Annotated in this window: 118 protein-coding genes and 1 pseudogene (2 of these 119 running past the window's edge); 14 read left to right on the top strand and 105 right to left on the bottom strand. The window is 38.0% G+C overall.

Annotated elements, in window-relative coordinates; translation table 11 throughout:
- The 14 genes from cls (JKP71_RS01375) to JKP71_RS01310 form a co-directional block, all read right to left on the bottom strand.
- On the bottom strand, nt 1-1,157 hold the 5' portion of the coding sequence (cls, locus tag JKP71_RS01375; RefSeq protein ID WP_075524590.1) for a cardiolipin synthase. Its footprint begins 289 nt before the window's first position; only the first 1,157 of its 1,446 coding nucleotides appear in the window; it begins with the start codon at nt 1,155-1,157; its stop codon lies beyond the left edge, outside the window.
- 172 nt (nt 1,158-1,329) lie between these two features.
- A complete protein-coding gene (locus JKP71_RS01370; protein ID WP_200406743.1) occupies nt 1,330-3,255 on the bottom strand; it encodes a PTS fructose transporter subunit IIABC in 1,926 nt (641 codons plus the stop codon).
- Complete coding sequence (gene pfkB, locus JKP71_RS01365) at nt 3,255-4,172, bottom strand: 1-phosphofructokinase (RefSeq protein ID WP_200406742.1); 918 nt, start codon at nt 4,170-4,172, stop codon at nt 3,255-3,257. Before pfkB ends, JKP71_RS01370 begins: the two co-directional genes overlap by 1 nt.
- Nucleotides 4,173-4,218: 46 nt before the next feature.
- Nucleotides 4,219-4,917: a DeoR/GlpR family DNA-binding transcription regulator gene (locus tag JKP71_RS01360; RefSeq protein WP_075524587.1), complete on the bottom strand. Its 699-nt coding sequence runs from the start codon at nt 4,915-4,917 to the stop codon at nt 4,219-4,221.
- 119 nt (nt 4,918-5,036) lie between these two features.
- Complete coding sequence (locus JKP71_RS01355) at nt 5,037-6,185, bottom strand: amidohydrolase (RefSeq protein ID WP_200406888.1); 1,149 nt, start codon at nt 6,183-6,185, stop codon at nt 5,037-5,039.
- 68 nt (nt 6,186-6,253) lie between these two features.
- Entirely contained in the window at nt 6,254-8,017 is a 1,764-nt protein-coding gene (locus JKP71_RS01350) for an oleate hydratase (protein ID WP_200406741.1), read from the bottom strand.
- Between the two features lie 185 nt (nt 8,018-8,202).
- On the bottom strand, nt 8,203-10,029 hold the full coding sequence (dnaK, locus tag JKP71_RS01345; protein ID WP_075524585.1) for a molecular chaperone DnaK: 1,827 nt from the start codon (nt 10,027-10,029) through the stop codon (nt 8,203-8,205).
- A gap of 67 nt (nt 10,030-10,096) precedes the next feature.
- Nucleotides 10,097-10,636, bottom strand: a complete 540-nt coding sequence (gene grpE / locus JKP71_RS01340) for a nucleotide exchange factor GrpE (protein WP_075524584.1) — start codon at nt 10,634-10,636, stop codon at nt 10,097-10,099.
- A gap of 29 nt (nt 10,637-10,665) precedes the next feature.
- Entirely contained in the window at nt 10,666-11,709 is a 1,044-nt protein-coding gene (gene hrcA, locus JKP71_RS01335) for a heat-inducible transcriptional repressor HrcA (RefSeq protein WP_075524583.1), read from the bottom strand.
- 642 nt (nt 11,710-12,351) lie between these two features.
- A complete protein-coding gene (locus JKP71_RS01330) occupies nt 12,352-13,107 on the bottom strand; it encodes a M15 family metallopeptidase (RefSeq protein WP_373298593.1) in 756 nt (251 codons plus the stop codon).
- Entirely contained in the window at nt 13,104-13,793 is a 690-nt protein-coding gene (locus JKP71_RS01325) for a histidine phosphatase family protein (protein WP_200406739.1), read from the bottom strand. The genes JKP71_RS01330 and JKP71_RS01325 overlap by 4 nt, the downstream gene beginning before the upstream one ends.
- 112 nt (nt 13,794-13,905) lie before the next feature.
- Nucleotides 13,906-14,160 (bottom strand): hypothetical protein, encoded by a 255-nt coding sequence (locus JKP71_RS01320; protein ID WP_200406738.1) that lies wholly within the window; start codon nt 14,158-14,160, stop codon nt 13,906-13,908.
- A 25-nt stretch (nt 14,161-14,185) separates the two neighbouring features.
- On the bottom strand, nt 14,186-15,523 hold the full coding sequence (locus JKP71_RS01315) for a PFL family protein (protein ID WP_200406737.1): 1,338 nt from the start codon (nt 15,521-15,523) through the stop codon (nt 14,186-14,188).
- Nucleotides 15,524-15,637: 114 nt separating this feature from the next.
- Nucleotides 15,638-15,901, bottom strand: a complete 264-nt coding sequence (locus tag JKP71_RS01310) for an ACT domain-containing protein (RefSeq protein WP_075524577.1) — start codon at nt 15,899-15,901, stop codon at nt 15,638-15,640.
- Between the two features lie 188 nt (nt 15,902-16,089).
- Between JKP71_RS01310 and JKP71_RS01305 the strand changes: the two genes are divergently transcribed.
- A complete protein-coding gene (locus JKP71_RS01305; protein WP_200406736.1) occupies nt 16,090-17,028 on the top strand; it encodes a UbiA family prenyltransferase in 939 nt (312 codons plus the stop codon).
- A 49-nt stretch (nt 17,029-17,077) separates the two neighbouring features.
- On the opposite strand, the gene JKP71_RS01300 is transcribed toward JKP71_RS01305, so the two are convergent.
- The 17 genes from JKP71_RS01300 to JKP71_RS01220 all read right to left on the bottom strand — a co-directional run bounded on the left by JKP71_RS01300 (nt 17,078) and on the right by JKP71_RS01220 (nt 33,743).
- A complete protein-coding gene (locus JKP71_RS01300; RefSeq protein WP_200406735.1) occupies nt 17,078-17,341 on the bottom strand; it encodes a hypothetical protein in 264 nt (87 codons plus the stop codon).
- 16 nt (nt 17,342-17,357) lie between these two features.
- Complete coding sequence (locus tag JKP71_RS01295; RefSeq protein WP_200406734.1) at nt 17,358-18,641, bottom strand: glycosyltransferase family 2 protein; 1,284 nt, start codon at nt 18,639-18,641, stop codon at nt 17,358-17,360.
- Entirely contained in the window at nt 18,638-19,177 is a 540-nt protein-coding gene (locus tag JKP71_RS01290; RefSeq protein WP_200406733.1) for a hypothetical protein, read from the bottom strand. The genes JKP71_RS01295 and JKP71_RS01290 overlap by 4 nt, the downstream gene beginning before the upstream one ends.
- Nucleotides 19,178-19,188: 11 nt before the next feature.
- Nucleotides 19,189-19,866, bottom strand: coding sequence for a hypothetical protein (locus JKP71_RS01285; protein ID WP_200406732.1), 678 nt, complete (start codon nt 19,864-19,866; stop codon nt 19,189-19,191).
- Between the two features lie 42 nt (nt 19,867-19,908).
- Entirely contained in the window at nt 19,909-21,261 is a 1,353-nt protein-coding gene (locus tag JKP71_RS01280) for an FAD-dependent oxidoreductase (RefSeq protein WP_200406731.1), read from the bottom strand.
- A gap of 321 nt (nt 21,262-21,582) precedes the next feature.
- The gene (locus tag JKP71_RS01275; RefSeq protein WP_200406730.1) at nt 21,583-22,641 is read right to left on the bottom strand and encodes an exonuclease/endonuclease/phosphatase family protein; all 1,059 of its coding nucleotides are present in this window, start codon (nt 22,639-22,641) and stop codon (nt 21,583-21,585) included.
- A gap of 83 nt (nt 22,642-22,724) precedes the next feature.
- Nucleotides 22,725-23,309 (bottom strand): isochorismatase family protein, encoded by a 585-nt coding sequence (locus JKP71_RS01270; RefSeq protein ID WP_200406887.1) that lies wholly within the window; start codon nt 23,307-23,309, stop codon nt 22,725-22,727.
- A gap of 53 nt (nt 23,310-23,362) precedes the next feature.
- Nucleotides 23,363-25,810 carry a ribonuclease R gene (gene rnr / locus JKP71_RS01265; RefSeq protein ID WP_200406729.1) on the bottom strand — a complete coding sequence of 816 codons (2,448 nt, stop codon included), beginning with the start codon at nt 25,808-25,810 and terminating at the stop codon, nt 23,363-23,365.
- Nucleotides 25,811-26,048: 238 nt separating this feature from the next.
- Entirely contained in the window at nt 26,049-26,297 is a 249-nt protein-coding gene (secG, locus tag JKP71_RS01260; protein ID WP_075524568.1) for a preprotein translocase subunit SecG, read from the bottom strand.
- Nucleotides 26,298-26,511: 214 nt separating this feature from the next.
- The gene (gene trxB, locus JKP71_RS01255) at nt 26,512-27,441 is read right to left on the bottom strand and encodes a thioredoxin-disulfide reductase (protein WP_200406728.1); all 930 of its coding nucleotides are present in this window, start codon (nt 27,439-27,441) and stop codon (nt 26,512-26,514) included.
- Nucleotides 27,442-27,598: 157 nt separating this feature from the next.
- Nucleotides 27,599-27,826 (bottom strand): DUF4059 family protein, encoded by a 228-nt coding sequence (locus JKP71_RS01250; protein ID WP_075524566.1) that lies wholly within the window; start codon nt 27,824-27,826, stop codon nt 27,599-27,601.
- A gap of 1 nt (nt 27,827) precedes the next feature.
- Nucleotides 27,828-28,580, bottom strand: a complete 753-nt coding sequence (locus JKP71_RS01245) for an amino acid ABC transporter ATP-binding protein (protein WP_200406727.1) — start codon at nt 28,578-28,580, stop codon at nt 27,828-27,830.
- Between the two features lie 14 nt (nt 28,581-28,594).
- Nucleotides 28,595-29,479 (bottom strand): amino acid ABC transporter permease, encoded by an 885-nt coding sequence (locus tag JKP71_RS01240; protein WP_075524564.1) that lies wholly within the window; start codon nt 29,477-29,479, stop codon nt 28,595-28,597.
- Between the two features lie 150 nt (nt 29,480-29,629).
- Complete coding sequence (locus JKP71_RS01235) at nt 29,630-30,481, bottom strand: amino acid ABC transporter substrate-binding protein (RefSeq protein ID WP_075524563.1); 852 nt, start codon at nt 30,479-30,481, stop codon at nt 29,630-29,632.
- 149 nt (nt 30,482-30,630) lie between these two features.
- A complete protein-coding gene (locus tag JKP71_RS01230) occupies nt 30,631-31,233 on the bottom strand; it encodes a C40 family peptidase (protein WP_200406726.1) in 603 nt (200 codons plus the stop codon).
- Between the two features lie 127 nt (nt 31,234-31,360).
- Entirely contained in the window at nt 31,361-33,028 is a 1,668-nt protein-coding gene (locus JKP71_RS01225; protein ID WP_200406886.1) for a formate--tetrahydrofolate ligase, read from the bottom strand.
- A 169-nt stretch (nt 33,029-33,197) separates the two neighbouring features.
- A complete protein-coding gene (locus JKP71_RS01220) occupies nt 33,198-33,743 on the bottom strand; it encodes an HdeD family acid-resistance protein (RefSeq protein WP_200406725.1) in 546 nt (181 codons plus the stop codon).
- 177 nt (nt 33,744-33,920) lie between these two features.
- Here JKP71_RS01220 and JKP71_RS01215 point away from each other — a divergent pair, with 177 nt between their 5' ends.
- Nucleotides 33,921-34,649 carry a membrane lipoprotein lipid attachment site-containing protein gene (locus tag JKP71_RS01215; RefSeq protein ID WP_200406724.1) on the top strand — a complete coding sequence of 243 codons (729 nt, stop codon included), beginning with the start codon at nt 33,921-33,923 and terminating at the stop codon, nt 34,647-34,649.
- A 30-nt stretch (nt 34,650-34,679) separates the two neighbouring features.
- Here the strand turns inward: JKP71_RS01215 and JKP71_RS01210 are convergent, their stop codons facing one another.
- The 27 genes from JKP71_RS01210 to liaF all read right to left on the bottom strand — a co-directional run bounded on the left by JKP71_RS01210 (nt 34,680) and on the right by liaF (nt 59,292).
- A complete protein-coding gene (locus JKP71_RS01210; protein WP_075524558.1) occupies nt 34,680-35,126 on the bottom strand; it encodes an ASCH domain-containing protein in 447 nt (148 codons plus the stop codon).
- A gap of 71 nt (nt 35,127-35,197) precedes the next feature.
- Entirely contained in the window at nt 35,198-35,902 is a 705-nt protein-coding gene (gene deoD, locus JKP71_RS01205; protein ID WP_075524557.1) for a purine-nucleoside phosphorylase, read from the bottom strand.
- 103 nt (nt 35,903-36,005) lie between these two features.
- Nucleotides 36,006-36,191, bottom strand: a complete 186-nt coding sequence (locus JKP71_RS01200; protein WP_075524556.1) for a DUF6440 family protein — start codon at nt 36,189-36,191, stop codon at nt 36,006-36,008.
- Nucleotides 36,192-36,249: 58 nt separating this feature from the next.
- Nucleotides 36,250-37,458: a phosphopentomutase gene (locus JKP71_RS01195; RefSeq protein ID WP_200406723.1), complete on the bottom strand. Its 1,209-nt coding sequence runs from the start codon at nt 37,456-37,458 to the stop codon at nt 36,250-36,252.
- Between the two features lie 183 nt (nt 37,459-37,641).
- Nucleotides 37,642-38,394 (bottom strand): MurR/RpiR family transcriptional regulator, encoded by a 753-nt coding sequence (locus JKP71_RS01190; protein ID WP_075524554.1) that lies wholly within the window; start codon nt 38,392-38,394, stop codon nt 37,642-37,644.
- A gap of 118 nt (nt 38,395-38,512) precedes the next feature.
- Entirely contained in the window at nt 38,513-39,232 is a 720-nt protein-coding gene (locus JKP71_RS01185; protein ID WP_075524553.1) for a DUF4811 domain-containing protein, read from the bottom strand.
- On the bottom strand, nt 39,232-40,776 hold the full coding sequence (locus JKP71_RS01180; protein WP_200406722.1) for an MDR family MFS transporter: 1,545 nt from the start codon (nt 40,774-40,776) through the stop codon (nt 39,232-39,234). Before JKP71_RS01180 ends, JKP71_RS01185 begins: the two co-directional genes overlap by 1 nt.
- The gene (locus JKP71_RS01175) at nt 40,769-41,233 is read right to left on the bottom strand and encodes a MarR family winged helix-turn-helix transcriptional regulator (protein ID WP_200406721.1); all 465 of its coding nucleotides are present in this window, start codon (nt 41,231-41,233) and stop codon (nt 40,769-40,771) included. The genes JKP71_RS01180 and JKP71_RS01175 overlap by 8 nt, the downstream gene beginning before the upstream one ends.
- 149 nt (nt 41,234-41,382) lie before the next feature.
- Nucleotides 41,383-41,850 (bottom strand): VTT domain-containing protein, encoded by a 468-nt coding sequence (locus JKP71_RS01170; protein WP_155724337.1) that lies wholly within the window; start codon nt 41,848-41,850, stop codon nt 41,383-41,385.
- Nucleotides 41,851-42,019: 169 nt separating this feature from the next.
- Nucleotides 42,020-42,460: an ArsC/Spx/MgsR family protein gene (locus tag JKP71_RS01165; protein WP_200406720.1), complete on the bottom strand. Its 441-nt coding sequence runs from the start codon at nt 42,458-42,460 to the stop codon at nt 42,020-42,022.
- A 103-nt stretch (nt 42,461-42,563) separates the two neighbouring features.
- Nucleotides 42,564-43,094, bottom strand: a complete 531-nt coding sequence (locus tag JKP71_RS01160; protein ID WP_200406719.1) for a hypothetical protein — start codon at nt 43,092-43,094, stop codon at nt 42,564-42,566.
- 471 nt (nt 43,095-43,565) lie between these two features.
- Nucleotides 43,566-44,405: a metallophosphoesterase gene (locus JKP71_RS01155; protein WP_200406718.1), complete on the bottom strand. Its 840-nt coding sequence runs from the start codon at nt 44,403-44,405 to the stop codon at nt 43,566-43,568.
- 148 nt (nt 44,406-44,553) lie between these two features.
- Nucleotides 44,554-46,509: a DNA topoisomerase (ATP-hydrolyzing) subunit B gene (gene gyrB / locus JKP71_RS01150; RefSeq protein WP_075524545.1), complete on the bottom strand. Its 1,956-nt coding sequence runs from the start codon at nt 46,507-46,509 to the stop codon at nt 44,554-44,556.
- Nucleotides 46,510-46,665: 156 nt separating this feature from the next.
- A complete protein-coding gene (locus tag JKP71_RS01145) occupies nt 46,666-47,274 on the bottom strand; it encodes an HAD family hydrolase (protein WP_200406717.1) in 609 nt (202 codons plus the stop codon).
- 53 nt (nt 47,275-47,327) lie between these two features.
- The gene (locus tag JKP71_RS01140; RefSeq protein WP_200406716.1) at nt 47,328-48,191 is read right to left on the bottom strand and encodes a hypothetical protein; all 864 of its coding nucleotides are present in this window, start codon (nt 48,189-48,191) and stop codon (nt 47,328-47,330) included.
- A gap of 296 nt (nt 48,192-48,487) precedes the next feature.
- Nucleotides 48,488-49,390: a DMT family transporter gene (locus JKP71_RS01135; RefSeq protein WP_075524543.1), complete on the bottom strand. Its 903-nt coding sequence runs from the start codon at nt 49,388-49,390 to the stop codon at nt 48,488-48,490.
- A 65-nt stretch (nt 49,391-49,455) separates the two neighbouring features.
- On the bottom strand, nt 49,456-50,982 hold the full coding sequence (gene abc-f / locus JKP71_RS01130) for a ribosomal protection-like ABC-F family protein (RefSeq protein ID WP_200406715.1): 1,527 nt from the start codon (nt 50,980-50,982) through the stop codon (nt 49,456-49,458).
- Nucleotides 50,983-51,345: 363 nt separating this feature from the next.
- Nucleotides 51,346-52,107, bottom strand: coding sequence for a (S)-acetoin forming diacetyl reductase (locus JKP71_RS01125; protein WP_075524541.1), 762 nt, complete (start codon nt 52,105-52,107; stop codon nt 51,346-51,348).
- Between the two features lie 196 nt (nt 52,108-52,303).
- Nucleotides 52,304-52,732, bottom strand: coding sequence for a flavodoxin family protein (locus JKP71_RS01120; protein WP_200406714.1), 429 nt, complete (start codon nt 52,730-52,732; stop codon nt 52,304-52,306).
- Between the two features lie 71 nt (nt 52,733-52,803).
- Nucleotides 52,804-54,051 carry an FtsW/RodA/SpoVE family cell cycle protein gene (locus tag JKP71_RS01115; RefSeq protein ID WP_200406713.1) on the bottom strand — a complete coding sequence of 416 codons (1,248 nt, stop codon included), beginning with the start codon at nt 54,049-54,051 and terminating at the stop codon, nt 52,804-52,806.
- 279 nt (nt 54,052-54,330) lie between these two features.
- Nucleotides 54,331-54,936: a TVP38/TMEM64 family protein gene (locus JKP71_RS01110; RefSeq protein WP_075524538.1), complete on the bottom strand. Its 606-nt coding sequence runs from the start codon at nt 54,934-54,936 to the stop codon at nt 54,331-54,333.
- Nucleotides 54,937-54,955: 19 nt separating this feature from the next.
- On the bottom strand, nt 54,956-55,396 hold the full coding sequence (locus JKP71_RS01105) for a S1 RNA-binding domain-containing protein (protein WP_200406712.1): 441 nt from the start codon (nt 55,394-55,396) through the stop codon (nt 54,956-54,958).
- A 1-nt stretch (nt 55,397) separates the two neighbouring features.
- Nucleotides 55,398-55,988 carry a peptidylprolyl isomerase gene (locus JKP71_RS01100; protein ID WP_075524536.1) on the bottom strand — a complete coding sequence of 197 codons (591 nt, stop codon included), beginning with the start codon at nt 55,986-55,988 and terminating at the stop codon, nt 55,398-55,400.
- A gap of 115 nt (nt 55,989-56,103) precedes the next feature.
- Nucleotides 56,104-56,910, bottom strand: a complete 807-nt coding sequence (locus tag JKP71_RS01095; RefSeq protein WP_200406711.1) for a Cof-type HAD-IIB family hydrolase — start codon at nt 56,908-56,910, stop codon at nt 56,104-56,106.
- A 99-nt stretch (nt 56,911-57,009) separates the two neighbouring features.
- Nucleotides 57,010-57,639, bottom strand: coding sequence for a LuxR C-terminal-related transcriptional regulator (locus JKP71_RS01090; RefSeq protein WP_075524534.1), 630 nt, complete (start codon nt 57,637-57,639; stop codon nt 57,010-57,012).
- Between the two features lie 10 nt (nt 57,640-57,649).
- Nucleotides 57,650-58,651 (bottom strand): sensor histidine kinase, encoded by a 1,002-nt coding sequence (locus JKP71_RS01085; RefSeq protein ID WP_200406710.1) that lies wholly within the window; start codon nt 58,649-58,651, stop codon nt 57,650-57,652.
- Entirely contained in the window at nt 58,648-59,292 is a 645-nt protein-coding gene (gene liaF, locus JKP71_RS01080; RefSeq protein ID WP_075524532.1) for a cell wall-active antibiotics response protein LiaF, read from the bottom strand. The genes JKP71_RS01085 and liaF overlap by 4 nt, the downstream gene beginning before the upstream one ends.
- 271 nt (nt 59,293-59,563) lie before the next feature.
- On the opposite strand from liaF, the gene JKP71_RS01075 reads away from it, so the two are divergent.
- The 4 genes from JKP71_RS01075 to JKP71_RS01060 all read left to right on the top strand — a co-directional run bounded on the left by JKP71_RS01075 (nt 59,564) and on the right by JKP71_RS01060 (nt 65,816).
- On the top strand, nt 59,564-61,369 hold the full coding sequence (locus JKP71_RS01075; RefSeq protein ID WP_200406709.1) for a glycerophosphoryl diester phosphodiesterase membrane domain-containing protein: 1,806 nt from the start codon (nt 59,564-59,566) through the stop codon (nt 61,367-61,369).
- Between the two features lie 958 nt (nt 61,370-62,327).
- Nucleotides 62,328-64,223 carry a hypothetical protein gene (locus JKP71_RS01070; protein ID WP_200406708.1) on the top strand — a complete coding sequence of 632 codons (1,896 nt, stop codon included), beginning with the start codon at nt 62,328-62,330 and terminating at the stop codon, nt 64,221-64,223.
- Nucleotides 64,220-65,071 carry a hypothetical protein gene (locus JKP71_RS01065; protein WP_200406707.1) on the top strand — a complete coding sequence of 284 codons (852 nt, stop codon included), beginning with the start codon at nt 64,220-64,222 and terminating at the stop codon, nt 65,069-65,071. Before JKP71_RS01070 ends, JKP71_RS01065 begins: the two co-directional genes overlap by 4 nt.
- Nucleotides 65,061-65,816: a DUF6339 family protein gene (locus JKP71_RS01060; RefSeq protein ID WP_200406706.1), complete on the top strand. Its 756-nt coding sequence runs from the start codon at nt 65,061-65,063 to the stop codon at nt 65,814-65,816. Before JKP71_RS01065 ends, JKP71_RS01060 begins: the two co-directional genes overlap by 11 nt.
- A gap of 371 nt (nt 65,817-66,187) precedes the next feature.
- Here JKP71_RS01060 and JKP71_RS09545 read toward each other — a convergent pair whose 3' ends face one another.
- The 4 genes from JKP71_RS09545 to JKP71_RS01040 form a co-directional block, all read right to left on the bottom strand.
- A complete protein-coding gene (locus tag JKP71_RS09545; RefSeq protein WP_234446098.1) occupies nt 66,188-66,508 on the bottom strand; it encodes a site-specific integrase in 321 nt (106 codons plus the stop codon).
- On the bottom strand, nt 66,420-66,716 hold the full coding sequence (locus JKP71_RS01050; protein ID WP_234446091.1) for a site-specific integrase: 297 nt from the start codon (nt 66,714-66,716) through the stop codon (nt 66,420-66,422). The genes JKP71_RS09545 and JKP71_RS01050 overlap by 89 nt, the downstream gene beginning before the upstream one ends.
- A gap of 114 nt (nt 66,717-66,830) precedes the next feature.
- Complete coding sequence (locus JKP71_RS01045; RefSeq protein WP_075524530.1) at nt 66,831-67,163, bottom strand: metal-sulfur cluster assembly factor; 333 nt, start codon at nt 67,161-67,163, stop codon at nt 66,831-66,833.
- 145 nt (nt 67,164-67,308) lie between these two features.
- Complete coding sequence (locus JKP71_RS01040) at nt 67,309-69,900, bottom strand: YhgE/Pip domain-containing protein (RefSeq protein WP_200406705.1); 2,592 nt, start codon at nt 69,898-69,900, stop codon at nt 67,309-67,311.
- A gap of 164 nt (nt 69,901-70,064) precedes the next feature.
- On the opposite strand from JKP71_RS01040, the gene JKP71_RS01035 reads away from it, so the two are divergent.
- Nucleotides 70,065-70,598: a TetR/AcrR family transcriptional regulator gene (locus JKP71_RS01035; RefSeq protein WP_075524528.1), complete on the top strand. Its 534-nt coding sequence runs from the start codon at nt 70,065-70,067 to the stop codon at nt 70,596-70,598.
- Nucleotides 70,599-70,629: 31 nt separating this feature from the next.
- Here JKP71_RS01035 and JKP71_RS01030 read toward each other — a convergent pair whose 3' ends face one another.
- Entirely contained in the window at nt 70,630-70,980 is a 351-nt protein-coding gene (locus JKP71_RS01030) for an HU family DNA-binding protein (RefSeq protein WP_200406704.1), read from the bottom strand.
- A 154-nt stretch (nt 70,981-71,134) separates the two neighbouring features.
- Nucleotides 71,135-71,560 carry a universal stress protein gene (locus tag JKP71_RS01025; RefSeq protein WP_200406703.1) on the bottom strand — a complete coding sequence of 142 codons (426 nt, stop codon included), beginning with the start codon at nt 71,558-71,560 and terminating at the stop codon, nt 71,135-71,137.
- A 110-nt stretch (nt 71,561-71,670) separates the two neighbouring features.
- Between JKP71_RS01025 and JKP71_RS01020 the strand changes: the two genes are divergently transcribed.
- Nucleotides 71,671-72,225: a TMEM175 family protein gene (locus JKP71_RS01020; protein ID WP_200406702.1), complete on the top strand. Its 555-nt coding sequence runs from the start codon at nt 71,671-71,673 to the stop codon at nt 72,223-72,225.
- A gap of 232 nt (nt 72,226-72,457) precedes the next feature.
- On the opposite strand, the gene pnuC is transcribed toward JKP71_RS01020, so the two are convergent.
- The 6 genes from pnuC to JKP71_RS00990 form a co-directional block, all read right to left on the bottom strand.
- A complete protein-coding gene (pnuC, locus tag JKP71_RS01015; RefSeq protein ID WP_200406701.1) occupies nt 72,458-73,153 on the bottom strand; it encodes a nicotinamide riboside transporter PnuC in 696 nt (231 codons plus the stop codon).
- A gap of 148 nt (nt 73,154-73,301) precedes the next feature.
- On the bottom strand, nt 73,302-73,733 hold the full coding sequence (locus JKP71_RS01010; RefSeq protein ID WP_200406700.1) for a universal stress protein: 432 nt from the start codon (nt 73,731-73,733) through the stop codon (nt 73,302-73,304).
- A gap of 83 nt (nt 73,734-73,816) precedes the next feature.
- Entirely contained in the window at nt 73,817-75,352 is a 1,536-nt protein-coding gene (gene cls / locus JKP71_RS01005) for a cardiolipin synthase (RefSeq protein ID WP_200406699.1), read from the bottom strand.
- 274 nt (nt 75,353-75,626) lie between these two features.
- The gene (locus JKP71_RS01000; RefSeq protein ID WP_200406698.1) at nt 75,627-76,559 is read right to left on the bottom strand and encodes a Rossmann-fold NAD(P)-binding domain-containing protein; all 933 of its coding nucleotides are present in this window, start codon (nt 76,557-76,559) and stop codon (nt 75,627-75,629) included.
- 114 nt (nt 76,560-76,673) lie between these two features.
- A complete protein-coding gene (locus JKP71_RS00995; protein ID WP_200406697.1) occupies nt 76,674-77,633 on the bottom strand; it encodes an alpha/beta hydrolase in 960 nt (319 codons plus the stop codon).
- A 126-nt stretch (nt 77,634-77,759) separates the two neighbouring features.
- Complete coding sequence (locus JKP71_RS00990; protein ID WP_075524519.1) at nt 77,760-78,185, bottom strand: universal stress protein; 426 nt, start codon at nt 78,183-78,185, stop codon at nt 77,760-77,762.
- Between the two features lie 139 nt (nt 78,186-78,324).
- Between JKP71_RS00990 and JKP71_RS00985 the strand changes: the two genes are divergently transcribed.
- Together JKP71_RS00985 and JKP71_RS00980 are read left to right on the top strand one after the other, a co-directional pair.
- Entirely contained in the window at nt 78,325-78,594 is a 270-nt protein-coding gene (locus JKP71_RS00985) for a DUF3892 domain-containing protein (protein WP_075524518.1), read from the top strand.
- A gap of 119 nt (nt 78,595-78,713) precedes the next feature.
- Nucleotides 78,714-78,896, top strand: coding sequence for a hypothetical protein (locus JKP71_RS00980; RefSeq protein ID WP_075524517.1), 183 nt, complete (start codon nt 78,714-78,716; stop codon nt 78,894-78,896).
- A gap of 77 nt (nt 78,897-78,973) precedes the next feature.
- Here JKP71_RS00980 and JKP71_RS00975 read toward each other — a convergent pair whose 3' ends face one another.
- The 4 genes from JKP71_RS00975 to arsC all read right to left on the bottom strand — a co-directional run bounded on the left by JKP71_RS00975 (nt 78,974) and on the right by arsC (nt 81,305).
- Entirely contained in the window at nt 78,974-79,378 is a 405-nt protein-coding gene (locus JKP71_RS00975) for a hypothetical protein (RefSeq protein WP_200406696.1), read from the bottom strand.
- 476 nt (nt 79,379-79,854) lie between these two features.
- Nucleotides 79,855-80,400: a hypothetical protein gene (locus JKP71_RS00970; RefSeq protein WP_200406695.1), complete on the bottom strand. Its 546-nt coding sequence runs from the start codon at nt 80,398-80,400 to the stop codon at nt 79,855-79,857.
- Nucleotides 80,401-80,673: 273 nt separating this feature from the next.
- A complete protein-coding gene (locus JKP71_RS00965; RefSeq protein ID WP_200406694.1) occupies nt 80,674-80,835 on the bottom strand; it encodes a hypothetical protein in 162 nt (53 codons plus the stop codon).
- 65 nt (nt 80,836-80,900) lie between these two features.
- Nucleotides 80,901-81,305: an arsenate reductase (thioredoxin) gene (gene arsC / locus JKP71_RS00960; protein ID WP_200406693.1), complete on the bottom strand. Its 405-nt coding sequence runs from the start codon at nt 81,303-81,305 to the stop codon at nt 80,901-80,903.
- Between the two features lie 118 nt (nt 81,306-81,423).
- Here arsC and JKP71_RS00955 point away from each other — a divergent pair, with 118 nt between their 5' ends.
- A complete protein-coding gene (locus JKP71_RS00955; RefSeq protein ID WP_200406692.1) occupies nt 81,424-81,762 on the top strand; it encodes an MmcQ/YjbR family DNA-binding protein in 339 nt (112 codons plus the stop codon).
- Nucleotides 81,763-81,799: 37 nt separating this feature from the next.
- Here JKP71_RS00955 and JKP71_RS00950 read toward each other — a convergent pair whose 3' ends face one another.
- From JKP71_RS00950 to JKP71_RS00925, 6 genes and pseudogenes are all read right to left on the bottom strand, one after another.
- On the bottom strand, nt 81,800-82,330 hold the full coding sequence (locus JKP71_RS00950; RefSeq protein WP_200406691.1) for a hypothetical protein: 531 nt from the start codon (nt 82,328-82,330) through the stop codon (nt 81,800-81,802).
- Nucleotides 82,331-83,117: 787 nt separating this feature from the next.
- Nucleotides 83,118-83,372: a hypothetical protein gene (locus tag JKP71_RS00945; RefSeq protein WP_200406690.1), complete on the bottom strand. Its 255-nt coding sequence runs from the start codon at nt 83,370-83,372 to the stop codon at nt 83,118-83,120.
- A 359-nt stretch (nt 83,373-83,731) separates the two neighbouring features.
- Nucleotides 83,732-83,911, bottom strand: a complete 180-nt coding sequence (locus JKP71_RS00940; protein ID WP_231097840.1) for a hypothetical protein — start codon at nt 83,909-83,911, stop codon at nt 83,732-83,734.
- A gap of 128 nt (nt 83,912-84,039) precedes the next feature.
- Nucleotides 84,040-84,551, bottom strand: a pseudogene (locus JKP71_RS00935) (HNH endonuclease).
- An 81-nt stretch (nt 84,552-84,632) separates the two neighbouring features.
- Nucleotides 84,633-85,310, bottom strand: a complete 678-nt coding sequence (locus JKP71_RS00930; RefSeq protein WP_200406689.1) for a CPBP family glutamic-type intramembrane protease — start codon at nt 85,308-85,310, stop codon at nt 84,633-84,635.
- Nucleotides 85,311-85,703: 393 nt separating this feature from the next.
- Nucleotides 85,704-86,126 (bottom strand): RinA family protein, encoded by a 423-nt coding sequence (locus tag JKP71_RS00925; protein WP_200406688.1) that lies wholly within the window; start codon nt 86,124-86,126, stop codon nt 85,704-85,706.
- A gap of 244 nt (nt 86,127-86,370) precedes the next feature.
- Between JKP71_RS00925 and JKP71_RS00920 the strand changes: the two genes are divergently transcribed.
- Nucleotides 86,371-87,039, top strand: coding sequence for a type 1 glutamine amidotransferase (locus JKP71_RS00920; RefSeq protein WP_200406687.1), 669 nt, complete (start codon nt 86,371-86,373; stop codon nt 87,037-87,039).
- A 764-nt stretch (nt 87,040-87,803) separates the two neighbouring features.
- Nucleotides 87,804-88,478, top strand: a complete 675-nt coding sequence (locus JKP71_RS00915) for a tyrosine-type recombinase/integrase (protein ID WP_308430918.1) — start codon at nt 87,804-87,806, stop codon at nt 88,476-88,478.
- A gap of 118 nt (nt 88,479-88,596) precedes the next feature.
- On the opposite strand, the gene rplS is transcribed toward JKP71_RS00915, so the two are convergent.
- The 19 genes from rplS to JKP71_RS00820 all read right to left on the bottom strand — a co-directional run bounded on the left by rplS (nt 88,597) and on the right by JKP71_RS00820 (nt 106,992).
- Complete coding sequence (gene rplS, locus JKP71_RS00910) at nt 88,597-88,941, bottom strand: 50S ribosomal protein L19 (protein WP_075524948.1); 345 nt, start codon at nt 88,939-88,941, stop codon at nt 88,597-88,599.
- Nucleotides 88,942-89,087: 146 nt separating this feature from the next.
- Nucleotides 89,088-89,765 (bottom strand): GTP pyrophosphokinase, encoded by a 678-nt coding sequence (locus tag JKP71_RS00905; protein ID WP_075524949.1) that lies wholly within the window; start codon nt 89,763-89,765, stop codon nt 89,088-89,090.
- A 58-nt stretch (nt 89,766-89,823) separates the two neighbouring features.
- Nucleotides 89,824-90,486 carry an ABC transporter ATP-binding protein gene (locus JKP71_RS00900; protein WP_200406685.1) on the bottom strand — a complete coding sequence of 221 codons (663 nt, stop codon included), beginning with the start codon at nt 90,484-90,486 and terminating at the stop codon, nt 89,824-89,826.
- A 101-nt stretch (nt 90,487-90,587) separates the two neighbouring features.
- Nucleotides 90,588-92,111 (bottom strand): ABC transporter permease, encoded by a 1,524-nt coding sequence (locus JKP71_RS00895; RefSeq protein ID WP_200406684.1) that lies wholly within the window; start codon nt 92,109-92,111, stop codon nt 90,588-90,590.
- Between the two features lie 158 nt (nt 92,112-92,269).
- Complete coding sequence (locus JKP71_RS00890) at nt 92,270-92,566, bottom strand: hypothetical protein (RefSeq protein ID WP_200406683.1); 297 nt, start codon at nt 92,564-92,566, stop codon at nt 92,270-92,272.
- A 210-nt stretch (nt 92,567-92,776) separates the two neighbouring features.
- A complete protein-coding gene (mraY, locus tag JKP71_RS00885; RefSeq protein ID WP_200406682.1) occupies nt 92,777-93,838 on the bottom strand; it encodes a phospho-N-acetylmuramoyl-pentapeptide-transferase in 1,062 nt (353 codons plus the stop codon).
- Nucleotides 93,839-93,924: 86 nt separating this feature from the next.
- Entirely contained in the window at nt 93,925-96,216 is a 2,292-nt protein-coding gene (locus JKP71_RS00880) for a penicillin-binding protein (protein ID WP_075524954.1), read from the bottom strand.
- Entirely contained in the window at nt 96,213-96,593 is a 381-nt protein-coding gene (gene ftsL2 / locus JKP71_RS00875) for a cell division protein FtsL (protein WP_075524955.1), read from the bottom strand. The genes JKP71_RS00880 and ftsL2 overlap by 4 nt, the downstream gene beginning before the upstream one ends.
- Nucleotides 96,594-96,654: 61 nt before the next feature.
- Nucleotides 96,655-97,608 (bottom strand): 16S rRNA (cytosine(1402)-N(4))-methyltransferase RsmH, encoded by a 954-nt coding sequence (gene rsmH / locus JKP71_RS00870; protein WP_200406681.1) that lies wholly within the window; start codon nt 97,606-97,608, stop codon nt 96,655-96,657.
- Nucleotides 97,609-97,847: 239 nt separating this feature from the next.
- Nucleotides 97,848-98,753 (bottom strand): DUF805 domain-containing protein, encoded by a 906-nt coding sequence (locus JKP71_RS00865; RefSeq protein ID WP_200406680.1) that lies wholly within the window; start codon nt 98,751-98,753, stop codon nt 97,848-97,850.
- Nucleotides 98,754-98,770: 17 nt separating this feature from the next.
- On the bottom strand, nt 98,771-99,292 hold the full coding sequence (locus JKP71_RS00860; RefSeq protein WP_200406679.1) for a DUF805 domain-containing protein: 522 nt from the start codon (nt 99,290-99,292) through the stop codon (nt 98,771-98,773).
- Between the two features lie 46 nt (nt 99,293-99,338).
- Complete coding sequence (gene recN / locus JKP71_RS00855; protein ID WP_200406885.1) at nt 99,339-101,006, bottom strand: DNA repair protein RecN; 1,668 nt, start codon at nt 101,004-101,006, stop codon at nt 99,339-99,341.
- Between the two features lie 115 nt (nt 101,007-101,121).
- Nucleotides 101,122-101,568 (bottom strand): arginine repressor, encoded by a 447-nt coding sequence (locus JKP71_RS00850; protein ID WP_075524960.1) that lies wholly within the window; start codon nt 101,566-101,568, stop codon nt 101,122-101,124.
- Nucleotides 101,565-102,371: a TlyA family RNA methyltransferase gene (locus tag JKP71_RS00845; RefSeq protein ID WP_075524961.1), complete on the bottom strand. Its 807-nt coding sequence runs from the start codon at nt 102,369-102,371 to the stop codon at nt 101,565-101,567. The genes JKP71_RS00850 and JKP71_RS00845 overlap by 4 nt, the downstream gene beginning before the upstream one ends.
- 86 nt (nt 102,372-102,457) lie before the next feature.
- Complete coding sequence (locus tag JKP71_RS00840; protein WP_200406678.1) at nt 102,458-103,321, bottom strand: polyprenyl synthetase family protein; 864 nt, start codon at nt 103,319-103,321, stop codon at nt 102,458-102,460.
- Between the two features lie 77 nt (nt 103,322-103,398).
- A complete protein-coding gene (locus JKP71_RS00835; RefSeq protein ID WP_200406677.1) occupies nt 103,399-104,448 on the bottom strand; it encodes a glycerate kinase family protein in 1,050 nt (349 codons plus the stop codon).
- Between the two features lie 94 nt (nt 104,449-104,542).
- Nucleotides 104,543-104,779, bottom strand: a complete 237-nt coding sequence (locus tag JKP71_RS00830) for an exodeoxyribonuclease VII small subunit (protein ID WP_200406676.1) — start codon at nt 104,777-104,779, stop codon at nt 104,543-104,545.
- Nucleotide 104,780: 1 nt separating this feature from the next.
- Nucleotides 104,781-106,034, bottom strand: coding sequence for an exodeoxyribonuclease VII large subunit (xseA, locus tag JKP71_RS00825; protein WP_200406675.1), 1,254 nt, complete (start codon nt 106,032-106,034; stop codon nt 104,781-104,783).
- A gap of 112 nt (nt 106,035-106,146) precedes the next feature.
- The gene (locus JKP71_RS00820) at nt 106,147-106,992 is read right to left on the bottom strand and encodes a bifunctional methylenetetrahydrofolate dehydrogenase/methenyltetrahydrofolate cyclohydrolase (RefSeq protein ID WP_200406674.1); all 846 of its coding nucleotides are present in this window, start codon (nt 106,990-106,992) and stop codon (nt 106,147-106,149) included.
- Between the two features lie 183 nt (nt 106,993-107,175).
- Here JKP71_RS00820 and JKP71_RS00815 point away from each other — a divergent pair, with 183 nt between their 5' ends.
- On the top strand, nt 107,176-109,215 hold the full coding sequence (locus JKP71_RS00815) for a copper-translocating P-type ATPase (RefSeq protein WP_234446090.1): 2,040 nt from the start codon (nt 107,176-107,178) through the stop codon (nt 109,213-109,215).
- A 59-nt stretch (nt 109,216-109,274) separates the two neighbouring features.
- Here the strand turns inward: JKP71_RS00815 and JKP71_RS00810 are convergent, their stop codons facing one another.
- From JKP71_RS00810 to acpS, 6 genes are all read right to left on the bottom strand, one after another.
- Nucleotides 109,275-110,777: an ABC transporter permease/substrate-binding protein gene (locus tag JKP71_RS00810; RefSeq protein WP_200406673.1), complete on the bottom strand. Its 1,503-nt coding sequence runs from the start codon at nt 110,775-110,777 to the stop codon at nt 109,275-109,277.
- On the bottom strand, nt 110,774-111,691 hold the full coding sequence (locus tag JKP71_RS00805) for an ABC transporter ATP-binding protein (protein ID WP_200406672.1): 918 nt from the start codon (nt 111,689-111,691) through the stop codon (nt 110,774-110,776). Before JKP71_RS00805 ends, JKP71_RS00810 begins: the two co-directional genes overlap by 4 nt.
- Before the next feature lie 145 nt (nt 111,692-111,836).
- Nucleotides 111,837-113,144: a dihydrolipoyl dehydrogenase family protein gene (locus JKP71_RS00800; RefSeq protein ID WP_200406671.1), complete on the bottom strand. Its 1,308-nt coding sequence runs from the start codon at nt 113,142-113,144 to the stop codon at nt 111,837-111,839.
- A 121-nt stretch (nt 113,145-113,265) separates the two neighbouring features.
- A complete protein-coding gene (locus JKP71_RS00795; RefSeq protein WP_075524971.1) occupies nt 113,266-113,706 on the bottom strand; it encodes a Spx/MgsR family RNA polymerase-binding regulatory protein in 441 nt (146 codons plus the stop codon).
- 142 nt (nt 113,707-113,848) lie between these two features.
- Nucleotides 113,849-114,955, bottom strand: coding sequence for an alanine racemase (alr, locus tag JKP71_RS00790; RefSeq protein ID WP_200406883.1), 1,107 nt, complete (start codon nt 114,953-114,955; stop codon nt 113,849-113,851).
- A gap of 134 nt (nt 114,956-115,089) precedes the next feature.
- A protein-coding gene (acpS, locus tag JKP71_RS00785) for a holo-ACP synthase (protein WP_075524973.1) crosses the window boundary here: on the bottom strand, nt 115,090-115,343 show its 3' portion. Its footprint extends 106 nt past the window's final position; 254 of the gene's 360 nt are visible here — the last part of the coding sequence; its start codon lies beyond the right edge, outside the window; the stop codon is at nt 115,090-115,092.

Raw genomic sequence — 115,343 nt, 5'->3', positions numbered from 1 at the left:
TACTTTACCAAATCCGCTGCATGGAAATAAGTCGCCCAATAGACAAGCGGATGGTCTGGTTTATTAGGAATCATCATTTTTACCTGAACGCCCGACAAAAGCGCAAGTTTCAAAGACTCATGCAATGCATCCGATGGAATATAGTAAGGCGTTTGGATGACAATTTCACGCTCCGCTCCTGAAATCATTTTCATGTAAGTCAGTTTGATCTGCTCTTTATCTTCATCGGGTCCAGAAGTTACCAACTGAGTGGCCACATGGCCTTGAGAAATCGCATCTGGGAAATAAGGCTCTCCCTGCGTAATTTCAAAATGATGTTGCGAGTTCCAATCCAAAATAAAGCGATGCTGCAAGCTATAAACAATATCTCCTGTCAAGCGTAAATGGTTGTCTCTCCAGTAACCGAATTTTTTTGTAACCGAAGCGTATTCGTTTCCCACATTAAATCCGCCAGTGTATCCAATCACACCATCAATCACGACAATTTTTCGGTGTAAGCGATAATTAGTTCGTGGATTGATTAAAGGTAAAATTAAAGGAAAGAATTGAGCCACGCGCCCTCCCAATTCTTCTAATTCTTTAAATTTGGACATTTTAGTTTGATTAGAACCCCAAGCATCAATCAAAAGTTTGACCTCCACCCCGCGTTTGCGTGCTTCAATTAGGGCCTCATAGATTTCTTGTCCAACGTCATCCATCCGAAAAATATAATATTCCATGTGGATGTGATATTTAGCACGATTGATGTCTTCAATCAGTGCATCAAACTTTTCACGCCCATCATTAAAAATTTTAACAGCAGTATTAGTAGAAATAATGGACTTTTCTTCCACATATAACATATTAATCAATTGACCAATGACAGGATTCTTACGCATCATATCAAGAAAAGCACGATCTGAATAGGCCCTCCTCGCATGACTATGTTGTTTTTCAAAACCAATTTGAAATCTTTTGCGGTCTTTAAAAATTCGGTAATGCGAAATTCCACGTCCGATCAATAAATATAATATAAATCCTAAAATGGGCAGTACATTAACGACAAATAACCATGACCAAGTTGATGATGTGGACTTTCTTTCCCTAAAAATAATCACAAACGATAACATAATATTGAGAAGAAAAATCATCAACTCAAATATTGCAATAAAATTCATATAATCTACTCCTACCCCCAGTTTACCTCTATTATTATAACAAAAAGTTGACCTTTTCTGTCATTCCTCTTCACTTTTGCTTAAAGACCACTTCTCAGCACCTTTTTCTCTTAAACTTCCTACAAAAAAAAGCGGATTTAACCGCTCCTTTTTTTGTAGCAATACATCTTGCTTATTTTGCTTTTTTCAATGCTCCAAAGAGAACTCCAGAGATAACAGCCCCAACTAAGATAAAGAGAAGATAAAGTAGAGGATTAGTAGAGAGTGCGATTGTGAAGATTCCACCATGTGGTGCCATCAACTTAATACCTGCTGCTCCAACTAAACCTCCAGCCACTGCTGCTCCAACGAAGAAAGAAGGAATTGCACGTCCTGGGTCACCAGCTCCAAAAGGAATTGAACCTTCTGTAATGAAAGAAAGTCCCATTACAATATTTGTCAAACCAGCATTACGTTCTTCTTTTGTAAATTTATTTTTGAATAATAAAACTGCTACGGTTGTCGCAAGTGGAGGAACCATCCCACCAGCCATTACACAGGCCATAACGATTGAACCACCCGTTGATAATGCAGCTGAGGTCAACGTCCCTGTACCAAAGATGTAAGCCGCTTTATTGATAGGTCCACCAAGGTCGATAGCCATCATACCACCAACAACGATACCAAGAATCAAGGCCGATGCGCCGGACAAACTTGTCAAGAAATTAGATAAACCTGTATTAATCCAAGCCATTGGAATGTTGACAAAAAGCATCAAGAAACCAGTAATAAAGACTCCAAGCAATGGGAAAAGTAAGATAGCTTTAATACCTTCGAGTGAAGCCGGCATTTTCTTAAACCATTTACGTAATAAAAGGATCACTCCTCCGGCTAAGAAACCACCAACCAAGGCACCAAGGAAACCTGATGGAATGTATTTATCAGCATTGGTGTGCGCAAAACCTTGGAAAGAAATCCCAATTTGTGCCATGTAACCCGCTACAAAACCTGCGACCAGCCCTGGTTTATCAGCAATAGATTGGGCGATAAATCCAGCAAGGACAGGAAGCATGAAGTTAAAGGCTGCACCACCAATCGTCTTAAAATAATAAGCAATTGGATGATAGACCCCTAGTTGGGAAAGTTGACTTTGAGGGACGCCCATCAGTTGGTCAATGAGGAAAGCCAAGGCTATCATAATCCCACCACCAACGACGAATGGTAACATTGCAGAAACCCCACCCATCAAGTGTTTATAGAATTTTTGTCCCATCGTTTGTTGAGAAGAGGAGCTTTGAGCAGAAGTATTTTCTGAACCGTCCCCTTTATAAATCGGTGCTTTACCCGATAAAGCTTCATCAATCAGGTGTTCCGTTTCACGAATGGCATGAGCGACTGGCACTTGTACCATCTGTTTACCAGCAAAGCGATTCATTTCAACTTTTTTATCAGCTGCGACAATTACTGCATCAGCTTTTTTAATATCTTCATCAGTTAATTTATTATCAATACCACGGGCACCATTGGTTTCGACTTTAATACCAACGCCCATTTCCAGCGCTTGTTTCTTGAGTGCTTCTTCAGCCATATAAGTATGGGCAATCCCTGTTGTACAAGCTGTTACTGCGACAATATAATGTTCAGCATTTTCAACGGTTTGAACTTCTTCTTGTTTTTCAGAAAAAAGTTCAATGACTTGCCGTGGGTACTCTACTTTACGAAGACGGTCTTGGAAACCATCTTTCAAGAGATAAGTAGACAGTTGCGCCAAGGCTTCCAAGTGAGTGTCGTTTGCTCCATCAGGTGCTGCAATCATAAAGAAAAGATTGACTGGTTGTCCATCTAACGCTGCATAATCAACTCCTGTTTTTGATTTTGCAAATAACACAACAGGTTCATTAACTGCGATATTTTTACTATGCGGCATAGCAATCCCATCACCAAGTCCCGTTGATGTTTGGGCCTCACGCTTCATGATTCCTGCTTTGAATGTATCAAAATCACTGACATAACCTTCTGATACTAATTTGTTGACCATTTCATCAATAGCAGCTTCTTTGCTGTTAGCTTTCAGGTCAAGAATCATAACCTCTGTTTTTAATAGATCTTTAATTTCCATTAGTCCACCTCTGAAATATTTACTTTTTGATAGATTTCATCCAAGAATGATTTGGTAGGCATATCCTCTGAAAATGCCTTTGCTGTACCACACGCAATTGCCTGCTTAAATGCTTGAAACGCGTCTTTAGTCTTGCTATATTCAGCCAAGAATCCAGCAACAGTAGAATCGCCAGCCCCGATTGAATTTTTTAACTCGCCTTTAATTCCTGCTGCGAAATAAGTTTTTTCTGGAGTAAAAAGATATGCACCATCTCCTGCCATAGAAACAATGACTTGCTGTGCTCCCATCTCAAGTAACTTTTTACCATATGGGATAATCTGATCATTTCGTTCAAATTTGACATTGAAGATGCCTTCTAATTCTTCACGATTTGGTTTGATAAGGAGCGGATGATCTGATAAGGTCTCTAATAATTTATGGCCATCCACGTCCATGACGAAGGTCGCTTGATGTTCTTTGACTTTTTGAATGAGTCTTTGATAAAAATCTTCACCCAATGTTTTAGGAATTGTTCCAGCAAACACCACGATATCATCGGCTTTCAAAACCTCGAATTTGTCAATAAAGGCCTGTATCTCCTTTTCTTGGAGTTGAGGTCCCGCAGCATCCAAGCTTGTTTCATCTTTGAGCGTCTGGAGCTTTACATTAATTCTAGTTAAGTCTTGAATAGCTGTAAAATCAGAATGAACCTTATTTTCTGTAAGAAAATCTTTTATGTATTGTCCAGAAAAACCTCCGAGAAAGCCCCAAGCTGTGTTATCAGCTTTTAAAAGACTCATCATGCGACTTTCCATTATTCCTTTGCCTCCGGCAGAAACCTGTGTTTGGCTTGTTCGATTGACTGCGCCACTTTCAATTTCTTCATAAGTCATGAAGTAATCGAGTGCAGGGTTAAGGGTTACTGTGTAAATCATATTTCTCCTTTTATTTGATAAGTTATGAACTCATCAGTAATTCTATCTATTTTTCACTAATCAGATGGACCTCATCAGTTTCGGCAAATTTAACAAAACTCATCTGACCGATTTTGGAAGCATCTGCTAAAACATAGGCACTTTGACTCTGTTTTACAGCCAAAGCTTTAATCGCTGCTTCTTCATGGTCGGGAGTCATTGCTCCATGATTTTCATCAAAAGCATTAGCTCCAAGAAATGCTGCATTGAATTGATAATGTGAAAGCTGCTCTAATGCCTGACTTCCAATAATTGCATCCGTAACTTTTTTGACACGTCCTCCTAAAAGATAAACAATGAGGCGCTCATCAGTTAATTTTGTAAGATGGGTTACTGAATTCGTGACAACAGTCAGATAAAGATGTGACTGACTGATTAATTCTGCAAGAAGGCCTGTCGTCGTTCCCGCATCCAGAAAAATAATATCCCCATCCTTGATTTTGGATAAGGCTTGTTGTGCAATTTTTGTTTTTTCTTGAATGTTTTTGGAAGTTTTTTCAGATATACTCAATTCTCCAGAAAGGTTTTGGGTAAGTTCAGCTCCTCCATGCACCCTTCGGAGACGCTTCTCTTTTTCTAATTCATTTAAGTCCCTTCGAAGCGTTGAGATAGAGCCTTCGATCACGGGCAATAATTCTTCAATTGTTGCGCGCTTTTTGATTTTGAGATAATCAATAATTTTTCTTTTGCGTTCACTCGCTAACATTTCCATCTCCTGAATTCGTTTACAAAAGATATTATAGCACCTTTTTCTTTCAAAATCAATCACAAACTATCATTTTCTTTCAAAAAACACCAAAAAAAATAAAGCTAACATAAATAGCTTTATCCCTCAGATGTTTTTTCAAGTGTTCGCAATAGAGACAACGCAGAATGAACATAATATTTTACCGCTGTAGCTAAAGTTTCATCTTTTATTGTCATCTCTGGAAAATGAAGACCGGGCGCTTCTGGAGCATTCGAGCCAATAAAAGCAAAAACGGAAGGGGCTTGTGTTCGGTAATGCGCAAAATCTTCACCTGCACTGGACGGTTCAGTTGATGCAATAGGGCCATACCACCCTGCCAAACTTTCTCGAACAATGGCAGTTAAATTGGGATCATTGAAAGTAAGTTCAGCATCCATAAGCCAAGCAACTTCTGCACTAAGTCCCACTGTTTTCGCTGTGAGCTCGGCTATTTCAACAAAACGTTTCTTGATCAGTTGTCGACTCTCACTGTCAAAACTACGTATCGTTCCTTCAAAATAGCCCTCATCAGGCAAAACATTCCAAGTATTACCAACATCGATATGCGTAACTGATACCACCGCAGCATGTAAAGGCGAGAGGTTACGTGCGACAATTTGTTGAAGATTTTGAACGATGGTACTTATGCCAAGAACAACATCAGTCCCCTCTTGAGGATAGGCGGCGTGGCTCCCACTTCCACGCACCACCACCCGAAACCGATCGACTGCCGCCATCATTGCTCCTTCTTTTAGTCGGATCTCTCCCGCTTGTAGAGTAGGCATATTGTGATAGCCGACAAAAGCTTGTACATCATTAACTAAACCACTTTTTAGAACTTGTAAAGCTCCTTGCCCAATTTCTTCTGCAGGTTGAAAGATGAGCTTAATCGTCCCCTTAAATCTCTCTTTTTTAAAAAGTTTTGCGGCTCCTAGAAGACTCGTCATATGCAAATCATGTCCACAAGCGTGCATTCTCCCTTTGTATTTAGAAGCATAAGGCAGTTCAGTTTTTTCGAGAATGGGCAAGGCATCTATATCCGCACGTAAAGCAATGACAGGCCGGCCTGAACCAATCTGCGCGACTACCCCCGTTTTCAGAGCTCCTTCTAGTATTTCAATATCCCATTGCTTAAGTTTTTCTCGGATAAAATGTGTCGTTTGAAACTCTTTTTCTGAAATCTCAGGATGTGCATGAAGATATCGACGCATTTCTATGAGTTCTTGTTCAAATTTTTTATCAATTATCATAGTGCTATTCTATCAAAAATAACGAAAGACTCGCCTTCGTTATTTGCATTGAGGTCATTTAGTTTTTAAATCAAGCCTGCATCTTCTAGTATTTCTTCAAGATAAGTGCCCTTGATTTTTTTCAAACCATAATGAAGTGCTTGTTTTTTCACAAATGGTAGCTCCATATCTGACAACTTTTGACGATCTGAAAGGTAGTAGACGGAATTTGCTAAGGCACGTAAGTCATAAGCTGAAGCATAGACTTCAGGAACACCACGTTCTACATTTAGTAATTGATATACTGCTTCCATCGCTGTACGAACGGAATATTCAGTAGTAAAAACTGTATCACGTTGCGTTTCTGCAAAATTCCCTATAAAAGCTAAGTTCACGGACCCGTTAGGGATGACCAGTGGGCGATCCCCAGGTTCACGGAGCATGAAATAGGAAGTGATAAAGGGCATATAAACAGGGATAGTATTTGTGTTATTTTTGACGAAATCATCAATTTCTTCTTCGGGCATTCCTAAGTGATAAAGTAATTCTTGTGTGATTTCCTCACCTGTACAATCCTCAATTGGTTTTTTGATATAGTTTCCAGGTGTATTTGAAAGAAGGCCATAGACCCAAGTTACAGTTTCTTGGTCCTTTTGTTCTTTAAAATGAGGTTGGCGATGAGTGGTAAAAGAGAGCAACCAATTAGAATCTTTTACAGTAATAATTCCCCCAGTGACTACCTTACCTGAGCGCAGCTGACGATGCGTAAGTTTTTCAAAGTAAGGTTGTATTTTTAAGTTCTTCCAAGTCACCGTTGCTGATACTACCCAGGACGCTTTTGGTAAGTTCTGACAAAAAACATCCGGATGACCAAAGTCTTCAGATTGCTTAGCTAGATTTCGCCAAAGTTTCCAAGAACCTCCTAATTCCGTAGTTTTAGGAGCAGGCATTGTAGCTGTACCTTGGGTTGAACTTTCGGTAATAGAACCGTTTGTCACAAAAACGAAATCGTCTTCTGTCAGTTTAATGACAGAGCTGTCAGCAAATAACAAAGCCCTTGCAACCTTTTTTCCTGCTCTGATATCAACTTCCACATTTTCCACTTGGGCCCCATACTTAAAATCAACATGATGTGCTTTCAAGTAAGCAACCAAGGGTTTAACCAGAGACTCATACTGGTTATACTTGGTGAATTTGAGCGCGCTGAAATCAGGAAGTCCTTTAATATGATGGATAAAGCGCATAATATAGCGGCGCATCTCGATAGCTGAGTGCCATTTTTCAAAAGCAAACATCGAGCACCAATAGAGCCAAAAATTAGATTCAAAAAATTCTTCTGTAAAACAATCTTCAATAGTTTGCCCGACGAGCAACTCTTCTTTGGTCATGAATAAATGAACAATTTCTTCTTGAGCTTTTGGACTTAGAGTAAACTTACCATCATCTTCCACTCGCTCACCGCGTTGATGGATAATCCGACAGTTGGAAGAATTAGGGTCATCAAGGTCTAAACGGTAAAATTCATCCAAAACGGACGCATTGTCCACTTCCAATGAAGGAATCGATCGAAATAAATCCCAAAGGCATTCAAAATGATTTTCCATTTCTCTTCCACCGCGCACGACAAAGCCATCATGAGGGATAAATGAGCCATCTAAAGACCCACCTGATAAAGGAAGTTCCTCCAAAATATGAATGTTTTCCCCTTTCATTTGCCCATCACGTAGTAAGAAAGTTGCTGCCGCAAGCCCTGCCAAACCTGCACCCACAATATAAGCTGATTTTTTATCGACATGTTCTGGTTTTCTTGGACGTACGAACGCCTCATAATTTCCATTAGTGTAACGCATTATTCTCTCCTCCTTTTCTTAATTAATTTCATGATAATACAAGAAGAAAACGATTGCAAATTTAGCAATCGTTTTTTGTACACTCTGTCTATTTGTGTCTAACTTCACTGACAGAGCTGTCAGTAAAACTTAAGAAGTTTAACACAAAAAAAGCACTGACAAAATCGTCAGTGCTTTTAAAAATATTATTTGCTTTCTTCAGTGAAGTCACCATCAAATGTATTATCATCTTTTGGTCCTTCTTGCGCATCAGTTGCTTGTCCAGCTTCACCTTGAGCCGCATTGGCTTGTTCATAAAGTTTCACAGCAAGGTTTTGAGCGATTTCAGAAAGGGCTTCTGATTTAGCTTTGATATCAGCAATATCTTCACCTTCAAGCGCTTTTTTGAGTTCTTCTTTAGCGTCTTCAGCTTTTTTAACTTCAGCTTCGTCAACTTTTCCTTCAAGTTCTTTCAAAGTTTTTTCAGTTTGGAAGACTAAAGCATCAGCTTCGTTACGTGTATCAACTTCTTCTTTACGTTTTGCATCAGCATCAGCATTTGCTTCAGCATCTTTCATCATTTTATCAATTTCTTCATCAGAAAGACCTGAATTTGATTTGATAACAATTGTTTGTTCTTTTTGTGTACCAAGGTCTTTAGCTTTAACAGAAACAATACCATTTTTATCAATATCAAATGTTACTTCAATTTGTGGAACACCACGTGGTGCTGCAGGAATGTCTGTCAATTGGAAGCGACCCAAAGTTTTGTTATCCGCTGCCATTGGACGTTCACCTTGAAGCACATGAATATCTACAGCAGGTTGATTGTCAGCAGCAGTTGAGAAGACTTGTGATTTAGAAGTTGGGATAGTTGTGTTACGGTCAATCAATTTAGTGAAGACCCCACCCATTGTTTCAATACCAAGTGAAAGTGGTGTAACGTCAAGAAGAACAACATCTTTAACGTCACCAGTAATCACACCACCTTGAATTGCTGCACCCATGGCAACAACTTCATCTGGGTTAACAGATTTGTTTGGTTCTTTTCCAGTTTCTTTACGGACAAGTTCAACAACAGCAGGGATACGAGTTGAACCACCAACCAAGAGCACTTCGTCAATATCAGAAGTTGACAAACCAGCGTCAGACAAAGCTTGGCGAACGGGTTGACGTGTAGCTTCAACAAGATCATGGGTCAATTCATCAAATTTAGCACGAGTCAAAGCCATTTCCAAGTGAAGCGGTCCACTAGCACCCGCTGTGATGAATGGCAAGCTGATTTGAGTTGTTGTTACACCTGAAAGGTCTTTTTTCGCTTTTTCAGCGGCATCTTTCAAGCGTTGCAAAGCCATTTTATCTTGGGCAAGGTCAATTCCGTTTTCTTTCTTGAATTCGGCAACCATCCAGTCGATGATTTTTTGGTCAAAATCATCACCACCGAGTTTGTTGTTACCAGCAGTGGCAAGAACGTCAAATACACCATCACCAAGTTCAAGAATTGAAACGTCGAATGTACCACCACCAAGGTCAAATACAAGAATCTTTTCGTCTTTATCTGTTTTATCAAGACCGTAAGCAAGAGCTGCTGCTGTTGGTTCATTAACGATACGTTCTACTTCCAGACCAGCAATTTTACCAGCATCTTTAGTGGCTTGACGTTGCGCATCATTGAAGTATGCAGGTACAGTAATAACCGCTTTTTCTACTTTTTCTCCAAGATAGCTTTCGGCTGTAGCTTTCAAGTTTTGAAGAATCATTGCTGAAATTTCTTGTGGTGTGTACTCTTTACCATTTGCAGAAACTTTTTCAGATGTTCCCATTTTTGATTTAATAGAAATAATTGTTTCTGGGTTAGTTACTGCTTGACGTTTTGCAGCGTCACCGACAATGATTTCACCATTTTTGAAAGCTACAACTGAAGGTGTTGTACGATTTCCTTCTGGATTTGGAATAATTTTTGATTCAGTTCCTTCAAGAACTGCTACTGCTGAGTTTGTTGTACCAAGGTCAATACCGATAATTTTAGACATATTTATATCTCCTTTTCTTATTACTTATGGATAGTTTAACGACTTTGCGGTCATTTTATTTTTTATTTTATTGTGCAACGACAACCATTGCTGGACGAAGTAAACGTTCGTGAAGTTGATAACCTTTTTGGAAAACTTGCACGATTGTATCAGCCGGATGTTCATCATCCGCTGGGACAGTTTGAACAGCCATGTGAAGATTATGGTCGAAACTTTCATAAGAAACTTCTTCAACACCTTCTTCTTTAAGGGCTGAAATTAAACTTTCTTGGACCATTTCAAGGCCTTTTTTGACATCCTCTGTCAAACCTTCAACAGCGAGTGCACGTTCAAGGTTATCAAGGGAAGCCAATATTTTTTTAGCTAAATCTTGAGAACGGTACTTGATAAGTTGGAGACGTTCTTCATTTGCACGACGTTGTACATTTTGCATTTCCGCAGAAACCCGGAGGAATTTATTTTCCCACTCATCCGCAAGCTTTTGCGCTGCTTCAACTTCAGAAATTTCATCCTCAACAATATCTTCAAGCGCTTCTTCAGTCAATTCTTCTGTGACTTGTTCCTCCGCTTGTTCATTTTTAATCTCTTCTTTTGCTTCTTCGGACATACGCCCTCCTTTTTTAAATAACTTTTTTATCATTTACTAATTTCATAATGGTTACCATCAAGGTAACGATAATAGTCGCTTAATTTCATCGTGATTACTTTCGCAACCAAATCAAGTGTTGAAAGCGTTCGTTGATAATCCATCTCAACTGGTCCAACTACTGTTAATGTTCCCAAACCACGGTAAGGTATGACAAATTTTTGCGATATAATCGTTAGATTTTTCATATACTTTTCATCATTTTCGAACTTAACGGCACGCATTTCGTCGTTGTTAGTAAGCTCTCTAATCTCTTGCAACATTCTTTGATCATCGCTAAATAATTTATAAAGCTCACCTAAATTATCTGTCGCATAATCAAAAATGTTTTTACGACCTGCAACCGTTAAATGCTCAACGAACAGGTCAGAAAAGATTGATTCAAATAATCCAAGAACTTCGCTGGTAACTTTAAAATAGCGTTGCACAATCTGAGGTATCTCTGTTCGTAAGATATAATGGATATCAATTACTTTTTTACCCACCATCCGCTCTTTGACGAGATTGGTAAACACGCCAATGTCAGCTTCGGTCATCGATTTTGGAAGTATAAACTGATTCGTTCTCACTTCACCTGTCCCCAAAGTAATGACGGCAAGGACAGAATGACTGTCCAACATGACCATTTCAAAGGATACTAACTCTTGATCTTTTTGCGGAACGTTGAGTACAAAACTTGTTAAACCCGTAAGTTCGGATAAAATTTTTGCACCTGTTTCAAATAGATCAGTTAATCGATATAACTCCCCATCAAAGGCTTTCATTACTTTGAAAAGATCATTTTGACTAAACTGGTCTAGCTTAATGACGTTTTCTACAAAGTACTTATAACCTGACACACTCGGAACACGTCCACTGGAGGAATGTTCTTTTTGAATCAGTCCTAAATTTTCCAATGCCTTCATATCATTTCTGATGGTTGCACTAGATGCTTGAATACTGTCAAGCAATGATTTTGAACCAATAGGAGTATGATCTTTTGCATAAAGAGAAACGATCAGATTTAAGATTTGTCTTTGACGTTCTGTAATCATTGACGACTCCTTTCGCTCCTAACATAAGGAACATTAACATCTGGACAACAAAAGGATAAAGCATTTCGTTGTAGCCTCTTTTATCACTTAGCACTCTAAAGCTCTAAGTGCTAACAAATTTATTATAACCCTTTGGGAAGTCCTTGTCAAGGAAAAAGTCATAAAAATTAGCACTCTTTTGATAAGAGTGCTAATTTATCTTTTATAAGAGCTTCAAAACCTTGGAGTTATGCCAAATATTCATCAAAGCGATAATTAGAACAATAAAGGGATAAAACGCTGACATGTCGATTTGCTTTTGAAAAAGGAGCAGGAAATAATCTAACAAAAGAAATCCTGCTATCACTTCGAGAAGGACAAAAGTTACCCGCCAAAACTTTAAGAGTAAAAAGAGAAGGGCTACAAGAATGACTAAGAACACCAAGCTGCGCCAACTCAAGAACGAAAAGTGCCAGCGAGCGGTAAGGTTTGTTGTATTACTAGCAAAATTATTAAAGAAATCTGTAAAAAAATTAGGGTAAGTTTTCAACTTTTGGACACAAAGCAGGACCGTGTAAAGAAACAAACCCACATTAACAGTAAGTAATAAGCGTATCTTAAGTAGCATTCTTTCCTCTAAATTCTTACCTGCATAATCCATCTTTAATCAGGGAGCAAGCTTCGATATTCTTCAAGCGTCAAATGATGTGTCGTCATGTATTTAGCGTTTTCGACTCCCACATAACGAAAATGCCAATCTTCATAGTCTACTCCTGTAGTAGATTTTTTATCTTTGGGAAAACGCAAGACAAAACCATAATCAGGCGCTAGTTCTGCTACTTGTTGAGCTACAGTACTCTCATTTAAACTATCAATATCACTCATATCAATAGCAAGACCTGTATTATGCTCAGAGCTTTCAGGAGGTTGGGAGTAAGTCTGAACATTTTTTATCGCTTGCTCTCGCGAGATCGTCGATCCATCCGTATTTACGGTGCCATGCCCTTCCATCTCATCTTTAATGTAACCTTCGTAAAGAGTATTCTGATAAGCTACTGAACGATAGCCAGAGATGAGATGTTCTGCAGGTGAAATTTTCTGTGCAGCAGCAAGGAACTGTTCAGTTGACTGGACAATTCGCTGGTCTACTTGAATATTACCAACCGTCGCTAAATCAGGATTCATTTCAGGCTGAGGAGAATCCCTACTGACGAGCACAAGTTCCCAATCTGAACGTTTCGCATCGGGTAAGTCTTTTAAGAGAGCAGCATTTTTATTAGTTTGTGCTGTTCTCTCGTGTGCACTTTGTGCTGTTTCTTTTTTGGTTGAGCTGCTACTCGAAAACAAGATGGCTGCAATCACTGCGGCAATCAAAAGAACAAGTAAAGACAAACTCAGGAGAATCCGTTTTTTCATTATTTTGTTAATATTTTATTTCCTAACTCACGGTAACTCATATCTCCGACTTTTCCAACAGAAAATTTTCCATTTTCATAGGTGAGATGAGTGACCGATCCATTATCTAAGCCGTGAGGCCTTGGGAGCTCAGGGCGAATCAATTTTACAAAAGAACCAATCGTCATGCCATGGCTGACAATAACGATATTGTTGGCGTCTGCTGCTTCTGACTCTTTAGCAATGTCTGTAAAACCTTCTAAAATCCGACCAGATAATTGTTCCCACGTTTCAGCCCAACCTGCTGTATCCACAGCATAGATGGCATTAGCTACTTTCTCATCATCTGGGAAACCTTCTTCTAAACTACCATTTTCAGCAAAGATACGCGGTAATACACCGTCAAAAAGTTCTCCATCATAGCCGCCATCAAATGATCCAAAGCACCACTCCCGTATCCGTTTATCAAAGCGATAGGGGATGCCTTCATTCTCAGAATTGGCTAAGATAAAACCCATGGTTTGGATGGTCCGACCCGAATCAGAAGAATATGCCCTGTCGAATTTGATTCCCTTCGCCTTAAATCCCAGACCCAATTCGGTGACACCCATTTCCCCAGCTGCTGTCAGTGGCGTATCTGACCACCCCTGCGCACGGCCAATTGTATTAAACATTGTTTTTCCGTGTCTTACTAAGTAAATATTAACCATAAGTCTTCCCCTTTGCTTTTTCACGTTATCACTCATTAAAAAACTCTTATGAATGAGTAACCAACTCTCTTTATTATAACAAAAGATTAGAGCGTTTTCATCTTTTTTTTAGTTATAAGATGGTAAACTCTCTGTTGAATCGTTTTTCTGAGATAACTTTAATATCACTTTTACCTAAGTAAATGAGGTAATCGCCCACGCGTGCAGCACCACCAAACATCAGGCTAAAACGCAGTTGCTCATTATCCCTAGGGTTCCAAAAACAAATTTGTTGATCGAATAAATGTTGAACCCACTCCTCTAGAGGTGCTTCATCATGTTTTACTTGCCAAGCTTTGACAATCCGTTCGCCCATTTTTACTTGCATTTTTACCTCTTCATTTTGAAATGTATTAATTTTTAAAAGAGTGGATAGGCGCTGGAATTTGACCGCCACGAGCAATAAAATCTGCTGACGATGCCTTGTTTACTCTCATAACTGGAGCAACACCGAAAAGTCCACCAAATTCAATTTGTTCGCCTTCTTTGCCCATAGGAATAATCCGTACTGCTGTCGTTTTTTGATTAATGACCCCGATAGCGGCTTCGTCAGCAATCATTGCCGCAATGGTAGATGCCGGTGTTTCTTCAGGAATTGCAATCATATCCAAGCCAACTGAACAAACACAAGTCATGGCTTCTAACTTTTCAATATTCAATGCCCCAGAATTGACCGCGGCAATCATCCCTTCGTCTTCTGAAACTGGGATAAAGGCGCCTGAAAGTCCACCAACACGTTCAGCTGCCATAACTCCGCCTTTTTTCACGGCGTCGTTAAGCATTGCAAGAGCGGCTGTTGTTCCATGAGTCCCAACAGTTTCAAGTCCCATTTCTTCCAAAACGCGTGCAACCGAATCGCCGATTGCTGGTGTAGGTGCAAGTGATAAATCAACTATTCCAAATTCAACATTAAGTCTTTCTGAAGCCATTTGACCAACAAGTTGACCAATTCTGGTAATTTTAAAAGCTGTCTTTTTAATGGTTTCGGCTAAAACATCAAAAGATGCTCCACGGACTTTTTCAAGAGCACGTTTAACTACACCAGGTCCTGAAACTCCAACATTGATAATCGTATCTGCTTCCCCAACTCCATGAAAAGCTCCTGCCATAAATGGATTGTCTTCGACGGCATTAGCAAAGACAACAAGTTTGGCATTGAGCCATTTATCACCTTTAGACATGATTTTGATGGTTTCACCCATATCTCGAACTGCTGTCATGTTAATTCCTGTTTTAGTTGAACCAACATTTACCGAAGCACAGACGCGCTCAGTTGCTGCTAGAGCTTTAGGCATTGATTTAATCAAAATTTCATCACCTTTTTGATAGCCTTTTTGCACAAGAGCAGAATAGCCACCAATAAAGTCAATGCCAATCTCTTTTGCTGCACGGTCCATTGCAAGAGCAAGTGGTGTGTAATCATCAGCAGCTGTTGCTGCCCCGATAATTGCAATAGGTGTTACAGAAACACGTTTGTTGACAATTTTAATACCGAGTTCATGTCCAATCTCGTTACCTACTTCAACAAGTTTTCCTGCTTTTTTGACAATTTTTTGATAGATTTTTTCAGCTGCTTTATCAATATCAGCATCGATACAATCAAGAAGACTAATTCCCATTGTAATTGTGCGAATGTCGAAATTTTGTTCTTCGATCATCGCAATTGTTTCTTTAATATTTTGAATATCCATTAGTATTAAATTTTTCCTATGTAAGTTACTGATAGCTCCATCAGTAGCTTTTTCTCTTTTTTTCTGCTCTGTACATCTTTTTTCTGTCTCATTTACTGACGGCTTCGTCAATCCTTATAACTTATGCATGGCATTAAAAATAGCTTCGTTTTGCACATGAACCGTGACGCCAAGAGCTTCTCCTTGACGGGAAAGTTCTGCTTGTAACGCTGTAAAATCACTATTTTCAGTCTCAACAACCATCATCATCGTAAACGCACCACTCATTAAAGTTTGCGAAATTTCGATGATGTTGGCATTAAGTTCTGCTAAGGTTGCAGTTACGCCTGCCACAATCCCAATTTTATCCGTTCCTACCACTGTTACTACTGCGCGCATCTTTGTTCTCCATTCAAAATTTTTATTTATATTATATCATTTTGTTTCTCTGTTTTGCTGACCTCACCCAAAGAGGATTTTTTTATTTTTTTATTCATTCGGAAAATCAGTGCATTTTTACACTGACCAGCTGGTCAGTGCTGACGAAGTATGAATTATCAGTGATATTTTGCTATAATCAGCTTATTATGAATTTAAAAACTTTCCTTAATTTCACACGGATTCAAACACTTCCTGCTGCCGTATTATCACCTCTCGCAGGTGTTTTATACGCTTTGTGGTATTTTAAAAGTTTTCATTGGCTCCCGACACTATTTTTCTTTCTCGGACTTGCCAGTATTAATCTTTTTGTCAGTGCGTGGAACAATCTAATGGACTACCGTAAAGCCTTAGATCCGGAGTATAAAAAATGGAATATTATCGTGGCTAAAAACATTAATCCTCGGCTAGCTTTCAAGCTTTGTATTTCTTTTTTGGTTTTTGACGTTTTGGTTGGACTCATTGTCCTCTATTTGACTAATTGGGCTATCTTGCCTTTGGGTGGGCTTTGTTTCCTTATTGCCATCTTTTATACTTATGGCCCTTTTGCATTTTCTCGTTTTCCTCTCGGTGAAATTTTAGCTGGACTGTGTGAAGGCTTTTTTGGTTTTTTCTTAGCAGTCTATATCAACTCTTACGATAAAGGCTACTTTTTTATCCGTTTCGAAGGATGGAAAATGACCTGGATTTGGGATTTTAAGCTCCTTTTTCCGCTGGTCTTAATCGGTCTTATGTGCTTTGCTCAAAACTTTAATATTATGCTTAGTGACAACCTTTGTGATTTAGAACAAGATATTCGGAATCAGCGTTATACCTTGCCTTATTACTTAAAAACTCCTGCTAGTTTGACCTTGTTTACCGGGATGTATGTACTTGCGGGGCTGTGTATTCTCGTTAGTATTCTTCTGGGTATTTTACCTTTATGGACTTTACTTATGCTGCTTATCCTCTTTAAGCTAATTCCTAACATCAAAACTTTTAGAGCACGCCAAATCAAATCTGAAACTTTTCATCTTCAAATTGATAACCTCATGCTTTTCAATGGTGCACTAGCGCTCTCGCTTTTTCTCGCCCTACTTTTTGATTAAAAGCACAAAACTTTTTAAAAAACTTTACTCCGTTTTGAGCAAAGTTTTTTTAATGCTTGAATAATTGAAAGAAAGTTTCAAAACCTAGAAAAAGTAAAATTAAACCAATCAAAACACTCATTAATAAGCTCCCAAGGAGGTCTTTTTTTCTGTGTTGATGTTCCTTTTTGGCTGAAGCCTTTTTATTTTGCCCAAATACTAAAAAGGTTAAACAGATTCCCACAGCACATAAACCCAAAAGGAGCGTCCGGGCGAGCGGCGTCGTAAAAAAATCACTCTGCAGCCAAATTGCTGTATCTCTGAAATTTTTCATCGCGTCCCCCCTTTTTTTATTTCTTCATTTTTGTGCGGGTTGGACTGACCCATGTTCCTTCACCAGAAAATCCAAGTACTCCTTTGATTGCAGGGATAAAAGTTGTCGCAATGGTTATCGTGTTCATCTGCCAATACCAAATCATATAAGCGGGGGCAAAAAATAGATACTTCATTTTCGACCCATGATTATCTAATGCACTTGATGCAATAAGCTGCCACACTCCCACTAAAGTCATAAAGGCCGAAAAAACAAAGGCCATATCTAAAACATAGAGCAACTGGTCAAAATTATTAGTCAACACCAAGACAAAAACGAGAAAAATAAGCCAAAGTGAGAAAAAAAGGTAACAAAAACTCCAAAGGATACTGCCAGTTTGATCTAAAAGCAGGATTAATTTTGGAAAATTTTTGATAGGATGTTTCATAATGCGCCAAAAATTCGTCAACCAAGCCTCTGTGCCCCCTTTTGCCCAACGTTTACGTTGCTGGTAAAGCATGTTATAAGTATTAGGAACGTTCATATAAAACATGATTGCTGGTGCAAAGATAGCGCGCCAACCATTAAACTGTTGATCCCAGGCGATTGAGATATCCTCTGTCGCTCGGTCTTGTCTAAAACCACCACAATCCATAATCGCATCTTTACGATACATTGTATTCGCTCCAGAATAAGCATACATTGTCCCTAAAACCCCCATCTGGGAGCGTTTAATCATGCCTACGATGCTAGAAAATTCAACGGTTTGTGATTTTTCGACCAGTAAAGAACGGTTTTGGACATCCGCATTAGCTGTTACAGCAGCAACATTCTGACCGCCTGGACCTAGAAAATAGTTCATATATTTCCACAGAGCATCCGGAGAGGGAACGATATCAGCATCGTTACTTAAAATATAATCCCCTTTGCAAAAAGAGAGGCCAATGTTAAAAGCATGCGCCTTTCCCTTATTCTCATTAATTCTTAATACCCGTAGTTTTTCGTACTTTATACTTAAACGCGCTAATATCTCGGGACTTGTATCGAAAGAACCATCATCACAAACTAGCACTTCATAGTGGTGGTATTCAAGTTCATTCATTAAATAATCAATCGTCTCCTCAATCATCACTTCTTCGTTATGACAAGGAATCATTATCGTAATCAACGGTTCTTCAGCTTCAACTAAGGGCCGAAAATCTCGCTCTAGGTATTTGCCAACATAAAGTGTCCGATAAAATAAACCGCCGACTGTCCATGCGATTGTGCCTACGATGGGGTAAAACATTAAAAGTTGTGTGAAATGCAACAAAACAGTCATTTTATCTCAACCTTTCCTGCTTTAAATAAGTCTGGAACAAGTTGATTGGGGAGATTTTGTTCACGCTCAACCACATAATAACGTGTTGCTTCTCTAAAGGATTTGGCACCAAAACGTGTCTCATACATCCTTTCCATAATCTCTTTTCGCTGGTTCATTTTTTGAACGTTAAAAGTTGCTTTTTGAGGGTAGACTTTTTGTTCTAAAATGTTATTACGCCATACCAAGGCCAAGCTTGCTACTAAAACAATAACAAAGAGATACAAAATAATTTCATTCAAGTGCCGCGTTAATAAAAAACTAGCCTCATAATTCCAGTGCAAATAATGCCAAACGTGATGATTCGTCAAAAAAGTGATAAAGATACCAATAGGAAAAATCAAAAATGCTAAAAAACAGACATTCACGATTATTTGTCGCGTCTTTAACCACCAATGCCCAGTCTCAAAAAATTGATCTTGCACAAAATTTTTGACCTGCTGTTCACTTTGCTGCTTTAGAGCGACTTTTTTGTTTAACTCTTTCTTCATCTTCATATTGATTCACCTCATTTCAAAAGCTTATTAAGGTAGGCCATGCGGTTTTGTAGATAATCTCTTTCGCGCTGCAGGAAGGTAACACGAGGGACAAGATGATGATAATGTCCCGTATGTTTCAGTTCCAACTCGAGTGCGTAGACCGCTTCTTTCATAAAATCAGCTAATCCTTTCTCAAAATAACGAATAAGTAAAGGCAGGATTTCAGTACACAGGTAAAGCTCTGGCACGCGCGGATGAGTGAAAAGACTTTTTTGAACAATCGATTCGGTGTGCTCATCAATCTTTTTGATATCGTCTAAAAGTTCTTTTTTTAAATCATGTGTTAGCTTTTTTCTCAGGGGTTTTACAAGGTGTAAATGCCACAGTTGATGCATCAACAAAAAGCAAAAGATAAAGATGAATAATCCTAACATTAAAAGACTAAACATACGCAATACAAAACCCTGCAGATTCTCTCTCAGTACAAGCTCACTCCCAATATCATTAGACGGGCTAACCAAAATGATAAGGAGTACCGTAGGAAAAAGGAGGGCGACGAGAGAAACGATACGTGTTTCACGACTTGCCCGTTGTTCTAAAAATGTACGGATGCGTTCATTACGCAAATAAGCATTATTTTCTAGCACCTTCAATAGCTCTACAGAAGCATAACAATAATCTAAGTCGCTTAACCGTGTTTCTACCACGCTTGTTCCTCACTTTCTCTAGCCCACTTTCGGGATCACTTTTCACCTTTCCTTTATACGGACTTCATCCGCTAAACGTTTTACAAAACTCTGAGGGTTGTTATAAGTCGTTCTAAAATGAAAATCACTGTATTCGAGGCTTTCAATTGACATGTCATTTTGAATCGCTAGTGAGATAAGATCCGCCTGTTCCGCAATTCCTTCGACATTTCCAAAACATTGATAGCCTAGGATCTTATGTGTCTTTTTTTCATAAACTAACCACGAATCTACATAGTCGTGAGTATCAACGATTACATCTCGGATACTCACAATTGCAGCAGCAAAACCTTCACTTTGGGCCTTTGCAAGATTTAATCCAGTCACGGCAAGTATGTGTCTACTACCAAGGGTAAATTTATAAGTACTTTGTGTGGCAGGAACTTTTCTTTGAGGTTTTCGTAAGTTGAGTGCCGCAATTTCACCTTGTCTAAGGGCGTCACTAGCGTGCGAAAGATAACGTGCAGTTTTCATGTTTTTTACTTGAGTTGTCGCACAATCTCCAACGGCAAAGACGTCCTCTTGACTAGTCTGCAAATAATCATTGACTACAATTGCCCCTTTGTCCCCTAAGTCAAGTTGTTCTGCCACCAGAAAACTATTGGGAAGAAAGCCAGTGGCATAGATTACCCCATCAGCTACAAACTGCTTTCCTTTTTGCGTCTGGATGTGACTACTTTTACGAGCGCTTTGTTCATCAGCTTCTTCCGTTATAGAGTGGACGATTTCGTCTGTAAAGACAGTAACACCCCTTTCTTCTAAACTTTTACGAACTCTATCTGAGACTGCTTCATCAAGATAATTATGAAGCAGATGGGAAGAAGAATGAAGCAAGGTCGTTTCAATGCCTCGAGCACTCATGACCTGAGCAAGTTCTGTACCAATCGCCCCTCCACCTACAATTAAGACACTATGAGCTTCTTGCATAAATTTTTTTAATTTTTCAGCCTCATCAGCTCGCTTGATAATAAAAAAGTTTTTTCCTACATAACCTTGAGCCAAGGGCAAACTTGGAGAGGAACCCATCGCTAATACAAGCTTGTCATAGGTCACTTCTTCTTCAAGTTCTTGGGATAAATCAAATACTTTTAGTTTTTTCACTCCAAGATTTAACTCAACAACAACCGTTTGAGTAAAAACCTGAATCTTTAAATTTTCAAGTTGAGCTTTTGTCTGTTCATTAAATAAATAACTGAAATCCTGATGTCCTAAAAGATAGCGAGGTATATTTTGTGCAGCAAAGCCAATGCTCTTTTGTCGCTCATAAAGGACAATTTCGCTGTCTGGATACTCTGTACGGGTTTTTATCGCACATGCTACTGCTGCATGGGCGCCGCCTACTATTACAACTTTCATCCTTTCTCCTGAGCAGGTGTCTTGTTTCTATCTTACCTTGCCTTTTCTCTTTTAATTCTTGTAATCATTATAACTTATTTCTTACGTTTTTGTAACTAAAAACCTTTTAAATTACTTTTGTTTATTTTAAAATACATTGAAGTTTCTTGAAGTTTTCGCAACTGCTATTTTGTTCAAAACGTGGTTAATCTCCCTCTTTTCCTCCTCATCCCCTCATCAATGCTTTCAAAAAAATAAATCCCCCTTATCATTTAATATTATAAGGGGAGGTCTTCTCATTTTATACTAATAAAAAAAAGATAGCATAGCTATCTTTTAGCGTTACGGGTTGAGTTGAAAGTCGATGGTGACGGGTTGATGATCCGAAGATTTAAATTGGTTATCAACGGTTTGAACTTTCAATGCTTTAATATTATCGGAAACGAGGAATCCATCAATTATCCCAAAGGTATTTTTAGGATTTTTTTGATCATAAGGGACATCCAATGACCTTACTGTCGAAGCATTTGTTGGAGCTACGACTCGCATCCCTTTAGTTAGATGATCGGTAGGAAAAGCTTTCATCCACGTCAGTTCAGGATGAGCCTTTCCAGCCAACGCATGGTTATAATCTGCTCCACAAATTACATAATCACCCGCATCAACATATTCTTGCATCTTATCAAATAGGGTTTGCAGTTGTTCTTTTTGAATCTTTTGATCCTTGATGAAAGCTGACATGTGCGTATTGAATATAACAAACTTTTTATTCGAATTTTTGATGGGTAAAATATTGACGTTGAAAGCTCTATCTAGGTCAAAAAACTTATTGAAGTTTGTCTCAATAGGAAGACGATAACGCTCTGCCTGCTCAATTTTATATTTTGAATAGGTCATAATCCCAGATTTTGCTTTACCAATCGGCTTAGTCACAGGGTAAAAAAGGTAGGCTGAATCATAGTTTTGCGTCAATACCGTTGTGTAATCTTCCAGAGCTTTACGAACCATTTGAGGTTCGTTGACTTTACGGCTGCGATCTCCTTGCCAATCAATCTCTTGAATGTTACCAAAATCAGGATTTTCTTTTTTGATTAAGCGAATATCCTCTTCAATGGCGTTAACCACGGCAGCTCGGCTATAAGCGCGAACATCTGGGCCTCCATCCATAAAAAAGCTAAAAGAGGGTGGATAGGAACCGTAACCGATATTAAAGGTCATCATTTTGTAGGTTTTCCCCTGTTCTACAACCTGAGTTTGAGGATTTTTAATCCTCTCCTGGCTCTGGTCGGGCAAACGATGGTATTGCCCAAAAACATAAATCAAATAGCCAATAGCGCCCACAAGAAGTAGCGCGAGTAAAAGGCCCACAATTTTTCCAATTTTGAATATGATCTTTTTCATTTTTATTATGTCTAACTTTGAAGAGTTATTCCCGCTCATCGAAGCTTGAAAACTCGATTTTTAATGTGGTGGCTATGAGCGACTCACTTACCTGGACACATGTCCAAAATTTGCTGTGTTGTCCGCACGCGGCCGAGTCTTGGAAAAATATTTTCCATGATCGCAGTATGGAGCTCTCCATTGAAGTCTGTCATCGCATCTTCTACAGCAATGACCTGATAACCATGCTGAAAAGCTTCACGCGCTGTGGTGTCACAGCCAATAGTCGTTGCAATTCCAGTGAGGATGATTTGATCAATCCCTCTTCTACGTAATTGCACATCTAAATCTGTTCCATAAAAAGCTCCCCAGTTATGTTTTGCGACATGGATAACGTTGTGAATTTCTTGATCATAAGCTTCTTCCATAACAAATTCGGCATAATCTGTTGGCAAAACTTGTGGCGTAGTATTCAGTGTATCCGTATGGGGGTGAAGCGTTTCAGGCCCATAGTTTTTGACATGAACAAAAACGATAAGTGCTTCGGTATTCTTAAAAGCTTCGACTAATTTTTTGTTTTTTTCAATTACAGCTTGAGCAGAATATGGAGTAAAACCTGTACGTCCAGCGATTCCTTTTTGCAAATCAATAAGGACCAAGGCTGTTTTCTTTAACTCTAGATTAGACATCTCTTTTTTCCAACTTTCATCAACTCTATTTTTCTTCTGTTTAATCATTCACATTACTTTTTATGTGTTTTTTTGTGTCCAGCAGTCGCTTTCTTACTGACAGACTTGTCAGTAAATTTTCCTTTTGCCGCTTTGCTATAAAAGGGTTTCTTCCCTTTTTTCTTTTTACGAGCCACATATTCAGCATCCTGATCGGACTTTGAGCCTTTTTTATCTGAGCTGACCGCTCTGTCAGTCTTCTTTTTATGAACTGATTTTACTTTTATGTCTTGTGATGACTTCTGACGGCGTTTATTATCTGACTTTTTCTTGACTTTAGCATTTTTATCAATGACGTCAAGCTCAGAAGGAAGGTAGGCAAAATCAATGTCACCGGTTATTTTATCAGCTTTAACGACTTTAATTTTGATGGGTTGTCCAATCTTAAAGACTAAACCTGTACGTTCTCCCACAAGGGCTAACATCCGTTCATGAAAGGCGAAGTAGTCTCCTTTTAAGGTTGAAATATGGACAAGCCCTTCAATTGTATTTTCAAGTTCGATAAACATACCAAAACGTGTCACTGAAGCAACTACACCGGTATATTCTTCGCCAACATGGTCGACCATGAACTCGGCTTTTTTCATTTTTTCAACTTCGCGCTCAGCATCCACAGCACGTCGCTCACGATGACTAGAATGTTCAGCAATTTCAGGAATTTTTTCTTCCCATTTTTGTAAAACTTTAGCGGATTTTTTACCCTCGCCGATTTCACGGATTAAGCGATGCACTAACAAATCGGGATAACGGCGAATTGGCGAAGTAAAATGGGTATAATTTTCGGCAGCCAGTCCAAAGTGTCCTTCATTGTTTTCTGAGTATCGTGCTTGTTGCATACTCCGTAAAAGCATGGTCGACAGTACCATTTCACCCGGTTGACCTTTAATCTTTTTCATAAAGGCTTGGAGTGCTTTTTGATCAATCGAATTTGCTGTAGCTTCAATTTGCATACCAAAAGTTCCAGCAAAATCAATGAAGCGTTGTAAGCGATCAGCTTTAGGCTGCTCATGGATCCGATAGATGAAAGGCAAATTATGGTTTTCGAAATGTGTTGCTACAGTTTCATTGGCTTCTAGCATAAACGACTCAATCATTCGCTCTGCAATGCCCCGGCTTCTTTTTCTAATTTCAACAGGTAGCCCTTTATCGTCAACAATGATTTTAGCCTCAACGGTTTCAAAATCAATGGCCCCACGACGTTTACGCATCGCTTCCAAAATATGATGAAGCTCTACCATAATTTCAACAGAATCAGCAATCTTAGCATACTTCTCCAGAGCTTCTGGGTCTTTGGCGATCATCTGATTGACCTCATCATAGGTCATGCGTTCGGTTGTTTTAATCACAGATTGTGAGAGCTGATAATTTACCACTCGCCCTTCAGGAGTAATTTCCATTACACAAGATTGAGTTAATCGATTAAGACGTGGATTCAAAGAACATATCCCATTTGACAGGCGCTCGGGTAACATAGGGACGACGCGATCTGTCACATAGACAGAAGTCCCGCGCTCGTAAGCTTCTTGGTCAAGTGGAGAATTTTCCGTGACGTAATGTGAGACATCAGCGATATGCACGCCAAGTTCAAAATTACCATTTCCTAAACGTTTAGCATGTACGGCATCATCAAGATCCTTTGCATCTGCTCCGTCAATCGTGAAAGTGATTTCGCCACGATAATCTACACGGCCTGCGATTTCACTTTCTGGCACTTCTTCAGGAACAGCCTCAGCTTGTGCGAGTACTTCCTGTGGAAATTCGGAAACAATATCCATCGAAGCCAATACCTCAAGAACGTCGATTCCTTGCTCACCTGATTGTCCTACAATCTCTGTAACCACGCCCTGCATGGTTTCTGGGAATTCGGAATCTGGATAATGGGTAATTTCGGCCCTTATAATTGCTCGATCTTCAGGAATTAAGCCTTCCTCACTTAGATACACACGATAAGGCACTTTTTTATTACGGGATTTCACAAAACCGATAAGCCCCGTCTCTGCGCGCTCTTCTTTATCGAGCGCTACAAAAGTTCCAACGACTTGATGCAGTTCATGTTTCGTGATTTCGACAACATGACCTTCAGCTGATGTTCCTTTCAAAGCATTGGCATTTTTATCCAATTCAATAAAAACTTCATCACCTTCAAGTGCAAAGCCAGTTTGCCCCCTTCGGATAAAAACGTCTGGTTCTTCTGCATCAATATTAACAAAGCCAAAGCCAGCAGCATTTGCACGAAAAGTTCCGGCAACTACTATTTTAGCTTCTTCTTTGGGTTTGAGTGCGACTTTTCCTTTATTGGTAAATTGAATCAAGTGCTCAGCTTCTAGTGAAGCCAAAGTCTTGACAAAAACTTTGTAGTCTTTTGATTTGTTCATATGCAAAGCAGCGGACAATTCTTCCACTGACAAGGCGGTTTTTGGACTATTCTCAAGGTAGTCCATGATTATTTTTCTAATACTCATTCTCTTTCTCTTCTGGGCTCATGCTTTTGATCACTTCATGTTGAGCCTCTTTCATTTAAATCTCTGTCAGTGGTATTAATCATTTTATCAGCCGAGGCCACTGATAGAATCAATTCTACCCCTGACAGGAATAACGCTCGCCAATAGCTCCTTTTGTCGAGCTAAAGTTTACTGACCATCGTGTCAGTACTTCCACAAATTTGAAAAAATAAAATACGGGCTATTTCAGCCCGCAATTTTATCGTGTTGACAAGACGACAAGTGCAAATCCAATGACAAGCCATAAGCCAATCATAATTGCGGTAAAACGCTGCATAACCGCTTCAAAGCCACGCGCCTTGCGCCGTTCGAAGAGCTCGCCCGTTCCTCCTGAAAAAGCATCAGCCGCTCCGTCTTGTTTTGAAGGTTGCATGAAAATCGCCACAATAATAAACAATGACACAATCAGCATCACGACAATCAAAATGTCATAAATTACTTTTTCCATAGTCTTATTAATCCTTTAGGCAATTGCCTAATCTCCTTTTTCAAAATTGCGTTATTAACATTATAACACATTTTTGTTTTTTTATCTTCACAAATTATTTTAGAACATCGGATTCAATAAAAAAACTCAAGTTTCGAACTTTACGGAAACTTGAGTCTAGCCCTTGTGTTAATCATGAACCACGCTGTAGTTCTAGATAACTTGTACAAGAAGGTTATTCGCCTAATTCACTGACAAACTTGTAAGCTTCTTGCGCAGCTTGTGCTCCATCGCCTACAGCTGTTGTAATTTGGCGGAAGTCTTTTTGACGAACGTCTCCCACAGCAAAGATTCCTGGAATCGCTGTTTTCATATGGTCATCTGTAATAATCCAGCCTGCTTCATCAGTAATTCCAAGATTACCCGCAAATTCAGCGACAGGATCGAGTCCCACATAGATAAAGACGCCCCCAAATTCTTTTTCTGTTACTTCCCCTGTTTTTGTATTTTTAAAAAGAACAGATTGTACTTTTTTATCATCCCCTTTAATCTCAAGTGGGACAGAATCCCAGATAAAATTAATTTTTTCATTTTTAAAAGCGCGTTGTTGGATGATTTCTTGGGCCCGTAGTTGGTCACGTCGATGCATAATCGTAACTGTTTTACCAAAACGTGTCAAGTAGTCCGCTTCTTCAACAGCAGAATCTCCACCGCCAACGACCAAAATTTCTTGATTTCTAAAGAAAGCACCATCACAGACTGCACAATATGAAACGCCTCGAGCCCCATATTCTTCTTCCCCTGGAATTCCCAATTTGCGGTGGTTTGCACCCGTAGCAATAATCAAGGATTTCGTCAAAAACTCATCGTCCTCGGTGATAATTTTTTTATGACTCCCATGATCTTCGATAGCAGTGACAAAACCATAAGCGTTCTCTACACCGAGTCCTTCCAAGGGTTCAGCCATTTTCATGGAAAGCTCCGGCCCCATAATTGTTCCATAGCCAGGATAGTTTTCAATTTCTGCCGTATTATTCATTTGTCCACCAGGAACGCCTCGTTCCAATAATAATGTTTTCATTTCAGAGCGGGCAGTGTACATTGCAGCTGTCATTCCGGCAGGTCCTGATCCTATAATTACGACGTCATATAACTTTTCTGTCATTTTATTTCCTTTTTCTAAAAGCAAATCACAGTCATCCCTAAGTCTTAAAGCATTAGCGACTTAGCTGTGACTTCCTTTATTTTTCATGCTAAAATCTTATAGCCCTATTTTACATTGTCGCGCTCTATTTTTCCATTATTTGAATTGCATTTGTAATTTACAACCCACGGATTTGGAGAATGACAAGCACACCAAGCACAGCGAAACTTAAAATGGGCGTCGTTAAAATACCGACTAGGATTAAGTCAAAAATGCGATTACGACGTTCTGCAAATGGTTTCTTCGTATTTCTTACCAGATAGGTGAAAGCGTAAAAGCCACCAACTAACAAAACAAATATTGCAGAAATTAAGAGACCTTTGAGATAAAATTCTAGAATCATCATCTTAGTTGTCCACCTCTAGATTTTTTATATGGCGAGCCAAAAAGGCACGTGTGCGTGGGTTTTTGGGGGCATAGAATACTTCTTGTGGCGTACCTGCTTCAATAATTTTACCCTTTTCCAAAAAGAGCACTTTTGTAGCTACATTATAAACAAAATCCATTTCATGACTGACTAAAACCATGGTTTGTTGATTTTTAGCAGCCTGCAAAATCACTTCTTGAACTTCACCTACTAATTCAGGGTCAAGTGCCGATGTTGGCTCATCTAAAAGTAAAAGTTTAGGTTCCATAGCGAGGGCCCGAGCGATACCTACCCGTTGTTTTTGACCACCCGAAAGAAACTTTGGATAATAGTCTTTACGATCGGTCAAACCTACTTTTTCTAGTTCTTGTTCAGCAATCAAACGCGCTTTCTCTTTAGGAAGTTTTTTAACTTGAATCAGGCCCTCCATCACGTTTTCTAAAGCAGTTCTTCGCTCAAAAAGGTTGAACTGTTGAAAAACCATCCCCGTCTTTCGCCTTAAGGCAAGAACTTCCTTTTTTGTTAAATGTGCAAAATCAATTTTTAAGTCATCAATTTCAATTTGCCCACTATCCGGATTCTCCAGATTATTTAAGGAGCGCAAAAAGGTAGACTTTCCTGCACCAGAAGCGCCAATCAACGCCACAACATCCCCTTCGTTAATCTCTAAATCCAGATGTTCAAGGACCTGATTGCCTGAAAAAGCCTTACTTAAATTTGTAATTTTAATCATAGTCGTCCTTTCTTTTAGCGATTAAATGGATTTTGTGAAAGCGAAATTTGTGCCCGATTTTTCCGTTTATCTTTTGGCATTTTCACTTCGAGTTTACGCTCCAACAAACGGATAAGAAGCTCGAAAATGATACAAATTGGCCAATAAACAAGGGCGAGCGCAAGATAGGTTTCAAAAAGTCGGAAGGTGGATCCCCCAATAATTTGAGCACGGGCAGTCATTTCAACCACCCCAGCCACAAAGGCCAACGAAGTTGATTTTAGCAGTCCAATCAAAGCATTCCCAAGCGGTGCAGTCGCTACCGTCGCTGCCTCAGGCAGAGTGACACGCATGAAGACTTGAAAGTTGGTCATACCTAAGGCTTTAGCCGCTTCGGTTTGTCCTCTGTCCACAGCTTGTATCGCTGCACGGATTGTTTCAGAATTGTAAGCGCCCTCGTTAAGCGCAAAGGCCACAATAACAAAAAGCATTGCGGGAATCGTATTGACATTATATGATGTCCCGTAGTTCATATTGATGGCTTTCAAGATTAAAGGAATCCCAGTATATGAGAGGTACAATTGGACAAGGATTGGCGTACCACGTACAAAACTTACAAATAAAGCACGCAATTGATTTAAAATCGGAATCTTGTTAATCCGTACTAAAGCGAGTAAGAGACCTAAAAGAAGGCCAAAAAACATGGCAATGATTGTCATTTCAAGGGATGATGGAATCATCTTAATAATAGGGACAAAGGCACTTACAAAAGCTTCCCAACTGAATATTTTGGTGAAAAACATTGCCCAAAAATCATGGAAATTATACTGTCCTTTAATCAGCAAAAAGGGTAAGGCTGGCAACAGAATCAGGACCAATAACAATCCCACCCCCAGTATGATTTTTTTGTTTTTATTCATCGTTCTCTATTTCTAATGCTGAAAACTCCGTCATCAATGAAGTGACAGAGCTCTTTTTTGATCTTATCTTGTACTATTATACAAGATTTTTGAAAATTTTTCTGCTTTTTTACATCTTACTGACGGAGTGGTCAGTAACTATTGGGACTGTTACTTAAAGAGCGAAGCGTCAGGGACAAAATCGCCTCCAAGGTATTTTTTGGAAAGCTTAGATAACGTTCCATCTTTCTGGAATTCCGCCAAAACCTTGTTGACATCGGCTTGCATCTTCTTTCCTTGTTCATCTTTACTAAACAAGAAATATTCATAACCATCATGTTCAGGGTCGCCAGTATCCATATTAATATCTTCAACTTTTAAGTCGTCAAACCCTTGCTCTTTAATCGCTGAGGTCAAGGAAATTTTATCATAGAGCATGAAATCAATTTTACCAGACTCGACTTGAGTGAAACGCGTATTGATAGAGGTACTGTCTGCAGAATAACCCAAATTAATCTTTTTATCCGGATTTGCTTTATTCCAATCTTGAATAGACTTTGTATAATTTGATGCAGGATTTCCAATCGTTGATTTTCCTGCTAAATCACCTAAAGTTTTGTAGGAGCCAGATTTTACAAGAACTGCATTATTTGATTTGGAAAGTGGTGATGAAAAATAGTACTTTTGCGCACGTTCCTTTGTCCAACCAAAATCGTTAGCCCCCATTTGATAGCGACCAGAATCAAGGCCAGGTACAATCCCAGAGAAATCTGTCACTTGAAATTTCACCTTATATTGTGGTAATTCTTTAAAAACTGCGCGCGCAACTTCAATATCATAACCTGTCAAATTTCCCTCTGCATCTGAGTAATTAAATGGTTTAGTTGCACCATCTGTAGCGATGACAACGGAAGTCGTTTTACTTGATGAAGTATCTTTTGAACCTGAATTGGAGCATGCAGCCAAAGTTCCAGCAGCGATAAATGTTAGAGCGGCAAGTGTGACCTTTAGTGATGTTCTCATAAAGTTCCCCTTTTTAAATTTTTGATAAAACTATCTTAACATGAACTTAAATCATTTGCTATTAAAAAAACTTATCACGAACTTTCGTTCCTTCTATGATATTAATAAAAGACAAAAAGTAGCATAATTTGCTACTTCTTTCTATAAGCTTATATGTAATTAAGCGCATAATTTGCTGACAAGTCGGTCAGCGCACTGACTTTAACAGATTCCCCAGGTTGTGGAGCGTGTAACACTTGACCATTTCCAAGATATATCCCCACATGGTCCCCACCGTAACAAATAATGAGGTCGCCCACTTGTGCTTGATCTAGTGAGCGGTGCTGCCCAGAAGCTATCTGATTCCAAGTCGTGCGACCAATTTCTATACCAAGGGCTTCTCTGTAGACGTAGCTTGTAAATCCAGAGCAATCAAAGCCTGCAGGTGTTGTTCCTCCCCACACATAAGGGACACCTAAATATTTTTTAGCAGTACTGATGAGTTGGTCAGCTTTATTTGGTGCCTTAGTTGAAGCTTTCGCAGGAGCTTTCTTAGCTGTTTTTGCCGTATGCGCTTTGGAGACCTTCGTTACTGTTTGGTCCATCGTTTGAGTCAATGCCTCGAGTGACTCACTAGCTGCTGATAGCGTGGTCAGTGTACTCAAATCATTTTCATCATTGCTGACTAGAAATTCGTCAGCTTTTACTGGTGTTGCAATAGCAGCAGCAAGACCTGTGAAGACTGCTACTGAAAAAATAAGTTTCTTTAACATCGCTAGTTAGTATAGCATAAAAAAACCGCTCTACAAGCGGTTTTACCATATTTTAATCTTTGAAAATTTAGTCTTCCAAAAATAATACGCATTATCTCGGTGTAACTTATTGCAAATCCCCAATAAATTAGAACAAACCAGAGATCTTACCTTCATTTGTCACATCCATTTTTAATGCAGCTGGGGCTTTAGGAAGCCCAGGCATCGTCATGATGTTGCCCAGAAGAGCGACAATAAAACCAGCACCAATTTTAGGAATAAGCTCTCTTACTGTGATTTCAAAGCCCTCGGGTGCAGCCAAAAGTTGCGGCTGATCTGAAAAGGAATATTGGGTCTTTGCCATGCAAATCGGGAGTTGAGCCCACCCATTCTCTTCGATTTCTCTCATCTGCCTCTTAGCTTTATCCGAAAAATTAACCTTGTAACCGCCATAAATTTCTGTCACAATTTTGTTAATTTTGTCTGAAATAGACGTCTCAAGCTCATAAAGATAGTGAAAATCAGCTTTTTCTTGTAACATTGGTGAAAGTTTTTCTGCTAAGTCTAAGCCTCCTTTTCCGCCTTTAGCAAAGACTTGCGTCAAAGAAATTTCTACGTCTAAGGCCTGAGTCAGCTGGGTTAAAACTTCAATCTCAGCTTCTGTGTCAGATTCGAATTGATTTAAGGCGACTACTACTGGAACACCATATGCTTGCATATTTTGGATATGCCGTTTCAGATTGGCAAAGCCGCGTGCTACAGCCTCTTTATTTTCAAGTGTTAAATCAGTTTTATCCACTCCACCATGCATTTTAAGGGCCCGTAACGTTGCTACAATAACAACAGCATCTGGAGTTTTTTCCAGTTGACGTGTTTTAATATCAAGGAATTTTTCGCCCCCAAGATCTGCGCCAAAACCTGCTTCTGTAATCACTACATCTGCTAAACGCAATGCTGTTTTAGTCGCCAAAACGGAGTTACAGCCATGTGCAATATTTGCAAAAGGACCGCCATGAATCAGTGCAGGTGTACCTTCAATGGTTTGCACCAAGTTGGGTTTTATCGCATCTTTCAAGAGCATCGTGATGGCGCCGGCAACGCCAAGATCACCTACTGTGACTGGTTTTCGATCATAGCGTTGTGCAATGACAATTTTAGCTAAGCGTTGTTTTAAATCCTCCAACGAAGTCGCCAAACATAACACAGCCATAATCTCACTGGCTACAGTAATATCAAAGCCATCTTCTCGAGGAACCCCATTTAAAGGACCTCCTAGACCAATGGTCACATGGCGCAGTGCTCGATCATTTAAATCAAGTACTCTTTTCCAAATGATGCGCCGTGGATCAATCTGCAAAGGATTCCCTTGGTGTAAACTATTATCTAAAAAAGCTGCAATCGCATTATTAGCCGTTGTGATGGCGTGAATATCGCCTGTAAAATGAAGGTTAATGTCTTCCATCGGCAAAACTTGAGCGTACCCTCCACCTGCTGCCCCGCCTTTTACACCCATCACTGGTCCAAGTGACGGCTCACGTAGAGCAACCATAACACGTGTTCCTTTTTGAGCAAAAGCATCTGCCAAACCTACTGTTACCGTAGATTTCCCTTCCCCTGCAGGTGTAGGATTGATAGAGGTCACTAAGATGAGTTTTCCTTCTTTATTTGTTTCAAATTTTTTTAAAACATCTAAAGGCAGTTTCGCTTTATATTTTCCATAAAGTTCAATATCATCAAAAGATAAACCAACTTTTTCAGCAATTTCAGTGATGGGGGTCATTGTAGCAGCTTGTGCAATTTCGATATCTGATTTCATCATACTCCTTAAAATCTAACAACTAATATAGGTAATTTGAAGTTCTTTTATTAATATTTTATCAGAAATTAAAAGGATTTACTGTTTAAGCTATTTATTGCTTCATCTTCCCATCTAAAACGTTCGGTTTTATAAAAAATAATAAAAAAAGACCAGTCGAAACTCGTCTTTATTCCCTCCATTTATTCCAATTATAATAATGGATAATTTTGATGATACCGACAACCAAAAATTCAATCCCCAAAATCATCCAAAGGGTAACCGCTCCCCATAAAGGTGAGAAGAGCAATGTTGCACCAGCAATAACACTAATTAGACTTAAAATCATTGCCCAGATTTTATTATAAAACTGGCTTAAAGCAGTCAAATTTACGATACCATCAATAATCCACAGTACCCCTACAAAAATACCGACAAGAATAAATAATGACTCTGCTGCTGCGTTTAAGTCAGCAAAAACGAAAATACCTGCGAACAAATACATAAACCCAAGTATAAAATGACCCACACGCCAAATTTTACTACGGTCTTCTCGTTTTCTAATAAAATTCGACCCAATGTAAACAACCCCCATGATAATCAGGGCAACACCAACAATCGAAGCAACAATGGCTGCCGTGCGAGAGGGCCAAAATAGAATTAATAAACCAATAATAACTGAAACAATTCCGTTAAACCCTAGACCACGACGTAATCTTTCAAAGTCTCCACGCATACTCCTACCTCCTTTTATACCCAAAGTATAACAAGTTATTCTCATTTTTTCAAACAATGGGATTATTTTTAGATTACTTCTCATACCTTTATTTCCTTGAATTAATCGCAGATAGTCGTTTTTATAATACGTTTTGTAAGCGAACTTATGATAAAATGATGATAAGGAGATAACATTATGAAAAAATACTTATTGGCTTGTACGGCATTGTTTCTATTAACTGGCTGTAGTGCCAAGTCTACAGAATCTACACAAGCTTCGAGCAATAAAACTCCCCTTTCCTCTTCTTCAAGTCAAAAACTTCACTCCAGTACCTCAAGCAGCACCGCCATGCCACAAACTATTAAAAAATTTGCCAGTGGCGACTATAGTGCTTACACGGGAACTTATAAAAGTGAACTGGATTCCAGTTTAATCATTAGCGCCGACAAGATCCACTATTATGCGCCAGATCAAACTTTAGTGGGGAGTGTTGTGCTCAATCAAAAAACTTTCTCTAAGCAAACTACTTCCCCTAGCTTTAGCCGTACCTACGCTTTTAATACGGAGACAATAACTGTAACTTTTAATGATACTGGTGATAAAATCACGAGTATTAGTCTCTCCAAAGACATTTATAATAATAATCAAGCCACGATTTTTAAATACAGTACCGCAGAAACAAGCCTTCCTTTTACAGAGCAAGAAGCACTCAAAATCCTTCAATCTTCTAAAGGCTTTAGTGATGACGATTCCTATTTCTTAGCTACCAAATATGAAAATAGCTACATTATTCAAGTCGTCTCCAAAGCAATCCGTGCCCAAGGAGGAAGTGGCACGGTAGGCTTATACCAAGTGTTTTCAGATGGCACTAACTTTCTAGTGAAAAACAATCCTACAACAGGAGCTTATGATAAAATCGAATAAAAGAAAGCACTCGAATTCGAGTGCTTTCTATTACTCTTGGTACAAAACTTCAAATTCCTCACAAATCACGTCCATTTCTTCTTGAAATAGGCCTAGATTTTCCCAAAATTCTTGATGAGCTTGCCGCCAATAGGAAAGAGAGCGATCACCTTCACCTTCTTTGAAAGCGTGCGCTGCAGAAACTTCCTTAAATTTTCTAATGGTGACACGGGTTGTCCGGATAGCAGCACGCGGTACACCTTTACCATCTAACAACACATCAAACTTACCGTCCACTACAGGTTGAGCTTCATCTGGTGCATATTCGGCTAAAGCACTGGCTGTGGCTGTTTTTTTTCCAGTTAAAACAAGGTCGAGTAACTCGTCGGCGAGTTCAGGTTCCGTAATAGGCCCCTCGACTTCATTACAAAAAGCCCAAGCCCAACGGAAATTTTCGGGTTCAAGTCCAGTTCTTGTGATAAAAGCTTCATACTTCATCACTCACCTCCTGCTTCTCTTTTAAAAAGTCCTGTCATTCACTGACAGGGCTGTAAGTTCATTATAAATAATTATTCAGCAATAAGTGTTTCAAGTCCAACTTTCATCATATCAGTGAACGTGAGTTGGCGTTCTTCTGATGTCGTTGCTTCTCCTGTCAGCAGATGATCAGATATTGTCATAATACCGAGGGTTTGAACGTGATGTTTAGCGCCAAGGTAATAAAGACCTGCTGCTTCCATCTCAACAGCTTTGACGCCAAGTTGACCGATTTTCAACGCATCAGGCCCGCCATAGAACAAATCAGAGCTTAAAATGTTTCCCACATGGGTGGTGATCCCTAAGTCTTTTGCGATATGGTAAGCCTTATCTAGCAAGTCAAAGTCCGCAATTTGTGGAAAATCAAAATCAGGGAAATCGTGACGAACAATCGCTGAGGTTGTTGCTGCAGCTTGCCCAATCACCAAATCACGAATATGAACTTCTTCATTAATGGAACCCGCTGTCCCCACGCGAATCAAGCGTTTCACACCGTATTCTGTGATTAATTCATTGGCATAGATTGAAATGGAAGGAATCCCCATCCCTGTCCCCATGACTGAAACGCGATGCCCTTTATAAGTCCCTGTAAATCCAAGCATTCCACGCACTTGGTTAAATTGGACTGGATTTTCGAGGAAATTTTCCGCAATAAATTTGGCACGTAAGGGGTCACCTGGTAAGAGGATTTTATCTGCGATTTCGCCTTTTTGAGCTTCAATATGTGGTGTTGGCATAATTTTTTCCTTTTTATTATTTTGAGTTCACTGATGGCTCCATCAGTTTTAAAATTACTGACAGAGTGGTCAGTAAGCGTACACTGCTTTTTATAAATTGGGTTTAGTGGTAATCTTGATTAATTTTTGGTTTGCCTGATCGGTCCAAAAGCACCGTAAGTCCCCCTCCACCGCCACTACCGGCGCTAAAGAGGTATTCAATTCCTGTTTCTTTATCAATAATGACTGCGTTGCCTGACATCCCACCCGAAATTTTTTCAAAGCGATTTTTGACATCATTTTTGTCCATAAGCTCACCTTTTCTCATTTAACCTTTACTGACCACTTCGTCAGTAAAATTTTTCAGCTTAAACTAATTCATCCAAGATTGATTCTCCAATATCGCCTTTTTCTACACCAAAATTTTCTGCGATAGTCGCAGAGATATCGGCAAAGTGTCCGATTGGCAAAGGTTTTGGTTCCTTGAAAGCTTTAGAGAAAGTGACCAATGGAATGTATTCACGCGTGTGATCTGTTCCCACGAATGTTGGATCATTCCCGTGGTCTGCAGTGATCATAAGAATGTCATCCTCTCGCATCGCATCCATAATTTCTGGCAAACGACCATCTAAGTCTTGAATGGCATCACGATAACCTTCTGGATTGCGACGGTGACCGTATTTGGCATCCATATCCACGAGGTTAACAAAGAGTAAGCCTTCATCGAACTCGGGCAGGGCCATGGCTTTCAGCATGCGATCCACACCGTCCATGTCGTTTTCATTGTGACCCATGTCTTTATTAATACCTTGACCATCATAAATGTCATGGATTTTACCGACCGAAATCACCTTGAAACCCGCATCGTCCAGATTATTCATGACGGTACGACCAAATGGTGCAAGTGCAAAGTCACGACGATGTGCTGTCCGCTCAAAATGACCTGGCGTCCCCACATAAGGCCGAGCAATAATCCGGCCCAACATCCATTCAGAGCCGACTAACGTAATTGAGCGTACATATTCACAAATCTTCATAAGCTCATCAACAGGGATAATCTCTTCATGTGCCGCAATTTGCAAGACAGGGTCAGCTGATGTATAGATAATCAGCTCGCCTGTTTCCATTTGGCGAGGACCAAAATCATCAATAACCGCCGTACCTGAGTAGGGCTTATTCGCTTCACGAATGATTTTACGGCCTGAAAATTCTTCGATTTTAGTCAAAAGTTCTTCTGGAAAGCCGTCCGGATAGACAGGAAAAGGCGTTTTAATATCCAGCCCCATAATTTCCCAGTGTCCAGTCATCGTATCTTTTCCTTCAGATACTTCTTGCAATTTTGTACTGTAACCGAGCGGTTTGTCAGTTGGGGCCACTGTTTTTAATGGTGCAATATTACCCAAGCCTAATTTTTGAAAATTGGGTACGTCTAAGCCCACTTTTTCTGAAATATGGCCAATAGTATTTGAACCAGTATCTGGTGTTTCATGATTGAAAAAGCGATTCGCATCAGGTGCTTCACCGATTCCTGCTGAATCCATTACGATTAAATGTACACGACCAAATTTTTTTGCCATCTCATACTCCATTTTCTAATATTACACTTATTATATCAAACTTTTCTATCTCTATTATATAAAAATTCTTCATAAAAAGGTTTTCACATCGCTGCGTCTTCATCTGAAAACTTTTACAAAAGTTTTTAATAAAAAACCAGCGGAAATTGCCTTTCGTCACTTCAAAAACGCCTGACAGCTCTGTCAGTTCATGATTGAGCCCTTTTCTTGGTAGATGGCATACAAATCCAGCAAAATGCGACAAATTAATTCTAAAGTCATGCGACTTGCAGCATCACCTAGTAAAGCTGATTTTTCTAATTTAGATTTATAAGCCAAAAGTACAAAGTCACTCAACTGAGCAAGCTCACTTTGATAGTTGCAAGTAATCGCTAAAACTTTAGCTCCTTGCCTTTTTGACTTCTTGACCGCAGCAAGAATTCTAGGTGTTGTTCCTGACGAACTCAATGCAATGACCATATCGTCAGCCGTCAACTTATCCGCATAGTCCATCATACTATCAAAATAGCGACTGACAGCATTTTTCCCTAAGGATTGTAGCCGATGTGTCAGATCATCAGCCACACCCGTACTTGGCCCACGCGCGATAATCATTATTGTCTGAGAAGTTGTCAGTGCTTCTAAAATGTGGGAAAGTTCCTGACCATCCAATAAGTTGATTGTACGCACCACTTCATCTAAATTTTTATAAATAAAAGCATTGGCTTCCTTTGACAGACCTTTGATTTCTTGCTGATCTGTTTGGTGATGACGTTTCAAAAGATTTTTATAATCAGAGAAGCCCTCAAAACCTCTTTTCTTTAACGTTCTGACAATCGTGGCTGTACTCACGTGGCCTAACTCAGCAATTTGAGTGATCGATGAGCGCTGCACCTTTGATCTATTTTCTTCCAAAAAATCCCAAGTATACATTTCTGCATCCGATAACTTTTCCATTATTTCTCATTTCTTGTTCGTTTTATGCTCTTCTTATTATATCATATCTCCTTAAAGACCCCCTCCTGTTATTGAGTATCGCACAAAAAAAAGCCCCTAATAAGGGGGACTTTTTAAATTAATCTTTGATTCCCAAAAGGGTTTTGATTTGCTCTACTTGCATCTTAGCATAAGCTTCAGGATTCGTTTTTTGCAGCTGTGCCAACTCTGCAGCTTTTGCAGGATCAGCTTTCAGTTGAGCTGCCATTTGAGCTTGCATCGCTGGTGCTTCTTTAGTCAATTTTTCGACTTGATCTTGTGTCAAAACGAGCCAAGTATCTTTTGGAACACTAACCACTGAGCGTTGTTTTACCAAATCACCTTCTTCGTCACCCATGCTAAAAAGTGCTTTATATAAATCAGAAGCCCAAACACGACGTGTTGTGGTGGTGGTCACTGTAGCTTTCGACGCATCCGTCATTTTATAAGTAGCAGATTTCTTGACTGCTTCTGAAATATGCTTTTCATCTGGTGTAAAGTTTGTATCTGGCTTCTTCGCATCTTCTTCGTTACGATAAACGAACACATAGTTATTGGTATTTTTACCAATCTCAGCTTTGATCATCAAGTTATAGGCTGCTGATGAATCTCCAGCTGTATAAATCTCATGGGTACGTGAAGTTGAAACTTCTTTCATTCCCCAGTGATCTTTAATATGGAAGGTGAGCATCCCAACAGAAGTCGCCAAAAGTAAAAATGAGAGACCTCCCACTAACCAATGAGCGAAAGTATTTTTAATGAACATAAATCCAAAGAAAGTACCGATCATAAAGATCACAATTAATACTAAAATTAACATTATTTAGTTCCTCCTTCTACTTCATGTTCTTCAACAGGAACACCAGCCAACATTTTTCCATTTCTCAAAAAGAGTGCGACAACAATACCTACTACCGCAAAGGCAAAACCAATCGCAAACGAAGCGTGGTAACCTTGAAGCATTGCTCCGATAGCTTTATTAGCGTATTGTAATGGATCAGAAGTCTTCAAGGATGTAGCAGGCATGTTGTTGGTAATTACATTTTGCGCTACTGATGAAAGTAAAGCAACAACGACTGACGAAGCAACTTGACGTGCAGTGGTATTAGAGGCGGTAGCTTGAGCCACTTCATTAACAGGCACTGAGTTCATGGCGCTCGTAGTCAAAGGCATCATAACCATACCAACCCCGACCATACGTAAACCGTAAAGTAAAGTAACGAAGTGGTCTGGAGTAGTTGATGTAAAGAACATAAACGGAACTGTACCGATTGCCAATACACAGAAACCGACAAGGGCAAGACGTTTAGCACCAATTCGGTCATAAACATTCCCTGCGAGTGGTGCGACAACTACCATTACCAATGAACCAGGAAGTAATACCAAACCTGAATTAAAGGCTGAAAGACCATGCACATCTTGAAGATAGAGCGGCAGCATCATTTCAACACCCATCATGGCCATGGTACTTAATGCAAGTGCTAAAGTCACCAATGTAAATTGTTTAATCTTAAAGACACGAATATCAAGGAAAGGATCATCCATTTTAAGTTGGCGCCAACCAAAGAGTGCTATTATAATTAACCCACCCACGATTGGAGCAATAACCGTGTCAAATTGTCCCCAGCCATCTGTTGCGACATTTGTAAAGCCCCAAAGGAAGATACCAAAGCCAAGGACAGAAAGAACAACTGAGAGGAAATCTAACTTCATTGGACGGTTTGGGATAACATCTCGCATCGCAAAAATTGAAACGAGAAAGACGATACCAACCACAATCATAGGAATCAAGAAAACTGTACGCCAGCTCGCGGCAAAAGTCCAGAAAATAAAATGAAATTTATGTGTGATGAGCCAACCAGCAAAGGTAGGACCAATTGCAGGTGCAAGGACGAGAACTACCCCTGCAATCCCCATGATTGCTCCCATTTGTTTAGCAGGAAACATATTGACTAAAGCCACTTGCATCAAGGGCATCGTGATCCCTACAGCTATAGCTTGTAAGATACGACCAGCAAGAAAGACCCACCAGCTTGAAGTTGGAGCTGAGTAAGCTACGAACATCCCAATAAATAAAATGGCATAAGCGCTCATATAGAGCCAGCGTGTTGGGAATTTTGTTGCCAAGTAGGCAGAAATTGGGACCATAATCCCATTTGCTAACAAGAACCATGTGGTGGCTTGTTGAGCAGTTGACATTGTAATGTTAAAGTCGTTCATCAAAGTAGGAATAGCCGTTCCAAGTGATGTTTGCATCAACATGGCCCCGAATGTCCCAACTAAGATTAAAATAAGCATACCGATACGGCTGTAATGCTTACCATGAATGTCTAAATGATAATCTTTTTCAATTGTATTAGGCATTTTTTTCCTCCTCTTTTTCTTTTTGTTCTTGCGCATTTTTCATCCCAATTTCTAAAAATAATTTGAAATTTTCGATGAAACTTTGCGTTCGTTCTTCACCCATTTCCTCAAAAACACGCGCCAAATTGGTGCAGGCGGCCATTTTTGCTTCTTCTGCAGTTCGGCGCCCTTTATCAGTTATAGCAACCAATATTTTACGACGGTCAGTTCTTGAAATCTCACGGGTGATCATATGTTTGTCTTCGAGATTGTTCAAGATGGTCGCAATTCGAGCTGTACTCGTGTGGGTGTATTTTGCAATCGCACTAGGTACAACTTCTTTACCAGCTTCTTTATAAAGATACCCCAACACCAATTGCTCCCCATGGGAGTAATTATTGAAGCGGTTTATGATTTCAGCTTTTCCTTTTTTCTTCACGGCAGAAAGAAAAACCTCTGCGGCTTGGTTGTAATTCATCTTTTCCCTCTCTCTAACGGCAATATTTATTAACGACGTTAACTATTATAGTCCGTTCATTTTATTTTGTCAAGAAGAAAAATTCGTCTTTCCAAAAAAAAAAAGCTATAAGTTTTTGTAACTCACCGCTTCTTATAAAAATCCGAATACTATCCATTCGTTCTTAACTTTTTAACAATTACCGCGCCTACAGCCCATACGAGGAAAGCAACAATAAGTGCGATGATTAAAAGACCAATTGATCCATTCGTGATGGACCGAAATAGCGCTAATCCGCCAAAAGCATAAATAAATCCCCAAGCTAGATAGCCCGGCAAGGCAGCTAGCGTGTATTTTAACCAATTCCAATCCAAAAATCCTGCGCCAAGTTGAACGACCGACTGAAACCCTACTGTTAAAAAACTCAGGGGAATAACGGGCCAACCATATTTTTCAAGTGCAGCTATACCGGCTCTTTTTTCCTCAGCATTTTGGCCGCTTTTTCCAAACTTACTTTTAATAAGCCCTTTTCGCATGAATTTTCCCAACCAAAAAGTAAGTTGAGCTCTGAAAAATACTACTACAAATAAAAATATGGTAGCTTGCCATAATGGTAAACTTGCTACCCAATCCAACATTGCCTTAGCCAATGATTCTACCTCGCTTCTTTACCCTTTTCTAAACAAGAAGAAAATGGGCATCTAGCTCTATCATATCATAAAAGCTCCACCAGAAAGGAAATTAATGCTCAAAAAGGCATAGGTGAAACGATGACAAAAAGAGAGGCAAGCTTTACTTTAGTTTAGCTTAGATTTTTTTAAAAATTTTTTTTGCAATCACTCGTTTGTTTTTAGGAATAAATTTTCTCATTTCTTCTTCATTGTAACCAACTTGAATTCTATTATTACCAACAAGAAGCAGTTGATTAAGGTACCGAGAATTGGAAAGCAAAAAATCAGCAAGCTCTAAAGTTCCCATTTCTTCAACTTTCTTTCCCGCTAAACGACTCAACTTTTGATAGTTCATCCCTCGGCGAAGCACATCAGCAAAGCCTCCTTCAGTAAAACTTAAAATTTCTAACAACTGCTGACGAGACAATTTACCATAAGGAATCAGTTCATATTCGATTTTATGATCTTCTAACCATTCCTGTGCTTTTTTTACGGAAGAGCACTTCTCAGGTGAAGCATAGTAAGCCTTTACTTTCATATGGTTATTAATTATATAATGCTTCTTTTTAAAATACAAGCATCTTTTTCAATAAAATTTTTATTTCTTTAGACGCCTAGAAATGAAAGCTCACCCCTACTCATATTACTTAATTTAAGTACTTTCAGAGCACAAAAAAAGATCATAAATCTTTATGAACTTTTTTACCCTTTGTAATTAGAATCCATTCTTCTTCTAAATAAGCATTTACTTTTTCTTTCAAAATAGGAACCATATCCCAGTCTTTTGGGTCTTCTAAAAACTTAGTAAGCATTTCACTAATTTCCTTTGAGAGCCCCTCTTTCTGAGATAAGTTTGGTTTTCTTTTTATCTGGATTTCATAATAATTACTGAAAAAACGATTAGAAAGTTTATAAACACGTTCCAACATTGACTTATCTAGTTGGTCAGTTTGCTCCTCTACTTGCGGAAAGTAAACAGAAAGTAACTCGAGTTGCTGTAAAAGTTCTTTCTCTTGCTTCATTTTAGAGTCTGCTGTATCCTTTACTACTCGATAGGCCATTATCACTTCAATAAGCTGCTCTCTTACCTTTTGTAGCCTTTGAAATTTTGCTTGAGTAACTGTTACATCTTGTCCTTTTTTTTGGAGTAACACTCCTGCTAACAAAGTTCCTAAAAATGCTCCTAAAAACACAATGATAATTTCTCTCAACTGTCTGCTTCCTCCAATTTTTTCATTCTATTACTTTTAAAAAAGAAAAACCCATTTTCCACGGGAATTATTTATTCAACTGATGTTTTTTTCTAACGACATGTCCTGTGATCAAGTCCGTAAGCAGACAGACCAGCCCGCCAGCAATTCCTACACTTCCTAAAAAAAGAAGACAATGGTAATGGCTAGGTTTAATAACCCCGACCCAAAAAATAATTGTACCTACTAAAATGACTGTTAGCCATATTTTATATATTTTCATTTATCATATCCTAATATTAAATAGTCTAGCACATTTTAGAAAAATGAACATTCAAAATACCTTTCTTTGACACTCTCCAATATAAAATATGGACTATTTTTGTCATCTACTCCTTGCTATTGTTGAGAAATATCTATTTTGAGACTCCACTTGTAACTTAATGAGTTTTTTCTAGATTAATAAAAAAGGCCTCCTAAACGGAGGCGAGTTTAAATATAAAATACCGCAATTTCTGGTAAAACCCCAAAACGCGCTGAGAGATGAGTTGTTCCTATACCCGTATTTACATATAATTTTTCCCCTGTATCTAAGGTGTATAGCCCTCCAGTATAACGATTAGCATGACCCATCACGGCTGCTGCTTTTTTTTGAACTTGTGGAAAAAATGGTATATTTACTTGTCCGCCATGACTATGTCCCGAGAGAATAAGTTCATACCCTTTTCCTTGATATTGGATCACCTCATCTGGTTCATGTGTCAATAAAATATCGTAGGCTGTACCATTCATTTCCTCAACTGTCGGAGGTAATACAGGGTTTCCTAATAAAGCATCATCGAGGCCGGTAAATAAAATGGATCTTCCTTGAGAGGTTCCTACTACTAAATTTTCATTTCTTAAAAGCGAGAACCCAGCTTGTTGCATCATATTTTCATAGATACGCGAGGCTCCTCCTCCGTAATCACGGTTCCCCCAGATAGCTATTTTTCCGTATCTTGCTCTTAGATGAGCAAGTTTTGAGGCCACTTGTTCATTATCTTGATAGTTTGAATAATTATCGTAAAGATCACCAGTAAAAACGATGAAGTCTGGAGATTGCTCATTTACTTTTTGAACGACTTTTTCTAAGTGTTTTGCAGTGTAATCTTTTTTTATATGCAAGTCAGAGATTTGAACTAATTTTAGTTTTTCTTCTGAGGCCACACTCTGTACCTGATGTTCATTTAAAGTGAGACGATAAGGCTCAACTTTAAAAGCATAATACAAACATCCTACTGAAGCAAGAAGTGCAATCAGAAAGAGGGTCAGAAATGTTTTTATTAGTTTCATATCTTTTAATTATAACATATTTATGTAGAGCATAAATTTTTGAAAAGCCTAAAGCTTTTATTGTAAAATTTTCTTTTTTCATCCCCTTTAATAAAATTTAAAAAAGAAACCAAAGAAAAACCCTTGATATACACGGGTTTTTAAATCTTTAAGCATCAATTGTTGAATATTGGGCATTGGTTTCGATAAATTCACGACGGGGTTCAACACGGTCACCCATGAGCATATCAAATATTTTATCAGCTTCTGCTGCATCTTCAACAGAAACGCGTGCCATCAGCCGATGTTCTGGGTCCATGGTTGTATCCCAAAGTTGATGGTCATCCATTTCCCCTAAACCTTTATAACGTTGTACAGTAGGTTTTGTTCTTCCTTGTGCCCAACGTGCTAAAGCTTCTTGTAAATCTTTTTCTTGATTTTCACCTGGTTGGATGTATTCTTTTGTTTCTGAACCAACTTTGATACCGTAAATTGGAGGTTGAGCAATGTAAACATATCCTGCTTCAACAACTGGGCGCATGTAACGGTAGAAAAGTGTTAATAAAAGTGTCCGGATGTGTGCGCCGTCGACATCGGCATCGGTCATGATAACAAGTTTGTGATAACGTGCCTTGGACAAATCGTAATCCGCTCCAAAACCTGTTCCCATTGCAGTGAATAGCGAACGAATTTCTTCATTGGCTAAAATTTTATCCATCGTGGCTTTTTCCACATTCAAAATCTTACCCCGAATAGGTAAAATTGCTTGGAACTCACGATTACGTCCTGATTTAGCTGATCCACCAGCCGAATCACCTTCGACGATGAATAATTCAGTTTGTTCTGGATTATTGGATGAACAGTCAGCTAATTTACCGGGAAGGTTGGAAATTTCAAGCCCTGATTTTTTACGTGTCACTTCACGCGCACGTTTTGCTGCGATACGAGCCTTGCTTGCTAAAATCCCTTTTTCGACGATCTTACGAGCAACGTTTGGGTTTTCGAGCATAAAGGTACTCAAAGCTTCAGCAAAAAGTTTATTCACAATCCCTGTTACTTCAGAATTACCTAGCTTCGTTTTCGTCTGTCCTTCAAATTGAGGGTTAGGATGTTTAACCGAAATAACAGCAGTCAACCCTTCTCGAACATCATCTCCCGTGAGATTATCTTCATTTTCTTTAAGAATTTTATTTTGTTTTGCGTAATTATTAATGACACGTGTGAGAGCCGTTCTAAAGCCTTGTTCATGAGTCCCACCTTCATGCGTATTAATGTTATTAGCAAAGGACATCACAACTGAATGGTAGGTGTCAGTATATTGCATTGCCACTTCAACTGCAATGCCATCCATTTCCCCTTCAGTAAAAATTGCTGGTTCAAAAATGACTGTCTTATTTTCATTTAAATATTCAACATAAGACTGAATTCCACCTTCGTAATGGAAATGAACTTCATTCTTCTCATTTCCTGCACGCTTGTCAGTCAATGAGATACGCAGACCACGATTCAAGAAAGCTAATTCTCTGACACGTGTTGCCAATTTATCAAAGTCAAACTCCACTGTTTCAGTGAAAATCTCGGGATCTGGTACAAAGTGAACTGTAGTTCCACGCCGGTCGGTTTCTCCAATAACTTTCAGATCGTCAACAACAAGCCCCCGATGATATTCTTGGTAATACTTTTCACCGTCCTTATGTACCGTGACGTCTAAGGTTGTGGAGAGTGCATTAACTACGGAAGAACCCACACCGTGCAAACCGCCAGATACCTTGTAGCCGCCTCCGCCAAATTTACCACCCGCATGGAGCACTGTAAAAACTGTTTCAACAGCTGGACGTCCCGTTTTTTCTTGAATATCAACAGGAATTCCCCGACCATCATCGACAACCGTAATAGAATTATCGGCTTCTATGAATACCTCAATATGACTGGCAAATCCTGCCAAAGCTTCATCAATTGAATTATCTACAATTTCCCATACCAAGTGATGGAGCCCTTCTTTTGAAGTGGACCCGATATACATCCCTGGACGCATCCGAACTGCCTCAAGCCCTTCAAGTACTTGAATCTGACTGGCATCATACTCATCAGCAAGCATTTCTAAATCTTTATTTTCTTCGTTCAAAATCAAATCTCATTTCTATGAAAACTTACTCCTATTATACCATAAATAGCCGATTTTAGCGACTTCGTGAGGTAAACTTTTATTAAATAATCACCTTTTTGGAGAGAATATTGTTAAATAAAAAAGCAAATTTTTAAAATTTACTTTTCAACTTCTTTATTCTAAAATTTCTGTTAAATGATGGATAAGATGATCGGCAGTAGGTGCTTCTGTCGTAGAGACTGCACTATCAAAATATATGGTGGCTACACCTGCTGCTTTTCCGGCTTCAATGTCTAAGGGACGATCTCCAATCATCACTGTTTTAGCTGGATCAAGATGATATTTGTCTAATAAATAGTTAATTGAATCAGGAGCAGGCTTCCTTTTAAAACCATTATCTGATGTCACAACTTCTGTAAAGTAAGAATCAATCTGTGCTGAGTTTAAAATTGTAAGAACTTGATTATTACGATGTGAAATCATAAAATTACGAGCGTGCCTTGCTGACAGCTCTGTCAGTACTTCTTTTGCTCCATCAAAAAGAATTGGTTTTTCTAAAACTTCTGCTTCAAGTTTCTTGTATTCCTCTAAAAAACCTGGGAGATCTTTTGCAAATTTTTCCACGGCATAGGCAGTAGAAATTTTCAAAACGTCATAAGCTTCTGAATGTAAGACCACCCGTTCTGCCATTGCCCATAATGTTGCTGCAAAAGCATGACTAGAACTTTCGTAATTGTCTAATAAAGTACCGCCTAAATCCCAGATATAGTTTTCGTAGTCCATGTTCATATTATAACATACTCACCTTATAAGCTTTATTTTAAAACCATTTAAAATTAGTGGGCCTGATAGATTTTTACTGGAATTGCAGCGCTGTTTCCTTTTGGTTGTCTTAGAAGCATTTGTGCTTCAAAATAATCTTTGAATAAGGGTTTGCGAATCTTATATAAGGTAATAGCTTGAAGATCTTTTTTCTTATTAGCAAAGTCTTTAAAATCAAAAGTGATTTTCCACCAAGTTGGACGTTCTAATTTGGAAATCACATAATTTTGTTCTTTTGTAAGAAGATGCTCGTAAGAAAAGCGCTCTATTTCGTCAAATTGGTACTTGCTCATCGATGGTTTTACCTGTTGGTTGAAAGAAGCATCTTGAACAAGGTAAGCACGATCCTCCTCACTCCTAAATTCTTGTGTTTCAAATCCGAATTCAATATTATGGGTCGTTTCGTTAACGACATAATAAATCTTATCCGAAGCGATACTAAAGTGACTCTTCAGAATATCTTTACCAAAAGTAAAGGTTAGTGCACCAACGAAAGTCAAAAACCAAAGAAGAGCAATTTGCCATGTGGCTAATCTCCTTTTTAAATTTGGTTGTTTGGGAGAGGGATCATTTCGCCACAACGACTCCTTGGGTTGTCCGCTTTTTTCTTCCCAAACCTCTTCACAAATCATTGACAATTCTGCTAAAGAAATTTTTACTGCTGAAGCACTGATGGAAAAGGCGACCTCTAAATCATGACCCGGATGATAGAAGTCAAACATTTTCCCCCTGTTTTTTTCCATTTGAAACGGTCCACTCGGCTGGCCCTTGCAAATGTAAAGTTGCTGATTTCGAAGATAAATTCCACGAATCTCCCGCCATTCAACACTTTTTTCATGAGGTAGGAGTCGAAAAGTGATACCTCTTTCATCAATCACTAACAGTGTTTTGCGAAGATGTCGTACTGAAAACGTAAGCAGATACAAAAAAAGGAGTACCAGGAGAAACATCAAAAAAAACGGCTGACTATATGGAATTGATAACCAAAACCTGTAAAATAAGTAACCGCAACAAAGCTCAAACAAAACACTGATCCATAAAATCGTCCATACATTCGTTTTTAATTTTAACGGTAAATAAATTTCTTCCATATCAGCCTTTGCTCTACTTTCTTGAGCTTATTATAACAAAAAAGTGCGCTATTCCACATTATAAAAAGAAACCATCCGGTTTCTTAGACTTGTTGTTCTGATTTCGAAAGTAAAATGACAGAGACGATGACCATTATGATAGCAAGTAGTTCAACAGGTGTTAATTTTAAGCCAAAAAGAGGAATACTCAAAAATACTGAAGTTAAGGGTTCTGTCGCCGTTGCTACAGAGACTACTAGCGGTGAAATGAGTTGGAATGCTCTCAAAAGAAGCAAGAAAGCTAATGCTGTTCCTACAATGGCAATCGTTAAGACATAAAAAATAGATAAAGGCTCTATTTTAAAGTCAACCCGCCAAATAGGATAGAAAATATTGCAGCCGATACCCGCGAGCATCATTCCCCAGCCTGTCATGTTCAAAGCGCCATATTTATCAAGAAGTGGTTTAGGAACGATGGAGTAAATCACTACTGCTACTCCAGCAAGTAAGCCGGATATCAGAGCGAGCGGACTAATAGAGAGATGGCTCAAATCACCATTTGTAATCAACAAAAAAACACCTAGCATTGCTAAAAAGACAAATACTACGGACTTAGGCTTAGGAGCTTGGCGTCGAAAGATCAATAAATAAAGCATAATAAAGACTGGGGCTGTATATTGTAAAATCGTAGCTGTGGCGCTATTTGATAGTTGAATGGCTAAATAATAAAAATACTGCACAGAAAAAACACCTCCAAAGACATATAAAAAGAGGGTAGGCATATTTTTCTTAGAAGTCCAAACACCAAAAAAATGTTCTCGGTCACGGATAAAAGAGAGGGTAAGCAGAATGATACCTGCCACTGTTAAACGTGTGGAAGTAATCCATAAAGGGCTACCTTGATAATCTCGAAAGAAAAGTTGCCCAAAAATACCTGATATCCCCCACATGCAGCCCGCAACAACTGCATAGAGTGTTCCTTTAAAAATTTGTTTTTTAACATTCATCCGTCTATTATATCAAATACTTTTCTAAAAAAGCTCCGTGAAAACACGCAGCTCTTTTTTCCTCTTCATTTCACTCTCGTTAGCTCAACGGTCTGATTAGCGACAGCTTCAATAAAGCTTTGATCATGCTCTACCAGTAGCAAAGTTGGCTGAGCAATTTTAAGCAACTGAATAATTTGTCCTTGATTGAATACATCAAGATAATTGAGCGGCTCATCCCAAATGTACAAGTGAGCTTCTTGTGAAAGGCTGCGCGCTAATTCAACTTTCTTTTGTTGTCCCTGACTCATCTGCTCAATATTGAGTTCAAAAACACTGCGTTCCATCCCTAACTTTCTTAAGTTGGCAAGAAAGCTTTCCATATCTAGCTGGTTCATAAGGGCAAAGGATTTCAAATCTCCTTTATTTTCATAGATTTGACGGACATAAGAAATCTTGAGTCCTTGAGGACTTTCGAAATAGCCCTTCTGTTCCTCTGTAAAATCATTTTCAATGAATTTCAAAAGAGTAGACTTCCCAGAACCATTTGCCCCTAGAAGGGCTGTAATTTGTCCTGCCATGAGTGAGAATGTGACGGGTTCAAACAAAGGTTGACCTTCATAAGCTAATTGAAAATGCTCAAAATGTAAAAGTCTTTTATGATGTGTCCCCTGATTGTTCATTACCAAAGGCTCTACTTTTTCAATATTTTGAAGTAAGGCCTCTTTTTCGGTAAGGTCTTGAGACATTCGCTTCTCTAAGTGTTTGGACTTTTTCATCATTCGCGCTGCACGTGCTGAGACAAAACCGCTGTCAGCGGCTTGGTCCTTGGTCTTCTCTCTTGTTTTTGACCATTCTTCCTTTTCACGCGCCGTTTGTTTTAAGCGTGTAATTTCTTTTTTCAATTTACCATCTTGACTTAACTCCTGGTCATCACGTAATTTTTTTTCATGTTCGTAAGTACTAAAATTGCCTTGGTAAAGCTTAATTTGTCGACGTTCAATCGCAAGCGTATGATCACAGACCTCGTCCAAAAAATGTCGGTCATGTGAAACCACGATGAAGCCAGATTTTTTCTTAAGATAGTGAGCGACAGTCTCACGACTTGCCATATCCAGATGATTGGTTGGTTCATCAATTAGTGGAAAATTAGATTCATCTAAAAAAAGTAAAGCCAATAGGCATTTTGTTTGTTCTCCTCCAGATAAGGTTTCATAAGGGCGCCAAAGGACTTCTAAGTCTACTTTTAACAAAGTCAACTCGCGTTCCAACTCCCACTGTTCAAAATCTGCCAACTCACTAAGTAAGTAAAAGGTCAGTGCTGATGCGTTGGTCAGTGAGCGTTGAGAGGATGCTGTGACGTGGTTCACTTCCTCGTTCATCTGATGATCAGAAGATGATAATTGTGGGAAGTAGACAAAGTTTTTATTTGTACTGATAGGGCTGTCAGTAGTGATTTTTCCTTGTAAAAGTTTCAAAAGTGTTGATTTCCCACGTCCATTACGACCGACCAGTCCCAATTTCCAGCTGTCATCAATATTAATCTGTGCATGATCAAAAATAAGTGTTGCGCCATATCCAAATGTGAGGTCTTTAAATTCAATGTTTGACATTATCTGCTCCTTCTTGAGCTTTTAGTAAAATAAAAAGCTCCTCTTCTTTTTGCGAAACATTCACAATAAGAAAAAGAGCTCAAAAAATACGACAATGCGCTTATTGAACGGTCATTTTTCAAATCATGAATGCAAAAAATACTGACTGTCCTAGGATAAAAAGAGGCTTCCTAGAGACGGAGACGTGTCTTGCCTTTTCCTTTTTAACAAAGAAATCGTGCTGACCGCTTCATCAGTGCGTTTTTTTACTTTTCATGATTTAAAATTTCAATAGACCATTCCTCCGATATTTGATATTAATAGTATAGCACAACTAAAAAAGCCCTGTCAAGAAAAAAACTTGACAACGCTTTTTTTGGTTTATTAATGGAATTGCATCCCGCCATCAACGATAATCGTTTGACCTGTAATATAATTTGAATCTTCACCTGCTAAGAAGGATACTGCAGCTGCGACATCTTCTGGTTCTGATAAACGTTTCAAAGCGATATCTTTTGCAAATTGTTGCATTCCCCATTCATCATCTTTACCTGCATTTTTACCAACTTCATGAGCAATATCAAACATCATTGGTGTTTTAACAATACCAGGCGCATAAGCATTGACGGTAATCCCTTCTTCTGCTAAGTCACGGGCAGTAACTTGAGTAATCCCTCGCACAGCAAATTTAGTGCCGCTATAGAGCGCCAATTCTGGATTTCCTACCACACCTGCCTGTGAAGTAGCATTTATGATTTTCCCGCCATGTCCTAATTTCTTAAAGGCTGCATGCGCCGCTTGGGTTCCCCAAAGTACGCCACCGACATTTACACCATAGACACGAGTAAATTGTTCTTCCGTAATGGTATCAATTGGAGTTGTTGGGCCAAGTCCTGCATTGTTGACGATGACGTTAAGATCGCCAAATTTTTCAACCGCTTGATCAACCGCAGCGAAAACATCATCACGTTTTGATACATCCGCCTTAACAGCAAAAGCACTTTCACCTAGACTTTTTGCAGCTTCCTTGGCAGTTTCCTCATTGTAATCTACAAGGGCTACTTTAAAGCCATCATTAACCAATCGTTTTGCAATTGCAAATCCAATCCCTTGACCAGCACCAGTCACTACAGCAACTTTAGACATAATAGTCTCCTTTATCAATCAATGGTTGTCGTTTCAGGCAATCACTCTTTAATTTATTGAGATTTCTCTCACAAAAATTATTTTAGCACTTCTCTCTTGAAAATACAAAAATTTAAAGCGTTTTCTGTATCCTCTTACATATAACATAAAAAAAGTTACTGACCAGTCTGTCAGTAACTTTTTTTATGTTATTTTATCAATTTGTAAGGACTTGATCCGCAAATTTTTTCACTTTTTGTACTTGTGCAGGTTTAAGATCACCACCAGCTGGAGCCATTAAACTAAACCCTTGAAAACCAAGTTTCAAAGTTAAACTACGGTCATCAACCGGGATACCCGCTTTATTGGCCGCTCCTTTAATGACTTTTGTCGCAGAATCCAAATCAGCTGAGGTTGAAAATACCACAATTTTTTTGATTCTATTTTTATCCAAGTGAGCTAGAAATTCTTTCATTTCTTTCGTCACATTCATAAACCATACGCCTGCACCTAAAAAGAGAACATCTACTTCTTCTGTGAGAGGTTCAAAAACACGGAGCGCTTCCACGCCTGCTTCTTGAGCAATCAGCTCAGCAACAGCTTTTGTATTCCCACCACGCGATGTGTACCGCACTGCATATTTCATAATTCATCCACTCCTATCCGAATAATACTACCCTTACATTTTAGCATATTCTTCAAGAATAAGAGAATAATTTAACGCTTATTTTTCCGCCGTGCTGCACGTCCACCGGCTTTAGGTTCTGGAATCTGTCCATGTTTTTCAGCCCAAGTTGGCAATTGATTGTATTTCATAGATAAAACAAGCCCTAATCCTATAATATTGGACATCAAAGCGGAGCCCCCTTGTGAAATAAAGGGCAACGGAATCCCAGTCAGTGGTACTACACCAATAGCAGCTCCTATATTTTCAAAGACATGGAAAAGAATCATCATGATAATCCCCGTTGAAATGTAGGTATAAAATTGATTATTTGAGTTGAAGGTTACCCGAATCATCCGATAAATAAGCATAAAATATAAGAAAATCAAAAAGGCAGAACCAACAAAGCCAAAGTCTTCCGCTATAACGGTGAAGATCATGTCTGATTCACGAACCGGAACATTCACACTTGCTGAACCAACCCCTTTACCCCAAACTCCACCAATACCAATAGAAATTAATGAGCGGGCTTGTTGTAAACTAAAAGTCTGCGAGTATTCAAAAGGATGGAGCCAAGCTATAAAACGATTGACCTGATATTGAGCAAAATGGGTGCTCTCAAGAAACTTTTGCCCTCCAGGTGAGGCGACTAAGGCGACAATACCTCCTGCTGCAGCAAAAACGGCGAGAAAGGCGGGGGCTAAGATTTTCCAAGAAATCCCTGCAACGAGGATAATCCCAGCAAATATAGCACCAAAAACCATAAAAGTCCCAAAGTCATGTTGCAAGGCTGTAAGTACTGCAACGGGGAGCAGCGCTAATAAAAGACGGCCAATGAGTCGGAAATCATCCTTTAAAATTCGATTTCTTAGTTTATTTTGAAAAGTGACCACTAGCCGTGCCGAAAAGAGAATATAGGAGATTTTCATAAATTCGGAGGGTTGAAAGAGATTGCGCCCTCCAAAAGCCACCCAGTTTTTTGCTCCGGTAGAAGCGTAGGTTGCATCATTATAGAAGAAAATGGGCAAGACCATCAAAACTAAACCTAAGAGGTAAAAAAAGGGTGTAAGATTCCATAAAAAGCGCGAATCCATGTGCATCACAATAAGTGCAATAAAGAGCCCCACAACAATCCATGTGCCCTGTTGAACAAGCATTTGCGTTGCTTGTGTCGGGTGATCATGAGAAAGGGCCACGTACAAGGCATAAAGCCCGATAAGAATCAGCATGAAAGCCGGTAAGATTAAACCATAGTCAATTCTTGCATCAAATGAAAATTTCGTTTGTTTCTTTTTATTCAAAACTAGCTCCAGTCAGTCTATCCTCCGAAACATTTTAAATAGGCGGCTCCTGCACCTGTGTTCAAGATGTTCGTGGATTGTTTTTAATTCCGAGAGGTTGGAATATTCGTGTTTTGTCGCTCCTGTTATCAGCAAGCTTAAATGCCATGAGCGACACAGAACACGAGCGAGTTCACTTTTTTCAAGTGATAAATCCATTCTATTATACATTTTTTTAGAAGATTTGGGTAATCTTTACAAAAAATTTCAGAAAAAAATACTGAAAATACTTTCAGTATTTTATAGAAAGTGCCTGAGAAAGCCACCTCCAAAAATAAGCAAATAAGAATACAAAAGAATAGGGAGTGGCTTACAGAGAATCATCGTCCACGTAAAAAATCTCCAGGTCATCTTCGTCTGACTTGCAATGAGGACAAGCGCATCATCAGGAGCAATTGGCGAAAGGATTAATAAAGCGAAAATAATATTAAAGCGCTTTTGTCCCTTATCCAGCCACCCCATATACTTTGTATAGGTCTTTTCTTTGACAAAGGTTTTTGCAAGGGAGGCACCATATTTTTTTCCAAAGTGAAATAATAAAAAGGAGCCTACCATAATTCCAACGTAGTTGTAGACAAAGCCCCATACTGGTCCGAAAATCATGACACCAGCAGCCATGGTAATGCCACCAGGAATAATTGGTACAATGACTTGAAGGACTTGCATACACAAGAAAATGAGAGGGCCTAAAAACCGATGCGCCACAATGAGTTGTTGCAAAATGGCTTGGTCTTGAAAAGCCCCTAAACGCCAGAGATAGACACCACCAACAATTGTTGCAATAAAGCCAAGGATGGTAATAATATTAAAAACTCTTTTGGTGTATCTTAATACATTCTCAGTCAAAGAAAATCCTCACTTTTGGCTATTTTTTCTGCGCTTTTAGGTAAGCCTCGTTTTCTTCCACCCAGTGAGAGAGGGATTGTTCCAAAGTTTTGAAGCCAATTTTATCTCTCGAATCGGTAAAATGTTTTTTTCGGTAGATATGATGAACTTGGGGCGTTGTTTCTAAACTCCGTATTGATAGGCTGATTTTGCCATTGTATTCATCAATATCAATGATTTGTGCGTTTATTTTTTGACCAATCTTAACTACGTCATGAATGCTTTTGACATAGCCAGATTGGATTTCTGAGATATGGATTAAACCTTTTTGCTCTATGTTCCCAACAGATTGCTTTGGGGTCTTACTGACCATCTCATCAGCAACTTCCGGGAGGAAAAATTTGACAAAAGCCCCGTAGTCTTGCATTCCGATGACTTCTACTTCAACAATATCTCCGATTTTTGGACGTTTTGCTACCATCTTATTTCTCGATAATTTCCACAGATTCAATCACTACATCGTCTACAGGTTTATCTTGCGCACCTGTACGTACAGCTGCAATAGCATCAAGAACTTCGTAGCTCTCTGCATCAACTAACTGTCCAAAAACGGTGTGGCGCCCATCAAGATGCGGCGTACCACCCTCTGTATAAACTTCAGCGACTTCTTCAGGCCAACCTCCTTGCACTAAAGCATCTTTAGGATAAGGGAGATTTTTATTTTGTACAATGAAAAATTGGCTACCATTTGTATTTGGACCAGCATTTGCCATAGAGAGAGCACCACGAAGGTTGAAGACGTCCATTGAAAACTCATCTTCAAACTTTTCTCCGTAAATGGAGCTGCCGCCCATCCCTGTACCTGTTGGATCTCCCCCTTGAATCATGAAATCTTTGATGATTCGATGAAAAATCACGCCGTCATAATAGCCTTGTTTGCTAAGTTCGATAAAGTTTTTTACTGTCTTTGGAGCAACGTCATCAAAGAGTTTTACTGTCATTTTTCCATGGTTAGTTTTAATAATAGCAGTTGTTCCGTTATAGTTTTTAAGATCAAGTTGTGGGTAAGTCATTTTAGTCGTTTGACAAGTACAAAAGGGTATTCCTTATGCATCTGTCATCCTTTCTTTATTATTCTATCAATAAATTCGTCAACCGTTACTTACAATTCTGTAAGTCGCTGATTAACTAGTCAATAATTTTAAGTGCTTGTAGGGCTTTTAAAATCCCATCATTTTCCACTGTATCTGTCACATAATCAGCCTTTTCCAAAATTTCTGGATGTGAAATTTTCATGGCTACAGATAAACCAGCAAAATCAAAAAGTTCACGATCATTTAGGCCATCGCCAAAATTCAGCATATTTTCTGGTTTTAAATCTAAGGCTTCTAGTACTTTCTGACAACCAATCGCTTTGGAGCCAGCCATAGGCACTACATCCGAACTGTTCGGATGCCAACGAACCAGTCGAATTTGCTGAGCCAAATGCTCAGGCAAGACAAGTTGGTCGTCATGATCGGAAATGGTCAGCATTTGATAAATATCCTGTTTTTGGTAGTAAGCTGGATCTTCTTCAAGCTCAGCATAAACGGGGCTGATTGCTTCTTTAGCAATCTTATCCCATTTTGAAACTTTCAGACTGTCGCTTGCCACAAAGGCATATTCACTTTTTTCCTGCTCTAACCATGTGATAATTTCCTCTACCAGTGGTGTGGAAAAGGTATTTTTGTAGAGGATATTGTGACTTTTTACCTCTTCTACATAAGCCCCATTGATTGCCACATAAAAATCGGGATGTAAATCACGAACTTCAGGAACAACCCCATAGAGATTCCGCCCAGTAGCAATCCCTGTCATAATCCCTTTTTCACGCAATTTTTCGAAAACTTGTGTGATTGATTCGGGCATAAATCCGCTGGTCTTAACACGTAAAGTGTCATCAATATCAAAGAAAATAATTTTGATCGCTTTTGCTTTTTCTAATATTTTATCCATCTTTTTTCAATCTAATTATATTTTGGTTCTTTATAAATTATATCACAAATCCTATGACTTTTCGGGGAAAGTCCGCGCCTTAGTCTGAGTTTTTCTCATCTAAACCAAATGATGTTGAATGGCATAAATCGTTGCCTGTGTGCGATCAGAGACTTCTAGTTTGTTAAAAATATTAGAAACATGGGTTTTTACTGTTTTTAAACTTATAAAAAGTTCATCAGCAATTTCTTGATTGGAAAGCCCAGTAGCAAGCACTTTCAAAACTTCCATCTCCCGCTTTGATAAATCATCATGAAGCTCGTGTTTCCGGTGTTTTTGCTGAGCTATTTTTTCTTTAACAGCTTCCGAAAGTACATCTTCGCCTTTAGCAACCTTACGGATTGCGTTGGCTATCTCGGCGGCTTGGGAAGTTTTCAGAATGTATCCCTTAGCGCCAGCTGCCAGAGCTGGAAAAACCTTTTCATCATCAATAAAGCTCGTCAAAATCAAGATTTTACGCTCCGGATTTTTTGCTAAAATTTTTTGTGTTGCACCAATCCCGTCGAGACGATCCATTACTAAATCCATCAAAATAACATCAGGGTTGAGACTTTCTGTCTTCAAAAAGCCAGACTCACCATCTGATGCTTCTCCGACAACTTCTATATCAGGTTGGATATTCATGAAACTTGAAAGTCCTAAACGAACCATCTGATGATCATCTACAATCAAGAGTTTTATTTTTTCCATATTTTACTTTCTAATTCTCTTTATCTTCTATTTTGGGCTGAGGAATAATAATCTCCACCATTGTCCCCGCATTAGGAGCTGAGACTACCTTAGCATCGCCTCCTAGCAACAAGGCACGCTCTTTAATGTTTGCTAATCCATAGCTCGCAGTCTTGTCTCGCTCTGAAGTGTCAAAGCCCACCCCATCATCAGCAATTTTTAAGATAATATTACCTCGCGTTTCTCGCAGAGCTACTTCAATGTGATCTGCTTGTGAATGCCGCAAGGTATTAGATAAAATTTCTTGCGCCATCCGAAAAAGATTATCTTCAATATTGCTTGAAGCTTCAATATCTGCAAGTTTCACAGTAATATTTGCCGAAATCTTGGCTTGCAGTTCATCTGTCAGGGCCGACAGTCCTTCTGCCAAACTCTTACCATCCAATTCAACAGGACGCAGATGAAGCAAAAGCGCCCGCATCTCATTTTGGGCAGAATGCAACACCTTTAAAACAAGTTGGGTTTGAGTTTCAATTTGCTCTTTAGTGAGATTTTGGGTAGAACCCGCTACTGAGGATAAAATCATCGTGGCAGCAAAAAGTTCCTGACTCACTGAGTCATGGAGTTCACGGGAGATACGTTTACGTTCAAGTTCAATAATTTCTGCTTTATCTGCGGATTTTTGCTTAGATAATTCTTGCAACTCAGCAGACATGGTCATGATTTTGTGATGCACTTCTTGGAGTTCTGGAAGTTCTGGTGCTTCATTCTGCTCGACCCGTGAGATATCGTTACGAAACCGCTGCTCAATACTCATATTCTCAATATGATTGAATAAAGTAAAAATTAGTGCAAGAAGCCCTGCTACTGAAATAAAAATCCATAGGCCATAAAGATTTTCACGAAACTCACCAATGATTCTAGTCATGCCTCCCAAGGATTGTCCACTGTTCATGAGAGTAAAAAGTAAAAGATACATCACTACGATAATGCTAAAAACTGCCAGAAAGGTCGTAAATATTGATTTTTTCATCCGCGCACTACCTCAATATTTCCTGTCTCTACTCGAATAAAGAGTGTTATTCTTTTACTTGTATGGTCAAATCCTTCTGAGAAATAATGGAGATTACCCGCATTAATCTGTGGTGTTTCGTCAAAAATTTTGATTAAACCAGTTTGGGTAGTCGCATCCAATTTGATTGCGACATCATGTGGAACAATAATTTTAGTGTTCCCTGCATTTTTTTTGATGGACAAGCGGTTTCCTGAAGCCTTAAAATTATAATCTTCTAGATCAATGACATCATTTCCGTTCGCACGACCTTGCGCTTCCAGTGAATCATTTTCTGCCGCAGATGCTCCATTAAAAATATCATAGCCAAAGATGGTTTGTCCTTCTCTTGGATTATTTTTCCAAAAAATAATACACATGATGGCTGGAAAAACAATGGCTAACCAAAACCAGCCCACCGTGAAAAGAATCATCGTTGTAATCGCCCAGAAAATTAAGCTCAGCATTCGTAGTACACGCGCACGTGAGCGTGTAGCGAGTACAGTAAATAAGATGGCTAGACCCAAGACCACCCATAAATGCGGCGTACGTACAACATGAAAAATCAATCCTAACACGATAAAAAATTCGATAATGATGATTGCTTTCAGTTTTTTATTCATACTCCTATTGTATCAAAAAAAGCGGTTAAGCGACTCAGTCTAAAGGTGTATTTTCTCTGCTTTTTTACTGACAGGTTGGTCAGTAGATGGCACCACCCGGCCTTGCTTCTCATAAGCAGCTTCCAGTTTTTCAATCCATGCCAGATGAATGAAAACAAAAATGCTATAATAATGGTGCAGTTCCTCGACTTCTAAAAATTACTTTCTTGATTTACAAGTTGAAACAACTGGCTTTCCATTATTTTTTATTTTTATTTAGTAAGGGACAATTATGCACGTCTTAAAAACCAACCTCAAAAAAACTTTCAGATTCATCAGTGACGCTCGCCTCTATTATCGAGACGTCCTACTCATGCATGGCTTTTTGCTGTTTATTTTAACTCCCCTTCTCTCCCACCTCACGCGCCTCATCCTTAACCAGGGTGAGATTAGTTACCTCTCCTATGATAACCTGGGGATAATTCTGCAAGAACACCCTTTTGTTTTTCTCAGCCTCCTGCTCATTCTTTTGTTACTTTTACTTGCTGTCTACTTCGAATTCACCTTTTTGCTCCTCACGGTTTTTTTTATTGAGCAAAGGCAAGAAATCACGTTACGTGAACTCCTTAAAGGAACGCTTTTACAATTGCGAAAAATTAGGATTGGCACACTTTTTTTCTTTCTGTTTTATTTTTTCCTTATTTTACCACTTATTGGTATGAGCTTTAACTCTGCCCTTTTAGCCAAAGTCCGTATTCCTGTCTTTATTTTGGATGTCATTTTTGAACATAAATTTTTATATTTAGGACTTTTCATTCTTTTTTATCTTCTACTGATTTATTTAGCTGTTAGGTTTATCTTCACTCTTCCAGAGATGATTCTACATGATCAGCCTTTTAAAAAAGCAGTAAAGCACAGTTGGAAAAAAACACAACGAAAACTTTTTTCCATTATCTTCCAATTTTTGATTGTCCTAGGTAGTTTGACCTTAGTCATGGGACTTTCTCAGAGCCTTCTATTACTTATTCAGCATGCTATCGAGCTTTACTCTCCACAAGCAAGCTTTGTCTCAGCTATCATTATCATGACCCTTCTTCAAGTACTTTGGGTAATTAATATCGTTCTCTCAACTGTAAGTATCTTCTTTATCACTGTTGATTATATGAAGCTTCAAAACTTTTTACCCGAAAAACTCAGCTGGTTCAGTCCTAACTCTTCTTTAAAAACCTCGTTAAAAGCACGGCGTCTTAAGGAAGCTGTGACAGTTCTTCTTATCTTGGGTGTTATATTATTCGTCGGTCAATCCAATGCTGATTTTCTAGCACATCCTTCTACTAGTACACCAATGGCCGCTTCACATCGAGGTGTAGACGACAAAAATGGCGTTCAAAACTCCCTTGAGGCCCTCAAAAAAACGAGTCAAAGCACACATCCAGAATACATTGAAATGGACATCCAAGAAACGAAGGATCACCAATTTATCGTTTATCACGACTACAACCTTAAAGCATTGACCGGTGTGAATAAAAAGCCCAATGAACTGACACTAGCACAGCTTACAAAGCTGCAAGCGCATGAGAACGGCCAAACTGCTCACCTCGTCTCTTTTGATGATTATCTAAAAGAAGCTCAAAAATTACATCAAAAACTCTTAATTGAAATCAAACCCACCAAAGAAGACAGCCCTGAAATGCTCAAAACATTTCTCCAAAAGTATCAAACAGAAATTCTTCAAGAAGGACATATTATTCAGTCTCTTTCTTACGATATCATTGCTGAGCTTAAAGAGCTTGCTCCCTCAGTAACAGCAGGCTATATCATGCCTTTTAGCGTAGTAGGACCCCCTCAAGGAAAGATGGACTTTTTTACGATTGAGTACACAACCCTTAACTCTAAATTTATCAATGAAGCCCATGCTCAAGGAAAAAAAGTTTTTACCTGGACGCCAAATGACGCAGATACCATGTCACGGATGAAATTTTACGGTGCTGATGGTATTATCACCGATCAGATGACCTTACTTAATCAGACCCTCAAGGAAACGACCCCACTTCATTACTCTGACCAACTGCTTTTCTTTGTCATTGGAATTGGCTAAAAAAAAACATTGTCTTTTTAGGACAATGTTTTTTTAAATTTTAAGCATAACTCTTTATGGCAACTAGCGAATCCCTAAAGCGATACGCGCATAGCGGCTCATTTTATCGACCGTCCACGCTGGAATATTTTCGAAATTTATTTTTTAATTGTTGTTATATCAGTGGTTATAGACTACTATACTTTCAAAGTCAAACAATAAATAGCATGGAATGTATACTAAATGTACCATAAAGAAAATCCTAAAGACTCTTTACTTCTTACCTCAAACTGGTTTAAAAATTTCGTTCAAATTCCGTATTATAAATCCAATAGAGTCAATTAAGTTTTTAATATATTTAAATCAAAGTCATTTTTTCTGACACTGATGTAGTTATGTAACTATTTTTCTATATAAGAATTGAGGTGCTGACTTTCATAACAAAAAAGAGAGCACCTCTACTCTCTTTTTAAAGTAAAATTATTCTTTTATAATCCACTTGTTTAAATATGCTATTGTTGAAATAATGTATATACTATCCTATATTTTTTATCTTCATAAAAATTTTATAATTTTTCTTTAAAAAATTAATAGAAAAAACTGCATATAATACATATAAAAATTCAAAATAATAGCTTTTTTTATTTATTTCTTTGAATTGTTGAGAGCTGGATTATATAATTATCAAATTACCAATAATTTTTATATAAATTCATGTCTAACCCAAAGTGATAATACGACAACATAAAATTATGGAGTTACTTTCTTAAAAATTTTATAGAATGATAATACTTGCTCATTATTTTATATATATACTTTATTAAATTAACTATGTTGATATTTCCTATGTAAAACTTCCTTACCCCATTACTAGATATTTATTCAAATATAACGTAAAATAGAGGGGGAAAAAACCTTACAATACGACATGAGACTATATAATTTTATCATGTTCTCATTTTTAGAAGGAAGTTGTTATATGAATAAATTTTATTTTACAGAGGTGGCAAACATAGAGACTCAAACATTTGATAATTCGCTTGAGCATTTTCATTCTGCTGGTATTAGTGGAGCTATCAGAGAAAACATCCAAAACTCAATAGATGCTAAGATCCCTGACATTGATGAGCCAGTGATAGTAAAGATTCGTGCAAGTACTATCCAAAAGAGTGAAATTCCATCGTTCAAGCAAATTGAGGAACATATCAATTCATTAGAAGGCGGAAATGGATACACACGTGAGACTATTGGCTATATGAAACAAGCAATAGCTAAAGATAAAGTTTCAGTATTAACTTTTGAGGATTATAACACGAGAGGGTTGTCTGGAGCTAATGAAATTGGTAAAAAGACTTCGTATAACGTTTTTGCTTATAAAAAAGGTGTTCATTTTGAAGAAGAAAATAATGAAGCTGAAACAATTCGCGGGGGATCCCATGGGGTAGGAAAAATAGCTAATAATGCTGTGTCAGATATTCATTTAATGTATTTTGCTAACTGTGATGAAGAGGGGAATCAGCATTTGGGAGGCACTATTCAACTGATTGAACATCAAGTAAATGGTACTAGTTATCGTTCAACGGGTTATTTTTCAGATATGAATAACTTAAAACAATTTGTTCCTTATCAAAATTACACTAATCACGAGTTATTCAAAAAAGAAACAAGGGGATTAAAAATTATTGTGCCTTTCTTTAGAGATGAGTACTTGGAGAAAGATACAATTGTAAGAGCTGTTTGTGACACTTTCTTTTTAGCTTTATTAACAAATAAATTAAGAGTAATACTTGTTAATGATGAGAACACTCTGGAGATTAATAAAGATACTATTCATGAAATTGTTCAAAATAAGAATTACTATCCAGAAAATCTAGATAATAAAGAGGGGATTAAAAAGAATTTCACACCATTGTATATAGATACATATTTACATAAGGCTCCTATAGATTTAGAAGTATCACTTACTGAAAATAAGTTTAATTTTAAATTGTATTTTGCTTATGATGAGGAAATAAAAACTGGTCGCGTTGCAATTTTAAGAAGTATGGGGATGAAGATTGTCGATCACAAAGTAAAAAATTATGTTAGAAGACCATTCAATGCTGTACTAATTGGTGGTGCTAAAGAAGATAAGTACCTAAAGACATTAGAAAATGAATCTCATACAGAGTTGTCCCCAACTGCGTTACGTGATAAAAAAATGTTAAGAGAAGCAAAAGAATTTTTAAAGCTATTAAATAAAAAAATAGCAGAAATTATTGATGCAGAATGGGAAAAAACAAATATAAGTGACGGAAAAATTGATACATCTGATCTTCTTTATAAAAAAGAGATAACCTTCAAAGCACAATTGAATGAGTTATCTGAAAAAGTTGAATTAAAAGAAGGTAAGATACTTAGAAAAAAAGTAGCTAGAGAAAAAAGAAATACATCACAGTCGAAAGCAGATACTCCTGCAGAATCAAAGACAACAAGCCGACTAAGAAGGCCAAGAAAAATAAAAAAAGATCCTAATGATCAGTCCACTGTTGAAACCATAATCGCCCCCAATGAAACAGTTAATAGAATGATGTTAGCAGATAAAGAAATTATTCAATTCAATCTAAAAGGAATTAAGGAAGTACTACCTTTTGGAAAAATCAATATTAGTTTTAGAGTTGTAGATGGAGATGGAAAAGAATATGATGAAGAATTTAATATGGAAGATTCCTATAATAATGTTATAGATATTATTAGCCGTAGACCTTATCGTTTTGATTCTTTTACAATTTATGAAGTGCAGGTTCTGGATGGTATTGTTAAGTTGGAGATTAGTCAGAAGAATAATCATTCTGGTAAATTGAAATTTATTTATAAGTTGGAGGTATTATCATGATTTACAATAAAGATGCTGTGTTCCCATACCCAGTTTTATCTAGGACTTCTCAAAGTTACCAAGAAAATTATTTTATATTCGATGTTAATGTGACAGATGAAGATGAAACAAACTATGAATTTTCATTAAACTACGAGATTAGCTCACCCTTTCTTGTCAAGTTACTACAAGAAGACAAGGCAGCTTTAATGTTAATTATCCAATCAGGAGACAACTACTTTGAAAAAATTGCCTATGGACAAGAGAAAATAACTTTGAAAAAAAATCGCTTATCATTATCAAAAAGAACTAAACTTCAATTGCATATTCTATCTGTGGAAAAAATAACATTTAATCAAGCAGAAGATTTAGTGAAGTTTTATAACGACTATAAAGATGAAATTGAAGTTAAACGTTATAGTTTATTGGCTTACTCTGATGAGGTTATTTTTGAAAGTAGCGAAGAAAAACCAGTAGACCTCTTTGAACAATTAATTGATACAGAATTATCCATTCCTTTTAAAGTAGAATTGACTAGTGAAACAATTCGTTTAATTTTTAAAAATCGTGAGATTTCCTTAGAAGATTACCATGTAAAAACCAGCTTAAGGAATTTATATGTCTATATTGGCCTAATTAGAGCACTAACAGAGTTTATTGAGTCAAATATAAGAAATGAAGAATTTATAGTTTTAGAAAATACTGACCCTGAAAAAGGATTACATAGAAAATTAAAAGATTTAATGATAAATAGAGGTATTACAGATATTGATCCTGAAAACTTAGACTATGTTATTCAAAAAATGTCAGATAATATTATAGTAAAATATACAAATGGGGTAAGGGAGATGGTTGAAAATGGAAATTAAACTATTAAAGAAAGATTTTGATCATGATGCTCTATATAATGATTTTAAGAATGGATTGATCAATAATAAAAATAGTGAATATGTATCAAATGAGACAGTTGAAATAGAAGCTGCCTCAGATTTTCCTATTTATTTAGCTGGGTCTCATAGTACTTTTGATAAGTTTAAAAAAGCTATTGAGATACTACAAAATGACTACATTCATACAGACCGCGAAATCCATTTAAATCAACGTTTTTGGCACTCTTTATTAGTATTGTATAAGAGAGAATATATAGTCAGTAATTATCCTGAAGTTCTAGAAGATAGAAAAAAGTTTGATAATATTGTTTTAAAGAAATTTGATTGGGAGAATTATATTTATAAATGTGTACTGGCTGGAGAATATATTTATGATCAAAGATATGAAAATAAAGTAGAAGAAACAGAATTTATACAAATAATCTATAACAACTTGGATCTATATAATTACTTAATTAAATACGCTATCTTTAGAAATTCGAATTTTATTATTAATTTCTTAACTGCTGTTGAAGAAGAAGGTTTAAGTAACATTATGAAGAAAAAAATAAAAGATCGTCCTGATTTAGGAAAAGATGAGCGCTATGGACGGCGTGTTATTTTTGAACTTAATAAAAATTATCCTATTATTATGGCCCCATTTTTAGAAAAAGCAGACTTGAAAGTAGAAATTTACGAAGCTTTATCTTTGTATTGTAAAGATATTTCGAGTGAAAATATTTAAAAATGATATAAATAGTTTTAGTCTTATATACGGATATAAGATTATATGAATGTCACGTCTATTTGATACAGAAAGTAACTTCTGAGTAAAGTATGAGGTGAGGTACGGATACTGTCGCGAAGGTTCACAGCTTTTCCTATTTTATAAATTTCTTTTTCTGCTAATCTATAATTATATTTTTTAGCAAACTTAGTTACAAATACATTCTCGTTGGGAATTATGCCATTACTGTCCAAATAATTATCTTTCGCTCTAGTGTATTTAAAGATATTGTTTATATACAAATGGTGAGTAATGCATAATTCTATCTTTTTTACCTTTATCATTCTTAATAATAATTTGAGAATCGTTAAAGTTTTCTAATTTTAAGTTCAAAGTTCATTTATCCTCAAACCAGTATCCGTAAGTATAAGAATTAGCAAGTAATTCCTCTCATTCACAAATTTTGTACAAAATCCAGTTCTTTCTTTTTCGGTTTTCTTGATTTTATTGAAAGTTCTTTTTCTTGTATATTGGAGCATCATTTTAACTTCTTCATCTGTAAATGTATTAATAACAGTTCGTCTCTCTTTAATCCATTTAACACGGTGTATAGGCGCTTCCTCATACATTATGTATTTCTTCATTAAAGTATGCAAACAATACCCTGATAGCTCTCCAATGTGCATTAACAGACGTTTCAGAGTAGCCATATTCTAGTCTGTCAACTAAATATTGTTTTATATGAATTGATTTGATTTCGTTAATGTTTAAAATACCATTTTGACACAAAAAAACAGAGAAAACCTTTAGTGTTTTTTCTCTGAATATAATTGTATTTTTCGACAATCCTCTTGCTTTATTGTCAAAAGCATTTCTTGAATTGCTGATTGAATAGAAATTTTCAGGTTGTATCCTCATTTTTTAAAGATTTACCAACAATAAAATTTTTTCAAGATGGCTTAGATACCGTAATAAATGTACTTTTTAAGAGTAAATCTTGCTATAACTCTCTTAAAGCCAGTTATAGCAAGATTAGCGAATCCCTAAAGCGATACGCGCATAGCGGCTCATTTTATCGACCGTCCACGCTGGATACCAAACTAAGTTTACTTTAATTTCACTAACTTCCTCAACTTCTTTGAGCGCATCGTGGATTTGGTCAGTCAAAAGATCGGCCAAAGGACATCCCATAGTTGTAAGAGTCATTTTGATTTCTGTAAAACCATTATCTTCAAAACTGATTTCATATACCAAACCAAGATTAATAATATCAATTCCCAATTCAGGGTCAATGACATTTTCAAGAGCAGCCAAAATTTTATTTTTTATTGTTTCTACTTGCTCGTCTGTGTATTTATCCGCCATGTTTATCTCCTTTACCTCATATGCATCAATTACATGCTTTTGAGGTAATTCCAAATTGTCAAATTCTTTTTACAAGATTTATTTTATCAAAATTAAACTGAAATTTCTACCTAAAAATCACTGACAGAGCTGTCAGTGATTTCTTTTAGGCAAAACGTGAGAATTTTTTGAAGAAACTCAACATAAATGTAAAGACGAGGATTAAGACGGCAAATAGGAGCGCGTAAGGAAGAATTGCGCCATTTAAACCAATCGTTTCCCGTAACATCTTCAATCCATAAGTCATCGGTAACCATGGGCTAATGACTTGGAAAATCTTTGGTGCAAGTTGTAATGGATAAGTCCCTGCACTTGTTGCAAGTTGTAAGACCAAAACGATGATCATCAAGAACTCACCCACCTTACCTAATGCCGTTAAGAAGAAGGTGTTGATGGCCATATAAGCCAAGCTGATTAGCAGTACAACAAGGAAAGTTTCACCCCAATAATTGGGATTCAAGCCCAAAAGCGCCACAGCGCCACAAACGATAATCGCTTGTAAGACAGCTACTACACCATTTGTTCCGATTTTGGCCAACATAAACTCACGGCCATTTTTCCATTTGTCACCAGAGAAACCAACCCCGATCACGACATTCGTTGCAAGCGCACCGATGAACAAAGCCACATTAATCATGTAAGGCGTCATCCCTGCTCCATTGACTGGAACATTATCGTGGTCCGTATGTTTTGTTTTGAGAGGTGCAGCAACTTTTTTAGCATTTTCATCCGTACTATTAGTTGCTGACAGAGTTTTATCAGCATCCGTCAGAGCTGACGAAAGGCTCTTAGCACCAGTATTAAGCGTGCCTAAACCTTTTGTCAATGTGTTGCTACCATCAGACAATTGACCTGAACCTGAGGCTAACTGTTGAGCGCCATCAGCAAGCTGACCTGAGCCTGAGGTCAAAGTTGAGCTATTATCCTGCAGTTGGGCTAAACCAGAAACTAATTGAAGTCCTCCAGTCTGCAATTGTGTCAAGCCTGAGGTCAAACTAGAGCTACCCGTTTGTAATTGCGTAAGTCCGGTATTTAAACTTTGTACCCCACTCTGTAATTCCTTAGACTTAGTCGCGAGTTCTTGAGCACCATCATTAGCCTGACTTACCCCATTAACATATTGATTGAAACCACTCTCAAGTTGTGTTCCACCTGCGGAAAGTTTCGTGTTAAATTCAGTTAGGCCAGCGGTTAATGTTGTTGCTCCAGGGAGTATCTTTTGAGCGACATTTGTATTGACACTCGCTAATCCATTTGAAAGATTAGTAATTGCTGTACTTGCACCTGTAACTAAGGTTGGAAGTTGAGCCAGATTATTGATCATAGGCAACAAAGTATTGAGTTGTGTGTTTAATTGATCGCCAAGGCTTGTCAAACTGTTCGTAATGTTTGAAATATCAGTAGGTACATTTCCACTACCAGCAGAAGCTTGCACAGCATTCAAGATTTCTTCTCTATCAGCTTCAGATAAATTTTTGTAAGCTTCCGTAGCTTTAATGGATTCCCCCGTTACATTGACTTGGTCACTCACTACTGTTTGGATTAATCCTGGTAAACTATTTTTAAGATTAGTTAATGCAGCCGTCAAATTATCTGCTAAATTAGGGTCAATATTATTTTGAGAAAGTTGAGTATTTAAAGCTTGTAGACCTTCTTGAACCTTCTGAATATTAGCTTGTTCTTCACTTGATAAGGTCGTTCCTTGGACTAGTTCATTTAGGCCATTTGTGAGTTCCTGACTCCCTTGTTGTAGCTGAGCCACCGAACTGGTACTTTGTGAAATTTGCGCAATACCAGCAGATAAATCTTTGGATTTGTCTACAAGTTGTTGAGTCCCAGCTGCCAAAGACGCTGTACCAGATGAAAATTGACTGGTACCATCACTCAACTGCTGACCGCCTGAAGAGGCTTGATTAATTCCAGTTGCCAGTTGTTGACTACCAGCTGCCGCTTGATTAATCCCGCTTGATAATTGCTCGCCACCATCTGCCGCTTGATCAACACCATCCGTGTATTGCTTTAAGCCAACATTTAAACTATCTGCTCCATCAGTAAAAGTTAAACTTGATGAGGCAAGTGTTTTCAGATTGCTCGAAAGTTCTGACGATCCTGTCAGTGCTGATGAAGTCCCATCAGCAAGTTTAGTCGAACCTTTTGACGCATCCTTCATACCGGCTTTCATATCTCCCAGCTTATCAAAGATGGCCTGTGTATACTCTTGCGTAACATTTTTAGAGACTTCAGATTTGAGTTCATTCATCGCGCTTTCACTCATTTTTGAAGAAATGTAATTGTGTCCACGTGTAGTTTGGTAATCAAGTTGAACCGTTTTAGGATTCTTACTCATCAAACTGGCGGCATTTTCCGAGAAATCTTCAGGGAAAGTGATAACCATATAATAATCACCCGATTTTAAACCTTCAGATGCTTTTTTTTCAGAAACGAAATGATAATCCAGATCTTTTGATTTCTTCATCTCTTTTGTCACTTCGTTCCCCAGTTTAAGCTTTTTTCCTTCCAATTCAGACGACTTGTCCAAATTTACAACCGCAACCGGTAAATCATCTAAGTTCCCGTAAGGATCCCACATTGATCCTAAGAAAATATAGTTATAAATTGCCGGTACAAGCGCCAACGCAATAATAACAATAATAAAAAATTTGTGTTTTAAAATGGCTTGCCATTCTCTTTTCAACATATTTCTCCCTTCCTTTATGGACACTTAGTCCAAAAATTGCTATAATATGTAATTATAAACCTTTTAAGGAAATAGACAATTAATACTCATAAATTTTAGACACTATAATTCACTTTGTCTATTTGAAGCACTTACATTTCTATAGAAACAGGAGCTCCATTGCAATGTCTACTGATACTAGAAAAGATCGGACAAGAATTCAACTTCGCGATGCCATGATTGAACTATTGCGTGAGAAACCTTTTGACCAAATTTCAACCACTGAACTTGTTAAATTAGCAAAAGTTAGTCGCAGTAGTTTCTATACCCATTACCAAGATAAATACGACATGATTGAAGCTTATCAACGTCGCCTCTTTGAAACCATCCAATATGTCTTTGAAAAAAATCACGGAGACTTGCATGCCACAATGCTTGAGACTTTTGAATTTCTCCAACGCAATGAAATTTATGCTGTGCTGCTCTCAGAAAATGGGAGCAAAGAAATACACCAATTTATGTTGCAAAAACTTAAAGAGCTCTTTCAAAATGCAATCTTCCCTAAATCAGAAAGGATTAGCTTTGGAAAGCTTGGTGAAATTTATGCTGCCACTTACTACGCCAACGCAATTTTCGGAACCACTCAATCGTGGATACGCCGTAAACAAAAAGAAACCCCTGCTCAAATCGCAGATCTCTTACAAGAGCTTATTAATTAAAAAAGACTTCCGCATTGTGAAGTCTTTTTTGTTATTTAGGTTCTTGATGATTAATATTTAACTGTTGAGAAAAGGGTTCTTCGACTTCCATGTGATGTTGTTGAGCTTTTTTTGCTGCCATTTTTAGTGCTTTTCCAGCCCTGAAGACAGGAACATTTTGTTCTTCATGAAGGACACGTTCTCGAGAATGGATATCATGGCTGACCCGAGCAGCACGTCGCTTTACCGAAAAAGTTCCAAAATTAGATAGATGGACAGGAGTGCCTTCTGAAATATAGTATGTTATCGCCTCGAAAAAAGCATCAATCGCTTTGGCAGTTGTGACCTTTGAGAGCTCTGTACGATCTGCAATATAGTTAATTAATTCCTGTTTAGCAGCCATTTATCCTCCTCCTTTTGTTATGCCTTGTCTTTTCATTCTAGCACAATTTATTTTTAAATTAGGCGTACAGGCCCACGTGCGCTATTGCGAAGAATCTTTTGCTGTAATTTAGCGATATAAAAAAACCTTAGCTCCCGCTAAGGTTTTGACAGTGTTACCTCACAACCATCACATTACAAGGTGCGTGGCTAATGACATACGTTGTCGTTGAACCAACTAACATTCGGTCCAGCAAACCTTTTCCGCTTGAGCCCATTACAATGAGTTCAATTCCCAGCTCATTAGCCAGATTGACAATTTCTTTCTTCGGACTTCCTGTTGTCCGATGGATATCAACCGCCACTTCATCGCCAACAAGTTCCTGCGCCTCTGCGACAATCTCTTTAGCTTCGTTTTCTAAATCTTCAAGATTAAGTGCTAAAGCGTAAGGGGTGCCACTAATCCGCGCCTCATCTTTTACATGGAGCAAAACTAAAGATGTCATGTTACGTTTTGCAACTGCTACTGCTTCTTTTAAAGCTTCTTTTGATTGTTCTGAACCATCCAGTGGTACCAAAATTTTAGTATATTTATCTCTCATTGTAAGCGCCTCCTTATTTACTATTTTATGATAAAATTCTAAAAAAATCCAATAAAACGCTTAGAATGCTGAGTGATAAAAAAATAAGAAAGATTTGCTATAATCATTTTATGAATAAAAGTAGAATGGAAGCCTTAACGGATGGAATATTTGCCGTTGTCATGACCCTTACCGTACTAGAGTTTAAAGTACCAGAAAACGGGAACCTTTTCTCTCCTAAATTACTCTTGATGTTACTTATCTATGTCACGACCTTCGTTGCACTTGCGTCTATTTGGAATGCGCACCACCATGTATTAAGCTTTTTAAAGAGCAAGCAAGTGGATGAACTGATTTTGTGGCTTAACCACGGACTCTTGCTGGTTATCTGCCTTTTCCCTTTTGCCACAGTAGTCCATGCCGAACATCCTCACTCACTTATTGATAGTCTGGCTTATGTTGCTGTTTATTTGATTATCTGGCTAAGCTTGATTGGTTTTAGTGAGGTAATTTACCGCCAATGTAATAAGAGTGAAATCCTACGCTTGAGAAATCGAAAGCGAATTAAAATTTTTCTTATTTTTCTACTCCCTGGCGCCCTTCTCTCACTGATATGGCTATACGCCTTGCCTATTGTCACTTTATTAATGGCGCTCTATTGGGGCAGACACAACGCCTTTGAATAACTCATATTACTCATTTTCAGTACTTCATAAGTTCTTTTTTTGAGCCCAAAATCACCACTACTTTTTTGATTCACTTTTCAAGATTTGATATCATAAATAGTGTATGTTGGTGCTTGGCTCACGATTTTTTTCGTCACCAACATATCTGAATTTCTTCTGATCCGCTGATCCTAACAGCGGATTTTTTGTTTCAATACTATAAAAAAAGCGTACCCTAAAGTACGTCTTTTTCTTATTGCTTTTTCCAAATGGAGAAAAATTTCCCATATAAAGCAGTCGCTAAATAAAAAGTAAGTGTTAAAAGCATAGGTAACGAACTTGCAGAATATCCCTTTGCAAGTGCCGTGGCCCAAAGAATGATGGTAACGAAATCAGACAATAGCCATAAAGAATAACTATCCCCATAACCTTTAAATACTAAAAGGGAGGCAGTAGCACCGATGATCAAGGTGATTGCATCCCAGACAGGATTAGTATCTCCTAAATGTTGATAAATCATCATCATCGGCCACCACAAGGCAAGCATTATCAAGATGGTTAAAATCCAAGAACGCCCTTTCATAAACTTAACACCATTTTCAATACGATGTCCCCAATTTTTCCAAGTAATAATAAGAGGGATATCAATAAGAGCAACAAACACAAGTTGGTCTAAGACTGAGGCATAGTGCCCTGCTGTCCAATTAATATAAATAAAGCCTATCGCACTTATTAAACCTAGCAAACCATTAATTGGTTTACCAATCATCATGTAGACCGTACATGCTGAGCCAATCAAAGTCGCAATAAGCGTGATTACTGATAATAACGTTATTGGAGCCGTAAGAAAAAAAGCCAACTGAACTCCTATGATGAAAGAAAGCATAATACTTCCCGCTGTATTTATAGATTTAAGCTCATCTTTGAGCCAAATAATATAGTTTTTCATGATCTCCTCCTTTATGGAAATACTTAAAAATTATATCATGATTAGCCGTATTAAGCTTGATACAATTTTGTATCCCTTTTCTTTCAAGAGGGAAATCTACTTTAGCGAACGCTACTAGAAAAGTCGCCCTAAGGCGACCTATTAATGCTTATTTTATTACTAAGACATTGCATTTGGCATGATTTACTACATACTGTGTAGTTGAGCCAAGTAAAAGGCGGTCAATTGCATCAAGCCCTGTTGAACCAATAATAATCAAATCAATATTATTCTCTTGAGCATAGTTTACAATTTCTCTCTTGGGTGTTCCTGTCAAACGAACAATATCCAAAGTTTTCACTTGATCTTCAAATCTTTTATGAAGCTCTTCAACAACAAAGTCTGAATGCTCTTGTACACTTTTATAAAGTGTCATCGTATCTAGATGCACAGGAATATTTGCTAATTTATCATTCAACACATATAGCAATTTGAGCTTTGCTTGATTACGTCTTGCTACCTCTAAAGCTTCCTGAACAGCATCATACGACTGCTTTGAACCGTCCACTGCAACCAATATATTATCGTACTTTCTACTCATCTGAAATACCTCCTTGTATTCTTGCTTTACTTCTATTCTACACCTAAGTGTTCAAAATCTAAAGTTAAAAGTTAGAACTTTGTTTACATTAATGGTGAAAAAAGTTGCAAAACATCATCAATGATACTACCAATAAAATGACGTTTTATTTCGTCACGCTCCACCTTACGACAGCTAAGTAGTGTTTGCTCCATATCTCTTTTTAACTCTTTTATCATTGGTGCATTATAGAGAAGTGTAGCACATTCAAAATGCAAATACAAACTCCGATAATCCAAATTTATCGTACCTACCACCGCAATTTTATCATCTGCAACAAAACTTTTTGCATGAACGAAACCAGGTGAATATTCATAAATTTCAACTCCTGCTTTCATTAATACTCGATAGAAAGATCTCGTTACTCGATAAATGAGAGGCTTATCTGGGATTCCAGGAGTAATGATGGTCACCTTAACGCCGCGCTTACTTGCTAGTTGCAGGGCATGAATCATTTTATCAGTGATAATAAGATAAGGAGTGAAAATACTAACATAATCTGTAGCCTGATTCAAAATGTCTATATAGGTATCTTCCGCGAGCAAATCATGCGTAAGTGGATTCTCGGCAAAAGGTTGGACAAAGCCTTGTTTTTCGAAACTCTCTCCCTTATAAGAGTAGGCTGCAAAATCAAGTAATACTTCTTGAGGTTGGCAGAAAGCGTTCCATGTTTCAAGAAACATCATTGTAAAGCTAGCAATAGCAGGTCCTTTAATTCTCAATCCCGTATCTTTCCAAATTCCAAAACGATTCTCTTCATTTATGTACTCATCTGCAATATTGATTCCGCCATTGAAAGCCACTTTGTCATCAACAACTAATATTTTTCGATGGTCGCGGTTATTCATCTTAACAGCTAAAGCGGGAATAAAAGGATTAAAATTAACAACCTTTATTCCTGACTTCCTCAATTCAGCAATATTTTTCAAATGAAAAGTTGTCAATGAACCAAAGTCATCATAAATAAGGCGAACATCTACACCTACCTTTGCTTTTTCTACCAGCAATTTTAACAGGTCCTGCCACATTCGACTTTTTTCATTGATAATAAAATATTCTAAAAAGATATAACGTTCAGCTTTTGCAACTTCTTCAAGCATCGCAGCATACATTATCTCCCCGAACTCGAAGTATTCCACTTGAGTATCCTCATAGAGTGGATAGTGACTTCCATTGATGAGGTTTTTTACAGTACCTAAAAAACGTTTATCCTTTTCTTTGAGATGATCAAGCACTATTCTATCCTGTTTAAGATAGGGCACGATTTCTTGATGCGCACGCTCAATCTTAGCTTCCATTTTCCTTACAGGGTTTTGAGTTCCAACAAGAAGATATAGCAGACCTCCAAAACCTGGAACAAGCAGAATGATTATTATCCAAACAATTTTTATTGACGAGGCTTGATCACGTCGAATCAAGTAGAGTACAACCAAAACACTAACTGTAAGACTCAAAAGTCCTAGAATTGGTACATAATGATCGAAACTACGAACTATTCCTACCACCGCTAATAATTCAATTAGAATAAAAAAAACAGTGATTGAAACTCGATTAAAGAGCTTATTAAAAACTTTGTGCACGGCGAGGGTTCCTTCATTTTTTATACTATAATTGTAACATAAAAAATAATCGAGCTATTAACTCTCATTTTATAATCTTAACTTAAGAAAGCACGACAACAAAGCTTTTATGATTCTTCACTCAAGTGGTGGCGGTAGCTCTTTTTTTGTACTGAGAAAGTCCCCTTTGTTCTTTTTAACTAGCTAACTCTATTACTTAAGTATTAGTGATTAATTTAACTAGCTACAATATGCCATTAGACCTAAGAAAAAGCTCCCGAATAGACGGAAGTTTTTACTGTTCATCGCTTACTTTAAAACGCGAGGTATCAGACTTAAATATATATTCACTTAGAATCTTACTTAAAATCTTACTGACGTTACGGTAAGCTAAAGAAGGCGTGTTAGGAACCACATAATAGTAGTTTCCTTCTTCTTTATAAATAGGGTGGCTGAGTGTTGTAAAGTGTGTTCCTTCAATAGCATTACCTGCATCGGCTGCCACATCAATAATAAAGGTTCCTTTCTTTAAATTTTTTTGTTCCTCTAGACTTAGAATCGGTGCATCATCTTTCCCTATTTCGATACCGTTCACGATGATATCGTAGGTAGAATAAGTTTCCTTAAAAACAGGCATGGTTTTCCGATAGAACATCCGGATATTACTAGAATATTTTGAAAGACTGCTAAAAGCACCTTGCGCCACATTTCCTGAGCCTAAAACCGCAATTTTTATAGAGTCATCTGGATACAAGCCATATCGAATCAAAGCATCTTGCACTCCAGCAAATCCAGCATAAAAACTATTTCTATACAGCAATCCCTTTGGTAGCGGAGCAGGTTTACTAGTATTTTTATAATAAATACTTGGTGCATTGCTATCTAAATCTACCACGGTTAGATTTTTTGGATAGACCTGATCTTTCATAAACTCCTTACCCGATCCCATAGGATGAGTCCAACCAATTATCATTTGCCCAGGTCTCAGTTCAGCATAATCACTAGGCTGGATTAATTTTAAAGAAAAAATTGCTTCTGCTTCTTTAAATATTTCTTTACGGTCTAAAATTCGGCAACCCACTGCACGATATTCTTCATCAGTAATATCTAGATATTCACCAAATCCCTTTTCGACAATTAACTCATTTTCAAATCCCGAAATATCTTCGGGTAAGAGAGGGACCCGTCTTTCTCCCGGAAAATTTGCCTTTATTAATCCAATTATCATTTAATTCCTCCTTTAAGCTAATAAAAAATACACTTGGTTCTCTTCAGTTCGTTGCTACGGAGTGTGACAAGTGTATCTTTCAATTTTGAGTGATGAATTCTTTGTTACTTCAAGTTATTCATTTTTATTTTTTAACCATTGAGTCGTTAACATCATCGCTCCACGTGTGGCATTTGTCTCATCCATCATATTTACCATCACAAAATCATGCACTATTCCTTGGAAACGCGCTTGGGTCACTTCAACCCCAGCTTCTCTTAGATTCTGAGCATATGCCTCTCCCTCATCTCTTAAAACATCGGCTTCGCCCGTAATAATTAGAGCTTGGGGAAGGCCTTCAAGTTGCTCTTTAGTCGCACGCAAAGGGGATGCTGTAATTTGAGCACGTTCTTTTTCATCTGTTGTATATTGATCCCAGAACCATTGCATCCCTTCTTTTGTCAAAAAATAACCTTCAGCGAATTTTTGATAAGAAGGTGTATTAAAATTGGCATCAGTAACAGGATAAAATAGAACTTGCTGGTTAATTTTTTGTCCATTCCGTTGCTTACTCAATAGGGTCATTACCGTTGCCATATTTCCACCTACAGAATCTCCTGCAACGGTCAAACGATTAAGATCAAAATGTTTTTCTTTACTGAAATTCTTTAGTTGTTCTAATACTGCATAATTTTGTTCAATTGCTGTGGGATACTTGGCTTCTGGAGCTAAAGAGTACTCGGGGAATACTACGATAGAATTTGTCTTTACTGCAAGTTCACGAATTAGTTTATCATGCGTATGCGCACTGCCAAATACCCAACCCGCTCCATGAAGGTAAAGTATCACAGGGAGGTTAGAATCGTTTCCAGCAGGAGACTTAGGACTGATAAAGCGAACGTTTATTGTGCCCCATTTCCCTGTATCTACTGGTAGATCCTCAATGATTGCTTCTTCTTTATGCACTTCACCATCTTGCACTTTTTCAAGTAGTTTTCTTCCTTCTTTTGGTTCTAGCTCATAAATACGTGGGTGTGGAGCATTATCATCGCTAAATTTTCGGGCAGCATCCTCTAATGAAATTCTATTTACCATAGGTGTCTCCTTGTATTCTATTTATAACATTAATTTTAGTTGTTTGCGTTTACATTGTCAACATATCTGTTCGTCCCTAAAAAACCACAGGATACAAAAAAGGCTCCTACCTGAGCCTTTAATTTTTTATTTAATTACCATTACGTTACATGGCGCGTGACTCACAACATATTGAGTAGTAGAACCAAGCATGAGTTTATCAATTACCCCGGCTCCAGTTGAGCCAATAACGATAAGATCGATATTATGTTCTTCAGCAAAGCTTACAATCCTATATTTAGGAGTCCCCGAAAGTTCTTGTAAAGTAACTTCTACTTTATCACCCACCAGTCGGCTTGCCTCATTCAAAATTTCTTGAGCCATTTGATCTAAACCCGGTGTTTCAACGAATCCAGCACCAGCCATGCCATAATACCGTTTATTGTCTTTAACGGTAACGATTTGAAGTTTACCACCATTGCGCTTTGTCACTTCTACTGCTTCTTGTACTGCGTTATATGATTGCTCCGAACCATCTACTGCTACCATAATATTTTTGTATTCTTTTTTCATAGGTTATAACCTCCTCTTTTTTAGTTACTTCTATTTTATAATGAAAGCGTTAAAATACAAAATCATTTTATCTGAAATAAAGGACTACTTATTTCATTTATTACGAAGTAAGCGCTATAATTTACTTAAAGGAGGTTCCATGAATTATCACATTACTCACATTCGACTTTCTGATCATTTTAGTTCTTCACCCTCAAAAATCACGCATGTTAAACTAGAAGGAGGAACTATTGAAACAACAGCTGAAGTGGCTTACTTTATTGATATAGGATGTCACTATTCCTATACCAACAAAGCTGGTCAAAAGCTTTCCGTTGGGTCCGTCCACCCAATGAACCGCACCCCTTATATTCATACGCGTAAGCGTGTAACCTCTCCTGACGAGCTTTTATTTCTTCCTCTTTTTTAAATTCACTTGAATTACAACTGATTATAAAGCGAACTAATTGGTTTTTTCTAAGCTTTTGCTCTATTTATGGTTTATAGCATAGAATGGTTAAAGATGAACTTCTTTAGGAAAGGAATATTATGATTAGTTATTTAAAAAAAATGCTTAAACAAAATGAAAGCGTCAAGTTATATATGATCGATGGAGCTACTATTTCAGTGGTTCATCTCAAAAAAACAATGAGCGGAATGTGTCTCGTTATCGACGAGGACAATATTGAACATTTGATTAATACACGCTACATTATTCAAATAGAGGCTTAATGTAAGGATTTAATGTGTTTCAGTTCTTAAAAAAAGACACTACGTGTCTCTTTTTTTTTTACTTAAAATAAGGCAAACTACAGGGCAAGTTTAAGAAGAAGTTCTGCAGCTTCGATAGCTAAAAAGAGCGGAACCAATTTCTGGGCGAGATTAATTTTCAGCTGGCTTTTCTTGCGAGATGTTTCATTTAGAAACTCAATCATGTACTGCTTAAGTAGTTGCTGTTTTGCTTCGGGAGATGTACTTGCAAAAAAACTCATGGGTAATCTAAATGCAAGCTTACCCCGATGTCCAAAATTAAAATATGTAAGTAATCCCATCTCAAAAGATGTAACAGAAATCATCTGCTCGAATTTCATACTATTCAACTTACTTGGCATCATCATTTCCTTTGATATCATAACAATGCGACCGCTAGGAAGTTTATAGCGTTGGTAGATTAACGGATCTTCATTTTTTGCTGGACATGGAATATTGTTCATTATTACTTTCCTAATCTTTTCTTAATTTCTTTAATTATAATACTACTTCCTTTAATCATTTGTCAAAATAATACACAGAAATTGCAAAAAATGATTTTATTCACACCGTTAACGTTATTTGTGTAATAATATAGCGCTTTTCACGTTTTTTTATGGAATTTATTGAGCTTATTTATCATTTATCTCTATATAATATCGCTTATTGTACTGATAGATACTTTCTTTAAAAAAAGAACAAAAAAACCGCTCAATAGAGCGGTTTAAGAAGTATCTCTTAACGACGACGTTCAGCGATACGAGCTTTTTTACCTGTGAGTGCACGGAGGAGAGGATTACTATTACTATTTCACTTACTTTCAAATCCCGTCAAATATCCATCAAACCCTTGTATTTACTATATTTGACGATATAGCGCTGACTAAATGATTAATTTCTAATTTAATAGTAAAATAAGTAAACTATTTTATTGTACCGACCTAAGCACGTAAGCTATTAAAAGCAATCCCTTCATATTTCCATCCATGGTTTACCAAGTTATCTCGTTCAAAGCTACTTGTAGTATAGAAATGAGCGCCAACTGTTGCATTTGGATTATAAAGTCGGTAAACTGGAACTCCTACTTTGGCGGTTGGAAAATTAATTTGGTCTTGTTTCCAACCTTTTTTAATCAATTCAGAAATTTCGTATCGATTAGAAGTGTAGAAATGGTCTCCAGCATTTGGATTATAAAGTCGAGTCACTGAAGGGCCCTGATTTGAGTTATCTTTACCAACTTCAAACTCAGGTACGAAAAATGCATTTCCTTCACTAGACCAACCAAGGTCTACTAAACGACTTTCTTCAAATATACTGTTTGTATAGACGTGTTCCCCTGTATTCGGATTATAAACTCGATCAATAATTCCTACTGATACGTTTTCATTCGATGAACTATCGGCAGAAACATTTGTAGGGAAGCTTGAACCTAGCAGTACTGCGGCTCCCATGACACAGATTGAGGTTAAAATAGTTGTTTTTTTCATAATACTCCTTTATTTTGTAAGTACCGCTACATATCTTACGTCCATATTCTAGCAGAAACCTCAGTGGTTATCAATTAATAATAGGTAAAGGAAAGACAAAACAAGATAAGTGTCTAATTTGTATCTTATTAAGAAATCAAAAAAAGCACCTAAATTAATAGGCGCTTAGGAGTAAACTTTATGAAAAATTTTTAATTGGAATAATTATATTATAGTTTTAACTTCTTAAATAAAACAAAAAACTGACCGAAATCGGGGCAGCCTATGAATATCTTACTTTTTATAAGGTTGAAGTCCCATTTCTTCCAAATAGAGTTGCTGGGTACCGTTAAAACTAACTAAAATTCCTTTTTTATTTTCCGCTATAACAGTCCCCACTACACCAGAATATTTTGATTCTGGTAAATATACTGCTTCCCCAATTTTTAATTCCATAATATTATTCCTTTCTATACTCTATATTAAAGTATAACAAAAAAGCCCACCTAAGCAGAGTAAATTTACAATTTTGTTAATTTTTCAACTTGCACTTTTATTAAATCTCTTGTATTTCTGAATGCTTCTAATATTTGATCATCTGATCCTGATACTCGAGCTGGGTCTTGTAAATCCCAATGTTCGTGATTCACCTCATTAGGGATCATTGGACATTTGTCAAGAGCATCTCCACATAATGTAATGATTAAATCGCAACTATTAAAATAATCTATATCAATAAGTTCAGACTTTTGATTAGAAATATCAACACCGTCTTCTGCCATAACTTCCACAGCTCTAGGATTTAATCCATGTGTTTCTACGCCAGCCGATCGAACTTCCCATCCCTCTAAAAATTGATGACCATAGCCTTCTGCAATTTGAGAGCGGCAAGAGTTACCTGTACAAAGAAAGTAAATCTTTTTCATAATATTTTCCCTCTATAATATTGTTAATTTATTATACACTACTTTATTACTTTATTAATTTATAAGCCTAGAAAATCTTTTTTTAATAGTGGTATAATTATAAAAAAAGGAGTTCAATATGACACGTCAAGAATTAATAAATTTAGTTTTAAAAAACACTAATTCTTATGAGGATTTCCCATTTAATGATAACACTCGTGAAAAGATCTTATGGACTGCCATTAGACAAAAAAGAAATAAAAAAATTATCGCTTTAATTTTTGAAAAAGATAATGATTTACTTATTGATTTAAAACTTACTCCAGAACATGGTGAGGAAGTACGTGAATATGACGGTGTATTTCCTGGTTATCATATGAATAAAACTCATTGGAATACAGTGAGAGTTAACAATACCTCTTTACCACTAGAAGGTCTTATTAAGATGATTCAAGAAAGTGATAAGTTAACGCAATAAAAAAGCCCTGACCGAAGTCAGGGTTATTTTTTATTAATTATTTAGTATAAGCGTTAAAAGCAATTCCTTCATTTTTCCACCCAGCTTTAATTAATGAATCTCTCTCATAAGAACTCATTGTAAAGTGATGTGATCCTACTTTTGCGTTTGGATTATATAGGCGATATACAGGTACTCCAGTTTTTGCTTTGGCAACTGGGAATGTAAATGCTTCCCCGCCATTACTCCAACCAACTGAAACTAAGCTCGTGGCTTCAAAATTACTTGTTGTGTAGTGATGATCACCAGCATTTTGATTATATAAACGTTGCACAACTGGGTATCCTGAGTATGGAGGTTCAGTTAAAGGTATATAAAACGCAACTCCTTCAGCTTTCCATCCCGCTTTTTCCAAAACTACAACTTCCCATCCCACAGGTGTAAGTAAATGTTCACCCGTATTTGGATTATAAATTCTAAAAATTCTTTCGTGAAGTTGCGCTGTATCTGCGGAAACTTGACGTGCGTTAATAACTCCTCCAGTTATAAATGCTAACGCTGCTAAAGTACCTAAAACTATTTTTTTCATAATATCCTCCTAGATATTCTTCTAGACACCACATTTATATTCGATAAAAATACTATAAAATACATTGTGAGTCTTTTAACATTCCAACCAGTAAATTATAGCACTTTATATTATTCGCTGCCACTAAAAGCTAAATATGAATTTCATTAAATACATCCGCCTAAATAGTGTATATAAAAAGCTATAAAATAATATATTTGTACGCATATAATAATTGAGAGTCTGCTAGGCAATAAAAATCCAAATTTATAAGACATAAGAGACGGACTAAATTGAATAAAATTTTCATCTTATTTTCTAACATAGCTTAAACGTTTTTATTTTATTTACAAAATATCAAAAAAATCCCGACAAAAGTCAGGGATGGGGAATGAAATTCATAGCTAAAGCTACGGCTAAAGTCCAAGCTTGAGTATCAGCTAGGGTATCTAATAGTTAAACTAATTAGATATTGTTCATTCTATAAGTATCGCCTTAACAAGTCCTTAACACATACTATAGACTTTGTATAACATACAATATCATATTTTAAAAAATAAAAAATCCCCGCCAAAGCGGAGGATGAAGAAAGTTAACACCAATATTACGTTAAATATTAGATGCTCTCATTCTATATATTTGTTCTTAATCTATACTTAAAAAGATAACGCCTCCAAATCATTAGTTATAAGGCATACAATCTATAACAGAAACATCGATGCCATTTATCTAAATTCACGCAAAGAACGCTTCATAGGAGTATATTTTATGAAAAACTTGGAGTATTTGTATTATAGTGCTGTCGTTTTTATCTCCATGCAACTTGAGGAGCACGTTGGTTAATCGCCTGTAAGTGACGAATATACCAAGGTGCTTTTTGGCTCCACTGATAATGTTTCAAGTCACGACCGTAGTAATAGACTGTACCTTGTGTCTTACCAGTCTTTGCATCTATGATTTCGTAAGTAAATCTCATAAGTTCATCATCTTCCAATTCTGATGGTGTTGGTTTAGTTTGTGTGTTTGCACTGCTAACAGATAACTCAATGCCTGCTAGTCTCAACCAATCCTCTCGACTCCCTTTGAACAGGTCCAAGTCAAGGCTACCACCGTACCCTCGCTAGTTGGCGAGCACTTGAGTACTGGTCAATAAGCGAAAAGCTGACCGTTCAACTGCTTGCACTGTTCCACGGGTTACTCTGAAAGCCTGTGGCTTCTCTATTCGCATACTGCCCCAACCAAAGCTTATAACTAGTATTCTCAACAAAAGACCAGTCCTCTGAATCGAAAACAGCTTGGCTGGGATTATAGCACGGGTATTCCTCGGTTGTGGCATTCAGCCTATCCAAGTAGCGTTTAACATCCACTACTGACCAAGCCTTGAGTGCCGCTCCTTCAAAATCCAGCGCGGGTAGACTACGATTAGTCAGTCCTAGTGCAGTACATTTCAACCAAGGTTTGGTCAATTCGTTCTACAGAATTTTGTGTTTCTAAAAAAAGGACAACTCTACGCCAAATTTGTTTTGCGGTACGTCCGAGATGGTCGGGGGGCTGATAGCTTAAACGACCACTATTAACATCTTTAAAACTTTTTTTAGCCAAAAAATTCTCCTTTCTTTTAGTGTTTTGCCCTCCTATATAAAAATTTTCAAAATTGAGTTTTGATATAAGATGAGACCTATGTGTGTGGTTTCCCTAAACTAAATGTAGAGGGAGGCTGTTTAAAATTATTAGATATTTTTTTGAAAATCTGGCAAATCTTTCACATTTCTGATAGGGATAGCTCTCTTTAGTTTATATCCCCAACCGGTTCCATAACAAAGTTGTTCCCATTTTGTTTTAGCTGTATGGTATTTGTTGCAACATGTCGCAATATTAGTTAGATTAGTCCTATTATCAGGTTCTACTTCGTAGGGGACGATATGGTCACCTATCTTACCAGTTCTAACACGGTTATAATTCAAACAATACTGACACAGGTGACTATCGCGCCTGAGCGCACTCTCTCTTATTGAACGCCATTGCTTGCTTTGGTAGAACTTATGTTGCACCGTTTTAAATGGGTCTTTACTTCTCATTCGATCATAATCTTTATATCGTTTACTATTATGCGGTTTAGTCCAGCGTTGCCTACTTTCTTGATAAGCTACTTCTTTATCAGCATGCTTACTACACAATAGTACAAGGGTCTTACTACCACGTCATGACAGTTAGGCTCACGACATCGGCCAGTCATTGGCATTATTCAATCTCCCATTTCAATAATAAAAAGCCACCATTTCTGATAGCTTTACCTTATATTTATCTTTTTTATATCCTTTGTTTAAGCTACTGATACAAGAGCAAGTAGCAAAAAATCATATATAATGTGAATAGCAATTGGAACCCATAATGTCTCAGTCTTAAGCCATGCATATATAGTAGGAATATGTGCTAAACCAATAACCACAATACATTGATAAAGATTACCATCATATACTCCATAATGGCTTAATCCAAAAATCGTTAATGAGCATAGTGTAGCAATGATAACTGATTGTTTATCTGTGAAAAACTTATTTATTATTACAAAAGTTAAAATAAACAAAGTACTGATTAATAATTCCTCACCAATAAGACTAAGACTCAGAAAGGGAAATGAAAGCAATAAGTCACCCATCGAACCTAGTCCCTCTACCGCCCCATTATCAGCCAATGACTGATTAAGAATATCTCCTACAAATGCAAAAGCATAGGTCAAAATGACTTCTGCTATAATAGCAAAGAAAACCCATTTCCAGTTTCCTTTACTCATTTTTTTAAATAGTGCTTTTAGGTTAGGCCAACCCAACAAAATCGTTAGTGAAATCAGTCCAGCTATCAACAAAAATGTAAAGTTAAATAAACTCAAGAAGCTTTCGCCTTGTGCATTTATAACTCCCCAGTCACCTGCAATTATAACAAGTGTAGCAACTAGAAATCTCCATGGCTCTATTTTTGTTGTTTTTAAAATGTTTAACATATACTCTCCTTTTTCATTAATAAACAGCAAAGTTAAATATTAACATTTCTTAAACCATATCTCAACAATAACCACTTGGAATAATCTTTGTTCATGCGATTAAAATTTATTGTCGTACACTCGTTTTAAGTATGCATAGTTCATAATCACTCCTCTCTTATTTGTAAAACCAATAATAAAAGGCTGCCTAATAGACAACCTGTAATAAAATATAATAGCAAGTCAGGGAGTCGAACCCTAACTTACTTCTGAAGTTTACCCAACCGAACGAATTACAATTTTTTGTGCTTTCGTTGATAACTTCATGATACAAGTATATCACTAAAAACAGGGGTCAACACTCCCTTTTCATGCCTTTTTCGTGTCGTTTTTATCCCGATTTGACCCATGGTTTTAAATGAAATAGCCAATATGTGGATCTATATCTTTTCTAAAGCGATAATAAATAAATTTAGCTTTCTTTTCTGAAATCTCAATTCCTTCATTATCAAGTTCCATCATTACTCTGTACCATGTAAATCCACCATATCCGAAGTGCTTCAATCTTATGATTTCTTTTTCCTCATCAACTAAAGATTCATACCATAAATTGAACTGATACATCAGATCTTTAAGCTTAATATATTCCTCGTCATTTTCAAGTGCTTCTTTATTTAAGACATGATTTTCAGGTTCCGAACCACCAGAATAAGCTGTGCGGATGCCTAAATTATCAACTTTTTGCTTATAAAGATACCTGATTTCGATTGATTTTATTCTGGCTTCAAGTCTGCCATTAACATAATCTCCAATAAATCTATCTAACTTATCAGCCATTTATCAGTCTCCCTTTATGGTATAATAGTATTAGATAATTCCTTTGAGAGAGCCCGTTGCTGCGGGCTTTTTTGTTTTAAAAGATATTCTCTAATACAACTGTCCCATTACACACTTTAATGATTAGCGTTGATATTTTGTATTTTAAATTTTTTCTCCCTATCTTGTGTTATAATATTTTAATTAATATGAATTGTAAGCTTAGGCACTTAAAAATATTGCCGATGAAATTGAGAGGAACATCATGAGAATTAACGTTTTACAACACACTCCCAATGAGGGACCAGGTTTTATCAAAGATTGGGCGATTGAAAAAGGTCACGATCTTTATATATATCATCCCTACTATTTTGATGGTATACTCCCTTGTGCAAGTGAAACTGATATGCTTATTATTCTGGGTGGACCCATGAGTCCTAACGATGATTATGATTGGATAAAGCAAGAACGCCATTTAATAATTGATCTTATGAAGAAAAATATACCAATATTTGGAGCCTGTTTTGGTGCACAACAATTGGCTAAAGCCCTAGGTTCTGATGTACATAAATCTCCTAATAAAGAGGTGGGTTGGGCTCCAGTTTATTTAAAGAGCGATCTCATAAAAAACCTTCCCTCTCAATTAATGGCATTACACTGGCACGAGGATATGTTTGAGCTACCTGAAAATTCCTCTTTATTGTTTAGTAGTGATCTATTGCAAAACCAAGGATTTATTCTTGATAATATAATTGGCCTTCAGTTTCACTTTGAACCCTCTAAAACAAATGTTAACGAAATTGTAACCAATGACATTGCTTACCCTAATAACGGAAACAAGTTGAATCAAAGTTCTTCAGATATTTTGAATCATCCTTTTCCAGAAATTAACAAAAGCATTATGTTCAAAATGTTAGATCATATTTCAAAATAATTTTTTATTTGGCAGAAGTAATCTTTACTTTTGCTTTTTTATTATCCACCACTTTCACAGAATACTTATTTTCTGCATTATTTCTTTCTTTTTCCAAAGTATTAATGCTATAATTATTAAAAATAAATTTAAAAGGATTGCTTACTAATGGACTATATCATCTTATTTGGCGCTATTCTTTTTGGAATAGGACTAGTAATTTCAATTTTAAATACCCGTGTAAGCTATGGTTTCTTCACACGATACAGATCCAAGAATAGATCATGGCAAATTATTAGCATCATCTTGATTATTATTGGGTTACTGATTATTATTGGAAAAGCCTACCTCAATGGCCAACTTTCCTAAACACTTTCACAAACTAGCAAATCATACTAGTTTTTTTGTAGATTTTATCTAGTCGGGTTAGTACCAAAATAACTACCTGTGGCTTGTTCCGTTTTATATTTTTCAATACTTCTAGCTAGTTTCTTAGCTTTATTTTTTCTGTACATAGGCGCGTGCAAAATTTATAATGAATGCCTTGTTAATAAACTAGTGTTTATAATCCCAGATGGTGTAATCACAAAAATTACATTCAGACCACCTTAAACGTAGGTCTTGTTTTGTTTTAAATTTCTTGATTCATTCTTTTTTCAAATCCAAGTACCAGGTCTTCTTGTGTGAACTTAACCCAGCGCCTTTCTATTTGTTCCCAAAATTTAAGAGCTGACTTTGTACCTGGGAAATCTGCTCAAAAATGAACAGGATGATATCCTTGAAAAATACCCGCAGCAAATACTTTAGAAAAACTAAAAATAAAATATAAACCCAAGTATGAGGAAAAAATTGCTGATTTCTTCCTTGAACAAAATGAGTTAGAACAAGTAATGGGATTTTTGAAAAGTAAAAATTATCGCTACTACTTACTTTGTCAGTGGCTCTACTTGAATGGGTTACGGTTTGCTGAAGGAGCAGGAATGCTTAAAAGTGATATGATGCTATCAGATCATAGAGGTTACTGTATTGTAGACGGTAATCTTGATTATCATGGAAATAAAGTTAGTGAGCAAGGGAAAACCAAAGAGACTAAAACTAAAGCGGGTACCCGTGAGGTGGATATAAACTCACGCGCAATAGAAATTTACAAAGAAGCTTGCGCCTTATCAGCGAATTCTGACTTTATCTTCACTACAAAGAATGGCACTCCAATTCCACCCAACGCTATTAACTCCTTTCTGAGAAATCATAAAGAAGAAATGGGCCTACCTAAAAATAAAAGAGTTTCTACTCATATATTTAGACATACCCACATTTCTAAATTAGCAGAACTTGAAGTTCCATTATATATCATTCAAAGACGTGTGGGACACTCTAGTTCGAAAATAACTGAGAAAATATATTTGCATATAACAGAAAAGATGAAAGAAAAAACAAGAAACTTACTAGAATTTCTCTAGTAAGTTTTTAGTTGCCTGCTTTTTGCCTGCTTTTCATAATTGGTGTTTCACTAAAATTATTTCTATAAATTATAGATAACAAAAAAACCGCTCAATAGAGCGGTTTAAGAAGTATCTCTTAACGACGACGTTCAGCGATACGAGCTTTTTTACCTGTGAGTGCACGGAGGTAATAAAGTTTCGCACGACGTACTTTACCGTGACGGATCACTTCAATTTTTTCAACACGTGGTGTGTGAACAGGGAAGATACGTTCTACACCAACACCGTTAGAGATTTTACGAACAGTGTAAGTTTCGTTGATTCCTGAGTTTTTACGAGCGATAACAACGCCTTCAAAGATCTGGATACGTTCGCGAGTACCTTCGACAACTTTAGCGTGTACACGTACAGTGTCACCAGGACGGAAGTCAGGGATATCAGTGCGAAGTTGTTCAGCGTTGATAGATTCGATAAGGTTCATTTTTTTCTCCTCTTGCCCATCAATAAGTAACTTTGACCCAGCGGATGAACAGTTTTATTAGTATGTAAAACACATACTAGTAAATTATAACAAATTTGTTTAGCATTGACAAGCCCACTATGCTGATTTTTTTACTGACGGAGTGGTCAGTAACCAATCCGATCAATGTCAACTTCTGATTGGTTAATCATGTCTAAAACTTTGTGAATGAGGTACATGCGCTCATCTAAGGCGTGGATTTGTTCTGCGCAGTTTTGGAGTTCTTTGCTCAGTTGCTCAGGTATTTGACCATCATATTTATAACGAACTTTATGTTCCAAAGTCGCCCAGAAGTCCATAGCTGAGGTTCGCAATTGAATCTCTACGCGACAAACTTTTTCGTTAAAGAGGTGACCTAGATTAACTTCTAAGATCATATGGTAGCTGCGGTATCCCGTAGGTTTGACATTGCGGAGATAATCTTTTTCACTGACTACCGTAAAAGCTTCTTGATTTTTAATGATTTCTACTATTTCATAGATATTTTTAGCATAGGAACAAATGATTCTAATCCCTGCGATATCTGAGAGATGTTCTTGAGCGGCTTCCGCTGTAATAGGGAGCCCTTTTTTCTTCAATTTACCAGCTATACTTTCCGGTGACTTGAGACGGTGCTTGATATGTTCAATCGGATTAACCGTTTCAAAATTATTATAGTAGGTATTGAGATTTGAGAGTTGCGTCCGAACAACGTCCAGTGCGCAACTGTAATTCACTAATTTTTGCTTGAGTTTTTCAAATTCCTCAGGTTCAAATCGCGTTTTTAAGTAATCTTTTTCTTCCATACTTCTATTATATTAAAAATAGTAAAAATTTTCTGCTTTGAAATGAAAACGTTCTAATTTATGCGGTGCGCTCAAATTTTCGATGTTTCAAGGTATACACTACGTCAGAGGCATTAGCGACCTCTGTTTCGTGTGTAACAATAATCACGATTTTTTTATCTTCATGAGCAATTTTCTTAAAGAGTTCAACAATTTGTGCCGTTGTTTCTTCGTCCAGATTTCCTGTGGGCTCATCAGCAATGATCACGTCGTGATTAAGCACTAAGGCACGGGCAATAGCGACCCTTTGCTGCTGACCACCGGATAATTTACTGACAGGTTTGTAAATCATTTCATTGGTCAATCCAACTTTTTCCAGTGCTTCTTCAATCGCTGCCTTTTCGTCTTCAAATTTTACAGCGGAGATTTTTACAGCTGTTTTAACATTGTCGTAAGCACTCATGTAAGTCAATAAGTTATAAGCTTGAAAGACGGTACTCACTGTTTTTTTACGATAGTTGGTTAAGTTACTTGCTTTGATGATTTGATCATCATAAGACATTGTCCCAGATTTCGGTGTATCTAGCCCGGCAAGTAAGGAGAGAAAAGTTGTTTTTCCTGAACCGGATTGCCCAAGAATTGCATACACGGTTCCTTTGGCAAATGTCTGTGTGACCTCTTTGAAGAGGTAATCCTCAGGATTGGTATAATAATAGGTTAAATTTTCTACTTTTAAGGTCATAAGCGCTCCTATTCTAGTTTGAGTTTACTGACAGAGCTGTCAGTAAAGTGAGGTAAGGTGTTACACTATTTTGGCGTTCTCTGATTAGTCAGTCAGTCGTTTTAATTGGTCAAAACTTGCTTAGGATTTAGGCGAAGAATGCCAATACTTGCTAAACCTACAGCAATCAACGTAATAAGAATCGCAATAGCTACCAATAAGAGAATCTCTGTATAAGACGTTTTAACGTTCAATTTTTCTAGTGCTTTAGATTCAGCTTGTGATTGACCAATACCCATGGCTCCACCTGCTTTACCCATAAATCCTCCTTCGTTACCAGATGGACGTTGACTTGTAGCATTGCCATTTTGGCCAGGCGCACCAGGAGCACCGTTATTTGTAGAACTTGCTGTTGTTTGTGTTGTTTCTTGTTTTAAAATTTGTTGACCAACAACGTTTCCGACAACATTTCCGGCAGCTGAAGCGATCCCAACTGACACGATCATCACCATGAATAATTCAAAGAAGAATTGACCGATAATTTTAATTTTAGATTCACCAAGGCTCATCAAGACCCCAATCTCAAAGCGGCGTTCACGTACCATAAGCATTACGATAAGTGCAAGAATAATCGCACCAGCTATCGCAACAATCAAGACAATATTACGTGCAAAACTTGCTACATTGTTCAGTGAAGATTTAACATTTTGATAAGCTTGATCGTCTTTTGATACTTGGAAGCTGTCATTATTGATGAGCTTATTGGCTTTTTTGACAAAGCTGTCAGCATTGGCTGGATTTGTCATACTATAAGTGGCTGTCGAGATCTTACCAGTGGTTGCCTTCATCGCATTAGCCACAGAAAGGGGCGTATACATCGTGTTCATATATTGAATTGAACTTTCTGTACTACTGCTTGTCGTTGTGTAAATACCGACTACTGTCATCTTATAAGTTTTGTCATTTGAATCGGTTAAGGTGAAAGTAGAACCCACTTTCAAATTATTTTGACTGGCTAAGGTTGATTCAATAACTACATTATTGGTTCCTTCATCTGAAGCTTTGATAGCACGTCCAGATTTAATCTTGTAAGAACTTGAGAAGCTTGTATTTGCCGCTAAATTATTTGTTCCGTAGATGGTGAAATCATCTTGAGAGCCTCCCATTTGGCCACCACCCATATCGCCACCAGGGCCATTTTGATCACCAGTAGCACTATCGGAACTTGAAGTATCACTGCTTGTTGAAACTTTTTCAATCCCTGAATCAGCTGAAGCTGATGCTTGATAAGTAAAACTATACGATTTTACACCATCAAGAGCGGCAATTTTTTTTGCAGTGGATTCAGAAATTGTCGGCATATCAATATTGAAACGTTTGCTCGAAGTATCTGATGTGCTCTCACTAGAGCTGGAGCTTGAAGTAGCACTGCTTTGCGCTTCTTTAATCACATTTTGCATGTCTACTGAGAGGGAAACTGTTGCCCCCGCAGCCTTTTTAGCATTATCAATGGAAACATTTGCTGCACTATTGATAATCAAACCAGATAAAACAAATATCAAAATGGCTGAAAATGCGACAATCAATAATACTGTACGTCCGATTTTGGCTTTCGTAAAAAGCCATGCCCGTCTTATAAAATCCATATTTTCCTCTTTTCTAAGTCTGTACTACAGACCTTTAAAACTTACAGCCCGGTCAGTCCATTTTTAAGCACGTCAGCCACCTTTTAATTTAAAAATAATAGCATAAGATTAAGCAGATTAAACTTGGCTTGCCGTCCTTAAAAATCACTCTCGCTGCATTAGATGGCAGTGGTTCCACCCTCAGTATTATCATCGACTGAGCCAGAATTTTGATCTGTTGTGCCACCGCTGTTATTGGATGCACCTGAATTCACATCTGGGGCACCCTGGTTATTTTCTGTCTGATTACTGCCGTTTCCCGATGGACGATTTTGCATTTGTTGTAAATTCTGCCCTGAGTCCGCATTGGCTTGTCGTTGCCCAAGATAATAACCTGCCAAACCACCTAAAACTAAAGTCAAAAGTGACATGTAGACCACCGTTTTTTCTTTAAAAAGATGTAAAATTTTTGTCAACGCCTCTTCCTTTCTCACTTGATAAGATGATTATAGAAGTTAAAACTTAAGTACAACCCAAGCCAGCCTTAATTTTTTCTGAAAGAAACTTTTAACTTTCTGACTGACACGTCATGCTACTGACAGAGCTGTCAGTAAGCTCTGAATTTAACATTATAAAAAAAGCTACCCGAGGTAGCTTTTATTTTTTATCTTAAGAGATTGAATGGCTTAGAACATGAAATAGAGCCACAAAGCCACTACCGACATCACTGCGGTAAATAACCAAAAAACAATGTCAATCTTCCATTCAGACCAGCCAGCGGCTTTTCCAGAAAAACCACCCAACTCAAAATGGTGATGAATTGGAGTCATTCGAAAAATTCGTTTGCCCCCTGTTTTCTTAAAGTAAGTGACCTGGATCATCACAGATAATGTTTCAATCACATAGACTGCACCAATAAGGATTAACGTCCACTCGGCGTGTAATAAAATCGAAATGATAGCAAGAAAGCCACCTAAGGCTAAGCTTCCGACATCACCCATAAATATCTTAGCAGGTTTGTGATTGAAAACAAAGAAGCCTAGCAAGCCACCAATGACTGACAAGATGATCAGCAAAACATCATACTGGTGATGGACTACTGCAATAATCGCATAAGCACTAAGGGAAATGGCAACTGTAATAGAAGCAAGTCCATCTATCCCATCGGTAAGATTGACTGCATTTGACCATCCCACTAACCAAATGATAATAAAGATCAAGAAGAAAATTCCTAAGTCAAAATTTCGACCAAATAAAATCAGGTGATTGACTTGAAGCCCAGGAGATACGGGAGGAATCATATGATCAGGAATGAAATTTCCCATGCGTGGTGCAGCTTTAAAATGAGGAGCACTCGTATAAATCAAATAAGAAACTAAACCAATCACGATTTGCGCTAAAAGTTTTTGTATTGCTGTCAATCCCTCATTTTTCTTCTTAAAAATTTTCAAGAAGTCATCAAAGAAACCAATCACGGCATACATAGCAAGAACCCACCATGCAATGATGAACGAAGCGCTCGCTTGCCCTAATAAAAGTGCTGCTACTACCGAAACAATCAATGCCACGATGACAAAGACAAATCCACCCATTGTAGGCGTTCCAGCCTTACTCGCATGTTGCTTGACATCTTCAAGCGTTGGTTGTCCACCCAATTTTTTCTTATGGAAGAACATAATGAAGCGAGGGATGCCAATGATTGTTAAAACCATCGCAACGACCGCTACCACTATCCCATTCAATAACATTTTCTTCTCCTATTTTAATCACCCGACGTGACTTCTTATTACCCGTCTATTTTTAGTGATTTTCCTGTTTTCATTCAAGACAAAACTTAACTTCCAAGTGTTACAGTTAAAGTCTGCCCTTTTTTAGCTTTTGTACCCACATCAAGACTTTGACTTGCTACCTTCGTACCTGATCCTTCAAAAGTAACTTTTAGACCGAACCAATCGGCGAGCTGATTAACTTCTTCTTTTGACCAGTCATACATATCAGGCATTACTTGATCCTTATCATCTGTAAGAAGCAAGATACGTGTATTCGCATTAACTTTTTTGCCTGCACTTACTGATTGAGCAGTGACCTTTGTTCCTGAACCGATAATCACAGGATTAAGAACGGTTTGACGCAAGCTATCTGCTGTCGTCCCCGCTTCTTTTCCTTTATAGTCAGAAATTTTAACCTGACCAGCTTTTTCATCATCAGAATTTGTTTGGTTCAGTTCACTCTTTAAGCTCTCAGCACGCGTTAAGAGCGGATTTGCTACACGTGCAATGTATTTCAGCGTCCATGGCTCTGAAGGAATCTTGACATTCATATAGAAGATAAAATCAGGGTCTTTAGCAGGATACATTACAACTGCAGAATACAAATAATCTTGTGAGCCCGTCATATAGCCTCCTGTTGAAGAAGCAATCTGTGCCGTTCCAGTTTTAACTGCTGCGGCTTGCCCATTCACCATAAATAATGGACCAGGATCAATTCCTTCATCAGGGTCGCCTGTTGTAGAATAAGACGTTCCATAAACTGGATCCGTATTAACAGTCAGCATCAAATCCCGAACCTTATCCGCTGCACTTTCTGAAACGGGATGTCCAATAACTTCTGGTTGAGAAGTCAAACTGGTTTTCGTATTAGGATTAACCACTTTACTTACAATATGAGGCTCAAGCATTGTTCCATTGCCCGCAATGGCTGTCCATCCTCGAATTAACTGAATAGGTGTCACAGCTACCCCTTGACCAAACGAAGATTGGATTTGGGATACAGCATTTGCCGAAGGAAGCGAACCTGCATTTTCGTCATCCAGCCCAACTCGCGTTTTTAAGCCAAATTTGAATTTATTTAAATAACTGCCCCAAAGGTCGTTCCCCATATCCATTTCAATGCGGCTCATTCCAATATTGGATGACATCGCAAATCCTTGCGCATAAGTTACTGTTTCGGGAAGGGTATAACTCTTATTTTCGGTAACGTCCCAGTCATTAATGGTCGCATCATACACTTGGAGCTTCCGTTGATAAGTTGCATTAAGATCTACTTTACCACTATCTAAAGCTGAAGCCATCAAAAAGGTTTTGAAGGTTGAGCCCGGTTCAAAAGCAGTTTGATAAAGCAAGCTATTCCATGTGAAATTCTTTTGTGTAATGTCTGAGTTGATTGTTTCAGCAGTATAAGTCGGACGTTGGCTGGTAGCTAAAATGTCTCCTGTATGCGCATCAACCAGCGTACCTGAAATCTCTTGAGCTCCGGTCTGGCTTGCTGCAGAGTCCATTGAGGTCTCCAACAGTTTTTGAAGTTGCGCATCCAGAGTCGTATAAACATCTTGACCATTTTCAACGGGCTCAATCACCTTAGTAGTCCCAGGGATAGGACGCCCTAAAATGTCTTTTTGGTAAGTTTCCACCCCATTTTTACCGCTCAAGATTGGATTGAAAGATTTTTCCAACCCCATGTCTCCTTGCAGAACCTGCACACCATTGACATCTTTTGGACGTGCGATCCCAATAAACTGTGAAGCAAAATTTCCGAAGGGATAGGAACGTGAAAGATCGGCAGAAAAGCCAATTCCAACAAGTTTTTGTTCTTCAGCTGCTTTTTGTATTTCCTGCATTTTCTGCAAAGAAATATTAGAGCCTTTTGTCCCGAACTGCACTTGTTTATATTTCGAATTTAGTTGCTTCTCAATAAGGCTTCGGTCGATATTTAATTCACGGTTAAGAAAATCTTCTAACTTGCTGTATTCACTTTTATCAGCATACATCCGATTACCATTGGAATCCACTTGTGTTTTATCCAAGACCACGTAAATTGTATAAGTACTTGAATCTACCGCAATAGGAGCTCCTGTTCGGTCGTAGATTGTTCCACGCTTCGCTTGAACAGTTACTGTACTTTGATAATTGTTTGTGGCCATCTTTTTAAGATCAGTTCCACCTACATGATTTACCGTAATTAACCAGACAAAGCGAAATATAAAAATCGTAAACAGAGCAATAGCTAGGAAAAAAAGGCTCTTACCTACATGTTTACGATTTCTTTCAGGACTCAACTTCGTCTTTCTTGCATTTCGAGATACTTTTCTAAATGGAAAGAAAATTAGTTTTTTAAAGAATTTTATCATTTTGTTGCTTTCAGTATATTAGACGGCGTTTGTTTCATATCAGCCTTATTTGCTGCATCGATAACCCGATTGGGTGAAGCTAAGTCTAAAATTTGTTGATCATATTCTGATTGTTGGGTCGTTTGTTGTGTGATTTTTGATTTTAAGTCCATCGTATTACTTTGGACTTCAAGAGTTTTTGTCTTAACATAGAGCAAGCCGACAGCCAATACCAAAGCAGCCCCTACCATTGCAAGGTAGAACACTTTTTCGACACCGCTAAATTTTTTAAACTTACTTGCTAAAACTTCTGGCGCGAGAGACTCTGTATCAATCAAATACGAGTCTTTTTTTGCCGCAGTTTCTATGTCAAAGTATTCTTTTGGCTGTGCTGCCATCGTCTCCTCCACTGCTTTATATTCTAAAGCTATTTTTACTTCTTTGTTATCAGATTATTTATTAATCATGTTGTTTTTGAGCCACGCGTAATTTTGCACTATGGGCACGGTTATTCTCTGCGAGCTCTTCTTCACTTGCAAGCACAGGCTTGCGTGTAATAAGCTTCAATTTTGCTTCCATTTCTTTTGGAAGCATAGGAAGCCCTTTAGGGACATTGACTGTGCTATACTCTTTAAAGATATTTTTCGTCAAGCGATCTTCTAAAGAATGGAACGTGATTACTGAAATTCGACCTTCTTCTTTTAGCAAGTCAATAGCTTGTTCGATTGACTCTTCAGCTGCACCCAGTTCATCATTCACCTCAATTCGGATGGCTTGAAAGATTCGCTTAGCCGGATGACCTTTTTTCTTCAAAGCTTTTTGAGGCAGAGCAGATTTTATTAAATCTGCTAGTTCAATTGTTGTTTCAATTGGTTTTATTTTTCTTGCTTGTTCAATCTTACGAGCGATCTGTTTTGAAAATTTGTCTTCTCCATAGCGGAAAAAAATTCGAACTAACGCTTCATAAGGGTAATCATTAACCACTTCATAGGCTGTCAAAGTTTGCGTTTGGTCCATTCGCATATCCAAACGTGCATCCTTTTTATAGGAAAAGCCTCGTTGACTATCGTCAAATTGTGGACTTGAGACTCCTAAATCATAAAGAATCCCATCAATCTTCGTAATCCCCTCCTCAGCGAGTGCTGAAGTGAGGTAACGAAAATTACTCTTGATGAGTGTAACTTTATGCGCTGCAAGTTGTTGCTTTAGACGAATCTTTGCATTCTCATGCGCAGTTTCATCCTGATCAAACGCATATAAATGCCCTGTGGTAAGTTTACTAAGGAGATATTCACTATGGCCAGCCCCCCCAAGGGTTGCATCTACATAAATTCCATCAGGTTTGACGTCAAGCAAATCGACGGTTTCATGTAGTAAGACTGTATCATGCTTAAATGCTGTAGTTTTTGGCAATTTGTGCCATCCTCCTTGTATACTTATAGTTCATTATACCACTTTTTTATATTTTTTGTAGTAGTTTACATAATGATGTAAATTTTTTTATACCTCATCATTTCTGTAAGCCCTTTATTATAAAAGGCGATAGATAAACGGCCCGCTTTCTTCTGTCAAATGGATTGACAAATCGTGTCAACATTGGACCGAGTTTAATTATACCAACTTCTACTAAAAATAGACTGAACTAAGTCAGTCTATTTTATTTTTTCCCTAATTGCTTGTTTTGGTAAACTTAGCAAGATAATTAAGCCTAAAATAATTAACATCAATACTAAAAATAAGAGATATTGGAGGAGTAAATCTTGATTGGTTGCGTAGCTTAGCGAAATTTTGTGATTTAAAATCCAATAGTAAGCAGTCCCTATCGCAGTCGTACTTAGTACTATTAAAATATTTAAATTGCTAAGTCCAACGTCTCTTAATCTGCGTGTAAAACTTGCAATTTGAGGGATAGCCGTTATGACAAGGAAAAGAATGAAGAGTCCCTGTAAGAACATGGCTACATTTACCAGACCGAATTGATTTAGTGGTTCTAAAAGCTTTGCTAAAACTATAAAGCACGTAAGAATCAGCACCCATACAAGCTGAACCAACCAGAATGCCTTTCGATTAAGACGTCCTGAAAAATCAAAATAATTTCTAAAATAAAGGTTAAATGCTTTGGAAAAATTTTGAGGTTCTTCAGCAAGTTGATCAGATGAAACATTAAGCGGCTGATAAATTGGCAGATGACGCGCGCGCGCGTCCTGAGGAAGACCATTGAGTATCAATAAAATTACCGACCCTACACCAAAAACAAGGGTTAAAAAAATAAGTTCCCAAGGCAACGCCGCATCTCTTAAACGGCGAATCGTCATGGCAAAATAGGGTAATATAGCCGCTAGAGCGTATCCCCAAAATATAAGTAACGAAAGAGAAGCTAGCGACTCCAAAACGAGTGAATAACCTAAATAAGAGTGCGTCGTGAGGTAGTGATGCACATTTAGTGGAATGATAAGTACAATAAAATGAACAAACATTGCGGACCAAAAGTCACTGCGAACCGTACGCTCCCGAAAGTTAAATGCGCCCATCCAAAATTTTTGATATGCTTGAATCATGGAATGTTCGTCCTTTCTCACTCGTAAAGTCTTGAATCGTCAGCCTCATCTTTACCATATTTCGATGGAAAGAGGCAGAGCACATAAACTACTAATGTAATAAGATTAAACAGGAGACCAAAATTACTCAAAAAATCAATTTGAATAAAGCGCACAACAATTCCATATAAAGCACTCACACCAAACAAAAGGGCAAACCATCTGGGAAGGCCAGCATCAAGCAGGCGTCGTGCTGTCAAACTTATATTGGGAAGAAGAATTATGAGACCGACTAGAGCAATGAGAATAACAATAATCAGAGTACTTCCCGTAGGATTAAAAGATAAATCAAGTATGCGTTTTTGCAGTTCTGCTTGTGATAAGCTTGAAGCCTGATTAAGAATTTTAGCAGCCTGTGGAATCATCATAAAGAAATGAATCATATTTAGTACGGCAAAAATAATGACGTTAACTAAAAAGACCCACCAATAGTCTGAGCGACTCGCATATGTTTTATAATCACCCGCTTTTTTCCAATATTTTTTGTATGCTTGTATCATTTTTCACCTCTAATCTTAATTTTTACTGACCGCTTGATCAGCTTTTTCAGTGAGAAAGTAAACGTTTTGCCTGAGCTAAAGCTTCCTTTGTAAGATCATCTCCAGCCAACATCTTCGCTACTTCTTTGACGCGTTCGTCAAAACTCAACTTACGAACGGTCGATGTCGTAATCTCATCCGTAGAAGCTTTTTCAATATAAAATTGTGTATCTGCGATGGCCACAACTTGAGGTAAATGCGAGATTGCAAGAACCTGCCCGTTAGTCGCAATTTTATAAATTTTATTGGCAATAGCTTGGGCAACACGCCCTGAAACACCGGTGTCAACCTCATCGAAAACAATCGCTGTTTTATTTTCACGCCGTGAAAAGCTTGATTTTATAGCTAACATTAGACGAGATAACTCACCACCTGAAGCTGTCTTTGCCAAAGGTTTAAATCCTTCACCTGGGTTAGTTTGGATGAAGAACTCCACATGCTCATTGCCATTGGAAGAGAATTTTCCTGCTTCAAACTTCACTTTGAAATCCGCCTTTTCCATGTACAAATCAGCAAGCTCGTGCTTAATATCTTTTTCTAATTCTTGTGCTATTTCATGTCGAGCAGTATTGAGCACTTTACTGGCTTCAATTAGCTCTTTTTGTGCCACTTTTACCGCTTTTTCTAGACGTTCAGAATCATTTTCTGAACCCGTTAATTCAGAAAGCTCGAGCTGAACTTTTTCAAGATAATTCAAAACATCAGTGAGTTCTGGCCCATATTTTTTTTTCAGGGTGTTGAGACTGAGTATTCGATCTTCTATTTGGAGAAGTTCACTAGGATTAAACTCTAAATCACTCATAATCCGCTGTAACTGGGCCGCTACATCTTCTAGAACATAATAGCTCTCTGCTGTTTTATCTGCTAAATCTTGGTATTCTGGATCATAACTGCTGATCGCATCAAGCTCTGACATGGTCGTGCGAATGTTGTTGAGGCTAGAATAATCGCTATCCTCATCATCTAGTGCCAAGTAAGCCACACTAAGTGCGTCAGCAATACTCTTAATGTTATTAAGTTTTTCCCTGCGATGCAAAAGCTGTTCATCTTCTGTCAAATTAATGGCAGCTGCTTCAATCTCCTCTGCTTGAAATTGAAGAATTTCGATACGTTGGGCAAATTCTTGCTCATTTTTTTGACGAAGCGTCAGTTGTTGGCGCAGTGTTTTAAATCGTTCAAACTTGCTTTTATAGTGATGCTTCTTTTCTTCGAATTGCTCATCACCAAATTCATCCAACAAATGAAGATGATTTTTTGCATTCATTAACTCTTGGTTGTCATGTTGACCATGAATATCCACCAAAAATTCACCGATCTGACGTAAGGTGCTCAGATTTACCATCTGACCATTGATGCGACAAACTGAACGACCGTTTGCGAAAATTTCTCGCCGTAGAATCAACTCAGATTCAACTTCTTCAAAGCCAAGTTCTTGTAAAAGATTTTTTAATTCAGGAGTTTTTTCAAAATAAAATAAACCCTCAATTTCAGCTTTTGTTGCGCCGTGTCGGACAAAATCACTTGAAGCTCGTCCTCCTAAAAGAAGGTTCATCGCATCAATAATAATTGATTTCCCTGCACCAGTTTCACCTGTCAAAATCGTCATTCCATTTTCAAATGAAAGATGAATTTCTTCAATAATTGCAAAATTTTTGATTGAAATCTCTTGTAACATCAGAATTCCTTTCCAAAAAATGACTGACAAACCTGTCAGTAAACTGACAGGTTTTCTCCGCATGTTTTTTTAGGCTAATCGGTTTTAAATTTACTGATGGTTCTGTCAGTAAGTTCTAAAACTCAGTAAGTACTTGATATAGTTTTTTTGCCTGTGCTTCCGTTTCAAAAATGACCAGCGCACTATCATCATCAATGATCAATGCGAAGATTTCATCTCCATAATCTTCAAGAAGATAATTTTTAACCAAACTTGTTGTCCCAGGGTTTGCCTGAATCCAAAGTTTATCCGCCTTAATTTTCGTACCAGTAATCGCGTCAAAGACAAGTGCTTTGTGAAGACTGGATTGAAGGCCCTCATTATTTTTAGGTAAATCGTATCGATATCCTCCAGAAGCGGCTGGAACTTTAATCAAGGCCAAAGATTTAATGTCACGTGACACCGTGGCTTGCGTCACATCGACGTCATGTTGCTGAAGTTTTGAAACCAGCTCTTCTTGTGTCTTCACTTCGTTTTCTTTGATAAATTGGGCAATAAAGTTTAAGCGTTCTTCTCTTTTCATAAGTTTTCACTTTCTTCTTTTAAGACTGAATCAATCATGGCGGTATCAGCGTTTTGCGCTAAACCGTCTTTAACAAGGTGGACAAGAAATTCAACATTTCCTGCTCCCCCTTTGATGGGTGAAAAGGTTAAATTTTTGACAGAAAAACCGATATCTGTTGCACTTCGGAGCACTTTCTCAATGGTCATTCTATGAATTTTAGGATCTTTAATAATCCCATTTTTGCCGACTTGTTCCCGACCTGCCTCAAATTGGGGTTTAATCAAAGCTGCTACTGAACCATTTTCAGCTAAAATAGCATAAAGCGGGGGCAAAATCAAGTCCAACGAAATGAAACTCACATCAATGCTTGCAAATTCTGGCTGTCCTTCTTTGAAATCATCGAGGACGGCATGCCGGAAGTTAAATTGTTCCATGACCACGACCCGTGCATCATTACGAATTTTCCAAGCTAACTGATTAGTTCCCACATCGAGTGCATAGACCAGTTTAGCCCCAGATTGTAGCATCACATCGGTAAAGCCACCTGTTGAACTTCCAATATCCAAGCAGATTTTTTGAGCCACATCTAGACCAAATTGGGCAATGGCTTTTTCTAATTTTAAACCACCTCGGCTGACGTATTTCAGCTTCTCCCCTTTAAGGCGAAGCTCCGTACTGTCCTCTATCTTTTGACCTGGTTTATCAAAACGTTCTCCTGACTTTTGATCAACGACAAGTCCCGCCATCACCCCACGCTTTGCCTGCTCACGTGTTTCAAACAAACCCTGGTTAGTAGCTAAAACGTCAATTCTTTCTTTCATTTATTAAAAAATAAATCCTTTCTTACTTCGCTTAGTTCATCGGATAATCCCGCTTTTTATCTCTGCCACTTCTAGAGCAAGCCGTATTACTCCTGCTCCATGTCCAGTTTTTCAATCAATTCGAAAAGAGGCGTTTTTGGCATCACTGACAGCTCTGTCAGTTGTGCTTTGACTGCGGTCAGCTGTTCATGTAAAGCTTTTTTTGCACCATCAAGTCCTAAGTGAGCAACATATGTCGATTTTTCTTCTAAAATATCTTTGCCAGGGGTCTTGCCAAGTTCTGCAAAAGTTGCTGTTATGTCTAAGATATCATCCCGAATTTGAAAAGCTAAACCAAACTGCTGACCAGTCTTTCTGAGGCTTTCAATTTCTGTCCTTGACTTTCCAGCTACAATCCCTGCAGCCACAAAAGGAAATGTTAAAAGTCGTCCCGTTTTTAACTGATGAATTTGCTCAATCTCACAGAGACTTAAGGTTTTCCCTTCACCAGCCATGTCCAAAACCTGACCAGCCACCATCCCAAAAGAACCTGAAGCATAGGCTAATTCTCGCGTGAGGTCCACAATAACAGAGGAGGGTAAGTCACTTTCTGCGAGAAGGAAAAAGGGGTCAAAAAATAAAGTATCTCCCGCTAAAATGGCAGTCGCTTCATCAAATTTTTTATGATTCGTCAAGACACCACGACGGTAATCATCATTATCCATCGCCGGTAAATCGTCATGAATTAATGAACCCGTATGAATTAATTCTACTGCTAGAGCAATTTGATAATGGCTCGGATTAAGACTCAGGCCAAATCCTTCCAATAGTTCTAAAAACACAAGGGGACGTAATCGCTTTCCACCAGCTAATAACGAATAGCGGGCAGAAGCAGCAAGTTGCGCCGGAATGTCCTCTCGAGCATAAAACGTTTTAATAAGATCTTCTATTTTTTTTCTCTTCGTGTCCATTAGTTTCATTATACCAAAAAACACAACTAAAAGTTGTGTTCGTTGTTAGTGAATAGCAAGTGAAAAACTGACTTTTTTTATAAAAATCTTGCTTTGATTACATTTTTTGTAAGCTCTTCCAGATGATGAAGTGTTCCTTTTTCTTCTAAGGCTTGTTCTAAAGAAAGCGGGCGAGGCTGAATCGAGAAACTTGCCAGTAAAAGTTCCTCCATTTCTCCCAGATTTTCCCCTAAAGTTCCCACAAAAGCTAACGTGGGTACCTTGTATTTTTTCGCCAATATGGCCATCCCGTAAGGAACTTTCCCATGAGCAGTTTGAAAATCCAAACTTCCTTCTCCTGTAATTACTAGGTCCGCATCTTTTAGCTCCTCTTCAAGCTCTAATAATTCTGCGATCTTAAAAAAGCCTGATTTTAGCTCTCCTCCCAAAAGCAAAATAGCTGCTCCTAACCCTCCAGCAGCTCCCGTTCCTGCTACTTTCTGCACATCTAAACCATAGCGTTCTCGTATTTGTCTTGCTCTTTCTTGTGCTTGGGCCTCTTGCTGCTCAATTAAATCAGGTGTTCCGCCTTTTTGAGGACCAAAAACTCTGGCATAACCATTTTCGCCAGCATAAACATTGGTAACATCTGTTAAAGCCGTCACTTTCATATTCTCAAAGCGTGGCAGAGCGAAGATACTTCCGCCCAGACCTTCCAAAAGACCGAGACCTCCATCAGAAGTTCCTGTACCACCCAAGCTGACCAATAATTCGCGCACTCCTCTTTTTTCAGCGTCAATAAATAAAGCTGCAAGCCCCCGGGAACTCGCCTGAGTAAATGTGTCAGCTGTTGGCCTGATTTTATCAAGTCCAATCACTTGCGCAGCTTCAACGACCGCTACATCTCCCGCTAACAGATAAGAAGCAGTAATCTGGCGCCCCATTAAATCTACTGTGGCTACTTTAATTCGTTCACCGCCAAGTTTCTGCGCTAAAGCTGCAAGTGTTCCTTCACCACCATCGGCAATTTCAAAAGTACACACCTCTGTTTGTGGCAGAACAGATTTTATTCCCTTTTTGACGGCAGCGTTTAATGCATATGACGAGGCTGAACCTTTATAAGAATCTAAAGCTACAACAATTTTCATCCGAGACTCCTTTGCTTTACTCTTATTTTACCAAAATAATATAAAAAAGGACTCGTAAGTCCTTCTTTATTTACTGACCAGCTGGTCAGTACACTTAATACTCTTTTTGCTCAGGTGCAAAATCACTTTCCTCTTCATCTTTACCCACAATTTTGACCAGGGTCTGCTCTGCTTCATTTAACGTTTTCTTCAAACCTTCAGAGAGTTTCATTCCTTTTTGAAATTCGGCGATTGCATCCTCAAGAGGGACATCTCCTGATTCTAACTTGCGGACAATGCTCTCGAGCTCTGTTAAATGTTCTTCAAAGGTTGCTTCATTCTTAGTTGCCATTTTATTTTACCTCAACTTCTACTTTACCGTCAACAAAATCCAAATGGAGGGTTTCCCCTTTTTCGACCTCATTGACAGACTTAATAATTTTACCGTGATCATTCGTGACGACAGAAAAGCCACGTGCTTTTATTTTAGAAAGATCTAATAAAAGTAAGGACTGATAAAGTTGTGCGACTTTATTTTTTTGTCGGTCTAAAATTTTAGCATAAGCTGGCACGAGCCTGTCAGCTGCAAGTTCAAACCGATGCTGAACTTGCGTTACTTTCGTCGTGGTCAGTGAACTTAAACGTTCCGTCAGTCGGTCAAGTTTTTGAACGTGACCATCATAAAGACGCTCTGGCTGGCGAAAAACTACGGATGCACTCAGTTTTTCTACACGCTCGCGCCTTACGCTAATCAAGTGAGTGAGCTGGTTTGTCATGCGTTTTTCTTGCTCACTTGCCCAGTTCAATAAATCTAATCTTGTAGTCGGAGTCGCCAATTCAGCTGCAGCAGTGGGTGTCGCAGCCCGATGATCTGCCACAAAATCTGCTAGAGTCACATCAGTTTCATGACCCACTGAGGAAATAATCGGAATCCGGGATTCAAAGATTGCCCGAACCACACTTTCTTCATTAAACCCCCAAAGGTCTTCGATAGAGCCACCGCCTCGACCGATGATCATCACATCAAAATCGCCTCGCGCATTCGCACGACGAATGTTAGTGGCAATTTCCTCAGCTGCTCCATTTCCTTGAACTTTTGTGGGATAAACGACCAGCTGACTCATGGGAAAACGGCGTTGTACCGTCGTAATGATATCCCGAATTACCGCGCCAGAGGGACTTGTTACCACAGCAATTTTTCGAGAGAAAGCTGGTAAGGGTTGCTTCCATTTTGCCTCAAACAAACCCTCAGCGGTTAATTTTTTCTTTAATTGTTCAAATTTAACAGCCAAAGCACCGACACCATCTGGAATTAAACGCTCAATATTGATCGAGTAGGAGCCAGAGGGGGGATAAATACTGATACGCCCCACCGCTAATACTTTCATTCCCTCTTCCAGACGAAAATCTAACTTTCTAAACTGACCGGCCCACATCGTAGCTTGAATCACTGCACTTTCATCTTTGAGTGCAAAGTATTGATGATTTGGTCGCTGACGAAAATTTGAAATTTCTCCCGTCAGATAAACCCGTTCCAGATAGGGATCACGGTCAAATTTCGCTTTTAAATATTTTGTTAAGGTGCTTACGGATAAATATTCTGTCATTTTTTATCAACTTCTTATCTTTTTACCTATAAACTTTAAAAAATTTCTTTTAAATTCTAATCTCTAATCCATTTATAAGCATCATTTTTTACTGACAGCTCTGTCAGTAAAATTAGTCTAATTTTCTTGCAGCAGCGCGAACCGTTTGCTCCATTAACATGGTAATGGTCATCGGTCCAACACCTCCCGGAACAGGGGTAATAAGTCCTGCGACGTTCTTGACCTCATCAAAGTCGACATCTCCATGCAACTTTCCTTCTTCATCCCGATTCATTCCCACATCAATAACTACGGCGCCTTCTTTTACATCCGCTGCCTTGATGAATCGATCTTTTCCAATTGCCACGACCAAAATATCTGCTTGTTTAGTCAACTCTTGAAGATTCTGGGTACGTGAATGAGCAATCGTTACAGTCGCATCAGCCATCATCAATAACTGCGCCATCGGCTTACCTACAATGTTAGAGCGTCCAACCACCACAGCTTTTTTCCCGGCCAAATCAACATCATATGCTCGAAACATCTCCATAATGCCCGCAGGCGTAGAGGGAATCATCAGTGGATTTCCTGACCACAGACGTCCCATATTCATCGGATGAAAACCATCGACATCTTTTTCAGGATCAATAGCCAACAATACTTTCTCCTCAGAAATGTGTGCAGGGAGGGGCAATTGCACCAAGATACCATGCCACTGTTCCGCTTGATTATACTGTTCAATCAAGCCTAAAAGCTCTTCTTCAGAAACATCCTCTGGCAAGCGAACCACACTTGAATTAAGTCCAATAGCTGTAGCCTGACGTGCTTTATTCCGGACATAAATTTGGCTAGCAGGATCTTCCCCAACTAAAATTACAGCTAAACCCGGAATAAGTCCAGCTGCTTGCAATGCGTCAACTTTATTTTTTAACTCGTCTTGCATCTTTGCAGCGAGCACTTTTCCATCTATTAATTTCATATCTCTTATTATAACATAAGCCTAATTAGTTCTCAGCTCTCCTTTTTCTCATATTTTTAATTATTAATTTAAACGTTCGCCATTTGTTTTCTAAAAAATGAGCGCTTTCTTTGACTTTTTAAGTTTACATGTGTAACCTTAAAGAAGAGGTAACACATTAAAACAAATTAAGAGGAGGAAATGATGACGAACAAAATTAAAAACATGCCCCATACGGATTCCGAAGTTACACCCCATCATCACATGAAGGGGGATCATTCTATGGAAATGATGGAGGACCACACGATGATGAACCACGGTGGTCACATGATGCACATGGGCAACATGAAAAAAAAGCTTAAAGTAGCCATTGGTTTGATGATACCTCTTTTGCTGATTTCACCCATTGCAGGTTTTACCCTCATTCATTTTCCTGGAAGTGAGCTTGTGCAATTGCTCTTAGGCTCCATTCTTTTCTTTTATGCAGGCACCCCCTTTTTCAGTGGTGCAAAAGGAGAGCTTAAAAGCCATAAACCAGCTATGATGATGCTTATAACAATGGGGATTTCTGTCGCCTATGCTTATTCCGTATACGCCACTGTTCTCACGTTGCAAGGTCAGATGGCAATGAATTTCTGGTTTGAATTATCTACCTTAATTGTGATTATGTTGATTGGTCATCTTATCGAAATGCGTGCAATTATGGGTGCAGGAGATGCCTTAAAAGACTTAGCAAGTTTGGTTCCTAAAAAAGCCCATCTGAAAAATGGAAAAGACGTTGAACTTTCTGAACTACAAGTTGGTGATGTCTTACTCGTTAAAGAAAATGAAAAAATACCAGCTGATGGAAAAATCCTCAGCGAGGCACTCATTGATGAGTCTATGATTACAGGGGAAAGTCGAGCTGTCACTAAAAAGCCGAATGATTTAGTTTATGGAGGAGCGCAAAATAAAAACCAACCCTTTGAAATGGAAGTTACAACGTTAGGAAAAGAAAGTTTTCTTAGTCAAGTCACTGCACTTGTACAGAATGCTCAAGCCCAAAAATCCTCCCTGGAAAATATGGCCGATAAAGTAGCAGGCTATCTCTTCTATGCCGCTTTGTTTGTAGGGATCCTCTCTTTTATCATTTGGAGTCTTACAGCTACTTTCAGTTTTGCCCTTCTTTTAGCCGTCTCCGTCTTTGTTATTGCGTGTCCCCATGCACTCGGTCTTGCAGTGCCGCTCGTTGTCTCACGCTTAATGAGTTTATCCGCTAAAAAAGGACTTTTAATTCAAAATCGGACCGCTCTAGAAAATATCAACCAGATAAAATATGCTTTGATGGATAAGACTGGAACCTTAACCGATGGACAATTTAAAGTACGAAAAGTGGTAGCTCTAAATAAAAAAGACAATATTTTGTCACTCATGGTAGCTCTAGAAAAGAGTTCAACTCATCCCTTGGCACAAGCTATCGTACAAGCAGCTGATGATGAGCCCCAAGCACTAGCAAGTGAGATTAAAAATATGCCAGGGGTCGGTATTTCTGGAAAAATCGAGGGTAAATCCTATCAGATTGTCAACGGGAGGTACTTGAAAGAACATCAACTTACAGTCGCCAACGATGAAACCCAAGAATATTTATCCCTTGGATTAACCCTTTCTTACCTCCTTAATGATCAGCAAGAAATCCTTGGTTTTATTGCTCTAGGAGATTCACCAAAACCTGAAGCTAAGGCTTTGGTCGAAGGATTAATTGCCCAAGATATCCAACCGGTAATGTTAACGGGTGATAATCAGCAAACAGCTCAAAAAATCTCTGCCGCTTTAGGAATCCCTGAGTTTCAAGCAGAATTAAAACCAGAAGACAAGGCACGCTTGGTTAAAACATACCAAGAAAAGGGTGGGGTCATCTTTATTGGAGATGGGGTCAACGACTCTCCTGCTCTCGCAACAGCAACAATTGGCTGCGCGATTGGTTCAGGAACCTCTGTGGCTATTAGTAGCGCCGACGTTGTCTTGGTGAATTCTAATCCTAAAGCTGTGCTTGATCTTATTTCACTTTCGAAAAAAATGCTACATAAAATGAAGCAAAATCTTTGGTTTGGTGCGGGTTATAATATCATTGCTATTCCAGTTGCCGCAGGGATTCTCTATCCATTTATAGGACTTTATATTGATCCATTGTTAGCTGCAGTCTTGATGTCACTTTCGACGGTCGTTGTCTCTATTAATGCAATGAGACTTACAGACAAAGAATGAAGCACTGCAACCAAGCAAGCATTACTAAAAAATAAAAAGAGGAGTATATCTCCTCTTTTTTATATCAATCCATTTTTCTTTAAAAATTCACGCGCCACTTTTTCAGGACTAGCCTGATTCACATTGACTTCATAATTCATTTCAATCATTTGCTGAGCTGTGATTTTACCAGAAAGTTGATTCAAAATCTGCTTGAGTTCAGGATATTTTTTAAGTAGACTTTCGTTCATCATCGGTGCAGCTTGATAAGGTGGAAAGAGATTCTGGTCATCTTCAAGTACTGTCAAACCATATTGTTTTATCTGACTGTCTGTTGAGTAAACTTCTGCCACATTAACAGCACCTGTGTTGAGCGCTTTATAGATCAAACTACTTTGCATGGTTTTCACATTAAGGTTCAAACCATAAACCTTCTTTAGACCGATGTTTCCATCAGTCCGATTGGCAAACTCGACATCAAAGCCGGCCGACAAATCTGGAACGTTTTTTAAATCAGAAATGGTTTTAAGATGATGTGCTTTGGCAAAGTCGGTCTTAACAGCAAGCGCATAGGTATTTTGAAATTGCATGGGTGAGAGATAGGCAAAATGATTCAAAGCCTTAATCCCCTCTTGAGCCTTTTGCCAAACTACTGTCGGGTCAGTGGACTGCACAGGACTTTTTAAGAAAGTACTTGTGATCGTTCCCGTATACTCCGGATAAAGATCAATTTTATTTGCTTTCAAAGCATTATATAAAAAGGTAGTATCTCCAAAATTGGTTTTAAGATTAACACGGATATCACTGTCTTGTTCAATCAAGAGTTTGTACATGTTGATAATAATATCAGGTTCTGCTCCTAGCTTTCCTGCAATCGTAATTTGCGGATGGGTATCACTGTGTGGGCGATAATAGGAACCACCCAAAATCAGTAATCCGATAAAAAAACTGAGTACAATAGTTTTGATCTTCGCACCTTCTAGCAATTTGAGCAGGGCGCTAAAGAGGATTGCTAATAAAGCAGATGAGATGGCCCCAATAAGGATTAGGGAAACATCATTCATATTTATTCCAAGAAGAATAAAATTACCAAGGCCACCTGCTCCTATTAATGCTGCTAGTGTTGCGGTCCCGATAACCATGACTGTACTCGTCCGAATCCCCGCCATGATAAAAGGCATGGCTAGGCTTAGTTCAAATTTCATTAAACGCTCTCGTCGATTCATCCCAAAAGCGGTAGCTGCTTCAATCAGAGAGGGCTCTATCTGAGAGAGTCCTGTATAGGTATTTTGGACGATAGGAAAAATAGCATAGACTACCAAGGCCACAATTGCGGGTAAACTACCAATCCCGATAAAGGGAATAAGTAAGCCTAATAAGGCTAAACTCGGTATGGTTTGCAAAATACCAGTAATTTGTAAAACCACTTCTGCAAGCTTTGGATAACGTCTAAGTAACAAAGCTAAGGGTATCCCTATAAGTAACGCAATAAAAATTGAAATCAGTGAAATTTGGATATGTTCAAGAAGGGCCTGCCAAAATTGTCCTTGTTGGTTCTGAAAAGTGGTAATAAGCTGACTCATAAGCCACCTCCTGCCATGTAAGTAACAATATCCTCAGCAGCAAGGCGCTTTCCTTGGTACTTAAGGTGCTCCCCTTTTGCCAATGTTGTAACAACATCTGAAAGAGGCGTATCCGCCTCAACTTCATAGGCCTCATCATCTACTGACGGCGTTGTCAGTAAAAGATTATCAACACGAACAGTTGACAAATTTTGCTGTGACTCCTTAAAGAAATTTTTGACGAAATCGTTGGCGGGATGATAGTAAATAGCGGTAGGATCAGCAATTTGCTGAATAAGTCCCTCATTCATCACGGCCACACGATCTGCCAGATAAAGGGCTTCATCTAAATCATGTGTCACAAAAACAATGGTCAGTTGCATTTTCTTTTGCAAGTCTTTAATAAAGATTTGCAGTTGTCTGCGAGACAAAGGATCTAGCGCAGAAAAAGGTTCATCCATTAAGACAATGGCAGGATTAGAAGCAATTGCACGTAAAATTCCAACGCGCTGTTGCTCACCCCCTGAAAGTTCAGCGGGTAAGCGGTGGGCGTAGTCTGTAGGTGCGAGTCCGACCAAGTCCAGTAATTCTGTAGTGCGGTTTTCGATTTGGTCTTTAGACCATCCCTTCATCTCTGGAATCAAGGCAATATTTTCTGCCACCGTGAGATTGGGAAAAAGGGCAATTTGCTGAAGAACATAGCCGATTGAAAGCCTAAGTTTTCTCAGATTCGTCTGGGTCACATCTTGATGGTTAATCAAAATGTTCCCCTCACTGTGTGCAACAAGTTGATTGATCATCTTTAATGTAGTCGTTTTGCCACTCCCACTTGGTCCAACAAGTACAAAAAACTCACCGTCTTCAATCACAAAATTAGCATGATCCAATATTTTTTTGTGAGCAAAGGCCTTTGATACGTCTTGAAATTCAATCATGAATTCCTCATTTCTAAGTCATGTTTAGGGGCTGACCATATGGTCAGATCGCTTACGTCACTCTAAAAAAATTATAAGTAGTTTTTTTAAGGACTTAATTTTTCGAAGTAACTGACCAAGCCGTCAGTAAACCCCCAGAAAATTTTTAATAATAATATTCTAAATCACTTGCTACTGTTGGATAACCTAAAATCATTCTCTCCGCCTGAGCTTGCGAAATTTTTTGTTGAATCATCACGGTCAGTAGATTAATCACCTCATCAGCAAGAGGACTAACCGTTGAGGCTCCTACCAACTCATTCCGATTATTGACTGCTATCTTAATTTTTGCAAAAGGTGCATTAATGCGCTTGTAGGTATACCAAGAAGTTAAATCAAGCATTTTTACCTTTATATCCTCACCTGAAATTCGCCCGACTTGTGCCAATTTGGTTGGACCAAAAATAAGAGAAGGGATTACTGGATAGGTGATGGCTTTTTCTTCTTTTCCCGTAAGTAAACGAGCAAGATAAGTGCTCTCAAAGCTGGATACTGGTGTCAAATGTCCTTCTTTTTTTGATAAAACATCTCCTAACGCGTAGATTTTGGGATGAGTCGTTCTTAAAAATTCATCAACTTCAATTCCATGCGCATTCACAGCGACCTCCACGTTTTCAAGGGCTAGGTCTTTAAGGTTAGCTTCACGACCAATCCCTAGAACAACCAGACCTGTCTCCAATTCAAAACCTTTTGAATCCGTGATTTGATAACCTTCATCTTTTTGCACCACTTGATTTATTGAAACATTTTCAATAAATTCGATCCCCTCTGACTTGAGCGAGGCGATAAATACATCTCCTATCTCTTGATCGAAGTGACCGATTTTCGCTTCATGCCGTGAAATAATCGTGACCTTTGTCCCTGCAGCGTGCGCCAATTGTGCAAGCTCTAGTGAGACAGGACCCATTCCTAAAAAGGTCATGTGACTTGGAAGATGAGGAAGTGCTAAGAAATCATTACTCGTTTTTAAAAATTCCGAGCCTTTGATTGCAAGATTTTTCGGACGACTCCCTGTCGCAATAACATATTGCTTGGCTTGATACGTTTTCTCGTTGATGACAACATCTCCATTACGGTTAAAAGAAGCTGTCCCATAAATTGTGGTAACCCCTGCTTTTTCTAATCCCTTGAGCATCTCCTTCTCATAAGGATCTGTTAAATTCAACTTGCGTGCCCGCATTTCTTCCCACTTCACACTTGGTTCTCCGACAATTCCCTGTCCTTGTAACCATTCAGCATGTTTTTTAGCTTCCACTACTGCCATCATCATTTTTGTAGGGTCACAGCCATAATTCGGACAAGTTCCACCCCATTTATCATTTTCAACAATCGCAACCTTTTTACCCGCTTGGTTGAGATGATGTGCCAATGCAATACCACCAGGTCCTGCACCAATAATCAATAGATCAAACATTTCTACCTTCTTTCTTTAGGGAACAAGTTTTAGAAAATTTTGCTTATTACAATTTATCCTTATTTTACTGTTTTTAACCCATTTTTAAAACTAATAAGTTTCAAACAAAAAATCAGTAGCCTTAACTACTGATTTCATGGTTGTCACTTGGAGTTTGCCATTCCAGATCAAGTACACGCTTTTTAGCTGTTTCAATTTCAATTTTGCGACGAGGGCGTGGTAAGAACTTTCTAATTTCATCATCATTATAGCCGACTTGTAACCTCTTCTCATCAACAACAAGGGGGCGTCTCAAAAGTGTCCGATTTTCTTCAATGATTTGAACGAGCTCATTTAGCTTTATTGTCTCAAAATCAATATTGAGACGTTGATAAGCCTGACTTCGCCGCGAAATAATGTCGACTGTTCCGTGTTCAGTCAAAGCCAATATTTCTAAGAGATCTTCTTTAGTGATCGGATCTGTGATTAGATTAATTTCTTGATAGGGCAGTTCATGCTTGTCCATCCAGTCCATCGCTTTTTTGCAAGAACTACAAGACGCTACAGTATATATCTTAATCATGTGGTCACCTCATTTTTATCTTAGTACTTTCTCATTTATATCTTATCTTTATTCTAACATAAAAATGAGATTTGTAAATATTTTTATGAGATAAAAATGAGCATTTAACTTATTTTTAACACTTGTGAAATAATTTTGTTATTTATCGCTTGTAAACACGCACCACACGATCTGAAATAAGACAGAGGACCTCATAGTTGATGGTTCCCCGCCAATCTGCGACGTCTGTGGCACTAATTTCTGCCACTCCGTCTTTTCCAATAAGCGTCACAACGGTTCCAAGTGGATAAGCTTGGTCAAGTTTAATCATCATCTGGTCCATTGAAACCCGCCCCACTATTTCACAATACTTCCCGTCAACTAAGACATGAAAACCTTGCATTGCTCTTGTCCAACCGTCTGCATAACCAAGGGATACAGTCCCAATCCAAGTGCTTTCGGAAGTTTCATAGGTTGCGCCATATCCCAGTGTCTCACCTGACTGGACTTGTTTAACATGGGTTAGCTCTGTTTTTAAAGAGAGCGCGGGCTCAAGTTCGAAGGGTAAAGGAAGTGTTTTTCCACTCGGATTAAGACCGTACATCGAAATTCCAAGTCGCTCAATATCCTGAACTTGGTGAGTATGCCATAGGGCAGATGCAGTATTGGTCGAATGTACATAGCGGGGTTTACGCCTGAGCGAATTGAGAAAAGCGCTAAAACGTTCCTGCTGGAGTTTAAATTTTTCTTCGTCTGCTTCATCTGCTGTTGCAAAGTGGGTAAAGATTCCCTCAAAAGTGATGCCAAACCGATCAAGAGTATCGATAATGGCATTTGCTTCTTCAACCTCACGCACGCCAATACGACCCATTCCAGAATCCACCGCAACATGCACTTTTAATTTTGTAAGGTCTATATCTTGTGCAACGACAAGTATAAGCCAAGCAAGACTTGGGACGGTCAGTGTGATATCATGCTGGAGCGCTAAATTTACTGTTTCGGGTACAATCCCTGAAAGAATGAGTACAGGCTTGGTCACTAGATTTTCTCGAAGTTCGAGCGCCTCATCAAGATTAGAAACACAGAAACCCTCAACCTCTTTTTCAATAGCTTGAGAGACAGCAACAGCTCCATGTCCATAGGCATTCGCTTTGACTACACCCCAAATCTGCGGTTTGGGACCAAGATATTTTTTAAATTTCTTAATATTATTTTTTATCGCTACTAAATCAACTTCAGCAGTCGTATGACGATGCGGAGAAGCTTTCATTTTTTTAAATCCTTCCATGATAGAACCAATTGTTAAATAAAATTTATTTCACAGTAGAGCACACTTTTTCTTGATTGTAACTTGTTAAATTATTAGCCTAAATAGACAGAGAAAGTGACGTTACCGCCACTTTCTTAATTTTTTTCAAGAACGACAAAAGCAACGGCTTCTAAGTTACTGTGTGAAATGGAGAGGTGGACTTCACCTTCAAAGGGATGCTTTGAAAAATATGGTTTCCCTAAATGATCATTTTTAACTTCAAGATCGTGCATCCCAAGGGCTTTACTGATTCCCGTACCATAAGCCTTAGAAAAGGCTTCCTTTGCTGCCCAACGTCCTGCCAAGAATTCGGTCTGGCGCGCCTTAGAATGAAAACTTTTAAATTTTT

The sequence above is a fragment of the Lactococcus taiwanensis genome (assembly GCF_014905395.1).
GTDB lineage: Bacteria > Bacillota > Bacilli > Lactobacillales > Streptococcaceae > Lactococcus > Lactococcus taiwanensis.
Note: the sequence above shows the minus strand (reverse complement) of the source record. Positions and strands in the feature narration are given on the sequence as shown.

Excerpts from the sequence above, each read along its gene's own strand:
- JKP71_RS01370 (WP_200406743.1), bottom strand. The coding sequence starts at position 3,255 with ATGGAAATTAAAGATCTATTAAAAACAGAGGTTATGATTCTTGACCTG.
- pfkB (WP_200406742.1), bottom strand. The coding sequence starts at position 4,172 with ATGATTTACACAGTAACCCTTAACCCTGCACTCGATTACTTCATGACT.
- JKP71_RS01360 (WP_075524587.1), bottom strand. The coding sequence starts at position 4,917 with ATGTTAGCGAGTGAACGCAAAAGAAAAATTATTGATTATCTCAAAATC.
- JKP71_RS01350 (WP_200406741.1), bottom strand. The coding sequence starts at position 8,017 with ATGCGTTACACTAATGGAAATTATGAGGCGTTCGTACGTCCAAGAAAA.
- dnaK (WP_075524585.1), bottom strand. The coding sequence starts at position 10,029 with ATGTCTAAAATTATCGGTATTGACCTTGGTACAACAAACTCAGCAGTA.
- grpE (WP_075524584.1), bottom strand. The coding sequence starts at position 10,636 with ATGTCCGAAGAAGCAAAAGAAGAGATTAAAAATGAACAAGCGGAGGAA.
- hrcA (WP_075524583.1), bottom strand. The coding sequence starts at position 11,709 with ATGATTACAGAACGTCAAAGACAAATCTTAAATCTGATCGTTTCTCTT.
- JKP71_RS01325 (WP_200406739.1), bottom strand. The coding sequence starts at position 13,793 with ATGGTTAATATTTACTTAGTAAGACACGGAAAAACAATGTTTAATACA.
- JKP71_RS01320 (WP_200406738.1), bottom strand. The coding sequence starts at position 14,160 with ATGCAAGTAAAAATGGGCGAACGGATTGTCAAAGCTTGGCAAGTAAAA.
- JKP71_RS01315 (WP_200406737.1), bottom strand. The coding sequence starts at position 15,523 with ATGGATATTCAAAATATTAAAGAAACAATTGCGATGATCGAAGAACAA.
- JKP71_RS01310 (WP_075524577.1), bottom strand. The coding sequence starts at position 15,901 with ATGCGCGCAGTAGTAACAGTGGTAGGAACGGATAAAATTGGGATTGTG.
- JKP71_RS01305 (WP_200406736.1), top strand. The coding sequence starts at position 16,090 with ATGAATTTAAAAACTTTCCTTAATTTCACACGGATTCAAACACTTCCT.
- JKP71_RS01300 (WP_200406735.1), bottom strand. The coding sequence starts at position 17,341 with ATGAAAAATTTCAGAGATACAGCAATTTGGCTGCAGAGTGATTTTTTT.
- JKP71_RS01295 (WP_200406734.1), bottom strand. The coding sequence starts at position 18,641 with ATGACTGTTTTGTTGCATTTCACACAACTTTTAATGTTTTACCCCATC.
- JKP71_RS01290 (WP_200406733.1), bottom strand. The coding sequence starts at position 19,177 with ATGAAGATGAAGAAAGAGTTAAACAAAAAAGTCGCTCTAAAGCAGCAA.
- JKP71_RS01280 (WP_200406731.1), bottom strand. The coding sequence starts at position 21,261 with ATGAAAGTTGTAATAGTAGGCGGCGCCCATGCAGCAGTAGCATGTGCG.
- JKP71_RS01275 (WP_200406730.1), bottom strand. The coding sequence starts at position 22,641 with ATGAAAAAGATCATATTCAAAATTGGAAAAATTGTGGGCCTTTTACTC.
- JKP71_RS01270 (WP_200406887.1), bottom strand. The coding sequence starts at position 23,309 with ATGTCTAATCTAGAGTTAAAGAAAACAGCCTTGGTCCTTATTGATTTG.
- rnr (WP_200406729.1), bottom strand. The coding sequence starts at position 25,810 with ATGAGTATTAGAAAAATAATCATGGACTACCTTGAGAATAGTCCAAAA.
- secG (WP_075524568.1), bottom strand. The coding sequence starts at position 26,297 with ATGGAAAAAGTAATTTATGACATTTTGATTGTCGTGATGCTGATTGTG.
- trxB (WP_200406728.1), bottom strand. The coding sequence starts at position 27,441 with ATGACAGAAAAGTTATATGACGTCGTAATTATAGGATCAGGACCTGCC.
- JKP71_RS01250 (WP_075524566.1), bottom strand. The coding sequence starts at position 27,826 with ATGATGATTCTAGAATTTTATCTCAAAGGTCTCTTAATTTCTGCAATA.
- JKP71_RS01245 (WP_200406727.1), bottom strand. The coding sequence starts at position 28,580 with ATGATTAAAATTACAAATTTAAGTAAGGCTTTTTCAGGCAATCAGGTC.
- JKP71_RS01240 (WP_075524564.1), bottom strand. The coding sequence starts at position 29,479 with ATGAATAAAAACAAAAAAATCATACTGGGGGTGGGATTGTTATTGGTC.
- JKP71_RS01235 (WP_075524563.1), bottom strand. The coding sequence starts at position 30,481 with ATGAGAACATCACTAAAGGTCACACTTGCCGCTCTAACATTTATCGCT.
- JKP71_RS01230 (WP_200406726.1), bottom strand. The coding sequence starts at position 31,233 with ATGTTAAAGAAACTTATTTTTTCAGTAGCAGTCTTCACAGGTCTTGCT.
- JKP71_RS01225 (WP_200406886.1), bottom strand. The coding sequence starts at position 33,028 with ATGAAATCAGATATCGAAATTGCACAAGCTGCTACAATGACCCCCATC.
- JKP71_RS01220 (WP_200406725.1), bottom strand. The coding sequence starts at position 33,743 with ATGCGTGGAGACTTTGAAAGATTACGTCGTGGTCTAGGGTTTAACGGA.
- JKP71_RS01215 (WP_200406724.1), top strand. The coding sequence starts at position 33,921 with ATGAAAAAATACTTATTGGCTTGTACGGCATTGTTTCTATTAACTGGC.
- JKP71_RS01210 (WP_075524558.1), bottom strand. The coding sequence starts at position 35,126 with ATGAAGTATGAAGCTTTTATCACAAGAACTGGACTTGAACCCGAAAAT.
- deoD (WP_075524557.1), bottom strand. The coding sequence starts at position 35,902 with ATGCCAACACCACATATTGAAGCTCAAAAAGGCGAAATCGCAGATAAA.
- JKP71_RS01200 (WP_075524556.1), bottom strand. The coding sequence starts at position 36,191 with ATGGACAAAAATGATGTCAAAAATCGCTTTGAAAAAATTTCGGGTGGG.
- JKP71_RS01195 (WP_200406723.1), bottom strand. The coding sequence starts at position 37,458 with ATGGCAAAAAAATTTGGTCGTGTACATTTAATCGTAATGGATTCAGCA.
- JKP71_RS01190 (WP_075524554.1), bottom strand. The coding sequence starts at position 38,394 with ATGGAAAAGTTATCGGATGCAGAAATGTATACTTGGGATTTTTTGGAA.
- JKP71_RS01185 (WP_075524553.1), bottom strand. The coding sequence starts at position 39,232 with ATGTTAATTTTAGTATTAATTGTGATCTTTATGATCGGTACTTTCTTT.
- JKP71_RS01180 (WP_200406722.1), bottom strand. The coding sequence starts at position 40,776 with ATGCCTAATACAATTGAAAAAGATTATCATTTAGACATTCATGGTAAG.
- JKP71_RS01175 (WP_200406721.1), bottom strand. The coding sequence starts at position 41,233 with ATGAATTACAACCAAGCCGCAGAGGTTTTTCTTTCTGCCGTGAAGAAA.
- JKP71_RS01170 (WP_155724337.1), bottom strand. The coding sequence starts at position 41,850 with ATGTTGGATTGGGTAGCAAGTTTACCATTATGGCAAGCTACCATATTT.
- JKP71_RS01155 (WP_200406718.1), bottom strand. The coding sequence starts at position 44,405 with ATGAAACTAATAAAAACATTTCTGACCCTCTTTCTGATTGCACTTCTT.
- JKP71_RS01145 (WP_200406717.1), bottom strand. The coding sequence starts at position 47,274 with ATGGACTACGAAAACTATATCTGGGATTTAGGCGGTACTTTATTAGAC.
- JKP71_RS01135 (WP_075524543.1), bottom strand. The coding sequence starts at position 49,390 with ATGAATGTTAAAAAACAAATTTTTAAAGGAACACTCTATGCAGTTGTT.
- abc-f (WP_200406715.1), bottom strand. The coding sequence starts at position 50,982 with ATGTCAAACATTGAATTTAAAGACCTCACATTTGGATATGGCGCAACA.
- JKP71_RS01125 (WP_075524541.1), bottom strand. The coding sequence starts at position 52,107 with ATGTCTAAAGTTGCTGTAGTGACTGGTGCTGGTCAAGGGATTGGATTT.
- JKP71_RS01120 (WP_200406714.1), bottom strand. The coding sequence starts at position 52,732 with ATGAAATATGCAGTGCGGTACACATCGCGTGGTGGGAATACAAAAGCT.
- JKP71_RS01105 (WP_200406712.1), bottom strand. The coding sequence starts at position 55,396 with ATGGTAGCAAAACGTCCAAAAATCGGAGATATTGTTGAAGTAGAAGTC.
- JKP71_RS01100 (WP_075524536.1), bottom strand. The coding sequence starts at position 55,988 with ATGACTTACCCACAACTTGATCTTAAAAACTATAACGGAACAACTGCT.
- JKP71_RS01095 (WP_200406711.1), bottom strand. The coding sequence starts at position 56,910 with ATGGATAAAATATTAGAAAAAGCAAAAGCGATCAAAATTATTTTCTTT.
- JKP71_RS01090 (WP_075524534.1), bottom strand. The coding sequence starts at position 57,639 with ATGGAAAAAATAAAACTCTTGATTGTAGATGATCATCAGATGGTTCGT.
- JKP71_RS01085 (WP_200406710.1), bottom strand. The coding sequence starts at position 58,651 with ATGAAAAAATCAATATTTACGACCTTTCTGGCAGTTTTTAGCATTATC.
- liaF (WP_075524532.1), bottom strand. The coding sequence starts at position 59,292 with ATGAATAAAAAACTGAAAGCAATCATCATTATCGAATTTTTTATCGTG.
- JKP71_RS01075 (WP_200406709.1), top strand. The coding sequence starts at position 59,564 with ATGCACGTCTTAAAAACCAACCTCAAAAAAACTTTCAGATTCATCAGT.
- JKP71_RS01070 (WP_200406708.1), top strand. The coding sequence starts at position 62,328 with ATGAATAAATTTTATTTTACAGAGGTGGCAAACATAGAGACTCAAACA.
- JKP71_RS01065 (WP_200406707.1), top strand. The coding sequence starts at position 64,220 with ATGATTTACAATAAAGATGCTGTGTTCCCATACCCAGTTTTATCTAGG.
- JKP71_RS01060 (WP_200406706.1), top strand. The coding sequence starts at position 65,061 with ATGGAAATTAAACTATTAAAGAAAGATTTTGATCATGATGCTCTATAT.
- JKP71_RS09545 (WP_234446098.1), bottom strand. The coding sequence starts at position 66,508 with ATGGCTACTCTGAAACGTCTGTTAATGCACATTGGAGAGCTATCAGGG.
- JKP71_RS01050 (WP_234446091.1), bottom strand. The coding sequence starts at position 66,716 with ATGAGGATACAACCTGAAAATTTCTATTCAATCAGCAATTCAAGAAAT.
- JKP71_RS01045 (WP_075524530.1), bottom strand. The coding sequence starts at position 67,163 with ATGGCGGATAAATACACAGACGAGCAAGTAGAAACAATAAAAAATAAA.
- JKP71_RS01040 (WP_200406705.1), bottom strand. The coding sequence starts at position 69,900 with ATGTTGAAAAGAGAATGGCAAGCCATTTTAAAACACAAATTTTTTATT.
- JKP71_RS01035 (WP_075524528.1), top strand. The coding sequence starts at position 70,065 with ATGTCTACTGATACTAGAAAAGATCGGACAAGAATTCAACTTCGCGAT.
- JKP71_RS01030 (WP_200406704.1), bottom strand. The coding sequence starts at position 70,980 with ATGGCTGCTAAACAGGAATTAATTAACTATATTGCAGATCGTACAGAG.
- JKP71_RS01025 (WP_200406703.1), bottom strand. The coding sequence starts at position 71,560 with ATGAGAGATAAATATACTAAAATTTTGGTACCACTGGATGGTTCAGAA.
- JKP71_RS01020 (WP_200406702.1), top strand. The coding sequence starts at position 71,671 with ATGAATAAAAGTAGAATGGAAGCCTTAACGGATGGAATATTTGCCGTT.
- pnuC (WP_200406701.1), bottom strand. The coding sequence starts at position 73,153 with ATGAAAAACTATATTATTTGGCTCAAAGATGAGCTTAAATCTATAAAT.
- JKP71_RS01010 (WP_200406700.1), bottom strand. The coding sequence starts at position 73,733 with ATGAGTAGAAAGTACGATAATATATTGGTTGCAGTGGACGGTTCAAAG.
- JKP71_RS01000 (WP_200406698.1), bottom strand. The coding sequence starts at position 76,559 with ATGATAATTGGATTAATAAAGGCAAATTTTCCGGGAGAAAGACGGGTC.
- JKP71_RS00995 (WP_200406697.1), bottom strand. The coding sequence starts at position 77,633 with ATGGTAAATAGAATTTCATTAGAGGATGCTGCCCGAAAATTTAGCGAT.
- JKP71_RS00990 (WP_075524519.1), bottom strand. The coding sequence starts at position 78,185 with ATGAAAAAAGAATACAAAAATATTATGGTAGCAGTAGATGGTTCGGAG.
- JKP71_RS00985 (WP_075524518.1), top strand. The coding sequence starts at position 78,325 with ATGAATTATCACATTACTCACATTCGACTTTCTGATCATTTTAGTTCT.
- JKP71_RS00980 (WP_075524517.1), top strand. The coding sequence starts at position 78,714 with ATGATTAGTTATTTAAAAAAAATGCTTAAACAAAATGAAAGCGTCAAG.
- JKP71_RS00975 (WP_200406696.1), bottom strand. The coding sequence starts at position 79,378 with ATGAACAATATTCCATGTCCAGCAAAAAATGAAGATCCGTTAATCTAC.
- JKP71_RS00970 (WP_200406695.1), bottom strand. The coding sequence starts at position 80,400 with ATGAAAAAAACAACTATTTTAACCTCAATCTGTGTCATGGGAGCCGCA.
- JKP71_RS00965 (WP_200406694.1), bottom strand. The coding sequence starts at position 80,835 with ATGGAATTAAAAATTGGGGAAGCAGTATATTTACCAGAATCAAAATAT.
- arsC (WP_200406693.1), bottom strand. The coding sequence starts at position 81,305 with ATGAAAAAGATTTACTTTCTTTGTACAGGTAACTCTTGCCGCTCTCAA.
- JKP71_RS00955 (WP_200406692.1), top strand. The coding sequence starts at position 81,424 with ATGACACGTCAAGAATTAATAAATTTAGTTTTAAAAAACACTAATTCT.
- JKP71_RS00950 (WP_200406691.1), bottom strand. The coding sequence starts at position 82,330 with ATGAAAAAAATAGTTTTAGGTACTTTAGCAGCGTTAGCATTTATAACT.
- JKP71_RS00930 (WP_200406689.1), bottom strand. The coding sequence starts at position 85,310 with ATGTTAAACATTTTAAAAACAACAAAAATAGAGCCATGGAGATTTCTA.
- JKP71_RS00925 (WP_200406688.1), bottom strand. The coding sequence starts at position 86,126 with ATGGCTGATAAGTTAGATAGATTTATTGGAGATTATGTTAATGGCAGA.
- JKP71_RS00920 (WP_200406687.1), top strand. The coding sequence starts at position 86,371 with ATGAGAATTAACGTTTTACAACACACTCCCAATGAGGGACCAGGTTTT.
- rplS (WP_075524948.1), bottom strand. The coding sequence starts at position 88,941 with ATGAACCTTATCGAATCTATCAACGCTGAACAACTTCGCACTGATATC.
- JKP71_RS00905 (WP_075524949.1), bottom strand. The coding sequence starts at position 89,765 with ATGGAAGAAAAAGATTACTTAAAAACGCGATTTGAACCTGAGGAATTT.
- JKP71_RS00900 (WP_200406685.1), bottom strand. The coding sequence starts at position 90,486 with ATGACCTTAAAAGTAGAAAATTTAACCTATTATTATACCAATCCTGAG.
- JKP71_RS00895 (WP_200406684.1), bottom strand. The coding sequence starts at position 92,111 with ATGGATTTTATAAGACGGGCATGGCTTTTTACGAAAGCCAAAATCGGA.
- mraY (WP_200406682.1), bottom strand. The coding sequence starts at position 93,838 with ATGTTATTGAATGGGATAGTGGTAGCGGTCGTTGCGATGGTTTTAACA.
- JKP71_RS00880 (WP_075524954.1), bottom strand. The coding sequence starts at position 96,216 with ATGATAAAATTCTTTAAAAAACTAATTTTCTTTCCATTTAGAAAAGTA.
- ftsL2 (WP_075524955.1), bottom strand. The coding sequence starts at position 96,593 with ATGGCAGCACAGCCAAAAGAATACTTTGACATAGAAACTGCGGCAAAA.
- JKP71_RS00865 (WP_200406680.1), bottom strand. The coding sequence starts at position 98,753 with ATGATTCAAGCATATCAAAAATTTTGGATGGGCGCATTTAACTTTCGG.
- JKP71_RS00860 (WP_200406679.1), bottom strand. The coding sequence starts at position 99,292 with ATGATACAAGCATACAAAAAATATTGGAAAAAAGCGGGTGATTATAAA.
- recN (WP_200406885.1), bottom strand. The coding sequence starts at position 101,006 with ATGTTACAAGAGATTTCAATCAAAAATTTTGCAATTATTGAAGAAATT.
- JKP71_RS00850 (WP_075524960.1), bottom strand. The coding sequence starts at position 101,568 with ATGAAAAGAGAAGAACGCTTAAACTTTATTGCCCAATTTATCAAAGAA.
- JKP71_RS00845 (WP_075524961.1), bottom strand. The coding sequence starts at position 102,371 with ATGAAAGAAAGAATTGACGTTTTAGCTACTAACCAGGGTTTGTTTGAA.
- JKP71_RS00840 (WP_200406678.1), bottom strand. The coding sequence starts at position 103,321 with ATGGACACGAAGAGAAAAAAAATAGAAGATCTTATTAAAACGTTTTAT.
- JKP71_RS00835 (WP_200406677.1), bottom strand. The coding sequence starts at position 104,448 with ATGAAAATTGTTGTAGCTTTAGATTCTTATAAAGGTTCAGCCTCGTCA.
- JKP71_RS00830 (WP_200406676.1), bottom strand. The coding sequence starts at position 104,779 with ATGGCAACTAAGAATGAAGCAACCTTTGAAGAACATTTAACAGAGCTC.
- xseA (WP_200406675.1), bottom strand. The coding sequence starts at position 106,034 with ATGACAGAATATTTATCCGTAAGCACCTTAACAAAATATTTAAAAGCG.
- JKP71_RS00820 (WP_200406674.1), bottom strand. The coding sequence starts at position 106,992 with ATGAAATTAATAGATGGAAAAGTGCTCGCTGCAAAGATGCAAGACGAG.
- JKP71_RS00815 (WP_234446090.1), top strand. The coding sequence starts at position 107,176 with ATGACGAACAAAATTAAAAACATGCCCCATACGGATTCCGAAGTTACA.
- JKP71_RS00810 (WP_200406673.1), bottom strand. The coding sequence starts at position 110,777 with ATGAGTCAGCTTATTACCACTTTTCAGAACCAACAAGGACAATTTTGG.
- JKP71_RS00805 (WP_200406672.1), bottom strand. The coding sequence starts at position 111,691 with ATGATTGAATTTCAAGACGTATCAAAGGCCTTTGCTCACAAAAAAATA.
- JKP71_RS00800 (WP_200406671.1), bottom strand. The coding sequence starts at position 113,144 with ATGTTTGATCTATTGATTATTGGTGCAGGACCTGGTGGTATTGCATTG.
- JKP71_RS00795 (WP_075524971.1), bottom strand. The coding sequence starts at position 113,706 with ATGATTAAGATATATACTGTAGCGTCTTGTAGTTCTTGCAAAAAAGCG.
- alr (WP_200406883.1), bottom strand. The coding sequence starts at position 114,955 with ATGAAAGCTTCTCCGCATCGTCATACGACTGCTGAAGTTGATTTAGTA.